Annotated in this window: 110 protein-coding genes and 1 tRNA gene (2 of these 111 cut by a window edge); 46 read left to right on the top strand and 65 right to left on the bottom strand. The window is 61.4% G+C overall.

Annotated features, from left to right (window positions below):
- Both ccmA and ACYQ3M_RS05350 read left to right on the top strand, forming a co-directional pair.
- On the top strand, positions 1-359 hold the 3' portion of the coding sequence (gene ccmA / locus ACYQ3M_RS05355; RefSeq protein ID WP_460035029.1) for a cytochrome c biogenesis heme-transporting ATPase CcmA. The gene continues 259 nt to the left of window position 1, outside the view; the window shows 359 of its 618 coding nt (coding positions 260-618); its start codon lies off the left edge, out of view; the stop codon is at positions 357-359.
- Positions 356-976, top strand: a complete 621-nt coding sequence (locus ACYQ3M_RS05350; protein ID WP_460035028.1) for a MarC family protein — start codon at positions 356-358, stop codon at positions 974-976. Before ccmA ends, ACYQ3M_RS05350 begins: the two co-directional genes overlap by 4 nt.
- Before the next feature lie 4 nt (positions 977-980).
- Here the strand turns inward: ACYQ3M_RS05350 and ACYQ3M_RS05345 are convergent, their stop codons facing one another.
- On the bottom strand, positions 981-2,990 hold the full coding sequence (locus ACYQ3M_RS05345) for a sodium-translocating pyrophosphatase (protein ID WP_460035027.1): 2,010 nt from the start codon (positions 2,988-2,990) through the stop codon (positions 981-983).
- A 128-nt stretch (positions 2,991-3,118) separates the two neighbouring features.
- Between ACYQ3M_RS05345 and ACYQ3M_RS05340 the strand changes: the two genes are divergently transcribed.
- From ACYQ3M_RS05340 to ACYQ3M_RS05325, 4 genes are all read left to right on the top strand, one after another.
- Positions 3,119-4,534, top strand: a complete 1,416-nt coding sequence (locus ACYQ3M_RS05340; RefSeq protein WP_460035026.1) for a M20/M25/M40 family metallo-hydrolase — start codon at positions 3,119-3,121, stop codon at positions 4,532-4,534.
- The gene (locus tag ACYQ3M_RS05335) at positions 4,518-6,518 is read left to right on the top strand and encodes a UvrD-helicase domain-containing protein (RefSeq protein WP_460035025.1); all 2,001 of its coding nucleotides are present in this window, start codon (positions 4,518-4,520) and stop codon (positions 6,516-6,518) included. Before ACYQ3M_RS05340 ends, ACYQ3M_RS05335 begins: the two co-directional genes overlap by 17 nt.
- Positions 6,515-7,393 (top strand): alpha/beta fold hydrolase, encoded by an 879-nt coding sequence (locus ACYQ3M_RS05330; RefSeq protein WP_460035024.1) that lies wholly within the window; start codon positions 6,515-6,517, stop codon positions 7,391-7,393. The genes ACYQ3M_RS05335 and ACYQ3M_RS05330 overlap by 4 nt, the downstream gene beginning before the upstream one ends.
- Before the next feature lie 13 nt (positions 7,394-7,406).
- Positions 7,407-7,483, top strand: a tRNA-Arg gene (locus ACYQ3M_RS05325).
- Positions 7,484-7,514: 31 nt separating this feature from the next.
- On the opposite strand, the gene ACYQ3M_RS05320 is transcribed toward ACYQ3M_RS05325, so the two are convergent.
- Together ACYQ3M_RS05320 and folP are read right to left on the bottom strand one after the other, a co-directional pair.
- Positions 7,515-7,895, bottom strand: a complete 381-nt coding sequence (locus tag ACYQ3M_RS05320) for a 4a-hydroxytetrahydrobiopterin dehydratase (protein ID WP_460035023.1) — start codon at positions 7,893-7,895, stop codon at positions 7,515-7,517.
- Positions 7,896-7,954: 59 nt separating this feature from the next.
- A complete protein-coding gene (gene folP / locus ACYQ3M_RS05315; RefSeq protein ID WP_460035022.1) occupies positions 7,955-8,785 on the bottom strand; it encodes a dihydropteroate synthase in 831 nt (276 codons plus the stop codon).
- A 63-nt stretch (positions 8,786-8,848) separates the two neighbouring features.
- Here folP and ACYQ3M_RS05310 point away from each other — a divergent pair, with 63 nt between their 5' ends.
- The 4 genes from ACYQ3M_RS05310 to ACYQ3M_RS05295 are packed head-to-tail and all read left to right on the top strand — an operon-like array spanning position 8,849 to position 12,513.
- Entirely contained in the window at positions 8,849-10,255 is a 1,407-nt protein-coding gene (locus ACYQ3M_RS05310; RefSeq protein WP_460035021.1) for a DUF6513 domain-containing protein, read from the top strand.
- Positions 10,252-10,818 (top strand): DUF447 domain-containing protein, encoded by a 567-nt coding sequence (locus ACYQ3M_RS05305; protein ID WP_460035020.1) that lies wholly within the window; start codon positions 10,252-10,254, stop codon positions 10,816-10,818. Before ACYQ3M_RS05310 ends, ACYQ3M_RS05305 begins: the two co-directional genes overlap by 4 nt.
- Positions 10,815-11,519 carry a (5-formylfuran-3-yl)methyl phosphate synthase gene (locus ACYQ3M_RS05300; RefSeq protein WP_460035019.1) on the top strand — a complete coding sequence of 235 codons (705 nt, stop codon included), beginning with the start codon at positions 10,815-10,817 and terminating at the stop codon, positions 11,517-11,519. The genes ACYQ3M_RS05305 and ACYQ3M_RS05300 overlap by 4 nt, the downstream gene beginning before the upstream one ends.
- Positions 11,470-12,513 carry a quinone-dependent dihydroorotate dehydrogenase gene (locus ACYQ3M_RS05295; RefSeq protein WP_460035018.1) on the top strand — a complete coding sequence of 348 codons (1,044 nt, stop codon included), beginning with the start codon at positions 11,470-11,472 and terminating at the stop codon, positions 12,511-12,513. The genes ACYQ3M_RS05300 and ACYQ3M_RS05295 overlap by 50 nt, the downstream gene beginning before the upstream one ends.
- Here ACYQ3M_RS05295 and ACYQ3M_RS05290 read toward each other — a convergent pair.
- From ACYQ3M_RS05290 to ACYQ3M_RS05265, 6 genes are all read right to left on the bottom strand, one after another.
- Complete coding sequence (locus ACYQ3M_RS05290; protein WP_460035017.1) at positions 12,483-13,697, bottom strand: hypothetical protein; 1,215 nt, start codon at positions 13,695-13,697, stop codon at positions 12,483-12,485. The genes ACYQ3M_RS05295 and ACYQ3M_RS05290 overlap by 31 nt on opposite strands.
- Before the next feature lie 544 nt (positions 13,698-14,241).
- Positions 14,242-14,616, bottom strand: coding sequence for an exosortase system-associated protein, TIGR04073 family (locus ACYQ3M_RS05285; protein ID WP_460035016.1), 375 nt, complete (start codon positions 14,614-14,616; stop codon positions 14,242-14,244).
- Between the two features lie 123 nt (positions 14,617-14,739).
- Positions 14,740-15,318, bottom strand: coding sequence for a superoxide dismutase (locus ACYQ3M_RS05280; protein ID WP_460035015.1), 579 nt, complete (start codon positions 15,316-15,318; stop codon positions 14,740-14,742).
- 59 nt (positions 15,319-15,377) lie between these two features.
- Complete coding sequence (locus tag ACYQ3M_RS05275) at positions 15,378-15,926, bottom strand: cob(I)yrinic acid a,c-diamide adenosyltransferase (RefSeq protein WP_460035014.1); 549 nt, start codon at positions 15,924-15,926, stop codon at positions 15,378-15,380.
- Entirely contained in the window at positions 15,923-16,186 is a 264-nt protein-coding gene (locus tag ACYQ3M_RS05270; RefSeq protein ID WP_460035013.1) for a hypothetical protein, read from the bottom strand. Before ACYQ3M_RS05270 ends, ACYQ3M_RS05275 begins: the two co-directional genes overlap by 4 nt.
- Before the next feature lie 47 nt (positions 16,187-16,233).
- Complete coding sequence (locus tag ACYQ3M_RS05265; RefSeq protein WP_460035012.1) at positions 16,234-17,202, bottom strand: prohibitin family protein; 969 nt, start codon at positions 17,200-17,202, stop codon at positions 16,234-16,236.
- Positions 17,203-17,324: 122 nt separating this feature from the next.
- On the opposite strand from ACYQ3M_RS05265, the gene ACYQ3M_RS05260 reads away from it, so the two are divergent.
- From ACYQ3M_RS05260 to ACYQ3M_RS05245, 4 genes are read left to right on the top strand one after another with little or no spacing between them, the layout of a single operon-like run.
- Entirely contained in the window at positions 17,325-17,474 is a 150-nt protein-coding gene (locus tag ACYQ3M_RS05260) for a hypothetical protein (protein ID WP_460035011.1), read from the top strand.
- Between the two features lie 12 nt (positions 17,475-17,486).
- Positions 17,487-18,005: a cupredoxin domain-containing protein gene (locus ACYQ3M_RS05255; protein WP_460035010.1), complete on the top strand. Its 519-nt coding sequence runs from the start codon at positions 17,487-17,489 to the stop codon at positions 18,003-18,005.
- Complete coding sequence (locus ACYQ3M_RS05250; protein ID WP_460035009.1) at positions 18,002-19,624, top strand: b(o/a)3-type cytochrome-c oxidase subunit 1; 1,623 nt, start codon at positions 18,002-18,004, stop codon at positions 19,622-19,624. The genes ACYQ3M_RS05255 and ACYQ3M_RS05250 overlap by 4 nt, the downstream gene beginning before the upstream one ends.
- A 1-nt stretch (position 19,625) precedes the next feature.
- On the top strand, positions 19,626-20,756 hold the full coding sequence (locus tag ACYQ3M_RS05245) for a c-type cytochrome (RefSeq protein WP_460035008.1): 1,131 nt from the start codon (positions 19,626-19,628) through the stop codon (positions 20,754-20,756).
- Here ACYQ3M_RS05245 and ACYQ3M_RS05240 read toward each other — a convergent pair.
- Genes ACYQ3M_RS05240 through ACYQ3M_RS05230 form a run of 3 tightly spaced genes read right to left on the bottom strand, consistent with a single transcriptional unit; the run spans position 20,704 to position 24,502 of the window.
- Positions 20,704-21,729, bottom strand: coding sequence for a peptidylprolyl isomerase (locus tag ACYQ3M_RS05240; protein WP_460035007.1), 1,026 nt, complete (start codon positions 21,727-21,729; stop codon positions 20,704-20,706). The two genes, ACYQ3M_RS05245 and ACYQ3M_RS05240, sit on opposite strands and share 53 nt — an antisense overlap.
- A gap of 59 nt (positions 21,730-21,788) precedes the next feature.
- The gene (locus tag ACYQ3M_RS05235; RefSeq protein ID WP_460035006.1) at positions 21,789-24,149 is read right to left on the bottom strand and encodes a cytochrome c3 family protein; all 2,361 of its coding nucleotides are present in this window, start codon (positions 24,147-24,149) and stop codon (positions 21,789-21,791) included.
- Between the two features lie 59 nt (positions 24,150-24,208).
- Positions 24,209-24,502: a c-type cytochrome gene (locus ACYQ3M_RS05230; protein ID WP_460035005.1), complete on the bottom strand. Its 294-nt coding sequence runs from the start codon at positions 24,500-24,502 to the stop codon at positions 24,209-24,211.
- A gap of 148 nt (positions 24,503-24,650) precedes the next feature.
- Between ACYQ3M_RS05230 and ACYQ3M_RS05225 the strand changes: the two genes are divergently transcribed.
- Positions 24,651-25,274, top strand: a complete 624-nt coding sequence (locus tag ACYQ3M_RS05225) for a CDP-alcohol phosphatidyltransferase family protein (protein WP_460035004.1) — start codon at positions 24,651-24,653, stop codon at positions 25,272-25,274.
- Between the two features lie 24 nt (positions 25,275-25,298).
- On the opposite strand, the gene ACYQ3M_RS05220 is transcribed toward ACYQ3M_RS05225, so the two are convergent.
- From ACYQ3M_RS05220 to ACYQ3M_RS05205, 4 genes are all read right to left on the bottom strand, one after another.
- The gene (locus ACYQ3M_RS05220) at positions 25,299-25,541 is read right to left on the bottom strand and encodes a hypothetical protein (RefSeq protein ID WP_460035003.1); all 243 of its coding nucleotides are present in this window, start codon (positions 25,539-25,541) and stop codon (positions 25,299-25,301) included.
- Positions 25,538-25,753: a hypothetical protein gene (locus ACYQ3M_RS05215; RefSeq protein WP_460035002.1), complete on the bottom strand. Its 216-nt coding sequence runs from the start codon at positions 25,751-25,753 to the stop codon at positions 25,538-25,540. Before ACYQ3M_RS05215 ends, ACYQ3M_RS05220 begins: the two co-directional genes overlap by 4 nt.
- 64 nt (positions 25,754-25,817) lie before the next feature.
- Positions 25,818-26,195 (bottom strand): multicopper oxidase domain-containing protein, encoded by a 378-nt coding sequence (locus tag ACYQ3M_RS05210; protein ID WP_460035001.1) that lies wholly within the window; start codon positions 26,193-26,195, stop codon positions 25,818-25,820.
- Positions 26,196-26,237: 42 nt separating this feature from the next.
- Positions 26,238-26,846: a multicopper oxidase domain-containing protein gene (locus ACYQ3M_RS05205; RefSeq protein WP_460035000.1), complete on the bottom strand. Its 609-nt coding sequence runs from the start codon at positions 26,844-26,846 to the stop codon at positions 26,238-26,240.
- Positions 26,847-27,064: 218 nt separating this feature from the next.
- Here ACYQ3M_RS05205 and ACYQ3M_RS05200 point away from each other — a divergent pair, with 218 nt between their 5' ends.
- The 14 genes from ACYQ3M_RS05200 to ACYQ3M_RS05135 all read left to right on the top strand — a co-directional run bounded on the left by ACYQ3M_RS05200 (position 27,065) and on the right by ACYQ3M_RS05135 (position 45,709).
- A complete protein-coding gene (locus ACYQ3M_RS05200) occupies positions 27,065-28,936 on the top strand; it encodes a SulP family inorganic anion transporter (RefSeq protein ID WP_460034999.1) in 1,872 nt (623 codons plus the stop codon).
- 12 nt (positions 28,937-28,948) lie between these two features.
- The gene (locus tag ACYQ3M_RS05195; protein WP_460034998.1) at positions 28,949-29,203 is read left to right on the top strand and encodes a hypothetical protein; all 255 of its coding nucleotides are present in this window, start codon (positions 28,949-28,951) and stop codon (positions 29,201-29,203) included.
- A complete protein-coding gene (hyfB, locus tag ACYQ3M_RS05190) occupies positions 29,200-31,353 on the top strand; it encodes a hydrogenase 4 subunit B (protein ID WP_460034997.1) in 2,154 nt (717 codons plus the stop codon). The genes ACYQ3M_RS05195 and hyfB overlap by 4 nt, the downstream gene beginning before the upstream one ends.
- Positions 31,353-32,294, top strand: a complete 942-nt coding sequence (locus tag ACYQ3M_RS05185; protein WP_460034996.1) for a respiratory chain complex I subunit 1 family protein — start codon at positions 31,353-31,355, stop codon at positions 32,292-32,294. Before hyfB ends, ACYQ3M_RS05185 begins: the two co-directional genes overlap by 1 nt.
- Positions 32,294-32,995, top strand: coding sequence for a formate hydrogenlyase (locus ACYQ3M_RS05180; protein WP_460034995.1), 702 nt, complete (start codon positions 32,294-32,296; stop codon positions 32,993-32,995). Before ACYQ3M_RS05185 ends, ACYQ3M_RS05180 begins: the two co-directional genes overlap by 1 nt.
- On the top strand, positions 32,992-34,458 hold the full coding sequence (locus ACYQ3M_RS05175; RefSeq protein ID WP_460034994.1) for a hydrogenase 4 subunit F: 1,467 nt from the start codon (positions 32,992-32,994) through the stop codon (positions 34,456-34,458). Before ACYQ3M_RS05180 ends, ACYQ3M_RS05175 begins: the two co-directional genes overlap by 4 nt.
- Positions 34,455-36,014 carry a hydrogenase large subunit gene (locus ACYQ3M_RS05170; protein WP_460034993.1) on the top strand — a complete coding sequence of 520 codons (1,560 nt, stop codon included), beginning with the start codon at positions 34,455-34,457 and terminating at the stop codon, positions 36,012-36,014. The genes ACYQ3M_RS05175 and ACYQ3M_RS05170 overlap by 4 nt, the downstream gene beginning before the upstream one ends.
- On the top strand, positions 36,014-36,529 hold the full coding sequence (locus ACYQ3M_RS05165) for an NADH-quinone oxidoreductase subunit B family protein (RefSeq protein WP_460034992.1): 516 nt from the start codon (positions 36,014-36,016) through the stop codon (positions 36,527-36,529). The genes ACYQ3M_RS05170 and ACYQ3M_RS05165 overlap by 1 nt, the downstream gene beginning before the upstream one ends.
- Before the next feature lie 10 nt (positions 36,530-36,539).
- On the top strand, positions 36,540-37,271 hold the full coding sequence (locus ACYQ3M_RS05160) for a DUF2490 domain-containing protein (protein WP_460034991.1): 732 nt from the start codon (positions 36,540-36,542) through the stop codon (positions 37,269-37,271).
- On the top strand, positions 37,237-38,661 hold the full coding sequence (locus ACYQ3M_RS05155) for a sensor histidine kinase (protein WP_460034990.1): 1,425 nt from the start codon (positions 37,237-37,239) through the stop codon (positions 38,659-38,661). Before ACYQ3M_RS05160 ends, ACYQ3M_RS05155 begins: the two co-directional genes overlap by 35 nt.
- Positions 38,643-40,016 carry a sigma-54-dependent transcriptional regulator gene (locus tag ACYQ3M_RS05150; RefSeq protein ID WP_460034989.1) on the top strand — a complete coding sequence of 458 codons (1,374 nt, stop codon included), beginning with the start codon at positions 38,643-38,645 and terminating at the stop codon, positions 40,014-40,016. Before ACYQ3M_RS05155 ends, ACYQ3M_RS05150 begins: the two co-directional genes overlap by 19 nt.
- 65 nt (positions 40,017-40,081) lie before the next feature.
- Complete coding sequence (locus tag ACYQ3M_RS05145; RefSeq protein ID WP_460034988.1) at positions 40,082-41,428, top strand: TolC family protein; 1,347 nt, start codon at positions 40,082-40,084, stop codon at positions 41,426-41,428.
- Positions 41,425-42,486: an efflux RND transporter periplasmic adaptor subunit gene (locus ACYQ3M_RS05140; RefSeq protein WP_460034987.1), complete on the top strand. Its 1,062-nt coding sequence runs from the start codon at positions 41,425-41,427 to the stop codon at positions 42,484-42,486. The genes ACYQ3M_RS05145 and ACYQ3M_RS05140 overlap by 4 nt, the downstream gene beginning before the upstream one ends.
- 1 nt (position 42,487) lies before the next feature.
- Positions 42,488-45,709 carry an efflux RND transporter permease subunit gene (locus ACYQ3M_RS05135; RefSeq protein ID WP_460034986.1) on the top strand — a complete coding sequence of 1,074 codons (3,222 nt, stop codon included), beginning with the start codon at positions 42,488-42,490 and terminating at the stop codon, positions 45,707-45,709.
- Between the two features lie 24 nt (positions 45,710-45,733).
- On the opposite strand, the gene ACYQ3M_RS05130 is transcribed toward ACYQ3M_RS05135, so the two are convergent.
- Together ACYQ3M_RS05130 and ftsH are read right to left on the bottom strand one after the other, a co-directional pair.
- Positions 45,734-46,360, bottom strand: coding sequence for a hypothetical protein (locus ACYQ3M_RS05130; protein WP_460034985.1), 627 nt, complete (start codon positions 46,358-46,360; stop codon positions 45,734-45,736).
- Positions 46,361-46,394: 34 nt separating this feature from the next.
- Entirely contained in the window at positions 46,395-48,275 is a 1,881-nt protein-coding gene (ftsH, locus tag ACYQ3M_RS05125; protein ID WP_460034984.1) for an ATP-dependent zinc metalloprotease FtsH, read from the bottom strand.
- 179 nt (positions 48,276-48,454) lie between these two features.
- On the opposite strand from ftsH, the gene ACYQ3M_RS05120 reads away from it, so the two are divergent.
- Together ACYQ3M_RS05120 and ACYQ3M_RS05115 are read left to right on the top strand one after the other, a co-directional pair.
- On the top strand, positions 48,455-48,694 hold the full coding sequence (locus ACYQ3M_RS05120; protein WP_460034983.1) for an acetyltransferase: 240 nt from the start codon (positions 48,455-48,457) through the stop codon (positions 48,692-48,694).
- 7 nt (positions 48,695-48,701) lie between these two features.
- Positions 48,702-49,094 carry a hypothetical protein gene (locus tag ACYQ3M_RS05115; protein ID WP_460034982.1) on the top strand — a complete coding sequence of 131 codons (393 nt, stop codon included), beginning with the start codon at positions 48,702-48,704 and terminating at the stop codon, positions 49,092-49,094.
- A 3-nt stretch (positions 49,095-49,097) separates the two neighbouring features.
- On the opposite strand, the gene ACYQ3M_RS05110 is transcribed toward ACYQ3M_RS05115, so the two are convergent.
- The 9 genes from ACYQ3M_RS05110 to ACYQ3M_RS05070 form a co-directional block, all read right to left on the bottom strand.
- Positions 49,098-49,457, bottom strand: coding sequence for a DsrE family protein (locus ACYQ3M_RS05110; RefSeq protein ID WP_460034981.1), 360 nt, complete (start codon positions 49,455-49,457; stop codon positions 49,098-49,100).
- Between the two features lie 10 nt (positions 49,458-49,467).
- A complete protein-coding gene (locus ACYQ3M_RS05105) occupies positions 49,468-50,361 on the bottom strand; it encodes an MBL fold metallo-hydrolase (RefSeq protein ID WP_460034980.1) in 894 nt (297 codons plus the stop codon).
- Positions 50,362-50,383: 22 nt separating this feature from the next.
- Positions 50,384-51,628, bottom strand: a complete 1,245-nt coding sequence (locus ACYQ3M_RS05100; RefSeq protein WP_460034979.1) for an NAD(P)/FAD-dependent oxidoreductase — start codon at positions 51,626-51,628, stop codon at positions 50,384-50,386.
- Between the two features lie 20 nt (positions 51,629-51,648).
- On the bottom strand, positions 51,649-52,461 hold the full coding sequence (locus tag ACYQ3M_RS05095; protein ID WP_460034978.1) for a sulfite exporter TauE/SafE family protein: 813 nt from the start codon (positions 52,459-52,461) through the stop codon (positions 51,649-51,651).
- A gap of 158 nt (positions 52,462-52,619) precedes the next feature.
- Positions 52,620-53,201 carry a beta-class carbonic anhydrase gene (locus ACYQ3M_RS05090; RefSeq protein ID WP_460034977.1) on the bottom strand — a complete coding sequence of 194 codons (582 nt, stop codon included), beginning with the start codon at positions 53,199-53,201 and terminating at the stop codon, positions 52,620-52,622.
- Between the two features lie 24 nt (positions 53,202-53,225).
- Entirely contained in the window at positions 53,226-53,636 is a 411-nt protein-coding gene (locus ACYQ3M_RS05085) for a cupin domain-containing protein (protein ID WP_460034976.1), read from the bottom strand.
- Complete coding sequence (locus tag ACYQ3M_RS05080; protein WP_460034975.1) at positions 53,633-54,223, bottom strand: DUF2182 domain-containing protein; 591 nt, start codon at positions 54,221-54,223, stop codon at positions 53,633-53,635. Before ACYQ3M_RS05080 ends, ACYQ3M_RS05085 begins: the two co-directional genes overlap by 4 nt.
- A gap of 3 nt (positions 54,224-54,226) precedes the next feature.
- Entirely contained in the window at positions 54,227-54,847 is a 621-nt protein-coding gene (locus ACYQ3M_RS05075) for a DUF1326 domain-containing protein (protein WP_460034974.1), read from the bottom strand.
- Between the two features lie 2 nt (positions 54,848-54,849).
- The gene (locus ACYQ3M_RS05070) at positions 54,850-54,981 is read right to left on the bottom strand and encodes a hypothetical protein (protein ID WP_460034973.1); all 132 of its coding nucleotides are present in this window, start codon (positions 54,979-54,981) and stop codon (positions 54,850-54,852) included.
- Positions 54,982-54,992: 11 nt separating this feature from the next.
- On the opposite strand from ACYQ3M_RS05070, the gene ACYQ3M_RS05065 reads away from it, so the two are divergent.
- The 9 genes from ACYQ3M_RS05065 to cas2e all read left to right on the top strand — a co-directional run bounded on the left by ACYQ3M_RS05065 (position 54,993) and on the right by cas2e (position 63,769).
- Positions 54,993-55,244 (top strand): zinc ribbon domain-containing protein, encoded by a 252-nt coding sequence (locus tag ACYQ3M_RS05065; RefSeq protein WP_460034972.1) that lies wholly within the window; start codon positions 54,993-54,995, stop codon positions 55,242-55,244.
- Positions 55,245-55,357: 113 nt separating this feature from the next.
- Positions 55,358-57,910, top strand: a complete 2,553-nt coding sequence (cas3, locus tag ACYQ3M_RS05060) for a CRISPR-associated helicase Cas3' (RefSeq protein ID WP_460034971.1) — start codon at positions 55,358-55,360, stop codon at positions 57,908-57,910.
- A complete protein-coding gene (locus tag ACYQ3M_RS05055; RefSeq protein WP_460034970.1) occupies positions 57,903-59,528 on the top strand; it encodes a hypothetical protein in 1,626 nt (541 codons plus the stop codon). The genes cas3 and ACYQ3M_RS05055 overlap by 8 nt, the downstream gene beginning before the upstream one ends.
- Positions 59,525-60,046: a type I-E CRISPR-associated protein Cse2/CasB gene (casB, locus tag ACYQ3M_RS05050; RefSeq protein ID WP_460034969.1), complete on the top strand. Its 522-nt coding sequence runs from the start codon at positions 59,525-59,527 to the stop codon at positions 60,044-60,046. The genes ACYQ3M_RS05055 and casB overlap by 4 nt, the downstream gene beginning before the upstream one ends.
- A gap of 10 nt (positions 60,047-60,056) precedes the next feature.
- Positions 60,057-61,187 carry a type I-E CRISPR-associated protein Cas7/Cse4/CasC gene (cas7e, locus tag ACYQ3M_RS05045; RefSeq protein WP_460034968.1) on the top strand — a complete coding sequence of 377 codons (1,131 nt, stop codon included), beginning with the start codon at positions 60,057-60,059 and terminating at the stop codon, positions 61,185-61,187.
- 3 nt (positions 61,188-61,190) lie between these two features.
- The gene (gene cas5e, locus ACYQ3M_RS05040; RefSeq protein ID WP_460034967.1) at positions 61,191-61,922 is read left to right on the top strand and encodes a type I-E CRISPR-associated protein Cas5/CasD; all 732 of its coding nucleotides are present in this window, start codon (positions 61,191-61,193) and stop codon (positions 61,920-61,922) included.
- On the top strand, positions 61,919-62,617 hold the full coding sequence (locus ACYQ3M_RS05035) for a type I-E CRISPR-associated protein Cas6/Cse3/CasE (protein ID WP_460034966.1): 699 nt from the start codon (positions 61,919-61,921) through the stop codon (positions 62,615-62,617). The genes cas5e and ACYQ3M_RS05035 overlap by 4 nt, the downstream gene beginning before the upstream one ends.
- A complete protein-coding gene (gene cas1e / locus ACYQ3M_RS05030) occupies positions 62,614-63,516 on the top strand; it encodes a type I-E CRISPR-associated endonuclease Cas1e (protein WP_460034965.1) in 903 nt (300 codons plus the stop codon). Before ACYQ3M_RS05035 ends, cas1e begins: the two co-directional genes overlap by 4 nt.
- Positions 63,488-63,769 carry a type I-E CRISPR-associated endoribonuclease Cas2e gene (gene cas2e, locus ACYQ3M_RS05025; RefSeq protein ID WP_460034964.1) on the top strand — a complete coding sequence of 94 codons (282 nt, stop codon included), beginning with the start codon at positions 63,488-63,490 and terminating at the stop codon, positions 63,767-63,769. Before cas1e ends, cas2e begins: the two co-directional genes overlap by 29 nt.
- A 352-nt stretch (positions 63,770-64,121) precedes the next feature.
- On the opposite strand, the gene ACYQ3M_RS05020 is transcribed toward cas2e, so the two are convergent.
- The 8 genes from ACYQ3M_RS05020 to ACYQ3M_RS04985 form a co-directional block, all read right to left on the bottom strand.
- A complete protein-coding gene (locus ACYQ3M_RS05020) occupies positions 64,122-64,610 on the bottom strand; it encodes a cytochrome P460 family protein (protein ID WP_460034963.1) in 489 nt (162 codons plus the stop codon).
- 202 nt (positions 64,611-64,812) lie between these two features.
- A complete protein-coding gene (gene rimI, locus ACYQ3M_RS05015; protein WP_460034962.1) occupies positions 64,813-65,352 on the bottom strand; it encodes a ribosomal protein S18-alanine N-acetyltransferase in 540 nt (179 codons plus the stop codon).
- A 417-nt stretch (positions 65,353-65,769) separates the two neighbouring features.
- Positions 65,770-68,088, bottom strand: coding sequence for a TonB-dependent receptor (locus tag ACYQ3M_RS05010; RefSeq protein WP_460034961.1), 2,319 nt, complete (start codon positions 68,086-68,088; stop codon positions 65,770-65,772).
- A gap of 88 nt (positions 68,089-68,176) precedes the next feature.
- Positions 68,177-68,500, bottom strand: coding sequence for a HesB/IscA family protein (locus ACYQ3M_RS05005; RefSeq protein ID WP_460034960.1), 324 nt, complete (start codon positions 68,498-68,500; stop codon positions 68,177-68,179).
- A 12-nt stretch (positions 68,501-68,512) separates the two neighbouring features.
- Complete coding sequence (locus ACYQ3M_RS05000; RefSeq protein WP_460034959.1) at positions 68,513-69,640, bottom strand: cysteine desulfurase family protein; 1,128 nt, start codon at positions 69,638-69,640, stop codon at positions 68,513-68,515.
- Entirely contained in the window at positions 69,637-70,113 is a 477-nt protein-coding gene (iscR, locus tag ACYQ3M_RS04995) for a Fe-S cluster assembly transcriptional regulator IscR (protein ID WP_460034958.1), read from the bottom strand. Before iscR ends, ACYQ3M_RS05000 begins: the two co-directional genes overlap by 4 nt.
- A gap of 71 nt (positions 70,114-70,184) precedes the next feature.
- On the bottom strand, positions 70,185-70,943 hold the full coding sequence (gene cysE, locus ACYQ3M_RS04990) for a serine O-acetyltransferase (protein ID WP_460035072.1): 759 nt from the start codon (positions 70,941-70,943) through the stop codon (positions 70,185-70,187).
- A gap of 17 nt (positions 70,944-70,960) precedes the next feature.
- Complete coding sequence (locus tag ACYQ3M_RS04985; protein ID WP_460034957.1) at positions 70,961-71,674, bottom strand: RNA methyltransferase; 714 nt, start codon at positions 71,672-71,674, stop codon at positions 70,961-70,963.
- A gap of 83 nt (positions 71,675-71,757) precedes the next feature.
- Here ACYQ3M_RS04985 and suhB point away from each other — a divergent pair, with 83 nt between their 5' ends.
- Entirely contained in the window at positions 71,758-72,573 is an 816-nt protein-coding gene (gene suhB / locus ACYQ3M_RS04980; protein WP_460034956.1) for an inositol-1-monophosphatase, read from the top strand.
- Here the strand turns inward: suhB and secF are convergent.
- The 4 genes from secF to tgt are packed head-to-tail and all read right to left on the bottom strand — an operon-like array spanning position 72,568 to position 76,873.
- On the bottom strand, positions 72,568-73,494 hold the full coding sequence (gene secF, locus ACYQ3M_RS04975) for a protein translocase subunit SecF (RefSeq protein WP_460034955.1): 927 nt from the start codon (positions 73,492-73,494) through the stop codon (positions 72,568-72,570). The two genes, suhB and secF, sit on opposite strands and share 6 nt — an antisense overlap.
- 10 nt (positions 73,495-73,504) lie before the next feature.
- The gene (gene secD, locus ACYQ3M_RS04970; protein ID WP_460034954.1) at positions 73,505-75,352 is read right to left on the bottom strand and encodes a protein translocase subunit SecD; all 1,848 of its coding nucleotides are present in this window, start codon (positions 75,350-75,352) and stop codon (positions 73,505-73,507) included.
- Positions 75,353-75,361: 9 nt separating this feature from the next.
- Positions 75,362-75,724 carry a preprotein translocase subunit YajC gene (yajC, locus tag ACYQ3M_RS04965; RefSeq protein ID WP_460034953.1) on the bottom strand — a complete coding sequence of 121 codons (363 nt, stop codon included), beginning with the start codon at positions 75,722-75,724 and terminating at the stop codon, positions 75,362-75,364.
- Positions 75,725-75,757: 33 nt separating this feature from the next.
- On the bottom strand, positions 75,758-76,873 hold the full coding sequence (gene tgt / locus ACYQ3M_RS04960) for a tRNA guanosine(34) transglycosylase Tgt (RefSeq protein ID WP_460034952.1): 1,116 nt from the start codon (positions 76,871-76,873) through the stop codon (positions 75,758-75,760).
- A 46-nt stretch (positions 76,874-76,919) separates the two neighbouring features.
- Here tgt and ACYQ3M_RS04955 point away from each other — a divergent pair, with 46 nt between their 5' ends.
- Positions 76,920-78,197: a TonB-dependent receptor gene (locus ACYQ3M_RS04955; protein ID WP_460034951.1), complete on the top strand. Its 1,278-nt coding sequence runs from the start codon at positions 76,920-76,922 to the stop codon at positions 78,195-78,197.
- Here the strand turns inward: ACYQ3M_RS04955 and ubiB are convergent.
- Genes ubiB through ACYQ3M_RS04925 form a run of 6 tightly spaced genes read right to left on the bottom strand, consistent with a single transcriptional unit; the run spans position 78,177 to position 84,096 of the window.
- A complete protein-coding gene (ubiB, locus tag ACYQ3M_RS04950; protein WP_460034950.1) occupies positions 78,177-79,826 on the bottom strand; it encodes a ubiquinone biosynthesis regulatory protein kinase UbiB in 1,650 nt (549 codons plus the stop codon). The two genes, ACYQ3M_RS04955 and ubiB, sit on opposite strands and share 21 nt — an antisense overlap.
- Positions 79,827-79,835: 9 nt before the next feature.
- Positions 79,836-80,444, bottom strand: coding sequence for a ubiquinone biosynthesis accessory factor UbiJ (locus ACYQ3M_RS04945; protein WP_460034949.1), 609 nt, complete (start codon positions 80,442-80,444; stop codon positions 79,836-79,838).
- A gap of 1 nt (position 80,445) precedes the next feature.
- Positions 80,446-81,204 (bottom strand): bifunctional demethylmenaquinone methyltransferase/2-methoxy-6-polyprenyl-1,4-benzoquinol methylase UbiE, encoded by a 759-nt coding sequence (ubiE, locus tag ACYQ3M_RS04940; RefSeq protein WP_460034948.1) that lies wholly within the window; start codon positions 81,202-81,204, stop codon positions 80,446-80,448.
- Positions 81,201-82,529 carry an ATP-dependent protease ATPase subunit HslU gene (gene hslU / locus ACYQ3M_RS04935; protein ID WP_460034947.1) on the bottom strand — a complete coding sequence of 443 codons (1,329 nt, stop codon included), beginning with the start codon at positions 82,527-82,529 and terminating at the stop codon, positions 81,201-81,203. Before hslU ends, ubiE begins: the two co-directional genes overlap by 4 nt.
- Positions 82,526-83,071, bottom strand: a complete 546-nt coding sequence (hslV, locus tag ACYQ3M_RS04930; protein ID WP_460034946.1) for an ATP-dependent protease subunit HslV — start codon at positions 83,069-83,071, stop codon at positions 82,526-82,528. The genes hslU and hslV overlap by 4 nt, the downstream gene beginning before the upstream one ends.
- A gap of 59 nt (positions 83,072-83,130) precedes the next feature.
- Positions 83,131-84,096, bottom strand: a complete 966-nt coding sequence (locus ACYQ3M_RS04925) for an MraY family glycosyltransferase (protein ID WP_460034945.1) — start codon at positions 84,094-84,096, stop codon at positions 83,131-83,133.
- A 233-nt stretch (positions 84,097-84,329) separates the two neighbouring features.
- Between ACYQ3M_RS04925 and crcB (ACYQ3M_RS04920) the strand changes: the two genes are divergently transcribed.
- Entirely contained in the window at positions 84,330-85,037 is a 708-nt protein-coding gene (crcB, locus tag ACYQ3M_RS04920) for a fluoride efflux transporter CrcB (protein ID WP_460034944.1), read from the top strand.
- On the opposite strand, the gene ACYQ3M_RS04915 is transcribed toward crcB (ACYQ3M_RS04920), so the two are convergent.
- The 6 genes from ACYQ3M_RS04915 to dapD are packed head-to-tail and all read right to left on the bottom strand — an operon-like array spanning position 84,984 to position 90,123.
- Positions 84,984-85,334, bottom strand: a complete 351-nt coding sequence (locus ACYQ3M_RS04915; protein WP_460034943.1) for a DUF190 domain-containing protein — start codon at positions 85,332-85,334, stop codon at positions 84,984-84,986. The two genes, crcB (ACYQ3M_RS04920) and ACYQ3M_RS04915, sit on opposite strands and share 54 nt — an antisense overlap.
- Positions 85,331-86,029 (bottom strand): fluoride efflux transporter CrcB, encoded by a 699-nt coding sequence (gene crcB, locus ACYQ3M_RS04910; protein ID WP_460034942.1) that lies wholly within the window; start codon positions 86,027-86,029, stop codon positions 85,331-85,333. The genes ACYQ3M_RS04915 and crcB (ACYQ3M_RS04910) overlap by 4 nt, the downstream gene beginning before the upstream one ends.
- Entirely contained in the window at positions 86,029-87,318 is a 1,290-nt protein-coding gene (locus ACYQ3M_RS04905) for a TolC family protein (RefSeq protein ID WP_460035071.1), read from the bottom strand. The genes crcB (ACYQ3M_RS04910) and ACYQ3M_RS04905 overlap by 1 nt, the downstream gene beginning before the upstream one ends.
- A complete protein-coding gene (locus tag ACYQ3M_RS04900) occupies positions 87,318-88,169 on the bottom strand; it encodes an efflux RND transporter periplasmic adaptor subunit (protein ID WP_460034941.1) in 852 nt (283 codons plus the stop codon). The genes ACYQ3M_RS04905 and ACYQ3M_RS04900 overlap by 1 nt, the downstream gene beginning before the upstream one ends.
- Positions 88,170-88,172: 3 nt before the next feature.
- Positions 88,173-89,297, bottom strand: coding sequence for a succinyl-diaminopimelate desuccinylase (gene dapE / locus ACYQ3M_RS04895; protein ID WP_460034940.1), 1,125 nt, complete (start codon positions 89,295-89,297; stop codon positions 88,173-88,175).
- Position 89,298: 1 nt separating this feature from the next.
- Positions 89,299-90,123 (bottom strand): 2,3,4,5-tetrahydropyridine-2,6-dicarboxylate N-succinyltransferase, encoded by an 825-nt coding sequence (dapD, locus tag ACYQ3M_RS04890; RefSeq protein WP_460034939.1) that lies wholly within the window; start codon positions 90,121-90,123, stop codon positions 89,299-89,301.
- Between the two features lie 58 nt (positions 90,124-90,181).
- Between dapD and ACYQ3M_RS04885 the strand changes: the two genes are divergently transcribed.
- The gene (locus ACYQ3M_RS04885; protein ID WP_460034938.1) at positions 90,182-90,649 is read left to right on the top strand and encodes a C40 family peptidase; all 468 of its coding nucleotides are present in this window, start codon (positions 90,182-90,184) and stop codon (positions 90,647-90,649) included.
- On the opposite strand, the gene dapC is transcribed toward ACYQ3M_RS04885, so the two are convergent.
- Genes dapC through ACYQ3M_RS04855 form a run of 6 tightly spaced genes read right to left on the bottom strand, consistent with a single transcriptional unit; the run spans position 90,646 to position 102,046 of the window.
- Positions 90,646-91,833 (bottom strand): succinyldiaminopimelate transaminase, encoded by a 1,188-nt coding sequence (dapC, locus tag ACYQ3M_RS04880; protein WP_460034937.1) that lies wholly within the window; start codon positions 91,831-91,833, stop codon positions 90,646-90,648. The two genes, ACYQ3M_RS04885 and dapC, sit on opposite strands and share 4 nt — an antisense overlap.
- A complete protein-coding gene (locus ACYQ3M_RS04875) occupies positions 91,830-92,408 on the bottom strand; it encodes an SCO family protein (protein ID WP_460034936.1) in 579 nt (192 codons plus the stop codon). Before ACYQ3M_RS04875 ends, dapC begins: the two co-directional genes overlap by 4 nt.
- Positions 92,356-93,969, bottom strand: coding sequence for an exodeoxyribonuclease V subunit alpha (gene recD, locus ACYQ3M_RS04870; protein ID WP_460034935.1), 1,614 nt, complete (start codon positions 93,967-93,969; stop codon positions 92,356-92,358). Before recD ends, ACYQ3M_RS04875 begins: the two co-directional genes overlap by 53 nt.
- Complete coding sequence (locus ACYQ3M_RS04865; RefSeq protein WP_460034934.1) at positions 93,959-97,363, bottom strand: UvrD-helicase domain-containing protein; 3,405 nt, start codon at positions 97,361-97,363, stop codon at positions 93,959-93,961. The genes recD and ACYQ3M_RS04865 overlap by 11 nt, the downstream gene beginning before the upstream one ends.
- Positions 97,356-100,496, bottom strand: a complete 3,141-nt coding sequence (gene recC / locus ACYQ3M_RS04860; protein ID WP_460034933.1) for an exodeoxyribonuclease V subunit gamma — start codon at positions 100,494-100,496, stop codon at positions 97,356-97,358. The genes ACYQ3M_RS04865 and recC overlap by 8 nt, the downstream gene beginning before the upstream one ends.
- A gap of 2 nt (positions 100,497-100,498) precedes the next feature.
- Complete coding sequence (locus tag ACYQ3M_RS04855; RefSeq protein WP_460034932.1) at positions 100,499-102,046, bottom strand: M14 family metallopeptidase; 1,548 nt, start codon at positions 102,044-102,046, stop codon at positions 100,499-100,501.
- 30 nt (positions 102,047-102,076) lie between these two features.
- Between ACYQ3M_RS04855 and ACYQ3M_RS04850 the strand changes: the two genes are divergently transcribed.
- On the top strand, positions 102,077-103,786 hold the full coding sequence (locus ACYQ3M_RS04850) for a patatin-like phospholipase family protein (protein ID WP_460034931.1): 1,710 nt from the start codon (positions 102,077-102,079) through the stop codon (positions 103,784-103,786).
- Here the strand turns inward: ACYQ3M_RS04850 and ACYQ3M_RS04845 are convergent.
- The 6 genes from ACYQ3M_RS04845 to ACYQ3M_RS04820 form a co-directional block, all read right to left on the bottom strand.
- Positions 103,779-104,549: a hypothetical protein gene (locus ACYQ3M_RS04845; RefSeq protein WP_460034930.1), complete on the bottom strand. Its 771-nt coding sequence runs from the start codon at positions 104,547-104,549 to the stop codon at positions 103,779-103,781. The genes ACYQ3M_RS04850 and ACYQ3M_RS04845 overlap by 8 nt on opposite strands.
- Positions 104,549-105,091, bottom strand: coding sequence for a coiled-coil domain-containing protein (locus tag ACYQ3M_RS04840; RefSeq protein ID WP_460034929.1), 543 nt, complete (start codon positions 105,089-105,091; stop codon positions 104,549-104,551). The genes ACYQ3M_RS04845 and ACYQ3M_RS04840 overlap by 1 nt, the downstream gene beginning before the upstream one ends.
- A 61-nt stretch (positions 105,092-105,152) precedes the next feature.
- Positions 105,153-105,830, bottom strand: coding sequence for an SIMPL domain-containing protein (locus tag ACYQ3M_RS04835; RefSeq protein ID WP_460034928.1), 678 nt, complete (start codon positions 105,828-105,830; stop codon positions 105,153-105,155).
- The gene (locus ACYQ3M_RS04830) at positions 105,827-106,405 is read right to left on the bottom strand and encodes a coiled-coil domain-containing protein (protein ID WP_460034927.1); all 579 of its coding nucleotides are present in this window, start codon (positions 106,403-106,405) and stop codon (positions 105,827-105,829) included. The genes ACYQ3M_RS04835 and ACYQ3M_RS04830 overlap by 4 nt, the downstream gene beginning before the upstream one ends.
- Positions 106,406-107,015: 610 nt before the next feature.
- Entirely contained in the window at positions 107,016-108,086 is a 1,071-nt protein-coding gene (locus ACYQ3M_RS04825; protein ID WP_460034926.1) for a putative CRISPR-associated protein, read from the bottom strand.
- Between the two features lie 4 nt (positions 108,087-108,090).
- Entirely contained in the window at positions 108,091-108,522 is a 432-nt protein-coding gene (locus ACYQ3M_RS04820) for a hypothetical protein (protein ID WP_460034925.1), read from the bottom strand.
- A 338-nt stretch (positions 108,523-108,860) separates the two neighbouring features.
- On the opposite strand from ACYQ3M_RS04820, the gene ACYQ3M_RS04815 reads away from it, so the two are divergent.
- Positions 108,861-109,157: a Uma2 family endonuclease gene (locus ACYQ3M_RS04815; RefSeq protein WP_460034924.1), complete on the top strand. Its 297-nt coding sequence runs from the start codon at positions 108,861-108,863 to the stop codon at positions 109,155-109,157.
- 21 nt (positions 109,158-109,178) lie between these two features.
- Here the strand turns inward: ACYQ3M_RS04815 and ACYQ3M_RS04810 are convergent, their stop codons facing one another.
- Both ACYQ3M_RS04810 and ACYQ3M_RS04805 read right to left on the bottom strand, forming a co-directional pair.
- Entirely contained in the window at positions 109,179-109,544 is a 366-nt protein-coding gene (locus ACYQ3M_RS04810) for an endonuclease domain-containing protein (protein ID WP_460034923.1), read from the bottom strand.
- A 132-nt stretch (positions 109,545-109,676) separates the two neighbouring features.
- A protein-coding gene (locus tag ACYQ3M_RS04805; protein WP_460034922.1) for an RAMP superfamily CRISPR-associated protein crosses the window boundary here: on the bottom strand, positions 109,677-110,714 show its 3' portion. The gene runs 609 nt beyond the window's last position; only the last 1,038 of its 1,647 coding nucleotides appear in the window; its start codon lies beyond the right edge, outside the window — the gene reads right to left on this strand; its stop codon occupies positions 109,677-109,679.

Raw genomic sequence — 110,714 nt, 5'->3', positions numbered from 1 at the left:
TAGGCGTCAAAGGTGAGCTGAGCGCGCTGGAAAATTTGACCTTGGCGAGCCGGCTTTACCGCACCCGTCAAGGCGCCGACCCGCGCCAGCTTCTGAATCAGGCCGGTCTTGGCGGCTGCATGGAGATCCCCGCCCGGTCTTTGTCCGCCGGCCAACGCCAGCGCATCGCCCTCGCCCGGCTGTTGCTGCAGGAGGCCGTCTTGTGGGTGCTGGACGAACCGTTCACGGCGCTGGACCAAAGCGGCGTCGCTTGGGTCCAATCCTTGCTGGAGGAGCATCTTGGACGCGGGGGGCTGGTGGTGATGACCTCCCACCAGCCGGTCTCGGTGGGCTTTGATGTGGTGACGCTCAAACTATGAGCCAGCACTTTTGGGGTCTTTTGGTGCCGCTGTGGGTGATCATGGACCCGGTGGGCAACTTGCCTTTGTTTCTGGCCATGACCGAGGGCTTGAACCGGGCAGCGCAGGTGCGCGTGGCCGCCTTGGCCTGCCTCACCGCAGGAGGGATATTATTGCTTTTCGGGCTGGCCGGCGATGCCGTGTTGGCGCTGTTTGGCATCGGCCTGCCGGCGTTTCGCTTGGCCGGCGGGTTCATCTTTTTCATCTACGCCCTGCAGATGTTCCAGCTCATCCCGCCGCCCAACCTCAAAAGCTCGCCCGCCGAGGAAGCCGAAAGCCTGGCCAAAACCCACATCGCCCTGGTGCCGCTAGCGACCCCGCTCATCGCCGGCCCGGGAGCGATCACCCTGGTCCTGGTCTGGCAGCAGGACCCAACGCGCCAGATCCCGCTCGGGCTGCTCGCCGCGGCGATCTTGGGCGCCTGCCTGGGGGTGTTTGCGGTCCTTGCCGCCGCGCCGTGGATCCGCCGAGCGCTGGGCGTAGGCGGGATCGGCGTGATCACCCGCTTAAGCGGCCTGCTGCTTGCGGTGATCGCGATGCAGTTCGTGATCGACGGTTTGGCGCAGGTCCTACGCTAACGCTTCAGACCAGCAGCGGGGCGATCACCAGGCTGACGATGGCCATCACGTTGATCAAAATATTCATCGAAGGGCCGGCGGTGTCTTTGAACGGATCGCCCACCGTGTCGCCGACCACCGCCGCCTTGTGGGTATCCGAGCCTTTGCCGCCTAAGTTTCCCTTCTCCACGTATTTTTTGGCGTTGTCCCAGGCGCCGCCGGCGTTGGCCATCATCAGCGCCATCAGCACGCACCCTAAAAGCGCTCCGCCAAGCATCCCGCCCAGCGCCTCAGGTCCGAGCCAGAAGCCGACGGTCACCGGCGCGCTCACCGCGATCACCCCGGGCAAGATCATTTTTTTAAGCGCCGCCTGCGTGGCGATGTCCACGCAACGGGCGGTGTCCGGTTCCGCCTGGCCTTCCAACAGCCCTGGGATCTCGCGGAACTGGCGGCGGATCTCCTGGATCATCGCGAACGCCGCTTTGCCGACCGCGGTCATGGTGACCGAGGCGATGAGCAGCGGGATGGTCCCGCCGATGAACGCCCCGCCGAGCACTTTGGCGTTGCCCAAATCCAAGCTAAAATCCGGCAGCTTGCTGGCGATGGTCTCGCCGTAAGCGGTGATGATGGCCAAGGCCGCCAACGCCGCCGCGCCGATGGCAAAGCCCTTGCCGATCGCCGCCGTGGTGTTGCCGAGTTCGTCCAAAGAATCGGTGATCTTGCGGACCTCGGAACCCAAGCCGCCCATTTCGGCGATGCCGCCGGCGTTATCGGCCACCGGTCCATAAGCGTCGATCGCCATGGTGATCCCGACCGTGGCCAGCATCCCCACCGCGGCGATGCCGACCCCGTACAAGCCCACCAGCCAATCGGCCAGAAAAATGATGGCGCTGATAGTCAGAATCGGCGCCACCACCGACTCCATCCCCGTCGCCAATCCGGCGATGATCACCGTGGCCGGCCCCGTCTCGCCGGACTTAGCGATTTGCGCCACCGGCCGACCGCCGGTGTAATACTCGGTCACCAGCCCGATCACCACCCCGCCGACCGAACCCGCCAGCACCGCGAGCCAAGCCTTAAGGCTCACTCCTGCCAACGCAATCACGATTAGGGCCAAACCGACGAAAATGACCGCCGCCCCGACCGTGCCGATCCTCAGCGCCAGTTCCGCCGGCCTTGCGGCGTTCCGGCGCACCAAGAAGATTCCGGCGAGGGAGGACAAAAGTCCCACCGAAGCCAGCCCCAGAGGCAAGAACATCAGCGCCCCCCGCGACCCCACCGGGGCCAGGGTCTCGGCGGCCATGGTCGAAGCCATCGCGATGGTGGCGATCATCGCCCCGCAATACGACTCGAAGATGTCCGAGCCCATCCCGGCCACATCCCCCACGTTGTCGCCCACGTTGTCGGCGATCACCCCCGGGTTGCGCGGATCATCCTCGGGGATCCCAGCTTCCACCTTGCCGACCAGGTCCGCCCCCACGTCGGCGCTCTTGGTATAGATGCCGCCGCCGACGCGTGAGAACAGCGCCACCGTCGAAGCCCCCATGCCAAAGCCGTGGAGGGCGTGGGCGGTCTCGGGATCGTCGCCAAAGACCAGATACATCAGCCCCAGGCCCAAAAGCCCTAAAGAGGCCACCGCCAGGCCCATGATCGACCCGCCGAAGAAGGCCACCTCCAAAGCCTTGGCCGCGTCTCCGGTGGCGGCGGCTACGGCAGTGCGCACGTTGGCGCGGGTGGCGGTATACATGCCGAGGTAGCCGGCCGCCGCCGAAGCCGTCGCCCCCACTAGGAAGCACAAGGCGGTGCGCCAGCCCAGAAAAGACCACAAAAGCCCTCCTAGCACCGCCACGAACCCCGCCAGGATCTGGTACTCGCGACGGATGAACACCATCGCCCCCAAGTGGATCTGCTCGGCGATGCGCGCGATCTTGCCCTCGCCCGCCGGAGTCTGCTTGACGAGCTGGTAGATCCGCCAAGCGGCATAAAGTCCAAACGCCCCGAGCAGAGGGGGCAGAAGATAAAGCAGGTAGCGCATCGGTCTTCCTCCTTTCTTTTTAGGTTATTCTGGCGCCTCGCCTGGCTTTCTTGGGCAAGCGCGCATCATTTGGGAGCAGCTGCTCACACCCAGTATAATCAATCGCTGCAAACCGACCCAGGTGCACCATGAGCCACTCCCCCTCCGATTTTAGCGCTTTTATCGAGGATTTCTGGGACCGGAAGATCCTGCCCACCCTTACCGAATACATCCAAATCCCGTGCCTTTCGGTGGCCTTTGACCCCGCCTGGGAGACCTCAGGCCAACTGGAAAGAGCCAGGAGGCTAGCAAGCGACTGGCTCAAAGCCCACGCCGAACCCGACTGGCGCCTCCACGACCTGAAGCTCCCCGGCAAAACCCCGCTGATTTTAGTGGAGATCCCCGGGCAAGGTGAGCAAACCGCGCTGCTTTACGGTCATCTGGACAAGCAGCCGGCTATGGAGGGCTGGCGCGAAGGTTTAGGCCCCTGGCAGCCGGTGATCGAGGGCGAAAAATTGTACGGCCGCGGCGGCGCCGACGACGGTTACGCCCTGTTCGCCGCGGTGGCGGCGGCCAAAGCCTTGCGCCATAAGGGCATCCCGCACGCCAGGCTGTTGCTCCTGATCGAATTCTCCGAGGAGAGCGGCTCCCCGGACCTTCCCGCCTATCTCGACGCTTTGGCCGAAGCGATGGGTGAGGTCGACCTGGTGATCGCCCTGGACTCGGGCGCCGGCGATTACCAAAGGCTGTGGGCCACGACCTCGCTGCGCGGGATGCTTTCCCTAATCCTCACCGTGCGCACCCTTAAAGAGGCCGTGCACTCGGGGATCGCCTCCGGGCTGGTGCCCGAGTCTTTTGCCATCGCGCGCCAGCTCCTCGACCGTTTAGAAGACGCCGCCAGCGGCCACGTCAAGCTCGCCGAACTCCACGCGCCCATCCCCCCAATCCGCTTGGAGCAAGCCAAGGCCGCCGCGGCGATCTTGGGCTCCAGACCGATCGAAGGCCTCCATCCCCTCCCCGGCCTCAAACCCCTCGCCGACGACCCTGTGGAGCTGCTCCTCAACAACACCTGGCGCCCGGCGTTGTGCGTGGTCGGGCAAGAGGGATTGCCTGAGATCCCCCAGGCCGGCAACGTAATGCGCGCTTATACGGCCTTAAAGCTTTCGTTCCGCCTGCCGCCCACGGTGTCCTGCGCGAGCGCCAAAGCTGCCATCGAAGCGGCTTTGCAGCGCGATCCCCCTTACGGCGCCCAGGTTCAGGTCCGGTTCGAGGCCGAAGGCGACGGCTGGGAAGCTCCGCCCCCGGCGGACTGGCTGCTTGCCGCTTGCGATGAGGCCTCTCGCGCCCTGTACGGCCACCCTGCCGCGCATCTGGGGCTGGGGGCTAGCATTCCGTTCATGAGTTTTCTGGGCAGGCGCTTTCCCGCCGCGCAGTTTTTGATCACCGGGGTGCTGGGGCCGGGGAGCAACGCCCACGGGCCCAACGAGTTCTTGCACCTCCCCTACGCCAAAAAGCTGACCGCGTGCATCGCCCACGTACTCGCCGCCCATGCTCAAGCGGTCTGACCTCAACCCCCAGCAGCAGGCCGCGGTCCAAGCCACCGACGCCCCGCTGTTGGTGATCGCCGGCGCCGGCAGCGGCAAGACCCGCGTCATCACCTACAAAATCGCCTACCTGATCGAACAAGGCTTAGCGGCGCGCCACATCGCCGCCCTCACCTTCACCAACAAGGCGGCACGAGAAATGAAAGAACGGGTGGGGCGGCTGGTCCAAGGGCAAGCGGCCAAAGGGTTGACGGTATCCACCTTCCACGCTCTGGGGCTGGAGATCGTGCGCAGCGAACACCGGGCTTTAGGCTACAAAGCCGGCCTCTCCATCCTCGACGCCCACGACCGCTTAAGCTTGCTCGGCGAGATCGCCCGTCACCACCGGCCGCTTTCGCCGGCCGAGCTCTCCAACTACGCGCACCAAATCGGCGTGTGGAAAAACGAGCTCAAATCGCCCGCACAAGCCGGCGACGACCCCGCCGCTTGGCTTTATCGCGAATACCAGCGCTGCCTGAAAGCTTACAATGCCGTCGATTTCGACGACCTGATCCTGCTGCCGGTCTTGCTGTTCCAAGATTTCCCGGAGATCTTGGAAAAGTGGCAGGGCCGGATCCGCTACCTGCTGGTCGACGAGTACCAGGACACCAATCTCGCCCAATACCAGCTTCTGCGCCAGCTCGCCGGAAAGCTGGGGCGGTTTACCGCCGTTGGCGACGACGACCAGTCGATCTACGCCTGGCGCGGCGCCCAAGCGGAGAACTTGGTGCGGCTGCAGCACGACTACCCGCGCCTGAAAGTCATCAAACTGGAGCAGAACTACCGCTCCACCGGACGCATCCTCAAGGCCGCCAACCAGCTGATCGCCAACAACCCCCACGTATTCGAGAAGAAGCTCTGGAGCCGCCTGGGACTCGGCGATCCGATCCGCGTTTTAAGCCACGCCGATGAATTCGCCGAGGCCAGAAACCTCGCCGCCGACCTTCTGCACCACAAGTTCCGCACCGGCTCGCGCTTTGCCGATTACGCCGTCCTCTACCGCAGCAACCACCAGGCCCGGCTGTTCGAGCGCAGCTTCCGGGAACAGCGCATCCCTTATTATCTGAGCGGCGGCCAGTCGTTCTTCGCCCACGCCGAAGTCAAGGACGTGGTCGCCTACCTGCGCCTGCTGGTCAACCCGGACGACGACGTGGCCTTTTTGCGCGTGGTCAACGTTCCCAAGCGCGAGCTTGGACCCACCACCTTGGAAAAGCTCGGCACCTACGCGCAAAACCGCGGCGTTTCCTTGTTTGCCGCGTGCTACGAGCTGGGGTTGACCCAGGTCTTGCCGGAGAAGACTTGCCTGCGCCTGCAGCGTTTTTGCGACTTTTTGGGGGAGGTGGCCGACCGCGCTAAGCGCGGCGCCGCTTTTGCGGTGATCGAGGAAATGCTGGCAACGATCGGCTACCGCGAACATCTGCGCGAGATCGCGGCCAACCCCAAACAAGCCGAGCGCCGCTGGGAGAACGTGCAGGAGCTCATGGACTGGCTGGGCCGCCTGCTCGAGGAAGCCGAAGGCGGCGCCGACCCCTTAGGCGCGGCGGTAGGCAAACTGCTCCTGCTCGACGTCCTCGACCGCACCCGCGATGAAGACGCCGGCGACCGGGTCGCCCTGATGACGCTGCACGCCGCCAAGGGCTTGGAATTTCCCCACGTCTATCTGGTAGGGATGGAAGAGGGTGTGTTACCCCATCAGACCAGCTTCGAAGAAGACAAGATCGAGGAAGAACGGCGCCTGGCTTACGTCGGCATCACCCGCGCCCAGAAAACCCTGACTTTGAGCTATTGCTGCGGCCGCAAGCGCTATGGGGAGGTGATCGCCTGCCAGCCCAGCCGCTTCCTCGCCGAACTGCCGCAGGACGTGCTCGAATGGCAGGACAAGAAGACCCGCAGCGCGGAGGAGAAAAAAGCGCAGGGGCGGGCCGCGCTCCGCGTGATGAAAGCCCTGCTCCAGGAGAGCGGATGAGCGCCGCGCTTACCCTTCCCGCAGGCAGGCGGCTCGGCTTTGTCCGTTACGGCGACCTGAACGGACATCCGGTCTTTTACTGCCACGGCCTACCTTCCTCGCGCCTAGAAGCCAGGCTCGCCGCGGCCGCCGCCAAACGTTTAAACGTCCAGCTGATCGCGCTCGATCGGCCGGGTTATGGCCGTTCCGACCCGCTTCCCCCCACGCAAATCGCCGATTGGCCAGAGGACGTGGAACGGCTGGCCGATCACCTGCAGATCGAGCGCTTTGCCGTCTTGGGCGTTTCCGGCGGCGGCCCTTATGCTTTGGCCTGCGCCTGGCGTCTGCCGCATCGGGTCACCGCGCTGGGTCTGGTCTGCCCGCTGGGGCCGGTCGCGCAGGCGGAGCTTCGCCGTGGAATGAGCAAAGCGGCGCGTTTTGCGTTTTTTCTCGCCCAACACGCGCCGTGGGCGCTTGCGGTGTTCTTCGGCGACCTCACCGCACGGCTCTTGCGGCGCTTTCCAGACCTTACCTTCGCCCTGCTGAGGCGCTATCTGTCCGCGAAGGACCGCCTGGTTCTGGCCGATCCTTCAATCCGCAAAGTGCTGCGCGCCACCGTCCGCGAAGGCTTGCGCCAAGGATCCAAAGGGCCACGGCGCGATTTTCTCCAGTACCTTCGGCCGTGGGGCGTGGAACTTGCCGCCATCGACCGGCCGGTGACGCTCTGGCACGGCACCGCCGACACCGTGGTCCCCCTCGCCCACAGCCGCTTCCTCGCCCAACGCCTGCCTAGGGCCAAACTTTGCGTCCTGCCCGGCGAAGGCCACTACTCGCTCCCTGCCGGCTGCGCCGAAGTTATCCTTCAAGACCTTGTGCAAGCGCAGCCAAACCGCTAAAATGACCTTTTAAGCGCCCGTAGCTCAGTTGGATAGAGCGCAGGCCTCCGGAGCCTGAGGTCAGAGGTTCAAGTCCTCTCGGGCGCGCCAGCCTTTAAGACCACCGCTTGGCGACCGGACCTCAGTCGTACTTGAGGTACTTAAAGCGCGGATCGTCCGGCGTGCCTTCGAGCGCGCTCTCCTCGCCCGGGCGCCACATTACGACCTCTTCGATCTTTTTCGCCAGCTCGAAATCCTTGTCGGTGATGCCCTTGGCCGAATGCGTCATGAGCTTGACGATCACAAACGCATACGAGACCGTCAAGTCGGGATGATGAAAAGCCGCCTCCGCCAGATGGCCGATGGCGTTCACCACCATGAGCGTGCCCTTCCAGCCAAAAGTTTTGTACTTGCGCCGGATCCAGCCGTTTTCGTAATACCAGTGCGGCAGTTCCTCTTGCAGCCGCGCCTGGATTTCTTCTTCGGTATAGGTCTGCTCCGGTCCCCGCTTGCGCCAGCCCATCTTTGCCTCCTTTAAAACTTGCCGAGCTTAAAACCTAGCATCCAGCTCAACGCAAACCCTCAGGCGTTGCGGATCGCCCAGGCCACCTCCAGCGCCTGGCGGTTTGCTTTGACGTCGTGAACGCGAAACACCTTCACCCCCGCCATCACCCCGAGGGCGGTGGTGGCGACCGTTGCCGCGACCAGCTCGGTCGGCTCGCCCACGTCCAAAATCTGGCCCATAAAGCGCTTGCGGCTGGTGCCTAACAGCACCGGAAAACCGGTCGCTACGAAGCGATCCAGATGGGCTAGAAGCTGAAGGTTGTCGTTTCGGCGCTTGCCAAAACCGATCCCTGGGTCGATCAGAATTTGCTCCCGCGCTATTCCTGCCTGCTGCGCGGCCAAGGCCCGCGCTTTCAGAAACGCAAGCACTTCCGCCACCACGTCCTGGTAGACCGGGTTGTCTTGCATGGTCTTGGGAGTGCCTTGCATGTGCATGAGCACGATGGGCAGCTTGTGGCTGGCGGCAAGCTGAAACATCTGCGGGTCGGCGCGTCCGGCCGAGACGTCGTTGATGAGGGCGGCGCCGGCCTGGATGGCCGCCTTGGCCACTTCCGCGATCGTCGTATCGATGCTGATCGAGCAATCTGCGGGCAAGGCCTCAGAAAGCGCCTCGATCACCGGGAGCACGCGCCGGATTTGTTCTTCCGCCGCCACCGGCTCCGCCCCCGGGCGGGTCGATTCCCCGCCGACGTCGATGATCTCCGCGCCCTCTTCCGCAAGCTTTAGCCCCTGCGCCACCGCCGCGCGCACGTCCAAGTAACGCCCGCCGTCGGAGAAGCTGTCGGGGGTGACGTTGAGAATCCCCATGAGCATGGGTTTGGGCTCTTGCAAGCGGTCGAGCAAACGCATGACCTCAAATCCGGCTAAATCGCGACCCGATCAATGGTAGCATATCGCTTTAAGCCTTCCACCATGCCCGAGAAAAAGCGCGAGCACATCCTGTTTTTGACCGGCAAGCTGGCTGAAAAGCAGCTCAGGCAAACGCTGGAAGCCATGCAGCCGGATTTCGACTACACGGTTCATCAGCTGGGGCTGACGGTGGCCGCGCTGATGACCGCCGACATGATCCGCCGCAGGCTCAAGGACACTTTCGGCGCCGATCGCATCCTGGTCCCGGGGCGCTGCAGCGGGGACCTTGAGGCACTGTCGCGGGAGCTGGGCGTTCCGGTGGAACGCGGCCCGAACGAAATCAAAGACCTGCCAGCGTTTTTCGGCCGGGAAAACTTCAAGCCCGATCTTTCCCGTTACGATATCCGCATCTTTGCCGAAATCACCGACGCGCCTAGGCTAAACCTTGAGCAAATCCTGGCTCAAGCCGATGGGTACCGGCGCCACGGAGCCGATGTGATCGACTTGGGCTGTCTTCCCAACCAGCCATTTCCGCACCTGGAAGAAGCCATTTCCGCCTTGAAAAGCGAAGGCTATCGGGTCAGCGTGGACTCCTTGAACCCCGAAGACCTGCTGCGCGGCGGGCGCGCCGGCGCCGATTATTTGCTGAGCCTGCACCTAGACACCCTTTGGATCGCGGAAGAAGTGGCCAGCTGCCCCATCCTCATCCCCCAGCCCGCCACGGCGCTCGAGACCCTAGATGAGGCGGCAGAAATCCTCGCGCGCCAAAACCGCCCCTTCCTCCTCGATCCCATTCTGGAGCCGATCCACTTCGGGTTCACCGCCTCGATCGTGCGGTACTATGAAACCCGAAGGCGCCATCCCGAGGCCGAGATGCTGATGGGGGTAGGCAACCTCACCGAACTGACCCACGCCGACACCGCCGGCATCAACGCTTTGCTGCTCGGCATCTGCTCAGAGCTTCACATCCGCAACATCTTGACCACCCAGGTCAGCGGTCACTGCCGGCGCGCCGTCCCGGAAGCGGACCTGGCGCGGCGCATCCTTTACTACGCGCGCCAACACAACACGCTTCCTAAGCATATCCACCCGGGCCTGATGAGCCTGCACGAACCCAAACCCTTCCCGTATAATTTGGCCGAAGTAAAGGAACTGGCCGGGATGATCCGCGATCCAAGCTACCGCATCCAGATCACCGAGGAAGGCATTCACATTTTCAACCGCGACGGCTTTTACTCGGCCACCGACCCGTTCGAACTGTTCCCGCACCTTAAGGTAGAGCACGACGGCGGGCACGCCTTTTACCTAGGCGCCGAGCTCACCAAAGCCCAAATCGCCTGGCAGCTGGGCAAGCGCTACGCCCAGGACGAGCCTTTGGCGTGGGGTTGCGCGGTGGAAGCGACCGAAGAGCTCGACCGACACGCCTACAAACCCGCCGGCACCACTTTACAGAAAAAACCCAAAGCATGATCCTCGAGACCATCGTCACCACCCAGGACCCGGCAGGCAGGCCGCATATTGCCCCCATGGGCGTCCACGCTTGGCAAGAGGGATGGGCGATTTTGCCTTTCCGCCCCTCGCGGACGCTCGCCAACCTCCAAGCCACCGGCCTTGCGGTGCTAAACGCCACCGACGACGTGCGCGTCTTTGCCGGCTGCGTGACCGGACAAGGCGACTTTCCGCTGGTTCCGGCCGATCGTATCGCCTGCCCTAGGCTGCGCGACGCCCTCGCGCACATCGAACTGGAGCTGGTTCGGATAGAAGACGACCCGGTCCGCCCCAAGCTGTTTTGCCGCCCCGTGCATCAAGTCAACCACGCCCCGTTTCTGGGCTTCAACCGCGCCCAGTTTGCGGTTCTGGAGGCGGCGATCCTGATCAGTCGCCTTAAAATTTTGCCGCTCGCCCAGATTGAAGCCGAGCTGGCCTATTTGCAATCCGCTTTACACAAAACCGCAGGACCTAAAGAACTTGAGGCTTGGCAATGGCTGATGACCTATTTGGAAAGCTTCAAACACCGGCGCCAAACCGTATGATGCGCTTGCTCCTCAGCGTGACCGATGTTGAAGAAGCGCATCTGGCTTCGATGGCCGATGTTTTAGACTTGAAAAACCCCGCTCAAGGGGCGCTTGGGGCGTTGCCGGTCGAGACGCTCCAGGCCGTCCGCCAGGCGCTGCCCCAAAAAACCCTAAGCGCCACCATCGGCGATTTGCCGCTCGTGCCGGAGGCGGTGCAGCAAGCGGTGCAAAAGGTCGCTGCCACCGGGGTCGACTACGTCAAAATCGGTCTATTCGCAGGCGACCTTTTCGCCACCCTGCGCGCGCTCGTCCCCCTAGCGCGGCAAACCCGACTGGTCGGAGTGATCTTCGCCGACCGCCCGGTCGACCTCTCCATTCTTCAAGCCCTGGCCGAGGCCGGCTTTGCCGGCGCGATGCTGGACACCGCGGGCAAAACCCAAGGCGCGCTAACCGCCCTGCGCCCGCTCGATTGGCTTAAAGAGTTCGTAGCACGCGCCCGGGGTCTTGGGCTTTTGGTCGGATTGGCTGGTTCTTTACGCCTTGACGATGTTTCCTTACTTCAGCCCCTGCGCCCGGATTACTTGGGCTTTCGCGGGGCCGCGTGCCAGCACGGGCAACGCACGAAGTCTTTAGATCCGCAAAGGGTTTACCAACTCTATCAAGCTGTGCATGGACCTCTACCCGCTCATTCGCCCGCTGCTGTTTCGGCTCGACCCTGAAACCGCGCATCGCTTGACCCTTTCTGCTCTGGACGCAGCCGCAAAGTTTATCCCGCGCCCACGCCGGCTAAGCTGTCCCACCGAGGTTTTGGGCTTGCGCTTTCCCAACCCGGTGGGGCTGGCGGCCGGACTCGACAAAAACGGCGACCATATCCTGGGTCTGGCGCGTTTGGGGTTTGGCTTTATCGAAGTGGGCACCGTCACCCCGCGCCCGCAGCCGGGAAATCCCAGACCGCGCCTGTTCCGCCTGCCTCAGGCGCAAGCCTTGATCAACCGCATGGGGTTCAACAACTTAGGGCTCTCTCACCTGGTCGAGAACCTAAAGCGCTTGCGGGCGCGGGACTTCATCTTAGGGGTAAACTTAGGGAAAAACCGCGACACGCCAAACACGAAGGCGGTTAACGATTACCTTTTGGGGCTTGAGAGCGTCTACGAACTGGCCGACTACGTCGCTATCAATTTGTCTTCCCCAAACACGCCTGGACTGCGCGAACTCCAGCACGGAAAGCTGCTGGAAGAGCTCCTCACCGAACTCCTCGAGGCGCGTGAGCGCTTGGCGGTAAAAACCGGCAAATCCTTGCCGCTGGCGGTCAAGATCGCTCCCGATCTTAGCTTAGAGCAGCTTGCCGCCCAAGCAGAAATTCTGCTTCGCTATAGGGTGGACGCGGTGATCGCCACCAACACCACTTTAGACCATTCGCGCATCGCCCACCTACCTTACGGTCAGGAGGAAGGGGGGGTGAGCGGCGGGCCGCTTAAGGCCCAGTCTACCGCCATGGTCAGGCAGCTCGCCGAGCGGTTTGCAGGCCGCATCCCCATCATCGCTTGCGGCGGGATCTTGTGCGCTGAAGACGCCCTGGCCAAATTCGCCGCCGGCGCGAGCCTGATCCAGCTCTACACCGGCTTGATCTACCGTGGCCCCAAATTGATCGAGGAAATCCTAACGCGCCTGGAGGAGCGATCTTACCCCAGCCGATCGAGGATATCGCGGTAATAAGTCTCGGCGTCCTGATGATACCCTTCGGTAGGTCTTGGCAATTCGGTCTGCTGGATGGCGACCGAGGCGAGGACAAGGTGGATGGTATCTGCCGCTTTTAGGCGTTTGAGCAACGCTGCCCATTCCGCTGCAAGCTCGGCGACAAGCGCCTCTTGCCTTTCCTGAGGCAAGTCCCACCATTGAGGTTGGGCTAATAGCCTCTCTTTAAGCCACTCCCCAAGGCGCAACTCGGCAAACGGCAGATTCTCCGCCGTTTCCACTACCTCCTCCAAAGCGGAGGCATCCTTCAAGCCAACCCCGGTGGGCAAGAAATACTCGCGCCGCGCCACTTCGGCAAAATCCACACCCCCAGGTAGATCCGCCGCCCCGCGCACGCACAGCTCGAGTTTGCTCAGGCCAGGAACGTGCCCGGCGCGGCGGGTAAATTCTCCGGTAAAACCTTCCACAAAGGCTCTAAGGTGGGGCACCAAGTCCGGATCGGCGCCATCGAAACGGACGCCGATCGCGCTGCCCACCCCCTTGGGTTCACTCCGGCGCACCGCACCGGCAAGCTCTGCGCACAAAGCGTAAGCAGCCTGCACCTGGCTCGTAGGATCGGGTAGAGTCAGGTCGAAAAGGCGCCTTGGATCAAACAGCAAGTTAAAGAAACCGGCAGCCAGCGCCTCTTCCGCGCGCTCCTGCAAGGAGGATAAATCTTCGACCGATTCGGCGCGCAGCCAATCGGCTTCGAGAAACACCGGACCTTCATAACCTTCGCGCAGTGCCGCCGCCAGCAGGCAGGTGGCGTAATCGACGGGCGGGCTTGTGCCGTTCAGAGAGAACACCAACGCTCCGCTGCCGGTTTCCCGGGCCGCCCGGAAGGCCGCCCTGCCCATGGCATAGGTTAGGTCCTGCAAGTTGACGGCTGGAATCACGCATTGCGGCGCCTGTCCACGCCCGACTTTAGTGTACCACCCTGCTAGGGAGGCGGGATAAACCGCGCAACCCGAAGCGGCCTGGCGAATCAACCAGCAGAGGAAATAGCGTACGCTTTCCTCTGGCTGCGACAGGGCGTTGTAGACTAAGGCGTCCAAACGCTCCTTACGCAGCCGGTGCGCATCGACGATTCTGACCTCGTTGCCGCGTACCTCCAGACAATCGCGCAGCAAGGCCTCCAAACCGCTGGCACGGTAGAACAACATCTTTTGCCTCCCTTGAACTGCCTGACCCGGTGAACTTGACCGGCCTTTAGTCTAGCCTTTGGCAAAGGCGATCGCAACAAGCGCCCGAAGCACAGACCGCCGCGCACCTTGCGCTGCATAGGTTCAGAAACCTTGCGAGTGCAGCAGTTGGTTATTCGGATCAAGGGGTTTTACCGAGCAGCCGGTTTGGAGCCTCTTTGGGCGATGAGCCCGAAAAAGGCTCAACGAAGACTGGAAATCCTGCGCTTCTGGGACAAGCACAGCCTTTGTGCCACCCAGGACGCCTTCGGGGTGTCCCGAAGAACGTTCTCCCGGTAGAAGAAGGCCTGGAAGGAGGGCGGCGGCAGCTGCCAGTTGGTATCTGCTGGTCGAGATAAAGCCCCTTCCTGCTCGTCTGATCCTCTTCAAGCAAGAAGAACAGGTGGCAATCGGTCCTTTTCCACGCGAAATCGAAGCCACCGCGATTAAACGTACCCTGGAACCCGACTTGGACCTTCCCCTGCGCCTCCTCCCACCCGCGCAGAGCGCCATGCTTTGCGGCCTTTCAGTCCGCGCTTTCGGTATCGAGCCGGAAAGCCTCCCCATAGCGGGTGTCGGCGTCGAAGTCCTCCCACACCAGCCTAGGCTGCGGCACCGGCTTGGTGGGGACGTAGAACGTCAAGACGTCCAAAGTGCCGGTGAGCACCCGCCCACCGGTGTTGACCAGCCCTTTAATGACCCCGCCGCTGATGCCAAACCAGAAGTTGGTCTGGTTGTAGGTGTTGATCGCGCTCTTGGGAATTTCCAGCCAACCGGTGGCGACGTTGACCAGACCGATGCCCAGTTTGCGTCCGGCCTTGATTCCGTAGTTCTCTTCCGCGCTTGCCGCCCCTACCCCGAACACCGCCAGCAACAACATCATCTTAAGCCAAGCTCGCATGTTTCCCCCTCAAGTTCAGCTTCCTCTATTAACCATAGAAAAGCCCGGCGGGATTGCAACTTTAGGGCAAAAAAAACAGGGGCGCATCCGCCCCTGCTTGCAAATACCTGAGAATAAATCGGATCAGCCGGCCAAATTCCGGGCAGCAAAATCCCAATTGACTAGATTCCAGAAGTTCTCCACGTATTTGGGACGCGCGTTGCGATAGTCGATGTAATAGGCGTGCTCCCACACGTCGCAAGTTAGCAGCGGCTTCTTCCCGGAGGTCAGGGGATTTCCGGCGTTGCTGGTCTGGACGATCTCGAGCTTGTCGCCGCTTTTCACCAACCAGGCCCAACCGGAACCGAACAGCGCCACCGCCGCCTTGGAGAAGGCCTCCTTAAAGGCTTCGAACGAACCGAAATCGCGCCGGATCGCATCGGCGAGCTTGCCCTCAGGTTCGCCGCCGCCGTTAGGCGCCATGCTGTTCCAGTAGAAGGTATGGTTCCAGACCTGGGCGGCGTTGTTGAAGATCGGGCCTGAAGCTTTGAGGATGATTTCCTCCAGCGTCAGGTTTTCAAATTCCGTTCCCGGAATCAGATTGTTGAGATTGTCCACGTAGGCCTTATGGTGCTTGCCGTAGTGGTATTCCAAGGTCTCCTTAGAAATATAGGGTTCCAAAGCGTCCATCGCATAAGGCAAGGGAGGAAGTTCGTGTTTCATACGCCTGACTCCTTCATTTCCCAGTGTTTAGGTAGGTAAAGCTTACTCGAATCTTCTCGTCAGGGCAAATCCCCGTACCAAGGAGCCATCTCGGCCACCTTGGCTTGCAGGTTAACCCAACGCGCCAGCAAAAACAGCAAATCGGACAAGCGGTTCAGATAGCAAAGCGCCTGCGGGTTGATCGCCTCTTCCTCGGCCAGCGCCACGACCTCGCGCTCGGCGCGGCGGGCGACCGTGCGGGCAAAGTGCAACAGCGCCGCGGCGAACGTCCCGCCGGGGAGGATGAAGTGCTTTAAAGGAGGCAACTCCGCGTCGAGGCGGTCGCACAAATGCTCCAGCCGTTCGACGTGCGCGGCGCAGATTCTAGGTCCTGCCCGATCCGGGTCGGGATTGGCCAGATCCGCGCACAGAATATGCAGTTCGTTCTGGATCGCGCGCAGCCAGGACGCGGCCTCGCCGTCTTGAAGCTGGCTGACCGCCATCCCTAGAACCGAGTTGAGCTCGTCCACGCTGCCGTAGGCGAAGATGCGCAGCGAGGCCTTGCTCACCCTGAGGCCGCCGAGGAGGCCGGTGGTGCCCTGGTCGCCGGTGCGGGTGTAGATCCTCATTTAAGCCCTAGCTTTTGCACCGCCCAAGCCGCCAAAAGCCCGAGCGCGCTGCCCAAGTAGTGGACGAACGCCCCGACCGCCACGCTTTGATGGTGCAGCTGCTCCATAAAGCCCAATTTATTGACTCCTACCCACAAAAACACCGTGGCATAAAACACCCCGGCGCCCACCGCGGCCCAGAAGAAAGGGTCGCGCCCAGAACGCCTGGCCGCTTGATAAAACCAGACCGCCACCGAAATCGCCAAGATCCCCTCGATCACCCCCCTCTCCTTACCTTCTTCGCGCTTGATTTTTACACGCTAGCACGCTAGCGGACTTGGGGCAACTGGAGCAAAACCCCCTTGCCCTCCCCTTGCATCAAAGTGGCAGGATAGGCGCCGTTCCACTTTTCGATGGATTTGTACTGGATCAGCTTGTCGGTCAGGGAATTGGCGATCAACTGGTTGGCGTTTGCCACCGCCTCGGCTTCCTTGGTGATCCGATAGGCCTTGGCGTCGGCTTCGATGCGCTGGCGCTCGGCTTCGGCCTTGGCTTGAGTCGTCACCTCGATCAGACGGGTGTTGGCCTCGATGGTCTTGATCTTCTGGTTCTTCTCGGCCTGCTTTTCCACCATCTCCAAGCGCTGCTCCTCCTGCTTGGCGAGCTGCACTTCTTCGATCTTTTTGAGCACGATCGGCGGGAGCACGATATTGCGCATGGCCACGTCGTGGAACTGGAACGGCAGGTCGCGGAATTTTTCCCCCAGGGCGGCGCGGATCTCGCTCGCGATCGCGGTGCGGTCGGCGGCGATCTTTTCCGCCTGATACTTGCCGATCACATCGCGCACCACGTCGCGCACGATCGGGTTGATGAGCTTTTCGAAATAGTTGGCGCCGTAGCGGGTGAGGATCTCGGCCGCTTGGTCCTGGTGCGGGGTGTATTGCACCGTGAGCTCCACCCCGATCGGCAGGTTTTTGTTGTCGAGCACCTCGATCGCCGGCTTGTTGACCACCCCGCTTTGGTCCGGTTCGTCCTTGGCGCTCTTGTAGTTGACCGTGTGCAGCCGCACGTCGAACACGTGCACGCTTTGGATGAAGGGAAGCTTGAGGTGCAGTCCCGGTTGCTTTTCCACCGGGTCATAGCGGCCAAAGGTGCTCAAGACGCCCACGGTGCCGCTCTCTAAGGTATAGACCGCAGAAAACAAAAACAGCACCGCCACCAGCGCCCCGATCGCCCACACTCCAAAACGCGGGCCAAAGCGCCAGGTGGAAGCCAAGGTTTGAAGTTCGCGCGCCATCGCTTGCCTCCGTCACAGGGTTGCCATTTTTGCAGCATAGCATTTTCTTAGCCTTAGCCCTTGCCAAACCGCATTCTTTTAAGCAAACTCCAACACAAGCACATTCCATCGGAGGAATCCTCATGCTGCCGTCTGCAGAAGAAAAACGCCAAATCCTCAAAACCCCGCCTAAAGGCACCTGGACCTTGATGCTGATCGTCGCCGCGGGCATGGCGGTCGCCTGGCTGTTTTTGTATTTTGGGGTCTTTATCCCGCGCGGCGCGGTCCAGTAAGCAAGGTGCGCGATGCCTATCGATCCTTTAGAAAAAAAATGGCTCGCTGTTGCCTTAGGGCTGATCGGCGTGTTTTTAGGCGCGATCTTTTTAAGCTCAGTCTTGGGGATCAAACCGCCCAGCCACGTCGAGACCATTGACTCGGCCAGGCTGCATCTGAGCGAGGAATTTGCCGAAGACAAGCTGGGCGTCCACATCCAGCCCGACGGCCGCATCGAGGTCGTCATAGTCGCCGGGCGTTATGGATTTTATCCGCGCCACCTCACCCTGCCGGCCGACACCCCCATTACCTTCCGCTTCGCCAGCCTCGACGTGCTCCACGGCGTGCACCTGCCCATGACCAACCTGAGCACCATGATCGTGCCCGGTTACGTGGCCAAGGTCACCACCGTTTTCCCCAAGCCCGGAGATTACCCGTTGCTATGCAACGAGTACTGCGGTCTAGGCCACGACTACATGTGGAGCAAAGTCACCGTGGTGGATAAACCCACTTGGGAACAACAGCACGCACGCGAAGGAGGGCCGTCATGATCGACCGCCAAAGCCGTTCTCTGGCCTTGTGGCACTGGGTGGTGGCCTTCGCTGCGTTTCTTCTGGCCTGTTTCTTGGGCTTCTATCAGGTGGTGGAACGCAGCGGCCTGTTTACCTTTCTGCAATCGGCCGAGGGGTATTTCGCCTCGGTCAGCACCCACGGCGTGTTGATGGCTTATGTGCTGACCACTTTCTTCATCTTGGGATTTGGCTACCTGACCGCCACCTCCAGCCTCAAGCGCCCGCTCTGGCGACCTGGCTTGGCGTGGGCGGGCTTTTACGTGAGCCTGTTCGGCACCGTACTGGCGGCGATCCCGCTGCTTTCCGGCAAGGCCTCGGTGCTCTACACCTTCTATCCGCCGATCCAGGCCAGCGCCCTGTTCTATATCGGCGCGGCTCTGTTGGTGGTGGGCTCTTGGGCCGGCTGCGCCATCGTCGTGGTGATGGCCGTGCAGTGGCGCCGGGAGCATCCCGGCCAGGGACTGCCGCTGGCCATGTACGCCACGGTCGCCAACGCCTTGCTGTGGCTATGGACCAGCGCCGGGGTGGCGATGGAGGTGGTGTTCCAGCTCATCCCCTGGGCCCTGGGCTGGAACGACACCCTTGATCCCGGCCTGGCCCGCACCCTGTTCGCCTGGACGCTGCATCCGATCGTGTATTTCTGGCTGATTCCGGCCTATATCGCGCTCTACGGCTTCGTCCCCAAGGAGGCCGGCGGCTATCTGTTCAGTGAGGAAATGGCCAAACTGGCGTTCTTGGGGCTGCTTATCTTCAGCCTGCCGATCGGCTTCCACCACCTTTACGTGGACCCGGAGCAAGGCGCCGGCTGGAAGCTGCTCCACGCCATCGGCACCTTTTTGGTCACCCTGCCGACCCTGGTCACCGGTTTTACCGTGCTGGCCTCGCTGGAGATCGCCGGGCGCTTAAACGGCGGCCAGGGGTTGTTCGGCTGGATCGGCGCCCTGCCCTGGCGCAACCCGATGGTGCTGGCGGCGATCCTGGCCCTCTTGATGTTGATCCTGGGGGGATTTGGCGGCCTTGTCAACGCCAGCTACGCCCTTAACACCATGGTGCACAACACCGCCTGGGTGCCCGGGCATTTTCACCTGATCTTCGCCGGCACCACGGTGATCTTGTACTTCGCCATCGCCTATCACCTGTGGCCCAAGCTCACCGGCAAGAAGCTGGTCTCCAACACCCTAGCGCTGGTGCAACTGTGGACCTGGTTCATCGGCATGACCTTGCTCAGCACCCCCTGGCACGTCTTAGGACTTTTGGGACAGCCGCGGCGCATCTCCTCGGTCACCTACCACAGCCTCTTGACCTTGGCGTGGCAGCCTTACGAGCTGTTCATGATCCTGGGCGGAGCGGTATTGCTGAGTTCGGCCGTGCTGTTTGGCGTCGTCCTGGTAAAAACCTGGCGCAACCGGGAAGCCGAAACCGACACCGAGATCTTCTACGCCACCCCCATCCACCCGCCGGAGAAGCTTCCCGCCTGGACCGAAGATCTTACCACCTGGAACCTGGTAATTTTAGGGCTGATGCTGATCAGCTTCGGCTGGCCCATCGCCCAGTTCTTCTTCCTGAAAACCTTTGAATCCGTTCCCTGGGGGTACTGACATGCGCTGGATCGTTGGATTGATCAGCCTCCTGCCGGCTGCGGGGCTGCAAGCCGCCCCGGCTACTCAAGTGGCCTGGACCAAAGAAACCCTGGCGCTGGTCGAAGGCGGCGATCCGCAGCGCGGTAAGGAACTCGCCAAAACCTGCGCTTCCTGTCACGGCGAGACCGGCGTCGGCCTTAGCCCGGCTTTCCCTAATCTCGCCGGACAGCTTGCGACCTACCTCTATCGCCAGCTGCGCGACTATAAAGACGGCAGCCGCCAAAATCCCATAATGCAAGGCTTAGCCGCCGGTTTAAGCGACCAGGACATGGCCGACTTGGCCGCCTTTTACAGCCGTCAGGCCCCTGCCGAGCCGGCGGGTAAAGCGGGCGATTTCCAAGCCGTCCTGGCCTTGATCGAACACGGCGACAGCAAGCGCATCCTCCCCCCGTGCCGCGTCTGCCACGGCGAAAACGGCCAAGGGGAAAGGATCGACACACCCAGGCTCGCAGGCCAGCCGCAAGCTTACCTGGAACAAACCTTAAGAGCCTACCGCGACGGTAGCCGCCACAACGACGTCTATGGCCGCATGCGCGAAATCGCAAAGCAACTCAGCGACGAAGAAATCCAGCGTCTGGCCGCCTACTATGCCAATTTAGCGCCTACCTCGCGTGTCTCGCTTGCGCCCAGGCTTCCCACAACCGAGACAACGGCTCTCGCGCTGCTGGACTTTCAAGGACAACCCCGCCGTTTATCCGAGTGGCGGGGTAAGAAAATCGTGCTCAACTTCTGGAGCAGCGGGTGCCAAGAATGCTTAATCGAGCTGCCGCAGCTTGGCGAGATACAAAAGCGCTACGGCGACACGGGAATTCAGGTGGTGGGTGTCGGCTTGGACGATCCGCAAAAACTGGCTAACGTCGTCCGCAGCTTAGATCTTCCTTACCCCATTCTCTTGAGCCCGCCAGAACAAAGCGCTTTTTTGTTACGCCAATGGGGCGATCCGTCTGCGGCCGTGCCTTTTACGGTGTTAATCGAGCCCGACGGCCGCATCGCGTTTCGCCATATTGGCAGGCTCGAGGCGGAAGATCTCGCCGAACTTATAGCTCATCCACCTGCCAGCGGATTGGATAACGCGCTCGCAGCGTATTGAGATAAGCCGCCTCGCGCTCTGACAATAGCGCTCGCTGCACGCGATCTCTAACGACTGCAAAGGGTTTCTGCTCGGCTGGTCGTCGCTCGACGATTACCACCAAATGAAACCCTTTTGGCGTTTCGATCACCGGGCTCAGTTCGCCGTCTTTAAGAGAAGCCAATACCTCCTCGATCTCCGGCATGGCGCTCCGTTCGGGAAGCCAACCTAAATCGCCGGCGTTTTTCCTACCCTCGGGATCGATGCTGTACTTTTTAGCCAGGCGAAACAGACTCTCGCCGTTTAAAAGGCGGCGGCGCAGCTTCTCCGCTTCCTGGCGGGAAGCGACTACGATTTGGGCAACGTGGCGGCGCTCCGGCACTCGACCCAGCTCTGGATGGCGTGCATACCAAGCGCGCAAGGTCTGCTCGTCGTTGACACGCCACTCGCGCTCTTTGATCTCCAACAAGCGTTGGATTAAGCGCTCGCGGCGGAAACCCGTTACTTGGGAGGCAACGTCGATGCCCGCCTTTTTTGCCCCACACGCCAACAGCGCGTTTTCTGCAAGCTTGCCGCAGCGCTGTTGCAAGCGCGATAAGGCTTCGGCCTTCACGGCCTGATAGCGCTTGGCGATGTAAGCCGAATGCGCTGCGGCCAAAGCGTCGGGATCGCCGTCCAGTTCCGTGCGCCATTTCGCCAGTAGCTTTTCGGGCACCTCGATCCGAGCGCGCAAAAACTCCAGATATTTCTGCGCCAACAGCGCCCTTTCAAACTCGGCCACTTCCTTCTGGAACACCCGATCCTTGTCCAACCTAAGGCGTTTGGCCTCTTGATAGAGGATCTCTGCCTGCACTAGACGCTGCAAAAGATCGCGCCACAAGGCGGCTTGCGCATCTGCGTCTAAGGTCAAATACTGCGTGGCAAAAGGTGAAGAACGCAAGGCCTGCTCGAGCTGCTCGGAGGTGACCGGCTGACTGCCAACGGTTGCCAACACCTCAGCGCGTAGCGGCAAGCTCACAAGGATAAACAGAAAGCCAACTCGCGCACGCCGAATCATTGCGGATTGCGCCCACCGAGGTCAGGAGCGCTCGCGTGCATCCACGCCACCGCTGCGTCGAAGTCCTCGGCGATCTTCTTGCCTTCCCAGGTAAGGTTTTCAGCGATCAGCGGCACGCCTTTAGCGTTGGTGTAATGGCACGCGGCGCACTTGAGCGGACCATGGCTGCCGTCCGGGTTGTATTGCGGCGCTTGGCGGTACGTGGTGGTATCCACACGCGCCGTCACCGGGTACAAGCCGTGGATCGACTCGTGACAAGCCTGACAGGCCAAGCCCGCATGTCCCTTAGAATAGCGCATCACGCTGTACTTGCCCGGCTGATTGATCGGGAAAGCCACCCCTCCCTGTCCTTCAACAAAGGGCGGAGCGTGGCAATCGGCACAGTGCGGCTCGCCGGCGGACAACCAATAATCGCGGCCGTGGGTAGCACTGTCGTACGAAACCGCCGCCGCCCCCGTCGTGCCCGCAGGCAGCGGCAAAGCACTTAAGTTTGCTTTGGGATCGGCAGAGAGCACCGTTACGCTTACATCGCCGTCCTCGTCCCGAGTAAGCTGCGGTTTTTCCCCTGCCAAGGCGATCACCGCCAAATCCGGAACCAAGCGCTCCTTCGCCCAAGTCAACAAAATGCCGGATTTGCCGGGCGTATCGTGCCCTTGGGCGTCCAAAACCACTTTAGGATCTAAGTACTTGGCGATCAGTTCGCTCTCGCTTACGCCGATGGCTTTGGCAATCTCTGCCAGCGAGCGATTACGCAAGGTTTCCCCTTCTTGGCGGAAGGCGTGGGTGAGGTGATCGCGCTGATACAGCTCGCGCGCGAGTTGGTTGTGGCAGTTGGTGCACCAGAGGCCTTTGCCGTTCTTGCCGTTGCCGATCTGCGAGACGTTGGCCTGCAGCCATTTTCCAATCGCGTTCAGGTGTTCGGGCGTCTCTACGCCGTCTCGATCCTTGTCGGGATTGGAGTGAACGTCGCGGCCGGCAAAGCACCCTCCTTTGCTATCGCGGTTATCCCCTTCGGCATAGAAGTTACGACCGTCGGCGGTAATCGGATAGCCGTCGAGCGAGCCGTCCTGGCGATGGGCGGGATGGCAGCCGGCACAGGTTCCCGTCCGCCCTTGGCGATCGGGCAAGGGCCGAACCTTTTGGTGGGCGTAGTGAATCGCCTGGCTCAAAGGCGGGATGATCGGGTCGCCTTGAACTTTCTGACCGATCAAAGCCTCGGTGACACCCTTGGACTGCAAAACGGCGATGACGTTGTCGGCGTGGCACTTTTGGCATAACACCGGATCACGCCCAAGGCGGTTGGTGATCGCCCGGCTCTCCGGATCGTACTTGGCAGTAAAATTCGTGCCATGCTTGGCGTCGTGGATCTGCAGAATCGAGATCGCCGTCGCCTTCAGGCTGGCGATGTAATCGCTCGCCCCCAAACCTTTCCAGAAAGCGAACTCGCGCTTATAGAGCAGATATTTGTCGCCGTTGGCGTTCTCGTTAGCGTGGCAGTTGGAGCAGTTGGGCACGTCGATCGGGTTCGTGCCGCGGAACTCAATAGGTTTACCGGTTTGACTGTCGAGCACCGGTTCGCCGGTTTCGGCATCCACCAAGCGCACCCAAGCCTCCTGATAGGGACGGATGTCGCTCTCGACGATCGTCAGGGGGTTTTTAGTCACGGTCGAATCGAGAAACGGGGTCAACGGCAACCCCAATGCCTCCCAAATCCCTGGATTGGTCAAGACGATAGGCACGTTCTCCAAAACCGGAGATTTCGTGAATACAATCGTTCCCTCTTTACCGCTGTAGTGCAAGTACCCGCCCTTCATGGGGCTGGGCACGGCAGCTCCTGCTGGCCCATTGTCCATCGGCACAGGGATCTCGATCCCTACGCGCCTCTTTTCGCTGTCCTTGCTTGTCTTCTTCGGGTTTTCGCCTTTGAGGCCCTGATAGACGTAAAGGTGGGTCCAATAGGCATTAGCGACGTTTTCGTCGGGGCCGTACTTGCCATCGCCGTTGACATCGTAGGGCACCGTCCAATAGTACAACTTAGCCCCTTCTGAGTAAGTGTTGTCGACGTGGCCGTAAGCGAGCTTGAACCGCTTTTCGCCGTCGACGAGCACTGCAGGATCGTTGGGATCGGCAGCGAGCAACTGCGGCCGCTCAAAGGGAGCTTTGGCGGTTTTGATGACTTGGCTTTGGATCGAATTGTAGGGCGGCAGGATGCAGCAATAGGAGAAATCAAAGCCGGTACAATGCATGCCCAGCTCGTAGTTGATGGTAATGTTGTAGTCGTTCTTCGGCCGGGTCGGATCGGCAAGGGCCGCACCGGTCAAACACAAGACAGCCCCAAAAAGATGAAAACGAACCATCTTTCCCTCCTTCTCAAGGATTCAAAGCCCTCTGGTTTTCCCGGCGCGGTGATCTAGCCTTACTTTTTCAGGCTTTGGTAATAAGCAGCGACGTTTTCGAGATCGGCGTCCGAAAGCGCTTCGACCATGGACTTCATGATCGGGTTGTTGCGGCTGCCGTCTTTGTAAGCTTTCATCGCTGCAATTAGGTACTGGGCGTTCTGACCGGCCAGATTGGGATACGCCGGATTGGTGGCGATCCCATCCTGCCCATGGCAGCCGGCGCAGACTGCGGTTTTGGCTTTACCGGCTTCGGGATCTGCCGCCCAGAGGGGGAAGCTTAAGGCGAGCAAGGCTAACAGCCAATGCCTCATAAGACACCTCCATTTTTGTTTGGTGGGAAAGTGCTATATAGCACACGATGGTGAAATTTAATTTTAGACGAACGGGTCAGCGCCCGTCCAGAGCCTGCGCTTAAGTGCTTAGGTGGATTAAAACGGAACCTAATCGAAAATGGGCGTTGTGTCTAAAATTCCCTTAGCTCTGACTGCTATTCGGGGAGTTCTTGCGTTAGTGCTGGTGGTACTTGCCATCGGCTGGCCAGCGCACGCTGCCTTCGGCGTCTGCCTGACTGTGGGTTTTCTCTCCGATGTGTTCGACGGGGTCATCGCGCGTAAGCTCGGCATCGCAACGGTCAATCTCCGGCGGCTCGACAGCGCTACTGACACCCTCTTCTACGTTGCTGCGGCTTTTGCCGCCTGGTATCTCTACCCGCAAGTAATCGCGGAACATTGGGTCGCACTGACGATTCTCGAAGCGCTCGAGTTGAGTCGGTACGCCTTGGATATCGCCAAGTTCCGGCGCGAAGCCAGTTATCACATGTGGTCCGCAAAGGCATGGGGATTGGTTCTTTTTACCGCCTTTTTCGGGTTGCTTGCGCTTGGTTGCACCGGCGCTTGGGTAGCAGCGCCGATCTATGTGGGGATTATTTCCGATCTCGAAGGTCTGGCCGTCTCCTTGGTCCTTCCAGAGTGGCGGGCGGATGTACCTTCGATCTTTCACGCCGTCAAGCTCCGTAAGCACGTAAAAAAAAGGCGGCAAGCGCCGCCTAGGGAAGGACCCCGCAAAGAGGAGGTGTCGCACTAAGACAAGCCAAAGCGCAGCACGGGTTTAATTTAACTTTGCTCTTGCTTTAGCTGCACTGCACAAACAAGCCCGCTGCCACCAGTGGTCGCGCATTTTGGCCAACGCCCCTTGCCAGGGACCAAAGACCTCGCCATACCCCTCAAGCAGAAGTTCCAGGTGCTGGGCAACTTTCCCGGCCAATCGAGGACAAGGTCGCAAGTTGTAAAAGCTCATCAGGTGAAAGGTCACGGCAATGAGATTGGGAAAGTCGGAATCCAAGTTTTTCATCGGCGCGCTCCTTTTAAGCTTTCAAGGCAGCTTTGCAGCAAAGCTTGCCTGACTTGAAGATGGCTGGCGCGGTCCAAGCAGCGGAACTCGACGGCGTGCAGGTGGCCTTGCGCCAGAAGGCGCACTAAGACCCGCGCCGAAAATTCCAGCCGCACGGGAGCCTCGCCTAAAGCGGCAGGCTGGTTCTGGGTAAGGACGGCTGCAACAGACATGACACCACTCCATAAGGTTGATCAGATTCAAATGATAATTATTATCATTTGAATGTCAACCCATTTAAGGTGGAAGAATCCGGTAGGTGGTCACCATCCCCGCGTCGATGTGGTCGGAGACGTGGCAATGGAACAGCCATTCGCCGGGATTGTCGGCCAGCATGTCGACAGTTACCATCTGCGCCGGCAACAGCGCGATCACGTCGGTGCGCACCGGGCCAAAAGGCAACCTGCCCAAGGGCGCTCCCAATTGGAGTGTTTTGCCGTGCCAGTGGGAAGTGTGGAGATCCACCTCGTTGCCCATTCCCAAAACGTGCCAGCGCACCTTGGCGCCGTAAGGGAAGACCAGCCCTTTAAGGTTGCCGAAGATATAGCCGTTGATGCTGTGCATCAGACCGGCTTCTTCGCCTTGCAGCAGATCAAACACGAAAAAAGCAGTCACGACTTCCAAATCCACGTCTTTTGGGGTGCCATCCGGCTTGGCTTACCCTTGCCGAGTAACGACGATCGGCCCCAAAAGCCCCGCGTTGACGTCGGTCGGCTCGTGGAGATGGGAGTGGTACCACCAGACTTTGGAACTCGGCTCGCTGAGCGTCGGTCCGCTTTCCCCATCCGCGAACCAGACATAATCGAAACACGCCCCCGGCAAAACCGCCGCCCCGCGCCCGGGACCCTCGCCCGAGTTGACGCCGGCGTAATGCGCGCCTTCGTGCTCCTTGGTATAGCGCAAACCGTGTGGATGCAGGCCGACCGGCCGGCGAGTACGGTTGCACAGCCGAACTTGGAGTTCATCGCCCACCTCAGCGCGCAGGATCGGCCCCAAAATTCCGAGCCACTCGGGCTGCGCCACTTTTTGCGTGTAACTTTCGTCGCTGTACTGGATAAAGCGTATGACCGGGAAAACATGGCTTTCAGCCCAAGGTTCTGGCAGTGCGCAAGGTTCAGGCTCAGGATAACAGTGCACCAGATTCTGGCCGGAGGGGGCAAAATCCCACAGCCCCTCTTCCGCCGCCAGATAGTATTGGCGCACCCTAGCGTAGGCCAGAAGCGGCAACAAACAGCAAAACAATAACACGGCACGCAGAAACGACATGGTTTGAACTCCTGATGGCTTAAGTTGCGATCGGAGTAAATATTAAGACAAATAATAATTATTATCAAAAGTGGATTTTTGCTCTCCGAAGGTGGTGAATTTCCCCCACTTGACTCCCAAGTTCTACAAAAAACAAGGATTTTCAAACGGTTAAAACATGGCACAAAGTTTGTATAGTCTTAGGCAACTACAACAATCTCAAGGTCAAGGTACAAACCATGCCCCCATCCCAAACGCTTGCGCTTGGCGAGACAACGAGCCTCAAAGCGAGCTGGCGCTACGACCTTTTAGCCGGCTTTCAGGTATTTCTCATCGCCCTGCCCCTGTGCCTAGGCATTGCCATGGCCTCCCGCTTTCCCCCCATGGCGGGGATCCTCGCCGCCATGGTGGGGGGTCTTTTAGTCTCGCGCATCAACGGCTCGCACGTGACCATCTCGGGCCCGGCGGCCGGCTTAATCGTCGTGACTTTAAGCGCAGTGGAGAGCTTGGGCGGGGGCGATGCGCTTGCCGGTTATCATCGGGCGCTGGCGGCGATCGTCTGTGCTGGGCTCTTGCAGGTGCTCCTTGGGCTTGGGAAAGCCGGCCGCTTTGTCGCCCTGGTTCCGGCGTCGGTGGTGCACGGGATGCTGGCGGCGATCGGCGTCATCATCATGATCAAGCAAAGCTACGTCTTGATCGATGTCCAGCCCCAGGGTGAGCTGCTCGAAAACCTTTTGGCCCTGCCGCAAAGCCTGATGCACGCCAACCCTGAGATCACCGCCATCGGGTTGGTCGGTCTTGCGATTTTGATCCTGTGGGAAGCCCTGAAACCCCGCTTCAAGCTCTGCCAGTGGGTCCCCGCCCCCATCGTGGTGGTGGTGGCGGGATGGCTGCTTGGGCTGTACTTCGATCTGGAACACTCCCACAAGTATTCCTGGCATTCCACCTTCTTCGAGGTAGGGCCCAACGAACTTTTGCCCGTCCCCCAACGCTTTTGGGACGGCTTTGCGTTGCCGGATTTTTCCCAAATTGGCACCCTGAAATTTTGGCTGGCCGCTTTAAGCATCTGCCTCGTATCGAGCTTAGAGACGCTGCTTTCCGCGGCGGCCGTAGACAAGCTCGATCCCTTCCAGCGCCAAAGCGATTTGAACCGCGACGTGACCGCTTTGGGTATCGGCACCGCGGTCTCCGGCGCCATCGGGGGCTTGCCGATGATTTCCGAGATCGTCCGCTCCACCGCCAACATCAATTTTGGCGCCCGAACCCAGTGGTCCAACTTCTTCCACGGCCTGTTTTTGCTCGTCTTCGTCGCCTTGTTTCCCGGCCTCATCCACGAGATCCCCAAGGCGGCGCTCGCTTCGCTGTTGGTCTTCGTCGGCTTCAAGCTCGCCTCGCCCAAGGAGTTCTACAAGACCTGGGAGATCGGCAAGGAGCAGCTGTTTTTGTTCGTGTTCACGATTCTGGCGGTGCTGGCGACCGATCTTCTGATCGGAGTGGGACTTGGCATCGGCGCCAAAGCGATCTTGCACCTCCTGCGCGGGGTCTCCCCCAAGGAACTGTTCAAGATCGCTTATAAGATCGAGCCAATCGACCCCGACGCGTTCCGCGTGACGATCGAAGGGGCGGCGGTGTTTTCCAATTTTCTGGCCCTAAAGTCGGAATTGACCGAGCTGCCTAAAGGCAAAACCCTAATTTTCGATTTCACCGACACCTCCTTCATCGACCACACGGTGATGGAGTTCCTACACGAGTTCTGCCACGACTACGCGCGCAGCGGCGGGCGCTGCGAGCTGTCCGGCTTAGAGTCGCACGAGCCGGCCTCCGGCCACCCTCTGGCGGCGCGTCGCAGACGGCCGCCTGAACACCTGCTCAAGCTGTTTCTCCAAGTTTGCCACAGAAACGGCGAAGTGTTAATCTGCCTCAAAGGCGCACAAGTCATGCGCCTGCTCGAGGAGGCTTTGCAAAACGCGCTGGCAGAGCTGCCGCCTAAAGCCCGTCTCACCTTCGACTTAAGCCAAGCGGATCTTCCAGAGCGGTTTTTGACCGCCGTCGAGCGCTTCTGCCGGGAACGCGAACGTGCCGGCGCGTACTGTCAGATCAAACGCACCTAAACGAGGAGCCTCATGGAACGCTTCATTTGCATCCGCGAAAAAGACGATGCCGTTTACGTCACGCTGCAGGGGGGGCGCGCCTTAAGCGCCCGGAAAGGCTCGCTTTTAGCCAACCTACAGGCGCTTCTTACGGCGGGCAAACCGCTCGTCATCGACGTGCAAGATGCCTGGTGGTTGGCCGACGATCTTGAGCGCGAGATCGACCGGCTCTTCTACCAATGCACGGAGATCGGCTTGAGCTGCAAGGTCCTCAGGAGGCAGCGATGAGGCCGGTCTTGGAATTTTTGCCAAACTCCCGACTCGTCTACGCAGGCCTGCGGCTTGGTTTTGAACGCGCGCGCCAACATCCAAGATTTCTAGCTTTTGCCTTGGGTCTCTTGGGGCTGGCTGGGGTATCCTTCCTGGTGTTTGGCCGCGAGGCAGCTTTGCCTTGGTGCCTGGTTTCGGCCGCTTTGGCTTTAACTTCAGGAATCTCAGGCGTAGGCGCCGACCGTCACCCCAAAGCGCTAGCGCAACTGTGCTTCCCGCTCCTTTTGGGGTCTGGGATCGCCGGTCTGTGCGGGGGATTGGCCGCTGCTTTGGGGCAAGTCGCCCAGGACCTGAGCTTGCCTTTGGGGCTGCCTTGGCTGGCTTGGCACCTGCATCTGGATGGCCTTTCGGGATTTTTCTTCGTCGTCGTCAGCGCGGTGCTGATCGCCGTCGCCTTGTTTGGCCCTCAGTACGTGCGCGAGTACGAGCACGGTCCGTATTCTTTGGCGCTTCTGGCGCTGACCACCGGCCTGTTCGTGGCGGGAATGCAGCTCGTCTTGCTGGCGGCGGATGCGTTTTTCTTCATGATCTCCTGGGAGTTGATGTCGGTGGCGAGTTATTTTTTGGTCGCCTACACCCACGAAAAAGCCGAAAACCGCCACGCCGCCTTCCTTTATCTATTGATGGCCGAGGTGGGGGCTTTGCTGATCATCTTGGCCTTCGGCGTGCTGGTCGGCTTCGCTGAAGGCTTTGGTTTTGATCAAATGCATAGCGCGAAGCTTTCGCCCCTGTGGGCGAGCATCGCGTTCGCCTTGGCGCTTTTGGGGTTTGGCATGAAGGCGGGGATCGTGCCCTTGCACGCCTGGCTGCCCGAGGCCCACCCGGTCGCCCCCTCCCACATCTCGGCCCTGATGAGCGGGGTGATGCTCAAAGTGGCGGTGTACGGCTTTACCCGCTTCACCTTCGATCTGCTTGGGACGGAACATTTCCACTGGGGCTGGGGCGTGGTGGTGCTGGCGGCCGGGGCCGCTTCGGCCGTGCTCGGGGTGCTGTACGCCTTGATGCAGCATAATTTAAAGCGACTTCTCGCCTACCACTCGGTGGAAAACCTCGGCATCATCTTCATGGGCCTTGGGCTTTCCTTGCTGTTTTACGCCAACGGCAAACCCGCCCTCGGCGCCCTGGGCCTGGTCGCCGCCCTCTATCACACCTTAAACCACGCCCTGTTCAAAAGCCTGTTGTTTCTGGGGGCGGGCGCCATCCTGCAGCGCGCCCACGAAAGCGACTTGGAACGCATGGGGGGCTTGATCTCGCGCATGCCGGTAACCGCGGTGCTGTTCCTGATCGGGTGCCTGAGCATCTCGGCGCTGCCGCCGTTCAACGGCTTTGTCTCGGAGTGGCTGACCTATCAGGCCGCCTTGCAAGTCTCGGCTCTGGACAGCGGGGTGCTGCGCAGCTTCGTGCCGGTGACGGCAGCGCTGCTGGCCTTGACCGGAGGGCTTGCGGCGGCGTGCTTTGCCAAGGTGTTCGGGGTGGCGTTTTTGGGCGTGCCGCGCAGCCATCACGTCCAGCGGGCGAGGCGGCTGGAGTCGGTCGGCGCCCTCGCCGGCATGAGCTGGCTGGCCCTGTGGTGTTTGCTGCTCGGGGTGTTGCCGACCCCGCTGGTGCGGCTTTTGGAGGGGGTCAGCGCGCAGCTGACCGGCTTTGGTCTGCCCGAAAGCGCGAGCCGCGGCTGGCTGTGGCTGTTTCCGGTGGCGCCCAAAACGGCCTCGTATGCGGCCTTGGCGGTGTTTCTCGCGCTTTCTTTGGCGTGGATTTTAGCTTTCTACTTCCTCTACCGCAGAGGCCACCCAAACACGCGCTCGGCTTATCCTTGGGACTGCGGGTTTGGCGAGCTTTCCCCCCGCATGCAGTATTCGGCGACCGCCTTCGCCATGCCGTTTAGGCGCGTTTTTGCCGATGCCTTCGTCGTCCACGAGGCAATCGAACCCGGCTTGCGCTACCGCCTCCACGTGGGCGATCGCCTGTGGGGGATGTTCTATGAACCGATCATTAAAGCCTTGCGCTTTAGCGTGCGCCACATCGGGCGCCTGCAGACGGGCAACCTCCGGGTGTATCTGGGGTATTCCTTCTTCACCTTGGTCTTTTTGTTGTGGGTGATCAGCTGATGGCCTGGCTTTTGAATCTTTTGCAAATCCTCCTCTTTATGGCCGCCGCGCCGCTTTTCGCCGGCTGGATCAAACAGCTCAAGTGCTGGTCGCAAAACCGCCGCGCGCCTTCCCTCCTCCAGCCTTATTTTGCTCTTTACAAGCTGTTCGGCAAAGAGACGGTGGTCGCCGAGCGCGCCTCTTGGGTCTTTCGCACCGCCCCCTATCTCATCTTCGCGGTGGCGGTCTTGGCCTGCGCCATCGTTCCGCTCGTCTCGGTGCACCTACCCACCAGCGCGCTAGCGGATGTGATCGTGCTGGTGGGTTTCCTTGGCCTGGCCCGCTTCTTCCAGGCCTTGGCCGGATTGGACATCGGCACGGCGTTCGGCGGCATGGGGTCGTCGCGCGAGATGCTGATCGCCTCCATGGCCGAACCGGCCATGCTGATGGTGGTGTTCACCTTGGCGGTGTCCGTAGGAACGACCAATCTGGCGGCCGCCATCGAAACTCTGCTCCACCAACCGATCATGGTGCGCCCTTCCTTCGTGTTTGCCGCCTTAGCCTTGGCCTTGGTGGCGGTGGCCGAAACCGGACGCATCCCGGTAGACAACCCGGCCACCCACCTGGAGCTGACCATGGTCCACGAGGCCATGATCTTGGAGTACAGCGGCCACCACCTGGCGCTGATCGAATGGTCGGCGCAGATCCGCACGCTGCTCTACGCCGTGCTGCTTGCCAACGTGTTCTTCCCTTGGGGCTTGGCCGAGCATTTTAGCCTGGAGGCGCTAGGGATAGGCGTGGCGGCGATCGCCCTAAAGCTCATGGCGCTCTCAAGTATCTTGGTCCTCGCCGAGATCCTGCTGGCCAAGATGCGCCTGTTCCGCTATCCCCAGTTCCTAGGCTTTGCCTACCTGTTGGCGCTGCTCGGTATGCTCATCCACGTGATTTTGGAGGTCGGCTGATGCAAACCCTCACTTCCCTGTACGGCCAGGCGGTGTTTCTGCTGGCCGCGCTGGTGCTTTTTACCTCGTTTATGATGCTGGCGCAAACGCGCCTGCGCTCGCTCGTCAATCTGTTCGCCCTGCAGGGACTGCTGCTGTCTTTGACGACGGCCCTGGTGGCGATCGTTGAAAACTTGCCCCATCTTTGGGTCTCGGCCGCGCTCACCTTGCTTCTCAAAGCGCTGCTGATCCCGGGTCTGCTCCATTACTTCATCCTGCGCCTGAAGCTGCATCGGACGGAGGATGCGCCATCGCGGCCGCTCGGCTTGCTTTTAGGGGCCGCCTCGCTGGTGGTATTTAGCTATTACATCATCCTGCCGGTGGCGCAGCTCTCCCTGCTTGCTACCCGCAACCTCATCGCCGCAAGCTGCGCCTCCTTCCTCCTCGGGATGCTGCTGATGATCTCCCACCGCCAAGCGGTCAACCAGGTGGTGGGCTTCATGGCGATGGAGAACGCGTTGTTCTTCCTCGCGGTGGTTTCGACTTATGGCATGCCGCTGGTGGTGGAGCTGGGGGTCGCCTTCGACGTGATGGTGGCGGCAGTGATCTTCGGCGTGTTCTTCTTCCAGATTAAAGAAAGCATCGACTCGCTGGACGTGGACGCCTTAAGCCGCCTGACCGAAAGCAGCGCCGAGGTCGCTCCTCAAGGAGAGACGGAATGACCGCCCTGTACCTGATCCTGGCGATCCCCTTCGTCGGCCTTGGGCTGCTTGCAGTGTTCGGCGATCGCCCCTTCGCCCCGCGCCTGAACAACCTCCTCAACGCTTTGGCGTTTGCCCTGTCGGTGGTGTTGGCCGGGATCGTGCTCCAAGGCGGCACCCTGATTTCGCCCAACCGCTTCTTTCTGGTCGACAGCTTCAACGTTTACCTGATCGCCCTCACCGCGCTCGTCGGCTTGACCACGGCCGTCTTCTCCGGCCCGTACATGGAGCACGAACGCCAAAAGGGGCGTGTGACTTCGCGCCGCCTTAGGTTGTACTACGCCATGTACCAAGGCTTCATGCTCGCCATGTACCTGATCCTGGTGAGCAACAACCTGGGTCTTTTGTGGGTGGCGATGGAAGGCGCAACCCTGGCCACGGTGCTTCTGGTGAGCTTGTATCGTACCCCCGAGAGCGTGGAGGCGGCGTGGAAATATTTCATCCTCTGCGGGGTCGGCATCGCCCAGGCCCTGTTCGGCACCATCCTCCTGTATTTCGCCGCCGCCCAGGTGCTCGGGACCGGCAGCGACGCGCTCACCTGGACCACCCTCTACGTCCACGGCGCCCAGCTCAACCCGACCGTGCTCAAGATCGCCTTCGTCTTCCTGCTCGTCGGCTACGGCACCAAAGTGGGTCTGGTGCCTATGCACAGCTGGCTGCCGGATGCCCACTCGGAAGGCCCCACCCCCATGTCGGCGATCCTCTCCGGCCTGCTCTTGAACGACGCCCTGTACGCGGTGGTGCGCTGCAAAATGATCGTGGACCAGGCCGTCCCCGGCAACCTGCCAGGCTACCTAATGATGGGGTTTGGCCTGGCCTCGTTCTTGGTCGCGGCCTTGTTCCTGCATCGCCAGCGCGACATCAAACGCCTGTTCAGCTACTCCTCGATCGAGCACATGGGCACCATGACCTTTGCCTTCGGCATCGGCACCCCGTCTTCCACCTTCGCCGCCCTGATGCACATGACCGTGCACTCCTTGACCAAGTCGGCGATCTTCGTCACCGTCGGCCACGCTTCCCAGATCGCCGGCACCCAGGAGATGGCCAAAATCCGCGGCCTCATCGCCACCCAGCCGCAAGTCGGCTGGGGGCTTTTGGTCGGCGCGCTGGCGATCTGCGGGTTTCCGCCGTTTGGCGTGTTTGTGAGCGAGTTTTTGGTCCTCACCGCCACCATGCAGACCCACCCTTGGCTGACTTTGCCCCTGCTGTTGGGGCTTGGGATCGCCTTTGCCGGGATCTTCCGCCAGCTCCACCCCATCGTCTTCGGCAAACGCCCAGAGAATCAAGCCCCTGTCTCGGCCAACATGTTCCCGGTGTTCGTCCACCTGGCCCTGGTGCTGTGGCTGGGGATCGCGCTCCCGGAAGCGCTGGCCAACTGGTTCGAGCAAGCCGCCCAACTGATCAGCGGAGGAATGCCCAAATGAAAGAACTCCACTCCGCCTTGGAAACAGCCGGCGTCTCGGTGAGGATGCAGCCGCCTTTGCCGCCGGCCGAAGTTTGGTCCATCCCTAAGGACGGCTGGGGACAGGCCGCCCAAATAGCCAAATCCCGCCAATGGCGCTGGAGCGCCGGCTGGGGCGAAGAACTCGGCGCAAGCTTCCGCATCAACGCGCTGCTCGCTCGAACTGGGCAATACCTGCTGCTGCGTACCGAGGTCCCCAAAGACGCCCCAACCCTCCCCTCGCAGGCGCCTTACTACCCCGCCGCCGACCGCCCCGAGCGCCACACGCGCGACCTGTTGGGAATCGCCTTCGAGGGCGGCGACGACCGCCGCTGGATCCGGCACCAGGCGTGGGAAGAAAGCGCCTTCCCCTTGCGCGCCGGCTTTCCCCTAGGCGGCTTTCCTCTACCGCAGACCCCGCCGGATGCCGATTATCCGTTCGCGCAGGCGCACGGGGCGGGGGTCTACGAGATTCCGGTCGGCCCGGTGCACGCCGGCATCATCGAACCGGGGCACTTTCGCTTTCAAGCGGTGGGCGAGACCGTCTTGCGCCTGGAAGAGCGCTTGGGTTATGTCCACAAGGGCATAGAAAAGCTGGCGGTCGGGCGCCCGATGGCGGCTTTGGCGCGCCTGGCCGGCCGCGTCTCGGGCGATACGACGGTGGGCCACGCTTGGGCGGCGTGCCTAGCCATGGAGCGCGCTTTGGGGATGGAAGCTCCGGCGCGCGCTGCGTATCTTCGCGCGGTCTGCGCCGAGCGCGAGCGCATCGCCAATCACCTTTGGGACATGGCGGCGATCTTGAACGATATCGCCTTTACTTTCGGCTATTACCAGTTCGGCCGCCTGCGCGAAGAGGTGCTGCGCACCAACCGGGCGCTGTTCGGCCACCGCTTGCTGATGGATGCGGTCGTCCCCGGCGGGGTGGCAGTTGACCTCGACGCCCAAGGTATTTCGCGCTTGCGGCGGGAAATCGCAAGGCTCAGGCGCGAGCTCGACGAACTGCTTCCCATCGTCGACCGCAACGCCTCGGTCGGCGATCGCCTCTACGGCACCGGCCGGCTGAGCGTGGAAGACGCCGCCGACCTAGGTTGCGTGGGCTACGTGGGGCTTGCCTCAGGCCAAGACTTGGACGTGCGCCGCGACTGCCCCTATCCTCCTTACGACCGGCTGAAAGTGCGCGTGCCGGTGGAGGAAGGGTGCGATGTGGGAGCGCGCTTTTGGGTGCGCTACAAAGAACTGCGCATCGCCCTAAGGCTGCTTGAGACGCTGCTGGAACGCTTGCCGGACGGTCCGGTGCGCGTCGCGCTGCCGGTGCCTGAAGAAGGCGCAGAGGGTTTGGGGATCGTCGAGGGCTGGCGCGGGGAGATCGTCGCTTACGTGCGCTTTGGGGCCGAAGGCCAAATCGCGCGCTTTTTCCCCCGCGATCCGAGCTGGCTCAACTGGCCGGCCCTGGAGCGCTTGATCCTGGACAACATCGTCCCGGACTTTCCGGTGTGCAACAAATCGGTCAACGGTTCTTACTCGGGAGTGGACCTGTAATGTGGCGCCAATATCTTAAGATTTTGAAGACCGGCCTGGCTACCGAATCGCTGCGCAAGCTCGCGCGCGACCCTGAAGTCGAGCGCCTGGGCGCCGAGGTCAAGCGCGAGATCGCAAAGCGCTTTGCCAAGAGCCTGGCGATCCGTGAGGTGGATGCCGGCTCGTGCAACGGCTGCGAGCTCGAAATCCACGCGCTCAACAACGTCTACTACGACATCGAACGCTTCGGCGTGCATTTTGTCGCCTCCCCGCGCCACGCCGACATTTTATTGGTGACCGGGCCGGTCTCGCGCCACATGGAGGCAGCCTTGCGCCGCACTTACGAGGCGACCCCGCACCCAAAGTGGGTCATCGCGTGCGGCGATTGCGCGGTGTGCGGCGGCGAGTTCGGGGTGTCCTACGCCAGCTGCGGCGCGGTGGAGAACGTGATCCCGGTGGACGTCAAAATCCCCGGCTGCCCGCCCACCCCGGCCCAACTTTTAGCGGGGATTCTCCAAGCCATGCGCCGATTTTAAAAGAGGAAACATGTCTATTGTAAGGCTTGCCTTGCTGGGTTTTGGGCTACTCGCCCTGCAACCGGCCTTGGCTACCCAGACCGACGCAGACTTTCAGACCTGGGCGCAGTTTATCGCCCAAGGACCCTGGCGAAACCAAAACCCTTGGCTTTGGTATCTGGAGCTGCAAGGCCGCTTTAACCATCACTCCTCCGACTTCGCCCGCGGCTTCGTGCGCCCGGCGGTAGGCTATGCCTTAAACCCCAACTGGAGCGTGTGGCTGGGCTACGCCTATGTGCCGTTCAAAAGCGCTATCGATTCCAACCTGAGTACGATTCACGAGCACCGGGTGTTCGAGCAAGTGATCTTCAGCCATCCCATCCTAGACGGCAACTTCACCTCACGCACCCGCCTAGAGCAAAGGTTTTTAAACACCACCGCCGACAAGAGTTGGCGCCTCAGGCAGATGCTGAGATTAACCCATCCCTTGCGCCCGGGATCCAAATGGGCAGGGGTCTTTTGGGATGAAGTCTTTATCAGCTTGAACACCACCGATTGGAGTCAAATCACCGCCAATTGGGGTGCCCAGTCTGGCCTGAACGCCAACCGCGGTTTTTTAGGGCTGGCATACAACTTTACCCCCAAATCCTGGGTCGAATTCGGCTATCTTAACCAATACACCCCTGCCGATCAGTTCGGCGGTCGAAGACCCAAATCCCAGGTGATCCATGCGCCTATGCTCAGCGTCAACCTCAGGTTCTAAGGAGTCCGGAGGCAAAAAACTCGCCCCGAGCTCTTTCTATCGCCCTTTGCTGCTGACCGGGATTGTGCTATGTGCCTTGCTGTTGGCCGTCTTGCTCGCGTTCGTGTACTTGAGCTGGCGCAATCTGGAACGGATCCATCACATCCGCCAGGTCATCGGCGAATTGGACCAATTGCAGACCTTACAGCTGCAATTTCAAAAAGCCCTAGATCGGCCGGGCCAGAGCGATCTTTACGCGTTGCAGAACCAATTGGCGCAAACGCCAATCGCCAAGCACAGCCAAGCGATTTTTACGCTCTTGGCGCAAAATCGCCTCTATGAAGCCCAGCGGCGCTTGCAAGGCCTGCTAAAGCGGCAAGCCAACAGCACGACCAACCTGTTGACCCAAGTCGTAGAAGACATCCAAATCGAACTGGAGGGCGGCCTTGCCGCAACGGTCGCGCTTTTGATTTTGCTGATTTTAGGGGGAATTTTGGCCAGACACTGGCTGCTGGTACCGCTGACGCGGATGAACGAGCTCTTTTTGCGCCTGGCCGAAGGGCACTTCGAACCCATCGCCCATCAGAACCTCGCGCCTCCCTGGAATACGCTGATCGCCAATTACAACCATATGGTCCAGCGCCTTGGCGAGTTAGAAGCGGCGCACCGCGCCCGCGCCCGTTCCTTGGAGGACCAAGTGCGGGCGGCAGCGCGTACTCTCCTCGCCCAGAGCCAGGACTTGGCCCGCGCCGAACGCCTGGCGGCTTTAGGAGAGTTGGCCGCAGGACTCGCCCATGAACTGCGCAATCCGCTGGCTGGAATCCAGGTGGCGCTCTGCAACCTGCGCGCCGAATGCTCCGATCCTGCCGTAAGCTCGCGCTTTGACCTGATCCTGGCCGAACTGGAACGCCTAAACCGCCATCTCAACCACCTCTTAGACCAAGCCCGCCATCAGCCCGAACCCTTGCAGGAGGTCGATCTGGACCGGACCGTGCGCGAAGTTCTGGAGCTGATGCGTTATCAGCTGCCGGAAGGCATCCGCCTGCATTACCAAGCCCGAGGCGAAACCCGGGTCTGGCTGCCCGAGATTGGGCTGCGCCAAGCGCTCATCAATCTGGTCCTCAACGCCGCCCAGGCCTTGGGTCAGAAAGGCAACATTTGGATCGAGGTCCACCAGGCCGCCGACAACCGCTTGATCGTCCGGGTGCGCGACGACGGCTGCGGTTTCCCGGAAGAGGTGTTGACCCGCGGCATCCGCCCGTTCGCCAGCGGCAAAGACGGCGGCACGGGACTTGGGCTGCTTATGGTCAAACGCTTTGTCACGAGCCTCGACGGCCGCCTTCACCTTGGTCAGAACTCACCGCACGGTGCCTGCGTCACCCTGGAGATTCCATGCAAACCGCCCTCTTGATCATCGAAGACGAACCCCTATTGGGTGAGGAGTTGGCCCACCACTGCCGCAAGCTGGGTTTCGACGTCACCCTCGCGCGCACTTTGCAGGAAACCTGCACGTTCCTAGATCAGGGGCTAGAACCTGCGGTAGTGCTCTCCGACATGAGCCTGCCGGACGGCAACGCCCTGGATTTCTTTGAAAGCCGCGGCGGCAGACAGCCGGGCAGCGAGTGGATCTTTCTGACCGGCTATGGGACGGTGGCCGATTCGGTCCGGGCGTTGCGCCTGGGCGCTTATGAGTTTCTGGAGAAACCTTGCGACCTAGGACGCCTGCAACTGGTGCTCGAGAGCGCCGTGCGTTCAGCGCTGGCGCAAAAGCGTTTGGCTTTCGAGGCGGCTCAAGGGCAGGCGCGCTACACCCCGCAAAGCTTTCTCGGCAGCAGCCCGGCCGTGGAGGAGTTGCGCCGGCTGTTGCAGAAGCTCGCCGGCCTTCCCTTCTCCGCCTTGGTGCTGCAGGGGGAGACCGGCACCGGCAAAGGCTTGGCCGCGCGCATCCTGCACTACAGCGGCAGGCGCCGCCAAGGGCCGTGGGTGGAACTCAACTGCGCGGCGCTGCCGCGCGACTTGGTCGAAGCCGAGCTGTTCGGCTACGAACCTGGGGCTTTCACCGGGGCCAAAGGGCGCCACTTGGGGCTGCTGGAGCAAGCCAACGGCGGCACCCTGTTCTTAGACGAGATCGGGGAGCTGGATCTGGCGATCCAGGCCAAGCTGCTCAAGGCGGTGGAAGACAAACGCATTCGCCGGTTGGGGGGCGAGCGCGAAATCCAGGTGGACGTGCAGATCATCGCCGCCACCGGCCGAGATTTGTTGCAAGAGGTTAAGGCCGGAAGATTCCGCGAGGACCTCTACCACCGCCTGAGCGTGTTCCAGGTCACTTTGCCGCCCTTGCGCGAGCGCAAAGAAGATTTAAAAAGCCTGGTGCCCGCTTTGATCGCCGAATTCAACGCGCGCGCCGGCAAAAAGGTCAAAATCATCCCCGACTCCGTCTGGCGAGCCTTGTACCGCTACCACTGGCCGGGCAACGTGCGAGAACTGCGCAACGTGGTCGAGCGCTGCGTGCTGCTCGCCGAAAACGAAGTCTTCCCTTTGCAATGGCTCAACCTGCCGGGCGTGGCAACGGCCCCGGCAAACGACCTTGCGATCCATCTGCCTTTAGACGGCAGCCTCTCGCTCGATGAGATGGAATGCAAAATCCTCACCGCTGCGCTTTCCCGCACTTCCGGCAACGTCGCCGCCGCCGCCCGCCTGCTTAAAATCAGCCGTGAGACTTTGCGCTACCGCATGCAAAAATACGGCTTGACCGGCGCCTCGTAACGGCCACTTATTGTCTTTTCAACAGAATCAGCTAATAATCTTGCAAAAAACCGCCGCGAAACTGCGTGAACGCAATCTTGGGGATTTGGCTCGCTTGGTGCGTGCTGCTTTGGGGGGAGGCTGTTGGCGCCGAGCCCGACGCGGCCTGGACGCTCGATAAGGTGATCGCCGAAGTGATCGCGCGCAATCCCGAGCTGAGCGCAGGAGCTGCGCGTATCGCCCAAGCCCAGACCAAACTGGAAGAAGTAAACGCGGCTTTCTTTCCGCGGGTGACCGCCGGCGTCGCCTACACCCATACCAACGACCCTTCCCGCGCCTTCGGTTTCATCGTCGCCCAACGCCGCTTTGACTTTGGCATGGACATCAACCGCCCCGGCTTCGTCGAGGACTTCCGTCCTGAAGTCGGGGCCACCTGGTCGCTGTTTCGCGGCGGCCGGGATTGGTACGCGCGGCAAGCGGCCGAACTGGGAATAGAGGTTGCGCGCCTACACCAGGCCGAGCTGCAAAACCGCCTGGCCACCGCTGCCAGCCAAGCCTTTTATGCCCTGCTCGAGGCGCCGCGGCGGATCGCGGTGGCGAATAAAACCTTGGTCACCGTGACTCGGGAACTGGAGCGGATGCGCGTCCGCCAGCGGGAAGGAACCGCGCTCAAATCTGACGTGCTGTCTTTAGAGGTGCGCCTGGCCGAGGCGCAGGCGGCAAAGATCCGCGCCGAAAACGCCCAGGCCGCCGCCCGTTCGGCCCTAGCTACTCTGCTGGCCCTGCCGGCCGAAAGCGTGATCGATATCCGGGAAGACTCACCCAAGCTGCCAGCCAGCGCCGGCGCCATCGAAGACTGGCTACGCCAGGCGTTGGCGCGGCGCCCCGAGTGGCTGGCAGCGCAAAAACAAATCGCCGCGCGCGAGAAAGAGCTCAAAGCGGCCATGGGAGAACGCTGGCCGCAGGTCGATGCTTTTACCGTCTACGGCCTAAATAGCCCCACTCCGCGCCTGGCCACCTCGCGCGACAACTGGACCGTAGGCGTACAGGCGAAGATCGACCTGTTTTCCGGCGGCCTGTTGAGCGCGCGCATCCGTGAGGCCAGACAGCGGCTGGAGGAAGCCAAGGCAACCGCCGAACACACCCGCCTGGCGGTGGAACACGAGGTCCGAAGCGCCTGGTTGAACCTGCGCGAGGCTTTAGCCCAGGTCGAAGTCGCCCGCAAAGCGGTCGCCTCTGCCGCCGAAGCGCTTAAGATAGTGCAAGCCCAATACCGCAGCGGCGCCGCCACCGTGACCCGGTTTCTCGAAGCCGAGACCGACCTCGCCGCCGCGCGCCTGCGCCTGATTTCTGCTCGTTTCGCCGCCCTGACGGCAAAGGCGGAACTCAAGCGCGCCAGCGGAAGCTGGTCTTTGCAGGAGGACCCACCGTGAAACCGACCGGCCAACTCGTCTTTGGCCCGCTCGCCATCTTCGGTTTGGCCATTTTGCTCGCCGGGCTGGAGGGGGCTTTTGCCACCAAGGTCCCGCCGGGAAATACCGAGGGCTTAGAGCCTGCGGCGACCGGCCCCACCGTGCCGGTTAGCGAACACCTCCTGCCGCGCAAGCTGCGCTGGCCCGCCACCATAAACGCCGCCACCGTAACCCGCATCGCCCCCAAAGTCCCCGGGCGAATCTTAGAGATCCGCGTGGAGATCGGCTCCGCCGTCGAGTCGGGACAACTGCTCGCTCGCCTCGACGACAGCGAAATCCGCGCCCGCCTGGAAGGGGCCAAGGCCGCTTTGGTCGCCGCGCAAGCGCAAGCCGAGCGCGCCGCCGCCGACGCCCGCCGGCTCCGCAATCTGTTCCGGGAGCAAGCCGCCACCGCGCAGGACCTGGACGCCGCCGTCGCCGCCGAACGCACCGCCGCCGCCCGCGTCGAACAAGCGCGCCGGCAGATCCAGGCCATCCAGTCCCAGCTTCAGGAAACCCAGCTGCGCGCCCCCTTTGCCGGCAGCGTTATCGAACGCCTCGCCGACCCAGGCGACATGGCTCTCCCTGGCCGTCCCATTTTAGTGCTCCAAAATCCCGCCCAGCTGGAAGCCAAGGTCTATATCCCCGAGCAATGCGCCATGTATCTCACGCCCGGCGCCGAGCTCAGCGTCGAAATTCCAAGCCAGAACTTGAACTTGAGCGCGCCGGTGACCGACATCGCGGGCGCCGCCGATCCTTTCACCCATACCCTTGAGGTAAAAGCCTCCCTGCCCCAAGGGCAAAAACTCCTACCCGGCGCCTTCGCCTGGGTCGAGCAACGCTGCGGCGAGGAAAGCGTGTTGTTGCTGCCCGAGGCCGCCGTTCGCCGGGTAGGGCAACTGGAGACGGTTCTCTACGTGCGCGACGCTCGCATCCAGACCCGGCTGGTGCGCACCGGCAGGCGCATCGACGGCCAGGTGGAGATCCTGGCCGGATTAAAAGCGGGCGACCGAGTCCAACTTCCCGACCCCAGGCGCTGAGATGGCGGAGGCAAAACTGGGTTTTACCGCCCGCATCGTTCAAGTCTTCATCGAATCGCGCCTGGCGCCCTTGATCCTCAGCGCCTCGCTGCTGCTCGGACTGGCGGCTTTGCTTTGGACCCCGCGCGAGGAAGAACCCCAGATCGTGGTGCCAGTCATGGACGTGCTGGTCGAGGCCCCCGGCACCTCCGTGGACGAGGTGGAGAAGCTCATAGCCACGCCCTTAGAGCACAAGCTGTGGGAGATCCCCGGGGTCGAATACGTCTATTCCCTCTCCATGCCCGGGCGGGCCATCGCTACGGTGCGCTACTACGTGGGCGAGGACCGCGAGGACAGCCTGCTCAAAACCTGGAGCAAGCTGATGTCCAACCGCGATCTCATCCCGCCGTTGGTCACCTCGTGGACGGTCAAGCCGGTGGAGATCGACGACGTTCCCATCGTCCTGGTGACTTTGTCCTCCCCCGATCCGGCCTACAGCAGCTACGAACTGCGCCGCATCGCCGAGGAACTCTTAGACAAGATCGGGCAGGTGGACAACACCGGAAAATTGTGGATCGCCGGCGGCGAGCGCCGCACCTTATCGATCTACCCCGACCCGGCCAAGCTGGCCGCTCAGCATTTGAGCTTGCTGGAACTGATCGACTCCTTGCAAAAGGCCAATTTCAACCTCCAAGCCGGCGAATTCGACCGCCTGGGCCAGCGGGTGCGGCTCGAAGCCGGTCCTTTCTGGAAGACCCTAGATCAGGCCGCCGCCACCGTCGTCGGCCAATATCAAGGCCGGCCGGTGTATCTGCGCGAGGTGGCGCGCCTGGAAGACGGACCCGCCGAGGTCGAAACCCTCACCCGCATCGGCTTTGGACCTCAGGCCAAGCGCAGCAAACACATCGCTGGCCCGCTGGCCGAACCCAACGAATCGCGCCCGGCGGTCACCCTGGCCGTACCCAAGCGCCGCGGAGCCAACGCCGTAACGGTGGCGCGCGAAGTGATCGAGAAGATCAAATCGCTGCACGGCCGCGTCATTCCCGCCCAAGTCAGCGTCACCGTCACCCGCGATTACGGCGAGACCGCCAACACCAAGGTCAACGAACTGGTGGAACACCTGTTCGTCGCCATCGCCATCGTGGTCACCGTGCTGGCCATCGCCCTCGGGGTGCGCGAGGCGTTCATCGTCGCCATCGCCGTCCCCATGACCTTGGGCGTCACGCTGTTTTGCGATTTGCTCTTTGGCTACACCATCAACCGCGTCACCCTGTTCGCCCTGGTCCTGTCGCTGGGCCTGTTGGTGGACGACCCCATCGTCGACGTGGAGAACATCTACCGGCATTTCAAGCTGCGCCGGCAGCCGCCGCTGCAGGCGGCCCTGACTGCGGTGGACGAGGTGCGCCCGCCCACCATCTACGCCACCTTCACGGTCATCGTCTCGTTCTTGCCCTTGTTCTTCATCACCGGGATGATGGGCCCCTACATGGCGCCTATGGCCTTCAACGTGCCGGTGGCGATGCTGATGTCGCTCTTGGTAGCGTTTACCGTCACCCCTTGGGCCAGTTATCACTTGCTCAAAAGCGAATACGCTAAACCCGACGAAAAGCCCTACGATCTCCACGCCAGCCTCATTTACCGCGGATATCAGAAAGTCCTAGGGCCGCTGATCGCCTCTCCGGGCCGCAGCGGGCTGTTTTTGGGCGGGGTGGCGCTTTTGTTCGTGCTCTCCTGCCTGCTGGCGGTGTTTGCGATCCCGCTCAAGCTCCTGCCTTTCGACAACAAGGACGAGCTGCAGCTGGTGATCGACCTGCCCCGCGGCGCTTCGCTGGAGGAAACCGACGCGGTGGCCCGCGATCTGGAAGACTATCTGGTCACGGTCAACGAGATCACCGATTTTACGACTTATATCGGCCAGGCCTCCCCCATCGACTTCAACGGCCTGGTACGCCATTACTATCTGCGCTCCGCCAGCCATCAGGGCGACATCCGCATCAACCTAATCCACAAACGTCAGCGCGAGCAGCAATCCCACGAGATCGCCTTGCGCATCCGACCCGACATCGAGGCCATCGCCGCCCGCCACGGCGCCAAGGTCAAGATCGTCGAAGTGCCGCCGGGGCCGCCGGTGCTCTCGACCGTGGTCGCCGAGGTCTACGGCCCGCCGGGGGTGGCTTACGACGAGCTCGCCGCCGCCACTTTAAAGGTGCGGCGCGCCTTCGACCGGCTTGCCATCTTAGTCGACGTGGACGACCTCGTGGACGAACCGCAAACCCGGCTGGAGTTTCAAGTCGATCAGGCCAAGGCGGCCTTGCACGGCATCTCCACCGCCCAGATCGCCAAGACCTTGACCGCCGCCTTGGGCGGCCTCCAAATCGGCCTGCTGCACGCCGAAAACGAGCGCCAGCCCGCCCCTGCGCTCGTCCGCCTCGAGCGGCCAATTCGGTCCCAGCCGGAGATCCTAGGCAGCTTGTGGGTCCGCGGCGGCGACGGCCAACTCGTGCCTCTAGGCGAACTGGGCCGCTTCGTGCCCACGCGCGAACCGCTCACTCGCTACCACAAGAACCTCAAGCCGGTAGGCTACGTCTTGGCCGAAATGGCCGGCCACACGCCTCTGGAGGCGGTTCTCGCCCTCACCCGGAGCTTGAAGGAAGATCCCTTGCCTGAAGGCTACGACTTCACCCTGCGCGGCGAAGGGGAATGGAAAATCACCGTGGACGTGTTTCGCGATCTGGGCCTGGCTTTCGCCGCCGCGCTGGTGATGATCTACGTGTTGCTGGTGATGCAGACCGATTCCTTAGGGATGCCTATCGTGATCATGATCGCCATCCCTTTGACCGTCATCGGCATCCTGCCCGGCTTCTGGCTGCTGAACCTGTTTCCGGAGCCGATCCGCGGCTTCCCCAACCCAGTGTTCTTCACCGCCACGGCGATGATCGGCATGATCGCGCTCGCCGGGATCGTGGTGCGCAACTCCATCATCCTGATCGATTTCACCCAGCGCCTGGTGAACCAGGGCCGGCCCTTGACCGAAGCGCTAATCGAGGCAGGCGCGGTGCGCCTTCGCCCCATCTTCCTCACCGCCGGAACCGCCATGTTCGGTTCGGTGGTCATCACCCTCGACCCGATCTTCTCGGGCCTTGCCTGGAGCTTTATCTTCGGTATCTTCGCCTCGACTTCCTTCACCCTGCTGGTGATCCCGGTGGTCTACTTTCTCCTATATCGCAAAGCTGTAAACGCCTGAGGGTTTTCACTGCCGATTTAACGCTTATTTCGGGAAACCGATGAGATCGGTGTTGACGCAAACGACCTTTCCCGTCAATGTGCTAGATGTGTAATGGAGCCTCAAAGCGTCGCCACCAACGGCTTCTTTTTGCACCCCGCCGGCGCTTCCCGTGGCCATAAAGTAAGGGTTACCCTCGGCGGTCAAAACGCTTTTTCCGTAAGTTACGAAATAATAATCTCCAGGGACGATACCACTGCTCTCGATAAAGGCGCGTAGGGCGTTGTTGTCGCTGCCTAAAAGCCCCTTGACGTCTTGCCAATCGGCCTGACGGGAAGCCGGACCGAACTCTTCCATACAGGCTTGAGTAAGATCTTCCATACAGGCTTGAGTAAGATTAGGTGCCGAGTTTCTTGCCACCGTATAACGGGCAACGGTGACGGCAAGTTGGGGGAGCCTATCTGGTCCCGCGTTAGCGACGCGGAAAACGTTTTGCTGGGGATCCCACAACATATCCGCCCAATAATTCCCGTAGCCTGGAACCGTCACATTGCGCAAGCGGATCATATTTGGGGCAACGCGCTGAACTCCAACTATAGAAAGGTCGATCTCCACCGCGAAAACTTCAGCCGTTAGCACAAACAAAGCCAAAAACAACCCTTTCTTTAGCATGGCTTATCCTCCCCTTACGTTAGGATGCCAAAAATCACGTGGCAGCAACCGTCTCTTTGGTTTTGCCTACCTGATGCTTGGCCAAAACCGCCTTGACCTCTTCGCCGCTCAAGACCTCTTTCTCGCGCAGTTCTCGAGCCAAAGCCTCCAGCGCGTCGCGGTGGCCCTCCAAAACGGCGCGGGCCCGGTCGTGGGCCTCTTTAAGCAATTGCTTGACCTCTGCGTCGATGGCTTGGGCGGTCTGTTCGCTGTAGTTTTTGATTTCCTGCACGCCGCCTTCGAGAAACGCCAACTGCTGGCGCTGCCCCCAAGTGCCGGGGCCGAGCTGTTTGCTCATGCCCAGATAGCACACCATGTTGCGGGCGATCTCGCTGGCTTTTTCGAGATCATTCTGGGCGCCGGTAGAAACGTCCCCATAGACGATCTCCTCCGCGCATCGACCGCCCAAAAGGATCGCCAACTGATCCTTGAGCTCCTGTTCGGTAGCCAGAAACTTTTCCTCCACCGGCAGCTGCAGCGTGTACCCCAAAGCCCCGATCCCGCGGGGAATAATCGAGACCTTGTGCACCGGCTCGCCGGTGGGAACGCTCTCGGCGACCAAAGCGTGGCCGGATTCGTGGTAGGCGACGCGCTCCTTTTCTTTGGGGCTGAGCGCCCGGGTCTTGCGCTCGAGGCCTGCGATCACGCGGTCGATGGCGGCCTCAAAGTCTTCCATCGCGATGCACTCGTGCCCCTTGCGCACCGCGATGATCGCCGCCTCGTTGCAGACGTTCTCAAGCTCGGCGCCGACAAAACCCGGCGTCCTTAAAGCCACCACGTGCAGATCCACATCCCCGCACAGCTTCTTGTTGCGGGCATGAATTTTTAAAATCGCCTCGCGGCCGGCCACATCGGGCTTGTCGACGACGATCTGCCGATCAAAACGCCCAGGGCGCAGCAAGGCTTTGTCTAAGATTTCCGGCCGATTGGTCGCCGCCATCACCACCACCCCGGCGGAGGGATCGAATCCGTCCATCTCCGCCAGCAGCTGGTTCAAAGTCTGCTCGCGCTCTTCGTGGCTGATGGGCGAGGCCCCGCGCGCGCGGCCGATGGCGTCGATCTCGTCGATAAAGATGATGCACGGAGCTTTCTGGCGCGCCTGCTCGAACAGATCGCGCACCCGCGCCGCTCCCACCCCCACGAACATCTCCACAAACTCCGAACCGGTGATGCTGAAAAACGGCACGCCCGCCTCGCCCGCCACCGCCCGCGCTAAAAGCGTTTTGCCCGTCCCCGGCGGGCCGACGAGCAACACCCCTTTGGGCGGACGCCCGCCGAGCTTGCGTATCTTCTTGGGGTCTTTCAAGAACTCGACGACCTCGATCAGCTCTTGTTTGGCCTCCTCGCACCCGGCCACATCGTCAAAACGGACCTTGACGTCGGCTTCGGCGTAGATGCGCGCGCGCTTGCCCAAAGACAGAAAGCTTCGCCCGCCGGCCATGCGTTGGGCCATAAAATTCCACAGCCAAAACAGCAGCGCCAAAGGCAAAACCCAACTGAAGAAGAAATACGCCAGCCAATTAGTCGTCTCCGGGCGGACGACAAACTCGACGTTGTGGTTCTTGAGCTTTTCCGCCAACTCGGCGTCCCACAGCGGCACGGTGACAAACGGCTTGGCCTCGGTTGCCGGGGTCTCGGGCTTGAGGACGCCGGTGATGCGCTTTTCGCTGACCACCACCTTGTCGACTTTGCCTTGCTCGACGTAGCTCAAAAACTGGTTATAAGGGATCTCAAGGCGCCGCTCTTCTTGCAGACTCTGCCACAACGAGAGCAGCAAGACGGCAAGCAACACATACGCAGGCCATTGAAACCTTGGGTCTTGCCAAAGGGGCAGTTTTTGCGGTTTGTTGACTTCGATTTTGGTTTTCTTGCGCATGAGGAAATCCTTCAAGTCTTCCCACCCGCGCGTTACTCTATCACGGATTCTCTCGGCCATCACGAATCCCCCGCTATCGCTTAAAGCCCACGAATAATCTGGGCACGATATTTACCGTCTTCAAGGCCGAATTTCAGAGTAAAATAGCTTTGTTAAGCTCACATGCACAGGAGAAGCCTATGTTCCTAAAAAGAAAACAAGACGGACACTTGGTGGAAGTTCTAACCGTAGGCGATCTGATCAACCCCTTGCACCGCGAGGTCGTCGGCCGCCTGCATTACGGCGAGGAACCCGGCGATCCGGAAAAATTTGCCAAAGCGGATTTGATCTTTCCTTCGGGCGAAGCGCTGCCGCGTTGCTGGACGGACGTGCACTACCGCGACGAGGAGCTCTTCAAACGCTTAAAGATTCACTCTTAGAGTGGCAATGCTTCGCTTTGCGCCGCTTTTGGCGCTGTTATGGCTCGCTTACAACGTCTTGATCGCGAGCGGCCTGGCGGAACTTAACGCAAGGATCGCGCACCTGACCCTACCCTCAAAAGCCGTCTGGGAAATTTCCCTGGGCGATGGGCTGATCTTTTTGGGGGTTTTGCTTTTGTACGCCGAGGTTCTCAAAGCGACCAACACCCAAACCAGCGCGCTGTTCGATCACGCCTTGTCGGTTTTGGTGTTCGCCCTGTTTTTGGTCGAGTTTCTCATCGTTCCCCAGGCGGGCAACTCGGTGTTTTTTGCCCTGATGCTGATGGCCTTGATCGACGTCGTCGCCGGGTTCTCGGTCACCATCGTCGCGGCCCGGCGCGACGTCGATCTAGACCGCTAAATATCAATATTCAACGTTCTTGTCGGACTCGGCCAAAGCCTGGATAAAATCGGCCATTTCTTTGATCTGGGCGTTTGGGATCATGCGGTCGGGATCGACTCCCCGCGCCAAGGCGCAGCCTTTGCACACCCAGATCGGGATCCCCAAGGCGATCACCTCGGCGAGCACCTCGCGCAAGGGTTTGACGTTCACCCCGACGATGTGCTCGGCCGCCCCCGGGCGCGCCAGAGCTGTGGCCTCATCCCAGAGAAACAGCGTGGGTTCGTGCCCTTGCGCCTTGGCGGTCTTGGCGGCGATGTAGGGCAAGGTCGCCAGGGTCGGATGGTTGCTGCCGTATTTGGCGGAAATTAGGATCTTGGCCATAACGCACCTCCTAAAAATCCAAGGGTAGGTTGTTGCTTCCCAAAGCGTTCAGCGGAATCTTAAGATACCGCCTGCCGTTGGCCTCGGGCGGCGGCATGCGACCGGCGCGGATGTTGACCTGCAACGAGGGCAGGATGTACTGAGGCGCTGCCAGCACCCGGTCGATGCCGTCGCGGATTTTGACGAATTGCTCTTCGCTGGTGCCGTCGTGGACCAGCGGGTTGCGCTCGCGCTCCTCCCTGACCGTGGTCACGTGGCGCGGCCCCGGCGCGTCGGGGCGGTAGTCGTGGCACATATACAGCTTAGTCTCCGGCGGCAGCGTGAGGATTTTATCGCGAATCGAACGGTACAGCTGCCGCGAGCTGCCGTTGGGGAAATCGCAGCGGGCGGTGCCGTAATCGGGCATAAAGACGGTATCGCCTACGAACGCCGCCTCTTCGCTTACGACATAGGTCACGCAAGCCGGCGTGTGCCCAGGGGTATGCATTACCCGCACCGGCAAATTGCCGATGGTAAAGCGTTCGCCCTCGGCGAACAGATGGTCAAACTCCGAGCCGTCGCCGGAGATGTCCTGAAGGTTGTAAAACTCCTTGAAATACCGCTGCACCTCCCGAACGTGCTCGCCGATGCCGATCCTGCCGCCCAATTTGGTCTGGATGTAGGCGGCGGCGCTCAAGTGATCGGCGTGGGCGTGGGTCTCGAGCAGCCATTCCACCGTCAACCCCTCGCGGCGCACGCAGTCGATGACCGTATCGGCAAAGCCGGCGCTGACTCTCCCGGCGTTGTAGGCAAAGTCTAGCACCGAATCGATAATCGCGCAGCGCTTGGTTTCGGGACAGGCCACCACGTACGTGAACGTGTTGGTCGGCCCATGGTAAAAGTGTCGAATCACCGGTGAAGCCATAACGTTCTCCTTCAAGTTGCAGTTATACCGGCCCGTGGCCGCTGCCAAAATCCCGCGGGATAGGCCAAGGCCACTGGCGCCCTTTAACCAAACCCTGCCAATACACGATCGGCAGCACATAGCGCTTTAAAAGCCACATGCTGTAGCGTTCTTTGCCTTGGTCGAAAGGAAACGTCTCGCGCACCTTGCCTCCGTAGAGGAACTCGGCCAAGATCACCCGTCCGTAACGCGTCACCAGCGGGCACGAACCGTAGCCGTCATAGGCACACGACAACGTTCTTTTTTGCATCGCCGCCGCCAGGTTTCGCACCACCACCGGCGCCTGCGAGCGGACCGCAGCGGCGGTCTTGGAGTTGGGCGTGCCGGCGCAATCGCCCAGCGCAAACACATTGGGATAGCGCACGTGCTGCAGGGTGTTGGGATCGACGTCCACCCACCCGGCGGCGTTGGCCAGCGGGCTGTTCTTGATAAAATCGGGCGGCGACTGTGGCGGGGTAATATGGATCATGTCGTAGCGCAAGACAGTCGTTTCGCCGCTGTCCAAATTCTCAAACACCGCCTCGCGCGCCTTGGGCCGGATGGCTACCAAATTGTGGCGATAACTTACCTTAATATCGCGCGGACGGATCACCTGCTCCATCAGCGCCTTGGCGTATTTTTCCACACCAAAGATGGCCGGCGTGCTTGTCAGATAATGCACCGTTGAGCGGTCGCGAATCCCCTTGCGGCGGAAATAGTCTTCGGCCAGATACGCGATTTTCTGCGGCGCGCCGGGGCACTTGATTGGCATCGGCGGCATGGTGAACAGCGCCACCCCGCCTTGGAAATTGCGGATCAATTCCCACGTATAGGCCACCGTGGCGTAGCTGTAATTGCTGCAAACGCCGTCTTGGCCGACGAGCTCTTGCCGCAAGCCATCGATCTTGTCCCAATCGAGCTTGAGACCGGCGGCGACGATCAGCCAGTCGTAGCCGATCTTCCGTCCGGTTTGGGTTTCGACCACCTGCCGATCCGGATCGACTGCGACCACCCGCTCCTGAATCCAACGCGCCTGCCTGGGCAGTACGTCGGCAGTCTTGCGCCACGTGGTTTCCCGTTTCACCACGCCCGCGCCGACCAGCGTCCACATAGGTTGATAGTAATGCACTTCCGATGGCTCGATCACCGCCACGTCCTGGCACTTGAGCTGGCCGACCAAGCGGTGAGCCATACCCGCACCGGCGGCGCCGCCGCCGATGATCACGACCGAATGCCGAATTTGGGTCATAACCAATCCTCCAGCAAAACTTATTCAAAGAACGCGCGCTTTATTGACTCCAGCACCTGGGACAGGGCCAGCAGCCATTCCCCCCACTGACGGACGAGGATATAAACCGCCATCGCGATCACAAACCACGCAAACCCCCGGCGCAAGTGGCCCGCTTTGAGCCTGTGCGCCAGCCAGCCACCCACCAGCGAGCCGGCCACGGCCGAACCGGTCACCACCCCGGCCAAAGCGTAGTCCACCGAAACGTGGCTTAAATACCCCAAAAACCCAGCCAGGGATTTGAGCGCGATCACCAGCAGCGAGGTACCGATCGCCAAATGCATAGGCAGCCCGCCCAGCAGGGTCAAAGCCGGCACCACCAAAAAGCCGCCGCCGGCGCCCACTAGCCCGGTCACCGCCCCGACGACCAGCCCATCCAGCACGATCCTGGCAAGCGGCAGGCAATCCACGCACTCCCCCTCTTGCCTTGGCCTTTCTGCCTTGCTTCCGTTGCGCAGCATCGCCCAAGCGGTGGCAAGCATGATCAAAGCAAAGCTTAAAAGCAAAAGCGGCGAGGGAATAAAGCGAGCGACCCAACCGCCTAGAAACGCCCCGGCCATGCCGGCGGCACCAAAGATCGGCCCCACCCGCCAGCTCACCGCCCCCTGCCAGGCGTGCTGGATCATCGCCACGGCGCTGGTCGCTCCCACTACCAGGAGCGAAGTGGCGATCGCCTCTTTGACTTCCAGGTGCAAGACATAAACCAGAATCGGCACGGTCAGGATCGACCCGCCCCCGCCCAACAGGCCAAGGCTTAAGCCGATCAGCAAGGATAGAAAAATCGCCAGAAGCATATTTGGTTTGCGCTTTTAAGTCGGCGCCTATTGTAGAAGAGCCGAACAAGTTATTACAATAAATAATATTTATATTCTTAAAATGCATTAATTGCTTACCGGCATAAAAAAGCCGGCCCTTCGGCCGGCTTTCCAAAACTCAATCTCTTCGACAAAGCTCAACCGACGCGGCCGGCTTGAGTTGCCTCAGGCACTTCGATCAAGCGTCCGGTCTTGACGTCGTAGATGTACCCGTACACCGGGATTTCTTTAGGCACCAAAGGGTGCGACTTGATGCGGATCACGTCGTCGACCACGCTTTGCGCCTGATCTTTGATCGTCAACCACTTGATGTATTTGCCCACCGGCGACCCCGGCCCCTCGCCCACGTCTCGCCAGCCTGCCGGGGTCAACTGGGCGGTCTTGAGGCTGTGGGACAAAAGCTCGGCCATGATGTCGTCGGTGAAGGTCTCCATGCCGCAGTCGGTGTGATGGATCACAAACCATTCCCGGGTTCCCAGCAACTTATAGGAAATCACCAGCGAACGGATCGCATCGTCGCTGGCGCGTCCGCCGGCGTTGCGGATCACGTGCGCGTCGCCTTCGGCAAGCCCAGCGTACTTGGCCGGATCCAAGCGCGCGTCCATGCAGGTCAAAATCGCAAAGCGCCGCGCCGGCGGCATCGGCAGCTTGGCCTTGTCGCCGAAGGTCGCAGCATACTGCTGGTTGGCTTTTAGCACTTCTTCCACGATCTGGCTCATGTCACTCCTCCTTTTGGTTGGTTCTCATTTAGGCTGGATAACGCTTTTTCCAGCGCGTTCTTGGGGACCCTGGGGGGTCACCTCAAAAATCAAAAGCACCGCAGGCGTGTCGGCAGCGTTTTCAGCCACCATGGGCTCGCCCGTCTCCCAAAACACCTCCCCGGGTTGATAGACCCGCACGCCGCTCTTGTCGGCGATTTTAACCTTGCCTGCCAGCACGTAGCGGGGACCTGGCCCTTCGTGGATGTGGCGCGGAGTCTTAAAACCTACCGGAAATTCGACCCGAACCACGCGCGTAACTATTTGCTTGCTCGCCAAAGTCACCGCTTTGCTCAGCAGAACTTCCTGGCTCGGCAGAGCCTTTTCCGCTTGCAGTGGTTTAACCACCAAAGCACTCAGCAAGAAGACGAGCAATCGGCTGACTTGAGCGCTCATTTTCCTCCTCCTAACATGGCAAACAACGCAGCACCCACCAGACCAACTCCCAAGGCTATGCTGACTCTGTGCGGCGGGAGAGGCAATAACTTCTCCAATGTCATCAAGGCAGTGATGGCCAACATCCCGTACAGATTCGTCATCCCGACACCTAACATCAATCCCATCAAGGCCCAGCAGCAGCCCACGCATATCATCCCATAACGCAACCCCATCCGCATCCCACTCCAAAGTCTCCCCTGCCATTCTGTCAGCAAAAAACTCAACGGCGAACGGCAAACCTTAAGACAGGCAAGCTTCCAGGAGGAGAACTGGTACCATCCGGCCAGACCAAGCCACAGCGGGGTAGTCCAAGCTAAAAAATCTCCTGTAAGCAGGCGGCTCCCCGCCCATTGTATCGCAGCCAGAGCCAGGCTGAACACCAACCAAACTTCCATCAAGCCCAGCGCGAACGTCCATGGCAGCCACGCATCCGAAGAGACGCGCCGGATTGCTCGCAACATCGGCAGGCCGACAGGCAGCATCATCGCCGTCATCATGGCACCCCAAACCACAACCGATTGAACAAAGCCTTGTCCGCTCACCATCCCTTAGCACTCAGATCCATAAACAAAAGGCGAATAAAACCCATTGCGCTCGGTAAATTCCCAGTGAAAATCTTGATCGCGATAAACGTAACGCTTCGACTTGGCCACCGCCGCCGGGTGACTGGCCACCACGCACAACGGTGGATTATCGATGGTCGGCACCCCGCCCCGGATTCCTTCAATCCCCTCGATCTCGGCCTCCGCCACCCCCTCGACCACCATCCGCCGTCGCTTTCCGTTGGCCAGGAAATCAATACGAGCGCAGTAGCTGCCGAGGAACTTGCGTACAAAACGCATCAACAACGCCGGCTGCCCGCCAAAGCGCCCGCCGAAAATTTGCTCCAGCGCAATCCTTTGCTTCTCATTGGCGCGTTGGTCGAGATACAGCGCCACCTGCCAGTTGCCATTGTGCATATTCCCAGGGGCATAACAGGCCAAGGCTACGTTCAGACCGTCCAGGCGCGTCTCTCCCAGATAACCGCGCTCGATATGCCAGCCGACCAGCAGCTTGCATTCGCCTTCGGTCGGCGGCTTAAGCCAGATGCAAGGGCATGTGGTGGCACAGTTACAGGTTTCAAAATATTCCCCTTCCAGCCGCCAGTCGGTCTTGGATGAATCCGCCATGGTCAAAAGTTCTCTACAAACGGTCTAAGATCCAGTTCATGGGTCCAGGCATCGGGCGGCTGGCAGTGCAGCTGCCAATAGACTTCCTGAGTGACGCGGCCATCCGTGCTATCGAGGCGAAGGCCACGATGCATGGCAACGCATCGTGAAGATCGACCGTTTCTTTCCGTCGAGCAAGCTGTGCTCGTTCTGTGGCGTGCTTCGCCCTGATATGCCGCTTGCTGTACGGGAATGGCGTTGCGAAGCCTGTGGCTCCGTCCAGGATCGGGACGGGAATGCCGCGAAAAACATTTTGGCGGCTGGGCAGGCCGTGACTACGTGTGGAGGGAACGTAAGACCAGGTATAGCTACGGTTGTGTCTGGCGGCATTCGACGAAGCGCGAACCATCCTGGGTAACCCCAGGGAATCTCCCGGCTTTAGCCGTAGGAAGGATGTCAACCGCAGCATCTTCTAAGCTTTAAACATCTGCTAAGTTTTAAATTAGCTTTCAAAAAGAATTTAAAACCGGCTTGACTGAAAGCACCTGGCTTTGTTGGGGTAAATATCAACCTGCTACCGGGTCGGTCCACTCACTGGCCGATCACTGCCTAGACGTTGCTGTCGTTTTCGAACGCCTGCTTTCGATTCCCAATCTCGCTCGCCTTCCCCCTCTTTCGGAGTCCCAAAAGCTGCGGCTTGCGGTCCTCGCCTTTCTCCACGATTTCGGCAAGTGCAATCGCGGTTTCCAGGCCAAGGCCAATCCGTCGGCAAAAGACACAGCCGGGCACATCATGGAAGGCGTGGCCCTGCTGCTCGAGCTGCAAGACCGGTGGCCGCCCGGCTGGCAATCGCTCATCACCGACATCGTCGGCTGGTTCACGAACCCGGAGCAAGCCGGCCAGATGCTGCTCGCCAGCCTCTCGCACCACGGTCGGCCAGTGTCCTTAAACGATTACGAGGCATCGGACATCGATGAAGTCGCCAAGAAATGGTGGGCAGCGGGCGAGGGCTATGACCCGTTCGCCGCCCTCGATGCGCTGGCCGCGGCGGCAAGGGAAGCGTTTCCGCGCGCCTTTGCAGCCAATGTGGAACCCATCGACGCCACCCCCGCCCTGCAGCAACGCTTTGCCGGTCTGGTGATGCTGGCCGACTGGATCGGCTCGGACACGCAGTTTTTCCCCTATCACACGCCACACGGCCAAGCGCGTGCAGAGTTTGCCCGCAAAGCCGCACATCAGGCCTTGAAGGCCATCGGCCTCATCCCGCCCGAACCACGCACCGCCAGGCCTTTCGCCCAGGTCTTTGGTTTTCAGCCCACGCCGTTGCAAGAGGCCCTGGGGCATACCCTCGAACCCGGCGAGGCCACCCGGCTGTTGCTTATTGAATCCGACACGGGCTCAGGCAAGACCGAAGCGGCGCTCGCCTGGTTTTTCCGTCTGTACGCCGAGGGCCGGGTGGACGGATTGTATTTCGCCCTGCCGACCCGGGTGGCCGCGCGCGAGCTCTACGAACGGGTGCGACGGGCCATCGAGGCAGCCTTTGAGCCCGATGCGCGCCCCCGCCCTGTGCTTCTGGCCGCGCCGGGCTATGTAAAAGCCGATGGTATTGCTGTGCCCGCGGCGCTCACCGACCCGCAGGGCGTGCTTTGGGATGACAGCACGCAGGATCTCCAGCGCGAACGACTGTGGTCGGCGGAGCGACCCAAGCGGTTTCTTGCCGCGCCCATCGCGGTGGGCACGATCGACCAGGCGTTGCTTTCGGTTCTTCAAGTCAAGCATAGCCTGCTGCGCTCGGTGTGTCTGGACCGTCACCTCCTGGTGGTGGACGAAGTGCACGCCTCCGACCCCTACATGCGCGAGGTGCTGCAGGTCCTGCTGCGCGCCCATCTGGCGCGGGGCGGCTGGGCCTTGCTGCTTTCCGCCACCCTGGGCGAGACCGCGGCGGCTGACTTCTTCGAAAGGCCGGCCGCCAAACTGGATGATGCGATCCTGCGCCCTTATCCGCTGATTTCTGCGCGAGCGACCGCCTGGCCACAGCCCTACGCCCGCGAGCGTCGCATTGAGGTTGAGCTTGCCCCCAACCTCACCAATGACGAGGCGCTCTTGCCGGCGCTAATCCAGGCACTGAAGGGCGGCGCCCGCGTGCTCGTGATATGCAACACCGTCACACGGGCCAACGCCCTATTTCGGGTGGTGGAGGCAGCCCTGGAAGCTAAGCACCCCCATCTGCTATCCGCCCTCTTTTCACTGGACGGCGTGCGCTGCCCGCACCATGGCCGCTTTGCCCGCGAAGACCGGGAGCGGCTCGATGCCGCGGTCACAGCACAACTGGGCAAGGGCTCGCCAGCCGGCGCACGGCTGCTCATCGGCACTCAGACCCTCGAGCAAAGCCTGGATATCGACGCCGACTGGCTGGTGACCGATCTGGCGCCGATGGACGTGTTGATCCAGCGTCTTGGACGGCTGCACCGGCATCTGCGGGATGAGCGCCCGCCGGGGTTCGAGACACCCAAGGCCCTGGTGCGCGTGCCGCCGAAAAATCTCGCGGAATTCCTCAATGAGGAGGGCGAGCTGCACGCCCCGGCCGGGTTGGGCAGCGTCTATGCCGACGGGCGGGTGCTCGCGTGCACATGGGAAAGTCTGAAGCAAAACCCGGTGCTTGATCTGCCCCGACAGGCCCGGGAACGCATCGAGCGCACCACCCACCCGGAAGCCCTTGAGGCGCTGCCCGACGCCTGGCGCCGTCACGGCGGCCAGATCGATGGCATCGTGCGGGCCGAGATCGTGCAGGCCCTGCGCTCGGTGCTCAACGATCAGCCCTTCGGTGATCTGCATTACCCCGACAAAGGCGAGCGCATCCTCACCCGGCTGGGCGAACCCACCTACGAGATTCCCTTCGACATACCCATGTCTTCGCCCTTCGCCACGATGATTCGGCGCGTGGCGATTCCGGCGCGCTGGCTGAAGGAGATGCAGGTTCCCGAAACCCTGTGCGCCGAAGTCGTCGAGGGGGGTTTTCGTTTCCAAATCGGTGAGACAGCATTCCGCTATACCCGCTTCGGACTGGAGAAAGACGATGCATGACCTGCTCAATGACCCCCTCATCGGCGTGCGCACGCCCCGGGGCGAGCGCCGCGTGAACCTGCCCGAGCTCCTCGCCGGGCTCTCGGCCAACGAAGTAGAGGGGTACACGGGCCTGCGCGCCCATCAGGCCGACCCCTGGCATGTGTTTCTGGTCCAGCTGGCCGCCAGCATCCAGGCGCGCCGGCCGACTGAAACACTCCCCACCGACCCCAGCTACTGGCGCGACGGCTTACTTGACTTGGCAGATGGGATGGCAAGCGCCTGGCATCTGGTCGTGGAGGATGTCACCAAACCTGCGTTTATGCAGCATCCGAAGAACCAAGAGGTAAATTACAAAGCGGAGGCAATTTCTCCCGATGAAATCGACGTGCTTTTTCTTTCAAGAAATCATGATATCAAACGAGCCAGGATGACCTCCCAGAATCCAGAGGGGTGGATTTACGCCTTGGTGACACGCCAGACAGTAACTCCCTACAGAGGAGGCAAAGGAAAACTAAATGGCATAGCAAGGATGAATAGCAGTTCCGGCAGTCGCCCTATCGTTGCATGGGTACGCGACCTCCATCCTTCCAAGCGGTTCATCGGTGAAACGACCAAATTGAGATCACTGCGCCACAAGGTATTGGCTGCCGGATTCAACTTGAAAGACCGCGGCATTGTTTTGACATGGATAAAGCCATGGAATTGTAATCAGCACCAATTTTATCTGAAGGATCTCGAGCCTTGGTTTATCGAAGCGGCGTTACTGGTTCGATTGCAACTTCATGATGATAAAATCATTGCACTGCAAGGGGTTACGGCTGAGCGGCAAATTGGCCCGAAAACGCCACATAGCGGTGATGTTGGCGATCCATGGATACCAATCACCAGCGATGGGAAAGCCATAACCATAAGCCATCCAGGCTTCACACCAGAAATCCTGTGCAGACTCCTGTTCAAACAGAAAATAGAAAACACACCCAATTTACTTGAACCCGACTCGACCGACGATTGTGCTTGGCTGGTTGGGAGCGTCCTCATATCTGGGGGAAATTGCAAAACCAGTGGATTCTCTCATGTCGAGCTGCCCGTGCCGCCAAGGATTCGTCCTTTGTTACTGCATAGAGAGCATCGCGTGACGCTAGGACATCTTGCAGAGAAACTGCTAAAGGACGCCCAAAAAATACAACAAATGTTATCAAACTCTCTCAATATGCTCTTTTTCTGGGAGTTCCAACGGCTATTAGGACCTGATAAGCGTCTTGATAGGGATTTATCTGAATTGCTTCAGGCTATGAAAAAACACAAGCATTTCCTTGATAGAGTCAAACCTTTCATTGAATCTATAAACACCGGGTTCGTAAAACGGTGGGAATTATCCTACTTCCCCACCCTCTGGCGCGGCGCCGAGGAGGAACACGACGCCGTGCGAGCGGACTGGCAGCAGCAGCTCGTCAATGCGGCGCAGGAGCTGCTCGATGAAGCTACCGAGCGCCTGCCGCTGCCCGCCAACCGCACCTGGCGCGCCATCACCCAGGCCCAGCGCGCCTTTATTGGCTTGCTGCGCAAGAGCGGCCTGCCCCTGCCCACCCGGACCCCTTCCCAACCACCTGAAATCCTGGAGGAGACCCTCGCATGAGTACCACGCTGACCGCATCCGCCGAGGCGCCAGACCTGGCCTCCCGCATCGGGCGCCTCACTGGCGTCATCGGACAGGATCACTACCCAAGCGGCGACCGCGCCGCCCTGCGTCGCTGGGCGCCGGGTCAACGCATCCCCTTGGCCTTCTACCGTTTGTGGCTGCGCCACCTCGGCGATGAGCTGCCGCGCGAAGCGGAAACCGAAGCCTGGATGGCCCTCGCCTGGGGCATCGCCACCTGCGGCAGGGACTGCCACAACCCCAGGCGCCCGTGGGGACGGGCCCTTGCCGAAAGCGAGTTTGCCGAAGGCCGCCTGGAGCGGCTGCTTTCCGCCCCGGAGGATGTGCGCGTCGATCTCTTCATGAGCGCCGTGCGTTTTCTCGCCGCCAAGGGCGAAGCCTTCGACTGGGGCGAGGCAGCCCAGTTCCTGCTCACCCAAGATGCCACCAAGCGCGACAGCCTCAACCGCCGCATCGCCGCTGCCTATTACCGCTATCTCCCTACGCAAACCCAATAAGGAGCCCGCTATGTTCCTGCAAATCCATACCCTGACCAGCTACCCCGCAAGCCTCCTGAACCGCGACGACGCGAACCTCGCCAAGCGCATTCCCTTTGGCAACGCCGTCCGTCTGCGGGTGTCATCCCAGTGCCTCAAGCGCCACTGGCGGGAGGACATGACGGCACGACTTCCCGATCTGCCTGACGGGCAGCGTACCCGTTCCTTCTTCACGCGCACCGTTCTGCCCAAAGCCATCGCCGCCGGTGTCCCGGAAGATAAGGCCACGGCGTTGATTGAGCCGCTCGCCAAGGCCGTCATCGAAGGAGGCGTCAAGGAAGGGGGTGACCTCAACCAACCCGTGTTGTTTGGCCTGCGCGAAGCGGATTACTTGGCTCAGATGCTGGTCGAGGCGAGTCGCGAAGAAGACCCTGCCAAGGCGCTCGCGGAGCGGCTCAAGTCCAAGGAAGAAAAGGAAAACATCAAAGCCATGAGAAAGGCGGCCGGGCTCACCGCCGCCCTCTTCGGCCGCATGGTCACCTCTGACCTGCTCGCCCGCGTCGATGCCCCCGTGCACGTCGCGCACGCCTTCACCGTGCACGCCGCCAACACCGAGATGGACTACTTCACGGTGGTCGATGATCTCAACCGCGAGGATGAAACGGGAGCGGCGCATGCCAACCAGACCGAGCTCGGGGCAGGTCTCTTTTACGGCTATGTGGCCATTGACGTACCGCTGCTCGTCGCCAACCTGACGGGCTGTGAGGCCAAGGAGTGGAAGAGCCAGGATGCCACGACTCCCCGGCGCGTGATCGAGGCGCTCATCACGAGCATTACCCAGCAAAGCCCCGGTGCCAAAAAAGGCAGCACCGCCCCCTATGCCTGGGCCGATCTCCTGCTTTTGGAGGCAGGCAACACGCAGCCGCGCACGCTGGCCAATGCCTTCCTGGACGCGGTGCCGTGGAAGGACGCAAAGCAGGACCTGCGCGTCATGGCCATGCAGCGGCTTGCCGACTACCTGAACCGGCTCGACCAAATGTATGGCAGCCCGAATGGCTATCGCGGGCTGTCGACCACGCTCGACCCAGTCCCCGCGAAGCTGCCGGCACCCGCCACCGTCGCGGACAACCTCCGGGCGGCGCTGGATGCGGTGTGGAGCTGAGCCATGGATTGCCTGCTCCTGCGCTTCGATGCGCCCCTCATGAGTTTTGGCGGCGTGGTGGTCGATCAGATCAACCCCACCTGGCGCTTTCCCGGCAAATCGCTGCTCACGGGGCTGCTTGCCAACGCCCTCGGGTGGGATCACCGCGATACTGGCAAGCTCCAGGCGCTGCAAGATCGGCTACGCTTTGCCGCGCGCTGGGATGCCGAGCCCGAGCCGCTGACCGACTACCAGACGGTAGAACTCGGACACGAGTTTCTCCGGGGCACTGGATGGACAACACGAGGAAGGATCGAAGAGCGAGCTGGCGATGTGGAGAATCAGATTCGGCAAAAAGGGAGATACACCCACGAACGCTGGCGCGACTACTGGGTCAACGGTGTTGCCACGGTCGCACTGGCGTTGGACGGCGAAGGCGAGCCAAACCTGGACGCGCTGGAAAACGCCCTGCGTGTCCCCGCGCGGCCGCTCTTCATCGGCCGCAAGCCGTGTCTGCCGGCAGCCCCCATCCTGGTCGGACGCCGCCATGCCCAGGGCGTGCGGGCCGCGCTTGCGGCGGAACCCCTGGCCGACATCGGCCCACGCAAACGCCCCTACCCCATCCCCGCGCTTTGGCCTCTGGACGAGGGAACAGGCGCCAGCACGGAAGAGCGCTTTGATGCGCGTGACTGGCGTAACAACATCCACGTCGGCGCTGAACGCTATGCGGTGGGCATTTTGGAGCTCGTCCCATGAGCGGTCTTCATCTCATCCGTATCCCTGTCGATGCGCCGCGCCTGTTGTGTTTTGCCGCCGAGCACGGCATCACCCAGGAAGACGAAACGCTGGGCTATACGCTGCATGCCTGGTTCGCCGCACTCTTCGGCGCGGCGGCGCCCAAACCCTTTCGCTATTTCGAGCGACGCCAGGAAGTGCTCGGCTACACGATGCACCCCGCCACCGAGCTGCTCGAACGGGCGCAGGCCTTCGCGCCGCCCTTGGCCTGGGCGGCACTCGATCTTGATGGCGTTGCAAGCAAACCGATGCCGGCAAGTTGGCGCCAAGGCCAGCGGCTGCATCTCGAGGTGCTCGTCTGCCCGGTATCGCGTAAGGATGGCGAGGAAAAGGACGTCTATCTGCGAGCCCTCGACCGCATGGGCGAAGCCGCCCCGCCGCGTGCCGAGGTCTATCGCGACTGGTTCCTGCGCCAGTGGGAGGGCGCCGCGCAACTCCAGGGCGTACGGCTTTTGGGCATGGGCGCACGCAGCCGGCTGCTGCGGCGCGATCACTCCTCGGACAGGCGCTTGCGCACCGTCGAACGGCCGCAGGCGCTCTTTGCCGCCGAGGCCGTCATCGCCGATCCGGCCCGCTTTGCCGAGCGGCTCGCCCGCGGCATCGGCCGGCACCGGGCTTTCGGATTTGGCATGGTCTTGCTCGCCCCGCCGCGATGAGCCCTAACCCTGGTCTGCTCCCGGGGCGGCTGGGGCTGGCGGCCTCCCGCATCCCCCATGCCGACCGGCATGGTCTGCTTTATCTCGAATATGGCAGGCTCTCGGTGGAGGATGGCACGTTGCGCTTCGTGGCGGCCAAAAGCGAAAGCTTCGCCGCCGGCGACTACGCCATTCCCTACCAGGCGGTCTCGATGATCCTGCTCGGGCCCGGGACGAGCATCACGCAGGACGTGCTGCGCCTGTGCGCCCGCCATGGCACATTGATTGCCGCGGTGGGCGAAGGCGGGGTCAAAAGTTACACCGCCCCGCCTATGGGTCAGGGCCGCTCAGACGTGGCTCGAGCCCATGCGCTCCTCTGGGCCGACCCCAAGCAAAGGCTCAACAAGGCGCGCCAGCTTTATGCTTGGCGCTTCGGCCGCATTCCGCCCCACCGCGACATCGAGACCCTACGCGGCATCGAAGGCGCCCGCATGAAACGCGCTTACGAGATCATTGCCGCTCAGTATGGCATCGACTGGAAAGGGCGCCGTTATGACCGCGACGATCCCAGCGCGGCCGATGAACCTAACCAGGCCATCAACCACGCCGCCACTTTCGTCGAAGCCGCCGCCGACTTGGCGGTGGCCGCCGTGGGAGCGCTGCCGCCCTTAGGCTTCATCCATGAGGACTCGAGTAACGCTTTCACCCTAGACATCGCCGACCTTTACCGCACCGACCTGACGCTGCCGCTCGCCTTTGCCAGCGTCAAAGCGATTCAAGAGGGCAAAAGCAACCTCACCCTAGAGCGCGAAGTACGCAAGCGGGCAGCGAGAATGTTCCGGCAAGAAAAACTTATCCCTAAGATGATCGACCGCATTAAGGAGCTACTCGATGTCCATGACGGTGGTCGTGACCCGTAACGTCTCACCCCGCATGCGGGGGTTTCTCGCTTCCACCATGCTGGAGCTGGCTCCTGGCGTCTATTCTGCGCCCCGCTTATCGCCCGCGGTACGCGCCCGCATTTGGGCGGTACTGGAAGAATGGTTTGCTTATGAACAAGATACTTCGATGATTAGCTCCCTCGCATACGCGGGGATCGACCCAAGACGCCTCGGTGATTATGCTCTGGCAAGAAAGCTCCCCCGCACACGCGGGGATCGACCTTCGGGCTAAAATCAAAGCCGCGGCAGCATACAGGCTCCCCCGCACACGCGGGGATCGACCCTTCCTCTTTGAGGGACATCTGCGCCCGATGGAGGCTCCCCCGCACACGCGGGGATCGACCGGCCGGCATTCTTCTGGGCGCGGGCTAACCCCCGGCTCCCCCGCACACGCGGGGATCGACCTCTTTTTTGGACGCCCGGCGGGTTCATTCACTAGGCTCCCCCGCACACGCGGGGATCAGCGCGGGTGCTTCCTTCCTGTACTGGAAGGAGGCGAAGACTTGCAGGCCTTGTTGGCCAGCGTCGCCGAACACGTGGTTATCTAGCCCCCGAATGGGGCAATTTAAACGCCCCTGCTGAGCCTACTGCAAAGGTGGCGCGGTGTAAACGTAATCGTTATCTTTCATCGCCAAATGACAGGCAAAACAAGTCGCCGACTTTTCCTTGTCGTTCATCACCAGTTTGTCGCCTTCCCAATGGCCAAATCCCCATCCGCCGGTTTCGGCGAATTTCTTGCTGTCCTTGACCATGGCTTCGGCGCCCGCGAATTCACCTGGCACCACTGCTTGCGGCCAATTGGGATGGATTTTTTCCTTCCAACTGACCTTGGCTAAGATGGTGCCGTCCGGCCAAGGTTTGGTATTACCGGTGCGCGCAGCCTTAACTGCGATGTCGTTACCCAGGATAACCCGCACCAAATGTTTATCCAGCCGATGGGACACGCTCAGCGCTAACCAATCCTTATATTCGCCATGGGTCGGCTTGGCGACTGGAGTTTCGGCGCGTGGCGCAGTCGCGGTAATAAAAACAGCGGTTGAAAGCAGCAATGCGGCAGTAAAAACGCTATTCATAGGGACATCCTCCGTTATGTAAGCCACCTCGAGCTTTAACTTTAACTATTTGTCCGCCGAGCCGGTAACTAAATCAGCTATACAGAAATCCGGCTCGAGGGTAAGCAAGACAGACTTTTAATGCATCCGTCACTTAGCCGCGGCCAATTTAGCTATTGTAGCGGTTATAGAAGGTTATTAAAAACCGAGCTTGCTGGAGGTCTTACAACATCCGGGCCATCACCAAGGCGTCTTCGCGCCGGCCGCCGGCGGCCGGATAGTAATCCTTACGGCAGCCGATTTCGTTGAATCCAAGCTGATGATAAAGCCGGATAGCCACTGTGTTGCTGGGGCGGACCTCCAACAGCATCATGTCGGCGTGATGTTGCCGAGCGGCCTGCATCAAGTGCTCCAACATCCTTCGGCCATAGCCTTGCCCCTGCCAGCGCGGGGCCACGCAGATATTCATCACATGCGCCTCTCCTGCGCCCAAGGAGAGAATGCCGTAGGCGACGACTTCGTCTCCTATTTCACCTACCCAGCAGGAGTAGCCCACTTTAAGGCAACTTTTGAAGACGTCCAAAGGCCAAGGGAACGCATAGGCGGACTGCTCGATGGCAGCGACCGCCTTTAAGTCTCTCCTTCTCATTGGCCGAATCGCAAACGCCGCTTGCTTAGCCACCTCTGGACAATGCCGCTTATAGAATGCCCGCTGCGCCTCGCCCCCAACCCAACGCCTCAATGCCTCCAGAATTTGCCCCATCGCCACGCCCTGTTGGTTGCAGATAATCCATTTTAAACCGCCTGACAGGCAAGCAAAGCAAGCCAAAGTGCGGCAAATGCCACAAAAAACTTTGGACTTTTTTAAATTTGGGTTACACTTCTCCCGCGCTACGGGGAAAAGTGTTAAAAAAAAGCGTCAAAGAGGAGGAGTCCCCCGTACGCTGAAAATAACAACAACAATAAAACGCAGCACTGTCATGCTCTGTTTGAGCAGACATACGATAAATAAAAAAGGCCCGCTCTGCGCGGGCTTTTTTTCTTTAAGGCAAAAAAAAGCGACCTTATCGGTCGCCAAAGAGGAGGAGAACAAGTTTCGAGCTGGTTTTCATTGTATCTGATTCCCAAGATTGTTCTATCCCCGATTTAATCACCACTTTCTTTTCTAAAAAGAAACAATTTAAAGCTGCAGCCGAATCCCTCCCCAGATTCCCCGCGGCGCGCCCGGACCTATGAACCGCGCATCGTCGAACTCTTCTCCCAAGACCCGGTCGGCCTCGCCAAACAGGCCAAACGTCTGGTAACGCTTGTCGAACAGGTTGTCCACCCGAAGGAACAGCTGCACATAACGGTTGATACGGTACGCGCTGCGCAGGTTGAAGACCCAAAACCCAGGGACCGGATCGTTTAAATTGGCCTCGTCGCCGCGGAAGAAGCGGTCGCTGTTGTAGACGCCGCTCATCCCTAAGGTAAATTGCGGCAGGATGTCCACATCCAGGCTGAACTTGAAGGTGTGCTCGGGGAGCCCAGGGATCCTATCGCCCCGCCGGACCGGAAGACGGCCGCTTTCGTCGGCAGCTGGGTTGTTCGGGCTAGGGGCCAGAAACGGTGTGCGGAAGGTCGCATCCAGGAAGGTGTAATTTAGATGATAGCGCAGTTTGTTGAACCAGACCCCGGTGGCCTGGTTGGCGAATTCCCCGGTCAGGTTGGCTTCTAGCCCCTGGCGGCGCGTCTTGCCCACGTTGCTGAAGAACCCTTGGCTGGTGAGACGGCCGGCGCTGATGAACAAAATGTCGTCGTGGTTTTTGGTCAGGAAAAAGCCGGCGTGCCACCTGGCGCGCACGCTTAGCGCGTCCCCTAAAGGGATGGGGTCGAATGTCCCCCTAAACCCGGCCTCCCAGGACCTGGCCACCACCTGTTTGAGCGGCGGGTCGGCCAAGAAGGCGTTGGGCAAGCGGCACGGTGCTTCTGGGTCGGCGCAGGTCAGCTCTACCGGGGTCGGCGCGCGCGAACTTACGCTGTAGCGCCCGTACATCCCCAGCTCCGGCAGCATTTGATAAGCGATCCCGGCAGCCGGGTTGAAGCGGTTGAAAGTATGCCTGCCGGACAGCTCGGTCCCGAACTTGTCTTTGAGGTCGATGTGGGTGGCGTTGAACCGCCCCGAAACCGAAAGCGTCAGGTCTTTTACAGGCGTGAGCTGTTCGAGGAAGAAGCCGCCGAAATGGGTGATCTGGCTGTCCAGGCGCACCCTGGGTTCTGCCACCAGAACGCCGCTGCCTTCGGTGCCGCGGCTTTCCGTCAGGCGCGCCAGCTCGGTGTCGAAATTGAAGCGAATCTGGGCCTGATCGAAGCTAAATCCCGTCACCAAGCGGTTCTCTAAGCCGAACAGATCGTATAAAAAGGCCGTTTGCACCGCGGCGCCGTAGCCGCGCTGGCGGGTCTGGCTGAAATTGTTGGTGGCCGAATCGACTGCACCGGAAGCCAAAACCTCAGCGCCCGCCACGTCTTCGAGCTTCTCGCCTGCCTCGTCGCACATGAACGCGTCCTCCGGCGGCAGGCAGCGCGCGAAGTTGGTATCGTCGGCGTTGAAGGTGCGGATACGGTTGAAGCGGTAATAGGCATTGCCGGAGAGCTGAATCCGGTCGTTGAGCCACAGATCGCCGTCCAGATTGCTAAAAAACATGCGGTTGGAGGTCTCATCGGGATGGGTGAAAATGGCTCTCTGCTCCTGCCGGAACAGCTGGATGGGAACGGCGCCGTTGCCGGTCAGGTCGTTGTCGTTGCCGGCCAAAGTCAGGTTGAGCGCCCCGGCCTTGCCCCTAAGGCTCAAGACGCCAAAGGCTTGGCGCACGTGGCTGGGGGAAAAATCGCGCCAGCCGTCCTCTTCAAAATGGCGCAGGTGCAGGAAATAGCCCAAGCGACCGTTATTCCAGCCGCTCGAGAGTTCCTCGTTGTGGCGCCCGAAAGAGCCGGCGTAACCCTCCAGCTGGTGGCGGGGAAAGGAAAAACCGGTCTTAGAGCGCACGACGATCGCGCCGCCTAGGGTGTTCAAGCCATAGAGGGGATCGGAGCCGGGGTGGAGTTCTAGGCGTTCGATCGCCCCTTCCGGGATCAGGTCCCAGTTGAGCGTATCGCCGAACGGCTCGTTAAAACGCACGCCGTTGAAATAGACGGTCAACCCCTGGGGCAGGCCCAGCAGCGGCGAGGCGGTAAAGCCGCGGTACTGGATGTCGGGCTGGAAGGGGTTGTTTTGCGCCTCGTTGACCGTGACGCTGCCGAGATAATTTTGCAGATAATCGCTGATGGCGAAACTCTGCGTGTTTTCCAAGTCCTGGCCGGTGGCCGTCTGCACGTGGGCCGGAAGCTGAGTCGCCGAAACGTCTCCGCCTAGCGGGGTCTCCTCCACCACCTCGATTTTCTCCAGCTCCAGCATCGCCTCACCCAGTGCCGGACTGGTCGCCAGCGTCAGGACCCAAATGCCCAAGATACTCTGCCGCATCGGTTCCCCTCTAAAATGAAATTCAAATAGGGTAGCCGACGCGCAGAAGCCAAAAAATAGGAATTTTTCCCGATCGTTTAGGGCAAAGTCAGACCGCAAAGCTCTCCCCGCAGCCGCAGGTGGCCTTGGCTTTAGGGTTGCGGAATTGAAACGCGGCGTTTAGGCCCTCGCGGCGAAAGTCGATTTCCAGGCCGTCTAAGTAATCCAACTCGTCGCGCCGGATCACCACCTTCACCCCCTGGCTTTCGAGCACCACGTCGTCCGGCCCGACTTCGTCGGCGTAATCGACGACATAAGCGTAGCCAGAGCAGCCGGCGCGTTTGACGCCAAGGCGCAGCCCCAAACCCTTGCCGCGCCGGGCCAATTGCTCCCGGATCCGACCCGCCGCCGCTTCGCTCAGATGGATCGCCATCCTCTTCCCTCCTCAAGTTTCAAAACTGCGCACGATTTCCCGCAAAGAGCGCAAAAACCGAGCAACGTCGGTTTCGGTGTTGTCTTTACCCAGACTGACGCGGATCGCGCTCTTGGCCAAGGTTGGCTCCACCCCCATCGCCAACAGGACCGGACTTGGCTGCCCGCTGCCGCTGCTGCAAGACGAACCGCTACTGCAGGCGATCTTTTCCCGATCCAAGGCCATGACCAGCATCTCGCCGTCGATCCCGGGCACCCCAAGAAACACCGTATTCGGCAAGCGTTCCGCCTGCTGGCCAAAAATCACCACGCCCGGCAGTTCGGCCAGTCCTGCCTCCAGGCGCGCGCGCAAGGCGCTCAAGTGCTCGGTCCGGGCGTAAAGCTCAGCCCGGGCCAGTTCCGCCGCTTTGCCAAAACCGACGATTCCCGCGACGTTCTCGGTTCCGGCGCGTAGGCCAAATTCCTGACCGCCGCCGTGCAGCAAAGGCTGCAAGGCCAGCGAGCGCTCGACGACCAAGGCCCCCACGCCTTTGGGGCCGTAGATTTTATGGGCGGATAGGCTAAGCATCTGGACGCCAAGAGCTTGAAAATCGACCGGCACTCGCCCGACCGCTTGCACCGCATCGGTATGCAGGCAAATTCCCTTGTCCTGAGCGATCTGCGCCAATTCCGCCACCGGCTGCAGGACGCCGGTCTCGTTGTTGGCGAGCATGCACGACACGAGCCCGAGCGGCGCGCGCGCACTAAGTTCCTCCAATCCTTCCACGCGCACGCATCCGGACCCATCGACCGGCAGCCGGTACACCGCCACGCCGCGCTGCTCGAGCCAATCCGCCGCCTCGCTCACCGAGGCGTGTTCGATGGCGCTGACCGCGATGGCCTTGCCCGGATGCGCCTGAACCCAACCCTTAAGCGCGAGGTTGTTGGCCTCGGTCCCGCCGCTGGTAAAAACGACCTGGGAAGGATGCGCCCCCACCAGCGCTGCCACTTGCGCCCGGGCCTGCTCGACCGCATCGCGCGCCAGCCTACCCAAGCGATGCAAAGCCGAAGGGTTGCCGTAACCTGTACGTAAAAACGGCAACATGGCTTCCACCACCCGCTCGTCCAAGGGGGTGGTGGCGTTGTGGTCGAGATAAATCACGGTTTAAGGCGCCTTTCGCGCAAGACCTGCATCTTTACTTCGCGCGCCTGCCGCTCGGCAACCGATTGCACCGCCTGGCGGGATAATAGGTCTGCCAGGCTGATGCCGGCCAAATACGCGCGGATTTGCTCGCTCAATCCCGCCCACAGCTCGTGCGTTAAACACGGCTGATTGTTCTGGCAGTTGCCTTTGCCGCCGCAGCGGGTGGAATCCACGCTTTCATCCACCGCGGTGATGATTTCGGCCACGTTGATCTGCGCCGCCGGCCGGCCCAACTGATACCCTCCCCCGGGGCCGCGCACGCCGACTACGATGCCGGCGCGGCGCAACCTGGCAAACAGCTGTTCCAAATAAGATAGGGAAATGTCCTGGCGCTTGGCAATGTCGGTGAGCGTCACCGGTTTTTCCCCGCTATGGTAGGCCAAATCCAACATCGCCGTCACCGCATAGCGGCCTTTGGTGGTCAAACGCACGGCAGACTCCGCTCGAGTTTTCACCCACAACTTGAGGTGAAAATATATTAAATCCGACTGGAACAGTCAATTTAAGCGTTCTTTTCCTCCTTGCCATTGCGCAATTCGCACGCCTCCAGAGGCGGCAGCTCGACTTCAGGCACGGCGATGCCCGCCTCGCGCAAGGCCCGGCGCAGCTCTTCGATTTGCCGATCCAAAACTTGGATGTGCTCGAGCATGCGGTTGATCGCGTAGGCGACAGGGTCGGGCATGTCCGGGGCCAAACCGTAAGCGTCAAAGCGCAGCTGTTTGGCGATCGCCGCTTTCTGTGCGGCCGTTGCCTTATGGACCACGTGGCCAGGGATACCGACGACCGTGGCAGAGGGCGGGACGTCTTTGAGCACCACCGAGTTGGAACCGATCCGCGCGTTGTCGCCTACGGTGATGGGGCCCAAAATCTTGGCCCCGGCGCCGACCACCACGCCGTTGCCCAAGGTAGGGTGGCGCTTGCCCTTCTGCCAGCTCGTCCCTCCTAAGGTTACGCCGTGATACAAAGTGCAATCGTCGCCGACGACGGCGGTCTCGCCGATGACCACCCCCATTCCGTGATCGATAAAAAACCGCCGCCCGATCTTGGCCGCGGGATGGATCTCGATGCCGGTGAACCAGCGCGTCCAATAAGACAAAAACCGCGCCAACCAAAACCAGCCCCGCTTCCAAAGCCAATGGCTGAGGCGATACAGCCACACCGCATGCACGCCTGGATAAGCGGTCACCACCTCCCACCAAGAGCGCGCCGCCGGATCGCGCTCAAAAACGCAGGCAACGTCTTCGCGCAGGCGCTCGATCAACCCAGCCAAACCTCTTTTCATACTTTTCCCCTCCGTTGGGCACAAGTCAGAATGCCGCGCAGGATATCCACTTCTTTTTTCTCCAACCTGGCCCTTCCGAACAGGCGCCGCAGGCGCCGCATAATGGAAGGCCCTTGTTTAGTAGAATGGAGAAATTGGATGTCCAGCAGAGTTTGATAAAGGTGGGCATAAAACGATTCCAACTCGGCGTGCGTGGCAAGGCGATCCTCGCCCACGCCCTGCTCCTCTTTAATACCGAGCAAATAAAGCTCGTAGCACACGATTTGCACCGCCGCCGCGACGTTCAAGGAGCTAAAATCCGGAGTGCAGGGAATAAACAAGCCATAGTGGCACAAATCCAGTTCCTGGTTGGTCAGCCCGCAGCGCTCGCGGCCGAAAACGATCGCGACTTGGGTAGCAGGCGCCTCGTGCTTTAGCAGCTGCGCGCACTGGCGGGGACTCAGCCTAGGCCAAGGAATTTTGCGCGCGCGCGCGCTGGTGCCGATGACCAGTTGGCAATCGGCCACCGCCTCTTGCAGGCTGGAGCAAACCTGCGCTTTGCTGAGCACGTCGTCGGCGCCCGCCGCTCGGGCGGTCGCCTCAGGATGCGGGAAATGCTTGGGCGCCACCAGAGCCAATTCATAAAGCCCCATCGCCTTCATGGCCCGGGCCGCCGCGCCGATATTGCCGGGATGGCTTGTTTCTACGAGTACGATGCGAATTTGAGCCAAAGCGCTTTCCTAAGATAAGTCTCTGAATTCTAAGAAATGGTATACTAAGTTTTCTCTAATCAACTGCCAGCGTCTTCTCTTTTATGCATCCCATGCTCAACATTGCCACCCGCGCCGCGCGGCGCGCTGGCGACTTGATCGTGCGCTCCTTAGACCGGATCGATTATTTGTCTGTGGACATCAAGGGCCGGAACGATTTTGTCAGCGAAGTGGACCGCGCGGTCGAACGGGAGATCATTCAGATCCTGCACAAAGCTTATCCGAATCACCACTTTTTAGGCGAGGAGGGAGGGCGCCGCGGCAAACCCGAACGAGACGAATACTTGTGGATCATCGATCCTTTGGATGGAACCACCAACTTCCTGCACGGCTTTCCGCAGTTTGCCGTCTCCATCGCCCTCAAGCACCGCGGCCACATCGAGCAGGCGGTGGTCTACGATCCCTTGCGCCAAGAGATGTTCACCGCCAGCCGCGGTCAGGGAGCGGCCTTGAATAACCGCCGGATCCGGGTATCCCGCCAACCCGGCCTGGAAGGCGCTCTGCTCGGCACCGGCTTTCCGTTCAAACACCCAGAGCACCTTCCCGCCTACCTGAATATGTTCCAGGCGTTGTTTAAAATCTGCTCGGACGTCCGCCGGGCCGGGGCGGCGTCCTTAGACTTGGCCTACGTCGCCTGCGGCCGCCTGGACGGCTTTTGGGAAATCGGCTTAAAACCCTGGGACATGGCCGCCGGCGTGCTGCTCATCCAGGAAGCGGGTGGAATTGTCAGCGATTTTATGGGCGGCGATCGGTATCTGGAAACCGGCCATCTCGTGGCCGGGACGCCGAAAGTGCAGCAGGCTATCTGCTCCACCATCGAGCCTTTCCTGACCGATGCCTTGCGCAGCGCAAGTTCATAGCCGCTCGGCATCGAGCGTTTCTCGCTCAGGCACAAGCAGATCTTCGCGGCGAAGTTTGAGCAATACCAACAAAGTACTGGCGATATAGATCGAGGAGTAGGTCCCGACCGCAATGCCGACGATCAGCGCCAAGGCAAAGTTGTGGATGATTTCGCCTCCCAACCAAGCCAAGGCGAATACCACCAACAACGTCGTGCCCGAGGTAAGAATGGTTCGGCTCAAGGTTTGATTGATCGAGGCGTTGATAATCTCCAACGTTTCTCCACGCCGCATGCGGCGGAAGTTCTCGCGGATCCGGTCAAAAACCACGATGGTGTCGTTGATCGAGTAACCGAGGATCGCCAGCACTGCCGCCAGCACCGACAGGTCAAACTCAAGGCCGGTCAAGGAAAAAAAACCTAGGGTGATCAAGCAGTCGTGCACTAGGGCGAGCACGGCGCCTGCGGCAAACCGGTATTCGAACCGCCAAGCCACATAGATCAAGATTCCGATCAGAGAGAACAAGACCGCCAGCCCCCCCTTCTCGGTGAGGTCCTCCCCCACCTGCGGGCCCACGAACTCCACCCGCCGCAACTGCGGCTCAGCACCTGATTCCGCCCGCAAAACCGCCAACACCTTGTCGCTCAAAGCCGCCGAGCTCAGCTCCGGATCCGGCGGCAGGCGGATCAAAATCTCCCGCGTCGTGCCAAAACGCTGCACGGTGGCATCTGCAAAGCCGCGCTCGACCAATAAAGTTCGGATCTTAGCCAGATCGACCGGCGCAGGGTAACTCATCTCGATCAGGGTGCCGCCGGTAAAGTCCAGCCCAAGGTTTAACCCGCGAACGACTAAGGAGCCCAAAGACAGGACGATCAAGCAACCAGACAAAGCCAGCGCCGCATAGCGCTTGCCCATGAAATCGAAGCGACTTAGCGGTCTCATATCCGTCTCCTCAAATCGCCAGCCGCGCCACGCGGCGGCCGCCGTAAATCCAGTTGATCAGCATGCGGGTGACCAAAATCGCAGTAAACATCGAGGTCACGATCCCAAGCGAGAGCGTCACTGCAAATCCTTTGATCGGGCCGGTGCCGAGGGCGAACAACACCAGCGCCGCCAATAAAGTGGTCAAGTTCGAATCCAAAATCGTCGCAAACGCCCGCTCGTAGCCGGCATAAATGCTGGCCTGCGGGCTGTTGCCGTTGCGCAATTCCTCTTTGATGCGCTCGTTGATCAGCACGTTGGCGTCCACCGCCATTCCTATTGTTAAGGCGATCCCCGCAATCCCAGGCAAGGTCAACGTCGCCTGCAGGATGGACAAAAGCGCGATCAACAAAACCACGTTGACTATCAGCGCAAAGTCCGCCACCAGCCCAAACACTTTGTAGTACCAGGCGGTAAACCCTAGCACCAAAGCCAGCCCCAGGACCGAAGCCCAAAAGCCGCGGCGGATATTTTCCTGCCCTAGACTCGGACCTACGGTGCGCTCCTCGACGATGTCCATCGGCGCGGCCAGGGATCCGGCGCGCAACAGCAAGGCTAAATTACGCGCCTCCGCGGTGGAGTCCAGACCGGTGATCTGAAATCGCTTGCCAAACCGGCCGCGGATCGTAGCCACGTTGATGACCTCCTCGATTCGCTTGCGTTCTTTTACGGTTTGCCCATTTACCGTTCTGGTCTCGGTCCGGTTTTCGATGAACACCACCGCCATGGGTTTGCCGATGTTTTCTTTGGTCACCCGGTCCATTTTCTTGGCCCCGACGCTGTCTAAAGTCACAAACACCGCCGGCGTCCCGGAATCCTGGTCAAAGCCTGCGGAGGCATCGACGATTTGATCCCCCGAGACGATGACCTGACGCTTGAGCAAAACAGGCTTGCCGCTGCGGTCGTAATAGAGCTTGGCGCCAAGAGGAGGATGGCCTTTGGCCGACTCCACATCGTGCTCGACGTCCACCAGGCGAAACTCCAAAGTCGCCGTTGCCCCTAAGATTTCCTTCGCGCGAGCGGTATCTTGCACGCCCGGGAGCTGCACCACAATGTGGTCCTCTCCCTGCTGCTGGATCACCGGTTCAGCCACCCCCAGTTCGTTGACGCGGTTGCGCAAGGTCGTCAGGTTTTGTTTCAACGCAAAACTCCGGATCTCTTGTCTTGCCGCATCCGAAAGCTTAAAGCGCAAAGTCAAGGCGGCCTCGTCCTTGCTCGCCAGCAACTGGCGAAAGGCGCGGCCAAGTTCCGCTTCGGCCTGGGCCAAATCCTTGCCGTTGGCGAATTTAACGGCGATCCCCTCGCCCTCTCGGCTCACCGCCAGATACCGAATCTTGGCCTCGCGCAAGGTGGTGCGGATGTCCCCAAGGTAACGCTCCAGCGCCTGATCGATGGCGGCCTCCATGTCCACTTGCAGCAGAAAGTGCACGCCGCCGCGCAGATCCAGCCCCAGATACATGGGCTTTGCCCCAATCGCTTGCAACCACTTGGGAGTGACTTGGGCAAGATTGAGCGCCACCACGTAGTCGCCTCCTAAACCTTCCCGCAACACGTCCGCGGCTTTCAACTGGGCTTCGGTGGTATCAAAGCGCAACAGCAGCTTGCCTTCTTGCGTCTCGACCGCCTTAGGAACCAAGCCGGCTTCTTGAACGATCTTCTCTGCCCGAATCTTCAAGCTCTCGTCCGCCACGCCGCTGCGCTGGGAGGAAATCTGCACTGCCGGATCCTCGCCGAACACGTTGGGGAGCGCATACAACAAGCCAAGCGCCAACACCAGCAGGATGAGAACGTTTTTCCAAAGCGGGAAGCGGTTTTGCATGGCACTCCCTTACGACTTTTCCACCTGGGCGATTTTCTTTTTTAGCGCCTTGAACGTCCCCTTCGGCAAAACGCTGGCGATGGCGTTGCGCTGCACCTGAAGATGGATGCCGTCTGCGACCTCAAGCACGACAAAACTCTCATCCAACTCCACGACTCGCCCCAGGATACCCCCATTGGTAATCACCTCCGTGCCTTTGCCTATGGAGGCCACCATTTTTTTATGCTCTTTGGCCCGGCGCTGCTGGGGCCAGATGAACAGAAAATAAAAAAACGCAAAGATGGCCAAAGGCAAAACCAATCCTGCCCAACCCGGCTGCTGTTGCGCCTGAGGAGCCGCTTGGGCAAGTGCGTCGGCGATAAAAAACCCCATAGTTCTCCGTCCTTAACGAACTTAAAATTAAAATTATGCCACAAGCGGCATCGCTTTGCCGCACTCGCAATAAAAGCGTTCGACGAAACTCTCCAGCTGCCGGGAGGCGATGGCATCCCGCAACCCGCGCATAAGTTCTTGATAATAATAAAGATTATGCAAGGTGTTGAGGCGCGCTCCGAGGATTTCCCCACACCGATCCAAATGGTGTAAGTAAGCGCGGCTGAAATGGCGGCAGGTGTAGCATCCGCAGGACTCGTCGATCGGCCGGGTATCGGTGCGATAACGGCTATTGCGGATCTTGACCACCCCAAAGCGGGTAAACAAGTGCCCGTTTCTGGCGTTACGCGTAGGCAAGACGCAGTCGAACATATCCACCCCGCGGCGCACGCTCTCGACGATGTCCTCCGGGGTGCCCACGCCCATCAGATACCTCGGCTTGTCGGTCGGCATCTGCGGCAGCAGGGCATCGAGCACCCGGTAGCGGTCCTCTTTGGGCTCTCCCACCGACAGGCCACCGATCGCCAAGCCATCGAAGCCCAGCGCCAAAAGCTCTTCAAGACAACGCAGGCGCAGCGCCTCGTATACCCCCCCTTGGACGATTCCGAACAGAGCGGCAAAGTGGTCGCCGTGAGCGACGCGGCTGCGCCGCGCCCAACGCAGCGACAATTCCATCGAGGCTTTGGCCTGCTCAAAGCTGGCTGGATACGGGGTACACTCATCGAAAACCATCACGATGTCCGAACCTAAAGCTTTTTGCACGGCGATGGATTCCTCCGGCCCCATGAAGATCGCATCCCCGTTGAGGGGGGAGCGAAAATACACCCCCTCTTCGGTGATCTTGCGCAGATCCCCGAGGCTAAACACTTGGAATCCGCCCGAATCGGTTAAAATCGGTCCGTCCCAATTCATGAACCGATGCAGCCCTCCGTGAGCGCGGATGACCTCGACCCCAGGCCGGAGCATCAGGTGAAAGGTATTGCCGAGAACCACCTCAACCCCGCAGGATTTTATTTCCTCCGGGCTCAGAGCCTTGACCGTGCCGCAGGTGCCTACGGCCATGAAGGTTGGGGTCTCCACGCTCCCGCGGGTCAATTCCAACCTGCCGCGGCGGGCCCGTCCATCCGTTGCGAGCAAATGAAATCGCATGGTCGCTGCCTAACTCCTGGGAAGGTTTATCACGGAGAACCCGAGCGTGCCTTTTAACTTTTCGATCCTCCGCCTTTGCTCAAACTGGGGCGAGATTTTAAGCGCCTTAGGCCGGCCGCCGTCAACCCCGATCGCTTTGTTCTTTGGACTAGCCTCGAGCCTATTCCTTAAGCCCGCTTTCGCGTGGTCGTGGCGAGAGGCTACCCAATGCCACGGTTTTCTCGCGCAAGGCTACACCTGGACCTCGAGCAACAACTTTTATGGCCACAGCGAAACCGGCAGCCCGAATTTCACCGAACTCGGGGCGAACTTGCGCATAGAAGCCACCCCGTATTTAAACTTTAGCGCTCAAGGCATTTATCGCCACGCAGGCAAGGTCGAAAATCGCCTGCAACTCGATTTTGCCTTGGCCGATCTGGCCGTGCTGAGCCAAGAAAACTACGCCTTGCACCTGCGCGCCGGCAGGGTCAAAAATCCCTTCGGCTTGTATAACGAAACCCGGGACGTGGCTTTCACCCGCCCTTCGATCCTATTGCCGCAGGGAATTTATTTCGACCGCACCCGCGCCTTGTTCCTCTCTTCCGACGGCGGCCAAATGGCGGTAGGGCATTATGCCCACTGGGGAGATCTTACGCTCGCCATCAATGTCGGCATGCCGCGCCATCCAGACGGCGAAGTTGCGGCCTCGATCTTCGGTTTCAACACCCCAGGCCGGATCCAGGCCAATCGCCCGATGTATTTAGTCCAGCTGCGTTACGAATACAACGCGGGCGAATGGATATTTGCCCTAAGCTACGCCGACGCCGAGTTGGAATACAACACCGGGACCGATGACCCGGTGGTCTTGCTGGCCGAAACGCCGTTCCAAACCGGGGTTATCCGCTCGCGCCCGGTGCTGTTCTCCGCTCAATACAACGCGGAGAAGTTTTCCGTGACTGGAGAGTATCTGATTCAATTTAATGAAACCAAGCATTTCGGCTCGGGTTTCAACCGCTCCCTGGCTTCCGAGAGCGGGTACGTCCAAGGCCAGTATCGAATCCTCGATCGGCTCCAGGCGATCGTGCGCTACGACGTGTATTTCTTAGACCGCACCGACCGCAGCGGCAAGAATTTAGGGCTTGAGCCGTTTCGCCCAAGGCATGCGGCCTTCGCCAAGGACTGGATGGTCGGGTTGCGCTGGGAGATCACGCCGAACTGGATGGTCAGCACAGAATACCACAACGTCAATGGAACCGGCTGGCTGCCGTTCAAGGACAACCAAGATCCCAACAAAAATCGGAAAGAATGGGGGATGGTGCTCGGTTTAATCGCTTTCCGGTTTTAAAGGGCCTCTCCCCCGCCACGCCCACGTCAGCCACACGCCTCCCAGACTGGCCATACCCCAGGCAAGAGGCGTTAAGACTCCTTGCCCGGCGAGCAGGCTGGCGGAAATCAACAGCCCCGAGCCTGCGATCGCCGCGACCGTCCGGCGCTGGTTTAAGTCAAGCCGGGTTTTGATCTCTTCGAGCTCTTTCGATTGCCATTCGATCCTAAGCTGCCCTTGCCGGGCCTGATCCAACAACTTGAGCAGCCACCCCGGCGCCTCGGGCAGGCGCTCGGCCAAGGCCGGCAGCTCGGCGGCGGTGCGTAGCCAGAGGGTTTTGGGATGCATCCTTTGGCGGAACCAATCCTCCAAAAACGGCTTGGCCGTCTGCCACAGGTCCAGCTGCGGATACAGCTGGCGCCCCAAGCCTTCGATCTGGAGCAAGGTCTTCTGCAAAAGCACCAATTGCGGCTGGACTTCCATCCGGAACCGGCGCGCGGTCTGAAACAGGCGCAGCAGCAGCCGGCCGTAGGAAATCTCGCCTAGGGGCTTGGCGAAGATCGGCTCGCACACCGCTCGGATTGCGGACGCGAATTCGTCCACCCGCGTGTCGGGCGGGACCCAGCCGGATTCCACGTGCATCCGCGCCACCTTGCGGTAGTCGCGGTTAAAAAACGCCAGCAGATTGGCCGCCAGGTAATACTGATCGCCTTCCGAGAGGCTGGCGACGATGCCAAAATCCACCGCCAGATACCGCGCCGGGCGGTCGGGGTCGACGAAGATGTTGCCCGGGTGCATGTCGGCGTGGAAGAAATTGTCGCGGAACACCTGGGTGAAGAAGATCTGTACGCCCCGCTCGGCGAGCAGTTTCAGATCGACCCCGGCGGCCTCGAGCGCCTTCCGGTCGGCGACCGGAAGGCCGCGGATGCGCTCCAAAACCAATACCTTAGGGCGAGTAAAATCCCAATACACCTTGGGCACGTACAGCAACTCGGAATTTTCAAAATGGCGCCTGAGTTCTTGGCAATTGGCGGCCTCGCGCACCAGATCCAGCTCGTCTAAGGTGGTTTTGGCAAATTCGGCCACCACCTCCACCGGCCGCAAGCGCCGCGCCTCGGGAGCCAAGCGCACCAAGAGACGAGCCAGCGCGGCCAACAGTTCAAGGTCCTGTTGAATCTGCACGTGGATTTTGGGACGCAGCACCTTGACCACGACCTCCTCGCCGCTCTTTAAGCGCGCCGCGTGGACCTGGGCGATGGAAGCCGAGGCCAGCGGCGTTAAGTCGAACTCGGCAAATACCGAACCGAGCGGCGCGCAAAGTTCGGTCTCCACGATCGCCGCCGCCTCTTCCCCGGGAAACGGCGGGACCCGATCCTGGAGTTTGGCGAGTTCCTCGGCGACGTCTTCCGGCAACAGGTCCGGGCGGGTGGAAAGCGCCTGGCCGAACTTGACGTAGATCGGCCCCAGCTCTTCCAGCGCCTGGCGGATGCGCTGGCCACGAGGAAAAGAAGGCGGGGAAAGCGAAGGGAAAAGCTGGCGCAGGCAGCGCACCGCTTTCCCAGGCCACGCAAGCAGCCATTCATCCAAGCCGTGGCGCAGCAGCACCTGGAAAATACGGATCAGGCGCAGTAACAGCTTAAGCTGCCTCACCTGCAACCCTTAGGTCGCATTCAGATACGCTTTTAAGCGCTGCACCCGCGCCTCTAGGCGCGCTGCGTCATCGCGCAAGCAGCCGATTTGCCGATATAAGTCTTCCGCTTCCAGAGGCGCAGGCAGAACGCGGGTTTCTTCTTGCAGGAATTCGGCCAGGTTCTGCTGGAAAGTCCGCCAGGCGTGGCGGTTCCAGGCCGCCGCCGCGCGCAGCGAATCGGCCAGTCCGCGCCCAAACCGATCGCCGAGGAGATCGGCCAAATACGACTCCCAATCCAGATCCAGACGCTGGAATAAAATCTGCAGCCGGCGCGCCAGGCGCACGTCGCCGCGCACCTCGATTTCGCCTTGGAACAACGCGCCTTGCGGGTCGGATCGCAAGCGGGCAAACGCGAGCGGCGAGCCTTTTAAGCTAAGATCCACGGGGCCGGAAAAATCGGGCAGAACCAAGACGGTATCCAGAGTAAAGCTTAAGGTCAGGCGGCCAAACGGAATCGGCTCGACCGCGATGACCTTGCCTGCGAGCGGTTCGAGCAGGCGCGCGTGCTTTGGATCGAGCGCGAGCACGCGGCGCAAAGCCGCGCTCAAGGCTTCGGAAAGGACCGCCTGCGCCAGCATCCTAAAGCTTATAGCCGCGGTGGATGGCGACCACGCCAAAAGTCAGGTTGAAATACTCGATGCGCTCGAAACCTGAGCGCGCCATCATGCTTTTTAAGGTGTCTTGGTCCGGGTGCACGCGGATGGATTCGGCCAAATACCGGTAGCTGTCGGCATCTCCGGCCACCAACTGGCCGAGCCGCGGCAGGACCTGGAACGAATAGAAATCGTAGAGCTTGCTGAACCACTCCCCGCGGGGCTTGGAAAATTCCAGGATCAACACCCGCCCGCCCGGTCTGAGCACCCGGTACATCGACGCTAAGGCTCGATTTTTGTCGGTGACGTTGCGCAGCCCGAACCCGATGGCGACGCAGTCGAAGGTGTTCTCGGCAAACGGCAGCGCCTGCGCGTCCGCTTGCACATAGCCGATCCCGGAGACCAGTCCGGCGTCGATGAGGCGGTCGCGTCCTTTTTTGAGCATCGCGGCGTTGATGTCGGCCAGGATCACCTCGCCCTTGTCCCCTACGCGGGAGCGGAACAAATACGTCAGATCGCCGGTCCCCCCGGCCAGATCCAAAATCCGCTCGCCATAGCGCGCCTGGCTCAAGTACACGGTCAGGTGCTTCCACAGCCGGTGGATGCCGAACGACATCAGATCGTTCATCAGGTCGTAGCGGTCGGCGACCGAATCGAACACGCCCTGCACCAGGCGGGCTTTTTCCCGCAGCGGCACCTTGCGGAAGCCAAAATAAGTGGTCTGCTCCTGGGTTTCCTTGCTCATAAGATATAGCGGCTTAAATCCTCGTCTTGGGCCAGGTCTTTGAGGTGGGCGTCGACATAGGCCGCGTCGATGACCACGGTTCTCCCCGGCAAGTCCGGCGCCTCGAACGAGACTTCCTCCAACAGCTTCTCGAGCACCGTATGCAAGCGGCGCGCGCCGATGTTCTCGATCCGCTCGTTGACCTGCCAGGCGATCTCGGCGATCCGCGCCAGGCCGTCGGCGGTAAACTCCAGATTCACGCCCTCTGTGGCGAGCAGCGCCTTGTACTGCTCGGTAAGAGAAGCGTCGGGCTCGGTGAGGATGCGGACGAAATCCTCCACCGTCAAAGGGTCCAGCTCCACCCGGATGGGGAAACGGCCCTGGAGTTCGGGGATCAAATCGGAAGGTTTGGCCAGATGGAAGGCGCCCGAGGCGATGAACAAGATATGGTCGGTGCGCACCATCCCGTACTTGGTGCTGACGGTGCTGCCTTCGACCAGCGGCAGCAGATCGCGCTGCACCCCTTCGCGCGAGACGTCGGCGCCCGAGCCCATCTCCGAGCGGCGGCAGATCTTGTCGATCTCGTCTAGAAACACGATGCCGTTTTGTTCCACCGCCTCCACCGCGCGCAGCTTGATTTCCTCCTCGTTGATCAGCTTGGCCGCCTCTTCCTCGCGTAGGACTTCCAGGGCGTCTTTGATCTTCAGCTTGCGCCGCCGGGTGCGGCCGGCGGTGAGATTCTGGAACAGGCTTTGGAGCTGGCTGGTCATCTCCTCCATGCCGGGCGGGGCCATGATTTCCACTCCCAGCGCCGGGACCCGGACCTCGATCTCGATCTCCATGTCGTCGAGCTGACCGGCGCGCAGTTTTTCCCTAAAGCGCGCCCGCGCAGGCGATTCCTTCTCCTCTGCCGCTTGCTCCGCCCAGCTCGAAGGAGGCGGCACCAACACGTCCAAAATCCGTTCCTGGGCGGCTTTTTCCGCCCGGGCGCGGACTTTTTCCAGCTCCGCCTGGCGGGTCTGTTTGACCGCGACCTCGACCAGATCGCGGATGATGGACTCCACGTCCCGGCCCACGTAGCCGACCTCGGTGAATTTGGTCGCCTCCACCTTGATGAAGGGGGCGTTGGCCAGCCTGGCTAGGCGCCGCGCGATCTCGGTCTTGCCGACCCCGGTCGGGCCAATCATGAGGATGTTCTTTGGGGTGATCTCTTCGCGCAGCGCCGCCGGCACCTGGCTGCGCCGCCAGCGGTTGCGCAAGGCAATGGCCACCGCCCGCTTGGCTTGCTGCTGGCCGATGATGTGCTTGTCCAGCTCGTGGACGATCTCGCGCGGGGTCAGGCTCATTTGTGCGACTCCAGCTCTTCCAGAATCAGGTTGTGGTTGGTGTAGACGCAGATATCGGCCGCAATGTGCAAGGCTTTTTCGACGATCGCGCGCGCCGGCAGCTCGGTGTTTTCCAGCAAAGCGCGCGCGGCGGCGAGGGCGTAAAACCCGCCGGAACCGATGGCGATCAGGTCGTTCTCGGGCTCGATCACGTCGCCGGTGCCGGAAATGATCAGCGAGGCCTTGGCGTCGGCCACCGCCAGAAGCGCCTCCAGCCGCCTCAAGATCCGATCGGTGCGCCAGTCCTTGGCCAGCTCCACCGCGGCGCGGGTCAGATTGCCGCGGTGCTTTTCCAGCTTGCCTTCAAAATGCTCGAACAAGGTAAAGGCGTCGGCGGTCGCTCCGGCAAACCCGGCCAACACTTGATCGTGATACAAGCGCCGGACCTTACGCGCGTTGCCCTTCATCACCGTATTGCCCATGGACACCTGCCCGTCGCCGCCGAGGACCACAAAGCCGGCGCGGCGCACGGAAAGAATAGTGGTGCCTTTGAACGCCTCCATCGCAGCTCCTCCTAGCCTAGGATTTAAGGCATTATAATCCAGCCGAACGCGCGCCTGCATCAATCCAGACCGGCGCGGGCGCGCCAAACCATCCAGAGCAAGGGGGCATAAGCGAGCGCGGTCCACCCCACCCCCAGCTCCGGATACCTGGCGGCAGCCGCCGCCAAAGGCGACAACCACAGCCAAGCGATCGCCGCCACCGCCCCCGTTACCGTCCGTGCTCCAAAGCGATGCGCCAATTTTTGGTAGGCGTGGCTGCGGTGCGCCTGCCAGAAGCGTTGTCTGCGCGCCATCCGCCGCAGCAGGGTGAAACCGGCGTCGGTGACGAACACCGCCAGCAAAATCGCCCAGCTCCAAAGAGGCAGCGCGCCGCTCAAGCTCGTCGCCAGCGCCAGCATCCCGAACACAAAACCGAGAAAACCGCTGCCCACATCGCCCATGAAAACCTTGGCAGGCGGCCAATTGAAGACCAAAAACCCGCCGCAAGCCGCCGCCAGGCCAAACAGCCAGGCGGCAAACCCCACCTGCCCTTGGCAAGCGAGGATCAGCGCCGCCGCCCCTGCCGCGCAGACCGCCTGAACCCCGGCCAGGCCATCGATGCCGTCCATGAAGTTATAGAGGTTGATCATCCACACCAGCCCCAACAGCCACCCTAAGGCGCTCACCCAGTCCGGCGCGCCAAGCCAGGCTTCCCCCCACGCCGCGGCGGCGATGTGGACCAGCAGCCGCCCGGCGATTGGAACGTGCCTTAAGTCGTCGCAGAAACCAATCCCGGCCACCAGCAGCCCTCCGCCCAGGACCGCGACCAGCATTTCGCTCGGCAGCGACCCGGCGATCCACAGTCCCAACGAGGCCAGCGCAAATCCGAGCACGATCCCTACCCCTGCGCCGCGGGGTGTGGGCACGGTATGGGAACTTCTGGGATTGGGGCGGTCTACCGGCAAAAGGCTAGGGTGGCAAAGCAGCCAGCGGATTACTCCGAAAGCGCCGCCAAACCCAACGATCGCCGCCAACCACGCGCTCAAGCTTCAACGCCTCTCTGCCTCTCCGAAAAACGCCAGTCTAACACGCCGTCCGGGATGGCAAACCATATATTAAAAAGAAACAATTTCGGGAACAAAACCTTAATTTTATCGTCAATGTAAACGAGTGTTCATCGGAACCTCTTACCTCCTCCTCATTGGGCCCTCAAGGCCCAACTGGTCCCTGCCTGCGGGCAGGGATTTTTTTTGCCCCTTACCTTGGCTAAACTGCAAGGATGTTTAGCGAATGGCTCGCCATCGCCTTGGGGGGGGCGGTCGGAGCGCTGCTACGCTTTGCCGTTTCCAACGCGGTCTATCGCCGGCTAGGCCGAGGTTTTCCCTACGGCACCTTGGCCGTCAACCTGATCGGCGCGTTTTTGTTTGGGCTGTGGGTCGAGGCGCTGCCCTTCGAGCGGCTGCTGGGGCTGCCCTGGCGCGCCTTGCTGCTCACCGGCGCGCTGGGAGCGTTTACCACCTTTTCCACCTTCGCGCTGGAAACCTTATTGCTGATCGAGCAGGGGCGCCTCTTAGGCGCCCTTGCCAACGTCGCCCTCAGCACCGGTCTAGGGCTGTTGGCGGTCTTTTGGGGGCTGCTGGCCGGGCGCGCGCTGTTCATCGAATCGCCGCTGGCCGTTGCGGGTTTGGGCTGGCTTTTGCCCTGGCTGCTCGGCTGGATCGCCTGTGGGCTAGGCGCTTTCGTTCTGGGACTTTTGCTGGAACTTGCTTTTGCCCGCCTGCGCCCCAGCCCGGAGCACCGCATCCTCTGGACGCTGGTCCTGGCCGGAGGGTGGGCAGGCAGCACAAGCGTCTATCTTCTCCTTGAACTCATGCCGACCTTGGCCTTCAAGCCGAGCGCGGAGCTGCTGATCGGCCTGTTTGCAGTCAATCTCTTAGCCTGCGCGTTGGGGATGGGGTTCGGTTTGGTCACCGCCGAGCGCCTGTAATTCCGCCGGCCACAGCAGGACGTTCTTAATCCCAAAGCGGCTTGCCAGCCCGGCCGCCGCTTGCCGGACTAAGGTCTCGCCGGCGACGAATTCCACCATCACCGGCAGGCGCAGCGACAAGGCAAGCAAGGAGGCGGTGTGGATCTCCCGCTCGCCGCCGGTGCCGGCGATCGCGCGGAAGGCGTGGACGGTAGGAATGCCTTGGTCGTCGTGGAGGAAGCTCAAGATCTCATCCACGCGATCGTGCCCTTCCAGAAGATACACCCGTCCCACCCATACGGTCTTGCTCTGCGTCATCGCTCTCCCCCGCGCAGTCCCAACCAAATGCCCAACGCGCATAGTAGCGCATTCAAAAGCACCAGGAAAAGCGCGAGCCGCCCGTGGTGTGGGTACTCGGCATCGGTCTCGGTCAAGAACATGGCGAGATACACCGTAGAGAACACGACGTACCCGCCGGCCAGCGCCACCTCCGCCCCCGCCCGCGCGCCTTCAGAGCCCAGCCAGCGCTCCAAAAGCGCTAGAACCCATCCGACCAGCGCCGCCCCCAAGAAATTGACCAGGCCAAAGGCGTACGGCACCGGCACGCCTTTCACGATCGCCACCCCGCGCCCGTAATAGAACAGGCTGCGCCCGCACAACAGTCCTAGCCACACCGCCCCAAGGCACGCCCCCACGCTCAAGGCCAGGTTGAACAGGGCCCGAACCCACTCTCCTTGCTGCAACAAGTACAAGGTCTCAAAGGCAAAGGTGGAAAACGTAGTCAGCGATCCGAACACCCCGACCAGGATACCGGCGCGGAACGCCACCGCCAGCCCTGCCCGCTCGAGCAGCAAAGCCTCGCTCATCAAGCCGATCAAAAACGACCCTAAGACGTTGACCGCCAAGGTGCCGTAAGGAAACCGGTGGCCGAGCCATAGATAAATGCTGCCGGCCAAAGCGTAGCGCAACAAGGCGCCGACCGCCCCCCCCAAAGCGATGGCCAAAACTTGCATCACGGCGCTTTTTGCCAGCCGGGCAGGCGTTCGGGCTCCAGGGCACCGAGCGCGGCCAGATAGCGGATCTGGGCCAATTGGTACGCGCTCACCGCCGCCTCGAGATCGAGCCTAGCGCGCGCCAGTTCGGTCTGGGCGTTGAGCACCTCGAGCAACAACGCCTTGCCGGCTCGGTAGCGCTCCTGCGCCAACTTAAGGTATTCTGCGCCGGCCTGAAGCTGTTCCTGGGCGAGCGGCAGGCGCTCCTTAGCCGCCTCGAGCTGGCTTTTAGCCGCGGCTACTTCCGCCTTGGCGGCATCGCTCGTCTGCTGCAAGCGCACCCTGGCGATCTCGAACTCCCGCTCGCGCAGCCGGATTTGATCCCATTTATCCAAAGACAGGCGCCAACCTAGGAACACGCGCACCTGATCCTGCACGGCAAGATCAGAGATTTTTTGGCCCAAACCGGCGCGCCGCCACTCCACCTCCAGATCCGGACCGAACAGCTGCCACCAGGCCGAGGCGATCTGCTCGCGGGCCGCTGCCAGATTTTGCTCCAGGTATTTAAGGTCGAGACGCCCGGAGACATTCTCCGGCGGCAGGCCAGGTACCGTTTGCGCGATCGGCGGCTCTGCGGGCACCAGCCAAACGCGCGTGTCCCAGCGCACCACCTGAGCCAGACGAATGCTCGCCTGGCGCCAGGCGTCGTTCGCCGCCACCTGTTGGCTTTGGGCTTCGGCCAAGGCCGCTTGCGCCTGGGCCAGGTCGGAACGCAAAGCAATTCCCCCCGCCACCTGCGCCTGCACCAGGTCGGCGATCGCGCGCCTCGCCTCAACGAGCTGCCCGGCAATCCCCATGGCGGCGCGGGTGAGCACCAGGTCTTGGTACAACTGCCCGATGCCGAGCAACACCTGCTGGCGCGCATCCAAAGAGCGATAGCGGCTGGCCAGAGACTTGTGCCAGCGGGCGCGCACCTGATGCAGCTGGGCGCCGAGGTTCCAGCTCAAAGCCACCCCAAGTTGGGGGTCGTAGCGCTCGAAGGTGGTCTGGCGCAATTCCCCGAAACTTCCCTGCTGGCGGCCGTCGAGGCGGAAAAATCCCGCTCCCAGCGAAAGCGCAGGCAACCACCCATGCTGAGCGGCGGCCAACGCATCCTGCGCCGCCGCCTCTTCTAAGGCCGCAAGCGTCAGTTCCAGGTGATTTTGTAACGCCGCTTCGACGACCTGCGGTAAGGACACCTCGCGGGACTCTTCCGCGCTCGCCCAGGCGCACGCCCACGCGAGCAGTAGCCATCTTAAAACCCGGACCATCACCACATGAAGATCGCCACCTGCGCTCTCAAACCCGGCAACAGCCCGGGCGCAAACGGCAGATCCGCCTCGGCCCGCAGGTTGCCGTCTGCACCCAGCGCCGCCGCAACGCGCGCCAGCTTGGCCTGATACACCTCGCCGGGAAGGGCGTGGAAGCGGATCCGCAGCGGATCGCCGAGGCGCAGATAAGGGGCAAGACGCGGCGGCACTTTAACGACGAGGCGCAGTTTATCTAAAGACACCAACTCGACCACCGGGGTGGCCTGGGAAATCAAGGCCCCGGTATGCACCCAGCGGCGGGTGACGATGCCGGCGAACGGCGCGCGGATTTTGGCGAACGCACGCTGTGCCTGCAAGCTCTCCACTTCGGCCTCAATGGCACGCACCTTGGCTTCGAGCACGCGCGCTTTGGCTTCGGCAGCCGCCAGCGCCTCTTCGGCACGGTCGACTTCTTCGGCGGTGACCGTTCCCTGGCGCTGGTCGGCCAGACGGCGCAGGCGGGAGGCGATGCGCCGCTTAAAGGGCAAGATGTGCTCCTGCCGCACTCGCTCTGCTCGAACCTCGGCCAGGCGCGCTTTTGCCCGGCGGAGCTTGGCTTCCAGTTCGGGGACGCTCAATTCGGCGATCACCTCGCCCGCTTGGACGCGGTCGCCCAAATCCACGTAGATCGCCTGCAGGTAGCCGCTGACGCGGGCCGGAAGCGCTACGTGCTCGAACGCTTCCAGATAGCCTTCCAAATTGACGACCTGTTGCTCGACGTTTTCCCGGATCTTGGCCACGGGCAATTCCCAGGGCGCCGCGTGCAGGGTTCCCAGCCACACCAGCGCCGCCAGTTTCACCCAAGCGCGCATCCTTTAAGCCAAGAGGTTGACGAGAACCTGCGCGTAGACTTGGGCCAGTTTCGCCAAATCTTCCACCGCTGCCCATTCGTTGACCTGGTGGATGGAGGCGTTGAGAAGCCCAAGCTCGACCACCTCCGCCCCCAGCGGGGCGATGAAGCGCCCATCGGACGTCCCTCCGGCGGTAGAAAGCGCCGCTCGCCTCCCTAGGACGCGTTCCAGGGCGGCCTGCACCGCCTCGATGAGGCGCGTGCCGGTAGTCAAAAACGGACGCCCCGCCAGGCGCCAGTCGAGTTCGTAGTCCAGACGGTAATGGGCCAAGATGGCTTCCACCCTTTGCTGGAGGGCTTCGGCGGTGAGCGCCGGCGAGAAACGAAAGTTGAACTGCGCATCCAGCTGCCCGGGGATGACGTTGTCGGCCCCCACCCCCGCCTGGAGGTTGACGATCTGAAAGCTCGTGGGCGGGAAATACTCGTCGCCCTCGTCCCAAACCTCCTCGGTAAGATGGAGCAGCGAGCGGGCAAAGGCGTGGATGGGGTTGCTAGCCTTGTGCGGATAGGCCACGTGCCCTTGTTTGCCAAAGACCCGAATCCAGCCGGTCAGCGAGCCGCGCCGGCCGATCTTGATCGTATCGCCCAACTCCGCCTCGCCCGAAGGCTCGCCCACCAAGCACCAATGGATGCGCTCGTCGCGCGCCTGCAGGACCTCGACCACCTTGGCCACGCCGTTTTCCGCCCGGCCCTCCTCGTCGGAAGTGAGCAGCAACGCGATCGAGCCCTGGGGCTGCGGGTGCGCGGCCAAGAACTTCTGGCAGGCGACGACGAAGGCGGCGATGGCCCCTTTCATGTCCGCCGCCCCACGGCCGTAGAGCCTGCCGTCGCGCACGTGGGGAACAAACGGCGGGGAGGTCCAAGCGGCCAGGGGACCTGGCGGCACCACGTCGGTGTGGCCCAAAAACACCAGCAGAGGCTCGGCCTCGCCGCGGCGCAGCCAAAGGTTGCGGGTGTCGGCAAAGTCCAAAAACTCGGCGCGAAAGCCCAACGGCGCCAGCGCCTCGGCGACAAGCTCCATGCAGCCGCCGTCTTCCGGCGTAATGGAAGGGCGTGCGATCAAAGCTTGGGCGAGTTCCAATACGTCCATCTCAAACGTCCCGCAACAGCTCGTTGATGCTTACCTTGCTGCGCGTGCGCTCGTCCACCTGCTTGATGATCACCGCGCAGTACAAGCTGTGGCTGCCGTCTTTGGCCGGCAGACTGCCCGGCACCACCACCGACCCGGCCGGCACCCGCCCGTAGAGAATCTCGCCGGTCATGCGGTTGTAGATCTTGGTGCTCTGGCCGATGTAGACCCCCATCGAGATCACCGAGCCTTCTTCGACGATCACCCCCTCGACGATTTCCGAGCGCGCGCCGATGAAGCAGTTGTCTTCGATGATCGTCGGATTGGCCTGCAAAGGCTCGAGCACCCCGCCGATGCCGACCCCTCCCGACAAGTGCACGTTCTTGCCGATCTGGGCGCAAGACCCTACCGTGGCCCAGGTATCGACCATGGTCCCGGAATCCACATAGGCGCCGATGTTCACGTACGAAGGCATCAGCACCACCCCGGGGGCGATATACGCGCCGCGGCGGACGTTGGCCAAGGGCACCACGCGCACCCCATCGCGGCGAAAGTCCTCGGGCCGGTAGCCGGCGTATTTGAGTTCGACCTTATCGTAAAAATTGGTGGGGGCCGAATCCATCATGCGGTTGTCGAACACGCGGAACGACAGCAGCACCGCTTTTTTGAGCCACTGGTTGACCTGCCATTTGCCGTCCTTTTTCTCGGCCACCCGCGCCTGGCCCGAATCCAAAAGGCAAATGGCCGCCTCGATCGCTTCTTTAAGCTCGGCGGTGGCGTTTTGCGGGGTAATCTGGGCGCGTTGTTCAAACGCTTGCTCGATAATTGCCGCCAGTGATTCGCTCATGTTTGCTTCCTTGGTATGCTAAATAAGGAGATGACAAGGATACCGAGCTTGCCCGCCCATGGGCAACCGTAGCTTAGCAAGCGCGCGCCTTTTCCTTACGCTGCTTGGCTTGAGCCTGCTTTTGGGCGGCTGCGCCGCGCCTTCCGTACGCCCCGCGAAACCGCCTCTCTCCGGCCACCCGATCGTCCGCGAAGCCGTCCGCCTGACCGGCGTTCCTTACCGCTATGGCGGTGAGTCCCCGCGCGGCTTCGATTGCAGCGGGTTGGTGTACTACGTCCATAAGCGTCTAGGAATGTCCGTACCCCGCACCGCCGAGGCGCAATGGCGCGCCTGCCGGCGCGTCAAGCGCGCCCAACCGGGGGATTTGGTGTTCTTCCGCCCGCCTAAACAAAAGATCCACGTCGGCATCTATTTAGGGGACAATCGCTTCGTGCACGCGCCTGCCACCGGCAAGCGGGTCAGGATCGAGGCCCTCAACGGTTACTGGCGGCGCTGCTATCTCGGCGCGGGCCGGTTCTGGGACTAGAGCGTGCGCGCAAACTCGGCGATCCGCGCTGCCGCCTCTTGGCTTACCGGTAAAGGCTGCACCCAAGCGATGCGCACGTAACCGTAGCCTGGGTTGAGACCGTCGGCGGTGCGCGCTAAAAAGCTTCCCGGCAGCACGGTGACGTTCTGGGTCGCAAACAGGCGGCGGGCGAACTCGCGATCGTCGATCGGGGTCTTGAGCCAAAAATAAAACGCAGCCTCAGGGACCTCGACCTCAAACACCGCGCTTAAAATTTCCGCCGCCGCCAACAAACGCTCGCGGTAACTTTGCCGGCCGGCCTCCACGTGGGCCTCATCGCCCCAAGCCGCGATGCTGGCGTATTGGGTCGGCAGCGGCAGGGCGCAGCCGTGGTAGGTACGGTACAGGCTATAGCGCTCTAAGATGGCCGCGTCCCCGGCGACAAACCCCGAGCGCAGGCCCGGGGCGCTTGAGCGCTTGGACAGGCTGTGGAACACCACGCAGCGGGAAAATTCGCGGTCCCCGAACTCCGCCGCCGCCTGCAGGAGGCTGGGAGGCGGATCGCCCAAGTAAATCTCGCTGTAGCATTCGTCCGCGGCGATCACAAAGTCAAAGCGGTGGGCCTTCTCGATCAGGCGCTTGAGGGTAGGGAGCGCGATCACCCGGCCGGTGGGATTGGCCGGCGAGCACACGTACAAAAGCCGGCAACGGCGCCAGACTGCCTCCGGCACGGCGTCGAAATCGGGCAGAAAGCCGGTGGAGGCGGTGGCGTTCAAATAATACGGTTCGGCCCCGGCCAACAAGGCCGCCCCCTCGTAAATCTGGTAGAAAGGATTGGGCATCAGGACGATAGGGGTTTCTCCTGCGTCGACCACCGCCTGGGCGAAGGAAAACAACGCCTCGCGCGTCCCAGCCACCGGCAGCACCTGGCGTTCTGGGTCCACCTCCGGCAGACCGAAGCGGCGCTTGAGCCATAAGGCGATGGCTTGGCGCAGTTCGGGCAGGCCGCGGGTGGTCGGATACCTGCCGAGCAAGCCCAAGCGTTCGGTTATCGCTTGAGCGATCAAGGGGGGCGGGGGGTCTTGCGGCTCGCCGATGGAGAGCACGATGGGGGATTTGTCTTTAGGCGGGACGATTCCGGCTTTGAGCTGGGCCAGCTTTTCGAAAGGATAAGGTTGCAGTTTGGCAAGCCAAGGATTGGTCATGACGGCTCTCGCAATAGCTGCTGCAAATCGGCTTTGAGGTCTTCTTCAGGCAACGCGGCGCTCACCAAAAGCCTAGCCCGGCCCTGGCGGTCGAACACCAACACCTGGCTGCTGTGAAGCACCTCGTAGTCGCCGCCAGAGCCTAGGCTCTGTTTCTGGTAGGGGAGAAAATAGCGGCGGGTCAATTCTTCAAGCTGCGCCTGGCTGCCGGTCAATCCGACAAACCACGGGCCGAAACGGCGCACGTAAGCCTCCAACACCTCCGGCGAGTCGCGCTCCGGGTCTAGGCTCACGAACAGCACCTGGATCTTGGCTTGGCTGTCTTCGATGCCCTCGAGCACGGCCGCCAGGCGCGCTAAAGTGGCCGGACACACCCCCGGGCAATGGGTAAAACCGGTAAACAACAGGACGATGCGGCCGAGGAAGTCCTCCCCGCGCCGGATCTCGCCATGGGTGCCGGCAAGGGTGAAATCCAAGGGCGGGAGCTTGCCGCTCACGTCCACGGCGTGCCAGGTAGGTCGGCTACAGGCGATCAACAAGCCGAGCCACAGGGTTAAGATGCTTCGCAGGAGCATCGGCCAATTTGTAACGTAAGCCTCCATAACGCTGAACGCACCGCCCCAAGGCATAGCGCAAAACGGCTTTGGGGCCAAAACATTGTACCCGAGTCCTGGCCCGGGTGATGGCGGTGTAGACCAACTCCCGGCTCAACACTTCGGAAGATTTGGTCGGCAGCACCAAAAGCACCCGATTAAACTCCGAACCCTGCGCTTTGTGCACGGTCATGGCAAAACAGGTCTCATGGGCCGGCAGGCGCGCCGGGGAAAACCCGCGCCCGCCTTCAAACCACACCTTGTCTTCCAGGCAAACGCCGACATCGCCGTTGAACAGCCCCAACTCTGGAGCGTTCTCGGCGATCAAAATCGGCCGCCCCGGATAATACGCGCTGCGCGATGCGATCCACCCTTTACGTTTAAAGCGCAGCCAAAGTTCCTGATTGAGCCAATCCGAACCCAAAACCCCACGGCGATGGGCGCACAACACCCGAAACTGGGCCAACTCGGCGAGCAGCTCGTCGGGAGCTGCGCCTTGGGCAAGCTTTTGCCAATAGCCGGAAAACCCCTCGTCCAAAGCCTGCCACAAGCATTCCTCGCGGACCGGCAGATAATCGGCCCCGAGCCGTCCCTCGAACTCCTTAGCCTTTCCGGCCTTGACCGCCTCGGCCAGGGCGCAAAGGCGCGCATCGAAGCGGTGGGTGGTGGTCAGGCGAAAGGTGTGGGCAGGGAGCCCGTCGCACAGATCGGCCAGCACGCTGCCCTCCTCCACCGAGGCGAGCTGATCGCGGTCGCCTAAAAGGTACAGCGCCCCTTCCGGCGGCAAGGCCTGAACCAACTTGGCTACAAGCGCCAAGTTCACCATCGACGCCTCATCGACCACCACCGCCGCGTAAGGCAAGGGGTTGTCGGCGTCGTAACTCACCCGCGCCGTCTCCGGACGCGCCCCGAGCAGGCGATGCAGCGTCGTCGCTTCGGTGGGAATCACCGCCCTGACCGCCTCCGGCAGCGGCAGCTCCTTAAGACGCCGAAAGCTTTCTTTAAGCCGCTGCGCGGCTTTGCCGGTCGGGGCGGCCAGGGCGATGGGCCTGCCTTCGCCCAAACGCCCTTGCCAGGCGAGCAAAGCGACCAGCTGCAAGGCGGTGGTGGTCTTGCCGGTGCCCGGCCCGCCGGTAAGAATGCCAAAGTCCACTTGCGCGGCCCCATAGACCGCCTCGCGCTGGGAAGCGTCCAGCTTCAAGGCCTGCGCTAGGCAATCGAGCTTGGCCGTATCCACCGGGTGCTTGGCTCGTGCCAAGCGCCGCACCCCGGCGGCGAGGGTTTCTTCGTAGCGCCATAGGCGCTGAAAATAAAGGCGGTCGTCTTCCAGCACCAAAGGCGCCTTCCCGTGCGGCAGGTAAAGGCCTTTGAACTTCGCCACCCAAGCGCGCTGCTTGCGCGTGAGCTTTAAACACACGTGGCCTAGCTCTTGGGCCTTGAGCAAGTCGCTCAACAGCGGGAGCAAACCTTCCGTGGAGCACCCGAGGCGGCGCTTAAAAAAGTCGGCGAGCGCCGGGGCCGCAGGATGGATTTCATCCGCCATCCAAAAGTCCCTCCAACTGCGCGATCCAGCTCTCTTCGGGGCGAAACCCAAACACGCCGCTTCCCGGAGTTTGGCCGTCCATGCCGCGCACGAACAGATAGCGCACTCCCCCGAAATGGTCCGCGTAGCGGTAATCCGGCAAGCGCCGCTTGAGATAGCGGTGGACCGCTAAAGCATACAGCAAGGCCTGCAAGCCGTAATCGTGATCGCGCATCGCTCTTGCCAAGCCCTCTGGACGGTAATCTTCCAATTCGTTGGATTTGTAGTCGATCACGTAAAACCGCCCCCGGTGCGCGACCACCAGATCGATAAAACCCTGCAAAAACCCGTGCACCGTCGGGAATTCCAAAGGCCGAAACCAGGTTTGCCCCGCGCATAAACGATTAAAAAGGGAAGCATTCAAGCCTCGGACCGGCAACAAAAACTCGAGCTCTTTGAGCTGAAGCTGAGGGGGAATGTCTTTGAGGGCAAACTCCGGCACAGGCGTGGTCAAAGCGCGCGCGATAAGCGATAAAAGCTCGGCTCGGTCGACCTCTTCCGGCAGCCCAGAGAGATCGACCTCGCCCTTTAGGAGCGCGCCAAAGGGGTAGCGCTCGAGCAGCCCGTGCAGCAAGGTTCCAAACGCCGCGCCTTTGAGTACAGACGGCGTTTCCTCTTCGCCCTCCTCCAGCAGCCGCGCCAGCCAGCCTTCGCTCGCTTCCCGCAGCTGCCCACGCACCAGGGCCGAATAACTGGTCAGCACCCGGCTCGCCACCGGGGCGCGCGGCAAAGGCTCAGGTTCGACGAGCTCCTCCTTATCCAAAGCCAGATTCAGCCGCACGCTCACGTTCTCGGCAAGCTCCCGGCGTTCGTAGCGAAAACGCTCGGGATGGGTCGCCGCCAAAGCTTGCGCGCTCCCATACAGGTCTTTTTGTCCTGTGCAAGCGGTCAGAAGATGGGCCAAAGGCGACCAAAGCGCCTCCTTGGCCGCCTTCTCTAAAAGATAGACCCGCAAGTTGGCCTTGGCCCGGGTCAGCGCCACATACGCCAGGCGCAACGCCTCCCGCCGCGCCTCGAGGCGGCAAGTGTTTTTGGCTTGGGCGAAGACTTCCGGCGCAAGTTCGAAGACGACTTCCAGCGCCTCGAGGGTCTGGACCTGAACCCAAGGAGGCTTTGCCGATAGGCGCTTCTCCGGCAGCCACAGATCAAAGACCAAGACGATCGGGTATTCAAGCCCTTTGGCGCTGTGCATGGTCACCAGCTCCACCGCTTCCTCGTCGCTCTCCAGCCTGAGCTGTTCGTCTTCGCGCGGGGGGTGGACGAGGCGCCGGCGGTACCAGGTCAGGAGCGCCTGGGGGCTCAAGCGATTGCGGCTCGCCGTCTCTTGCAGCATTTCCAGCAGATGGCGTAGATCCGCCAACGTGCGCTTGCCGGAGCGACTCGCGGCGATGTGCTGCCATACCGCAAAGCGTGCGAACAGCTCTTCCACCGCCACCAGCAAGCTCTCGCGCCACCAAAGTTCCCCGGCCTCGGCAAACGCGGTGAGCAGCTCCTCCGCCTGCCCGCCGCCCTTTTCCCAGGTGGCCAGATCCCGAGCGTCCAGGCCGAACCAGCCGTCGGCCAGCACCCGCTTGATCCGCCGCCAATCCCCCGCCTCAAGCAGCGCTTCGCACAGCCTATAAAGCTTTTTGGCGGTGTCGGTGTTCCAGACCGAACCGCGGTCGATGAGCACCGCCGGGATCGCAAACTCGCGCAAAACGTCGCGGACCCGGCGTGCGGTGTTGTTGTCGCGCACCAGCACCGCGATGTCGGCCGGTCTAATGGGGCGCAGCTCGCCGTTTTCCCGCAGGCGGTGGCTCTGCAAGAGGCAAGCGATGTCGGCGGCCGCCTGGCGCGCGAGCCGCTCTACGGCCTGCTCCTGGCTAGAGTAGCGATAAGGCGCCCCGCGCTCGTAAAAGGCGCACCAGACCAAAGGGGGAACCTCCTGTCCTTCCAAGAGCAGCGCCCATTCCGCGGCGCTGCAGCCGGCCTCGACCGGATGGTAAACGAGCCTTGGGTCTAAAAAGGGGCCTTGCGGGTCCTTAACCGCGCCGAACAAGTCGTTGATCGCCGCCACCAATTGCGGGTGGGAGCGGTAATTGGTGCCAAGTTGCCAAAAATGGGTCGCGGCCTCGCAGGCTTTGAAGTATACGGAAAGATCCGCTCCCCGCCAGGCATAGATGGACTGCTTGGGATCGCCGATCAAAAACAGCCAGTGCTCCCCGTCCCCAAACAGGGAAGCAAAAATCTGCCACTGATGGCGGTCGGTGTCCTGAAACTCATCGATCAGCACCACCTTAAAGCGCCGCTTTAAAGCCCAAAGCGCCGGGCTTTGCGGGGACTCGGCCAGCACCTTGGCAAGACGGCGGAGGGCAAAATCGTGGGTTATCCACCCTTGTTCGCGAAGCCGCCGTTCGTACTCCTCGACCCAGGCGCGATGGGCGTCTTGGAGCCAAGCGATTTGATTCCGCCTTTGGCGGCGGCCCAGTTCCGCCAACGCCTCGAGCACCTCCCGGTGGCAAGAAAACTGCGGCAGGCGCTCGAGCTCTTTGGCCTTGAGCTTGCGCGCGTTGATCTGGCTGGCGAGAAACTCCAGAAGATCGGGCTTAAAGCCCAACTCCGGCAGGCGTTCGGGAAGCCCTTCTTCCTGGCTAAGCTGCGCCCACCAGCGGCGGGCCTCTTGATTGAGAATTTCACTCCCGCACAGCTCGTCCATCCAGGAAGCAAAAGCACGCCACCGATTCGCCGCCAAGCGCGTATCCCAGGCCTCCTGGCTCAGCTCGGGGACAAACCGCACCGGCGGCGGCCAGTCCTTTAAAATCGCATACAGCGCGTCTGGAGTCGGGACCTCGCTAAGGATCTGCCGCCATTCGCGCGCGGACAGGGTAGCCATTTGCCGGCGCCAGAAATCGTCGACGATCGCTTGGTTGAAGGCGTCTTCTTCTTCCAGCAGGGTTTGCGCGAGCCGCTCGCCGGCCTCCAGGGCCTGCTGGCGCAACAGCTGATGGCAAAAGCTGTGAATCGTCTGGATCGGCATCAGGTCGAGCTTAAGAAGCTCGGCCTCGAGCTGACTTTTAGCCGCCTCGGGGTCTTTGAGCCCCGCCGCCCAGGCTGTAAGCGCCCTGTCCTCGCCGCGCCCATCCCCCCGCACCGCCTCGCGCGCCTCGATCAGGCGCGTTTGGATGCGCTGGCGCAGCTCGGCGGTGGCGGCGTTGGTGAAGGTGACCACCCCGATCTCCTCTACCGATATCCCCTGTTCCACCACGAAGCGGACCACGATCTGGGCGATGGAGTAGGTCTTGCCCGTCCCCGCGCTGGCCTCGATCAGATGAATGCCCGGAGCAAACTGCGCCGTATAGAGGTCCAGCCTATCCATCCGCATCGAGCTCGACAAACTGCACCCCAGTCAAAAGTGAGCGGTAAACGGCAAGCGCAGCGGCGGGAAAATCCGCCGGCAAAGGCTCGGCAAACAACAGGGCAAAGGCCTCCGGCAAGCCCTGCAGAGGGCATTTTGCCCGCCACTTGGCCTCGTCGCGCTCCAAGATCCAGCGCCAACCCCACTCGGCCAGCCAGGGAGAAGGCTTGTTCCAGTGCTCCAAAAAGTGAACCAGCCAGGGACGCAGCGCGTCTGCCCAATCGGGCAGCGGGTCAAAGCGCCACACCTTAACGTCGCCCTCCTTCGTCAAGGCCACCAGCCAACTGGGAGAAGGCGCTACCGCTTGCTTGAACGCGTGCTTGAGCCAAGCTTGGAAAAAGTGTTTGCCTTGAAACTTGGCGAACTCGACGAACACGCTGCCCTCACTGCGGCAGTCGGCGAGGGTCACGACCACCTGCACGCCCTCCACCGTCACGATCGCCGTGCGCTTGGCGACTTTAGGTAAGGCGCCTAAAGCCAAAGCCGCCCGTTGCAAGCGCCGCACCTTGGCCAGCTCGCCGGCAAAGGCCAGCCTTCCTGCCTCCCCTTGCGGCCACTCTCCCGACTTTTGCTTGTTCTTTAGCCAAAGCCAAGGGTCTTGGCCCACCTCCAAGGCCGCAAACAAAGCCTTGCGCGCGCGCCAGCCAAGCCGTCCATCGACGGCGAAAGGCTCGCGCGCCTGGGGCACCTCGTCACGTTGGCGCATCGCAAGATTTAAGCGGTTGCGGCAGAACCAGTCTTGGGCGTCGGCGTAAAACTCGAGCAGATCCTTTAAAGACAAGCGCTCGGGCGCCCTCCCCGCAAGCTCGAAGCCTTCTGGCCAAAAGGGCTTGGGCAGGTCCGAAGGCCTTGCCCGCGCTATGGAGAAGCGCCGCCGATCCACGCTGCGCGGCGGGCCGTGGGTTTCGGCGGCGCGAAAATACACGGGGTGGAACGGCAGCGAGGGATGCTCGTAGATCCAGCGCTTAGGTCTTACGCCGTAGCGGTCCAGCGTGTCGATGAGTTCGCTCACCACCTGCGCCACCGGCCTTGGCTCGTTCTTCTCCGGCGTCAAGCCCTGACAGCAAAGGATAAGATGCTCGCGCGTCGAGAGGATCAGCTCCAGAAACTGATGCCGCTGCTCTTGGCGCAAATCCCTATCCCCCAGGCGCGGATGGGCGGCGATGAGATCGGCAGACTGCGGCGTCTCGCGCCGGGGGAAAGCGCCGTCGTTCATCCCCACCACCGCCACGACCTTGAACGGTACCGCGCGCATGGGAAGCATCGTGCAGCAGGTGATGCCGCCGCTCAAAAACCCCAGGCTTTGATACTCCTCTTCCACCTGGCTGCCGAGCCAGTCCAGAATGATCTCTAGCCCTACCGGCTCAGGGTAACTCGCCTCATCCGGCAAGGTTTCAAGGAGCTCCTCCAGAGCTTGGCGCGCTGCCAGCATGTCCCGCGTCTCGGCGACCAGCGCCCGGCTGAATTCGCGCAAAACCGCGCGCCATCGAGTCGGGGGCCGCGGCTCCTTAAGTTCCGCCCACCAAAATTGCAAGGTGCGGACGAATTCGGCCAGGCGGAACACGACCGCCCCGCTTTGGCCTTCCACCTCGGCATAGGGGACGACCTCCTGCCAGAGGTCCTCGCTGTCCAGCATCCAGCCGAGCAGCAACCGGTCTACTCCCAGCCGCCAGCTGTTGTGTTCCCCTTCCGGTAGGCCCAGCGCCGCGCGCTGGGCGCCGTCCAGCCCCCAGCGGATGGCGCATTTTGCGATCCAATCCTCGATCCTGACCAAGTCCACAGGATTTAAGCCGAATTTCTCCCGCACCGGCGCGCGCCCCAGCAGCTCGATCACCGCCGTCCATTCAAAGCGGGAGGTGAGCGTCTTTAAGGCGGCGAGCAGAATCTGGATGAGCTCGTTGTCGTTGCCCAGCACCCGATCGGCGATGTGGTGGGGAAGATCGCGCAGCACCGCCTCCAGGTAAGGGCGGTAGGCGCCGATGTCGGGCGCCATCACCGCCATATCCTCTAAGGTTAAGCTCGGGTCTTGGGCAAAGAGCTGCAAAAACCGGTCGCGCACCACCTCCATCTCGCGCAAGGGGGTGTGGCAAAGGTGCAATTCGATCCCGACCGGAAGCTCGGCGGGCAGCGGGGTCAAGGTTCCGGCGGCCAAATCGTTCTGCAGGTGCTGAAGCACGCTGCGCGGGGGATCGTGGCGGAAGAACGCCGCAGAGTGCAGCTCCGGCTCCAGTTTTTCCAGCAGCAGGCGCTGAAACTGGGCGCCGCGCTGGCCCAAGGCCACCAACAACGGATGATGCCAGCGTACCCATTCGGCCTCCGGCCCCGCCTTAAGCCAAGCCTGCGCCCTCGCGCGCTTGCTCGGCAGATCGGCCCAAAATCCCTCCACCGGGCTGAGCACGAATAAGTGCACGTCGGTGTGCTGAGCCAAGGCTTTGAGCACTTCCACCATCAGCGGCGGCAACAGGCCAATGCCAAACAGGTACACCGCCTGCGGCAGCACGCCTTTGGGGACCGGCTTGGCGAGCCGGGCGATCAGGTTCTGCCACAAAAGCCCGCGGTGCCCTTTAAGGCGCGGATACACGCGCCGCCACAGCGCCGCCTGCCAGGCTTCCATGGCGCGGTCTAGCCCCCCAGATTCAGCCGCTTTGCCCTGCTGCCAGGCCGCGAGCCAATCCGGGCGCTGAATCTGGTACTGGTCGAACAGGTTGGCGAGCTGGCGGGCCAGCTGAAAGCGGCGCAGCTCAGGACCGGGACCGCCCAAGTACCGGCGCAGCACCGGATTTTCCTGAAATTCTAAAGCCTTAAGCTCGGCGTCGAGCAACCACAGCAAGCGCGCGCGGTCAAACGCCTCGTCGTGCAGTCTCAGCCCCAAACTGGCGGCCACGCCGGCAAAGAAGCGGTGAGGAAAGTCAAAGCGGCCGTGGGCAAACACTCCTTGCGCCTTAGCCAGTTGCATCTTGAGCCAGCGCTCCATCCCCCGCCCCTGGATCACAAACTGAAGTGGCTCGAACGGCCCCAAAGTTACGTGCTCAAGGACCGTCACAAGCTGCTCGAACAGGATTTCGCTGCGGTTGCTGGTATGGAGCGCAAACATCGCTACTTATTAAAAAGCGCGACCCCAAAAAACGCCCTCCCCGGAACGAGCCAAGAGGTATAGGCGGCTTCTTGAAAGAGGCTCGTGGAGGAGCGCGGATCGAGCAACAGCCAGGCCAACCCTCCTTCCTGCCGCAGATCGAGTAAAAGATCGCCCGGATGGAGGGTCAAACTCTTGAGCTCCTCACGCGCCCGGACCGCCACCGCGCGCCGCGCGACCACCCCTTGCCGCCACCGCCGGACCTTGACCTGCTCAAGCCACAGGCGCTTTCCCACTACCGTCTGCGCCCGGTCGAGCCTGCGGTAGCCGAGGCCGTGGCGGTCGAGCAGGCGCGCGGTCTCGGCCCGATGCGCGGTGATCGCATAATACCTAGGCAATAGGTGCCAGTCCTCGGCCACGATCCGGCCAAGATAGGTAAACTCCCGGACGGTCTCTTGACCGTCGTCTAGGCGGCGCAGGGCGATGGCGATCTTGGGGCAAGCAGGCAAAGGCCCGTACCGCGCTTGCAGCGCCACCAGCGGCGCTTGGCGGTCCCTGGCGGCAGCAATCCGACCGAGCAGCTCTTGCCTAAAGGCGATAAGCTTCTCTAAAAACGCTTGAACGCACAGCCGCTGCTTGGCCAGCCGCGCTTTTATGTTGCGCGGGGTGGGCCAGTCGCCGGGCGGGTCCAGGCGGTTTTCCACCAACAGCGCGAAAACCCCTCGCATCCCCGCGTAATTGCGCAGGTTGCGCAAGGAAATCCCGCCGTGGGTGATGGGCTGAGCGATCGAAGTGATCTCGCCGATGTAATGGCGCGCGGGCAAGCCTTGGGAGCGCACCGCGTCCACCAACTCGGGCAGGAAGACGTATTTGGCGAACAGCCTCAGTTCCGGGGCCACGTTCGGGTAGTTGGCGTATTCGAACTGAGCCTCGAAGTCGGTCAGATAGCCCTGCGCGCCCAAAGATTTGCGCTTGAGGACAGCCGATTCGTGCACGTCGAGCAACGCGTGGGGCCGAAACTTGAGAAGCAGCTTGACCAGGCTTTGGGTTTCCGGCTGCGACAAGCGCACGTAATCGGTGCTTAAGTTTACCCCCGCGGCGTTGACGCGCCGGTGCAAATCGCGGCCGTCCGGGTTGGAGTTGGGGATCAAGATTAAGTCCAGATGGGCGAGCAAAGGCGGCCAAAGACCGGCCGCCACGTCGTCGGCCAGGCTCAAGAGCGCCTCGGTCCCCGAAGGTTCGGTGCCGTGCTGCCCGGCAACCAACATCACCGTAAGTTTCGTGGGAGACGAGCGCCCCGTGCGCAAAAATTCAGGATCGTCAGAAAGCAACAAGGCGACCAGCGGGCGGCCGCCGGCCGAGCGGCCGTAGGGGAGGAAGCGGGCAAGCGGGGAGCGGTCGGCGAGCTGCGCCAAAAACGTCGCGATCTGGGCCGTATCGGGAAGCTTTTGGTAGCCGGCCTCTTCCAAAGGCGTCCAGGCTTTCGCTTGCGCTGCCAAAACGAGCAGCCCAAGCCACCACAGGCGCTTTATTTCTTGCTTTAGCCAGCGCACAATCGCTTTTGCATCCATCCCATAACTGCTTCAACGAGGAGGGGACTTATGCCTACCAAATTGGGTCTGGCTTTATCAGGCGGAGGCTTTCGCGCTTCCTTTTTCCATCTTGGGGTGTTGGCGCAGCTGGCCGAAGCAGGTCTCCTGCGCCACGTCGAGGCGATCAGCGCGGTCTCTGGCGGGGCCATCATCGCCGCCTTGTACTACCTGCACCTCAAGCGACTGCTGGAAGAAAAACCCGATGCGGAAATCACTGACGCAGATTATACCGCCCTGGTCCAAACGGTGATCGGGGAATTTCTCCAGGCGACCGAACAAAACCTGCGCATGCTCACCTTCGCCGACTTTACCGCCAACTGGAAAATGCGCCGCCCCGATTATTCTAGAAGCGACAGGCTCGCCGCGCTTTACGATCAATGGCTGTACCGCAAGGCGGCAGGCAAGAACTGGATCGAGATGCGCGAGCTGAAGATCCGCCCGCCCGGTTTTCCTCATTTTCACCCCTATTACCACAATTGGCTCCGCCGGGCCAAGGTCCCGGTCCTCGTCCTCAACGCCACCACCTTGAACACCGGCCGCAACTGGCAGTTCACCGCCCGCACCATGGGCGAACCCAAACCAACCTGGCGAGAGAGCGACAGCCTCCCCATCCGCCTGCGCCGCGCGCCAGACTACCGGCACATGGTCCTGCGCCAGCAGCATTTCACCCTGGCCCACGCGGTGGCCGCCTCGAGCGCCGTTCCCGCCCTGCTGCACCCTTTAAGCCTAAGCGACCTATACCGCTCCCATTGCCTGCCCGTACGCGTCCAGCTGGTGGACGGCGGGGTCCACGACAACTTGGGAATTTCCGCGCTTGTAGACGAGGGATGCACTCATTTTGCGATCAGCGACGCTTCTGGGCAACTGGGCTTCGAGAAAGAGCCTGAAACTTCGCCGGCCTTTGTCCTCGCCAGGACCGCTGCGATCCTGCAGGAGCGAATCCGGCAGGAAAGCCTAAACCGCCTGGTCGAAACCCGAGGTCGGGAAAACGTGGCTTTCGTCCACCTGCGCCAGGGGCTGGCCGTGCGCGAGCTCGCCTGGATCGGCCAGGACGACCAGCCGGCCGAGAAAGACCAAATAATATTCCCAGCGCCGCAATGCCCCGACATCGCCCCCGAGGTTCAGGAGCATCTGGCGCGCATCCGCACCGATCTGGACGCCTTCACCGAGGTGGAAGCCTATTCCCTGATGCTCGCCGGTTTTCTCCTAAGCCGGCGGGAGCTGGCCGACCGCCGGAACCTGGGTTATCCGCCAAGCCAGGCAAACCATCTGCGCTGGCCCTTTTTGGCCATTGGCCGCTGGATGAAAACCCCGAGCGCAGATTACCTGCGCCAACTGGAAGTGGGGAGGCTGCAATTTGGCAAGACTTTGCTGCTGTATCCCTCTCTGCTTGCCGGCAGCGCAACCCTGGTCCTTCTCGGCCTGGTCGCGCTGTGGCCGGTTTTGGCGAAGTGGCTCAGCCTAAAAGTTTCCCTCGGCGCCATCGCCGCGGGCTTGGGCCTGGTCGCGCTCGACCAACTGGCTCACAGGCTGGCGCGGGGCCGGTTGGCGCCCCTGATTCCGGTTTTGGCGTACTTGCCGCTTGGCTGGTATCCGACGTTTCGCCGAATCGTCCTGCGCGCCGTTCCGCCGGTAGTAGGAACGCTGTTTGTCAGGGCGTATCTAAGGTTCATCAACCCGCTGTTTTTAAACCGCGGCCGCCTGGCCAAGCTCAAGTGAGTCTTTGCCAAATGCCCGTCAGGCAAGGAAGCGCGATCCCGGCCTGGCGGGCTTCCTCAAGCACCCGCGCCAGGCGCGCTCGAGCGCGGCGGCCCAAGCAGGCGCGGTTTGGGCAGTCCTCGATGCCGGCGGCCACCCCGGCAATCAGCGCCTCCTTAGGCAGCGGGCGCCCGGCGCGCCATTCGAGCACGGTCAAAACTTCTTCGGCCACTTCGCGCGCGAACGCCGCGTGCCGATGCCAAAGCTCCCCTACCGTGCCGCCGGTGATCAGCCCAGCGAGGTTGACGGTGAGAATATAGAGAGACTTTTTCGCCAGCTCAAAGACCAGCGCCTCCTCGTCGGGCAAGATGCGGGTAGGAACGCCCAGCTTGGTCAAGGCTTCGGCCAACAGCGCCGCTTTCGGTCCATAGACCGGGGTGTCCAAGATATTGACCAGCGGTTGGCCCGGCCGCTTTTCGAACCAGACCACCGCCACGCTGACGCTTTCTAAGCCGTGTTGCCGCCAATCGCGCGGCATCAACTCGTTCTGAATCAGCCCAAGCCGGTCCCGCCACACCGGCGGCAAGCCCGCAAGCACTGGGTGGAAATCGTCCTCCCCGACCGCGACCAGCACCAACGCAGGCTCTGGGTAATCGCGCCCCACGGCGGCCAAATCCATCCCCCGCAGCACCGGATAGACCGGGTAACCCGCGCGCAAGAACCCCAAGGCGAACACCCCGCCCAGTTCGCCTAGGCCAATGACGACGACCGGAGAAACAGGCATCACAACAGTTTGACCAAAGTGGTCACCACGCCCACGGCGACGACCATCAAACTGCCCAGTTTGATGGTCATGCGGTATTCCAGTTGCTCGAGCCGGCTTTCCAACTGGATTCTGAGCCGATCGATCTTGTTCTCCAAATCGGTTCGCGTCTGCTCGATCTTATTCTCCAAATCCACCCGGGTCCGATCGATCTTGCTTTCTAAATCGGCCTGAGCGCGTTCAATCTTGCCCTCCAAATCGGCCCGCGTCTGCTCGACCTTGTTCTCCAAATCCACCCGGGTCCCATCGATCTTAGCTTCCAGATCCGCCCAAGCCTGCTCGATCTTGTTTTCCAGATTCGCGCGCGTTTTTTCCAGATCCGCTCGGACCGCACCGATCTCCGCCCGCAGACTGTGGCCAAGCGCTTCCAAGTCGTGCTTGGTCACGAGGTGCGTCTCGAGCATCTCCACGCCCGCCTCGATCAGCGTCTCGGCCTGGGCTTCGGTAAAACCCGCCTCTTGCAGACGCTTTACCAGCTTATGGGTATCCAACGTCATCGCCATACCTTTTTACTCCCGCCTCTTCGCCCACCGGATATGCTGCTCGCCGGCCCGGGTTACCTCTTTAGGGCGCGTTGACCGCAGGGCATTCTGGCTCCCTCAAGGTCACCCAGGCCTCGACGATTTGCTTTTCCATCCGCGGCAGCTCCACCGCTTCCGCCGCCAGCGCCCTCTTGGCTGCAAAGGGTCCAGAAATTCCCGGCTCGGAAAACCGGATGTCGGCGACGCGATAACCAAACCCTAGGGTTTCATTGAGACGTTTGGCTTCCTCTTCCGCCCGCCGGTACAGCGCTTGGCGCGCTTTGGCTTTGGCCGCCTCCACTTCGGACAAGGCCGGGGTCCAGTCGATGGCCGGGGTAAAATGCAAACCCGGGGTCGAAAGACGGGCCGCCTTGTCCTGAAGTCCCGGAAGATACGCCGCCGGGACCCGAATTTCGGCTTCCAGCCGCCAGCGTTCCAAACCGGAAGGATCGCGGCTTAAGTCAGCGGAGGTGATGCGCCAGGTGCGATCTTGGGCTTCTGGGATGAGCTTGCGCAGACGCTCGAGCGTTTCCTTTTGCAGCGTTCCGGCCTGGTTGGGATCGGCGGTAGCTTCCACGTGAACCTGAACGCGCGCGGTTTCCACGCCCACCCAGGCCTCCTCGCGCAGCGCAAGCTGCACCTCGTTTTTCCAGCACTCCTTGGCCTGGCTCCAACCGGCCAGCAAAGCCAAAAAAGCAAGCGCTAAGCGCCTCAACCTCATCGCGGCCAGACTCGCCAGAGGATGGCTAAGATCGCCGCAAACTGCGACAGCCAAAACCCAAAACTCCAAATCAACACACTCACCCGACTGCGCTCAATCGCCTTGGTCAAATTCAATTCCACCGTCTTGATCTTCAGCTCCAGCTCCTTGCGCGTCCGCTCCAACTCCAGCTTCAACTCCGACCGCACCTGTTCGATCTCCAGCTTCAACTCCGACCGCACCTGTTCGATCTCCAGCTTCAACTCCGACCGCACCTGCTCGATCTCAAGCTTCAAATCCGAACGGATCTGCTCAATCTCTTTGCGCAGCCGAAGTTCGGTCTCCTTAAGCTCGGCATGGACCTGCTCAATCTCCTTGCGCAGCCGAAGCTCGGTCTCCTTAAGCTCCGCGCGTACCTGCTCGATCTCTTTAAGCAGCCGAAGCTCGGTCTCGGATAAATGCTGACGGGTCGCAAGGTCCGAAAGATGGGGATAACGCGCCTCTAACTCGGCAAAAGCTTCCGCAATCACCCGCGCACGCGCCCGCTCGTCCGGTGCCTGGGTAAGACGCTCGTAAAGATCCAGTATCTGGGTCATGCAGCTAGATTACATAACGCGATTGAAACCGCATTTTAAACCCCAGCTCGGGAAAATTTTAGTAACCCAAAAAACAATGTAGGGGCGCAGCACACTGCGCCCCTTCCCTTCGCACCACCCAGCTAAACGCCTCAACGCATAGAAATTTTCGCTAAACGCACCGCCCCCGCCGGCAAATCACTAAAACCGTCTTAATCCCTTTTTCATCAGGTCGATTTCTAGAGGCCTCTCTTTATTCGATCCGGTAGACCTGCGCGGTCTTAATCCCTTTTTCATCAGGTCGATTTCTAGAGCAAGGAAGGCGTGTCCATCGTAGAAAAGTCGGCGGTCTTAATCCCTTTTTCATCAGGTCGATTTCTAGAGAATGGCTACCCGAGGGGAGCGTCCTAAAGTTCGCCGTCTTAATCCCTTTTTCATCAGGTCGATTTCTAGAGAGCACCCCTCAAATTTCTTGTTAAAGATCAATGCCTTACAGAGAGCTTTCCCAAAAATTTTCGGCGTCAAAAAGCTGACGTTCAAGACGGCTCTCCGACGAGGCGTTCGTGTTCAAAGCTAGCACAAATCAGGCGCTCCGACAAGGGTCAAGATCGCTCACCGCGCCCGCCGGAGCTTAGTGCAGCCCTTCGGCCAAAGCATCGACGACGAAGACTTCGCCGTCGAAATAGCCAAACAGGCGCTTGGCAGCCCAGGCGTCGCACTCATGGGTCCAGCGCCGGTGCGGTCCGTGCGGCACGCTGAGTTTTTTAAAGTCCAGGTGGCTCGGGTTATAAGTTGGTTCGTGCAAATGCCGGGCAAGCTCGGCCAGCCGCTGGTTGATCGAGCGGTATTCGTCGGCGCTCAAATTTTGCACCGAGCGCGAGAAGTTTTCTGAAAAACGCAGCTTTTTGTCGACAGGCTCGAGCACCCTCTCGCCGAGAATCTCCCTCTCCGCCTCCTTCCAAACCGCCTCCCCCCACACCGGAAGAGCCACCTGCCCATCGATTTCCACAAACAAGGTTTCAGGCAGCGTTTTGACCTCGCCGGCGCACACCGGCAAACCGACCGCGAGGCGGCGAAAGATTTTGTGATGCTCGCGCGCCAGGGCCAAGGCATCAAGCTCGATCGGCAGGCGAAGAAGCTCCTCGGTTTGCTCGAAAACGTAAAAGCTTTCGTCGGCGTACAGCATCGCCAGCGCCTGCATGAATCCCTGCACGCTCTTGAAGCCGCCGGTGAGGTTGAAGACGACCTTGTAGCCGCGCTCGCGGTAGCCGCGCACCTCCTGCGCGCACATTCGGATAAGCTCAGCCATCGCCACGCGGAATTCAGCCACGTCGTTGGTGCGAAGATCCTTGATCCGCCGGACTTCGACGATATGCCCGCAATTTTCGAGCACTTGACCCACGGCCTGGGCCGCGCTCTCGCCCAGCCAGGTGTCGGTGGCGATCAGCCAGTGAGTGTCTTTGCTACGGTCCAAGCGGCGTTGGTAATAGCGCCACAGGCCGTTGAGTTCGGCCGAGAGCTTGGCCTGCTCCTCGGGTCCGGCTTCCTGCAGCGCACGGGCAGCGCGCTCCACTAGGGCGCGCAATTCGGGCGGGATCTCTTCCCAATCCTTAGCGTTGGCGTGTTGAACAACCAGCGGTCGCAACTTTTCGGCCTGATTAGTCCACAAACTCGTGCCGCAGGTCGAGACGATAAGACGCATCAGCTCATTCTCCTTGCAAGGGGTGAAGCGCGCGCTGCAGGTCGGCCGCCAACGCCTCGGCCAGCGCCGAAAGCGGCTCGGCGTCTTCCCACAGCACCGTTTTGCCGAAGCCACGCCCGACGACCTTGTCGCCGTCTTCCAGCGCCAGCTCGACGGTGAAGGTTTTGGCGTCTTTTCCCGACCAAAGGCGCCAAAACCAAGAAGCACGGGCACGCTCGACTTTAAAGCGCAAAAGCGCCGGCCGCCCTTTAAGCTGCCAGAAAAGATCGCGCCGTTTGAGCGCCTCGACCAGAGCTTGCTGGAAGGACGGATCGTTACCCTCGATCAGCACGCGCGCCCCTACCGGCGGCAGATAGCCTGGCAGCAGCGCAAACTCATGGGTCTGACAAGCGGCCAAGAACAGAAGGCTGGCCAAAATTGGCCCTTTAAATCGCATCGAGGCACCTTGCAAACCGAGGCATCCGGCATCATAGTAAAGTTTTACCGTCTTTATCGGCAAGCCACAACGCAAGCTGTACACCGCTTGGTCACCTACGAAGACCTAAAACGCCTGCCCGAACACGTGGTGGGCGAGATCATCCACGGCACGCTTTACACCCATCCGCGCCCGGCGCCCAAACACGCCAGGGCCGAGTCGGCTTTGGATGGCACCCTTTGGCCGCTTTTCGACAGCGGCGAGGGGGGACCCGGCGGCTGGTGGATTCTGGTCGAGCCGGAACTGCATCTCAAAGCCGACATTCTGGTGCCCGACCTGGCTGGCTGGCGCGCGAGCGGATGCCAAGCTTGCCTGAAACGGCCTGGTTCGAGATCGCCCCCGATTGGGTGTGCGAGGTGCTCTCGCCGGCCACCGCCCGCCTCGATCGAGCCATCAAGATGCCGATCTATGCCCGCGAGGGGGTCAAATACCTGTGGCTGGTGGACCCGGACCTGCAAACCCTAGAGGTTTATGCCCTCGACACCGCTCATGACGCCCCCCATTGGCTCCTGCTGGTCACCCTGGAAGGCAAGGCCACAGTGCGCCAGCCGCCTTTCGAGGCGGTCGAGTTCTCCCTCGGGAATTTGTGGGGGTGACCGCCCTCTCCCGGAGGGAGGTCATTCCCTTTCCCATTGACAGGGGAGGATTGAGGTAACCACCACCCAGATCTGCAGAACCGCTTCCGTCTCATCCAGAACCTGGTCGTTCCAAAACCGCAACACCTTGAAGCCCCGCTCCTGCAACCAAGCATCACGCATCTCGTCCTCACGCTGCCGATCCTGATGCTGACTACCATCCACCTCGATGACCAGCTTTGGGTTGTGGGAGAGGAAATCGACGATGTACGGCCCCAGCGGCGCTTGTCGTCTGAATTGAACGCCCCAAAAGCGCTTTGCCCGCAAGTGGCGCCAGAGAACACGTTCCGCATCCGTCATGTTGACCCGGAGCCGGCGGGCGTATTCGGTTTGGTGTTTTTCCGACATTGCTGCTTGTTTTTTTGCCCTCTCCCCCATCCCCTCTCCCAGAGGGAGAGGGGGGTTGTTCCCTTCCTTGCAGAGGAAGGCGGCTGCCCAACATCCCCCTCCCCCGCTCGCGGGGGAGGGTTGGGGAGGGGGTCACCCGCGCAACCGGGCGATTTTCTCCCGAATGTCCTCTTTGCGCTTCTTCGCCCACGGCAGAAAGCGGGCGGTTTCCTCCAGCAGCTCGGCAGCCTGCCGGCGAAGCGCCGCATCGCTCCAGCTCAAGGCCGCCTCCAAAAGCTTCAAGCGCTGATCGTTGAGCTCGCCGCCAGGTTCTTTGCGGTTTGCCTGGCGGTCGCGCTCAAGCAGGGTCCGCACTTTTTCGATCCTCTTCTCCTCCTCGCTCATAGCCGCCAGGCGCGTGGCGCGCTCTTCTTCCCGGCGGCGGCGCTCGGCCTCGGCGGCGGCCCTTTCTGCCTCGGTTCGCAGGACCGGTTCCAGGCGCTCGGCCAAAGCGCGCCGCCTGGCCTCCACCGCCTTAAGCCAGGCGCTCTGCTCCTGCATTATGGGCTCCAGAAGCCGCCGAGCCGTCTCCCAAGGCGGCGGTTCTTCTCCTATCTCGATCAGCAGCCAGCCGAAAGGAATCAGGCCGCGCCGGTTGCCCTCCTCACGGGCCGCCAGCCACCAGGTCTTGGCCTCCGCCTCCCACGCAGGCGGCTGTCCCCTGCCCTGTAGAATCTTGATTTTGCGCACGCCGTTCAAGGTCACCGCCTCGGCGCCGCTGTGGCGGCCTACGCGCAGGAGGAAGGTCCGGTTTTCCGAAAGGCGCTTTTGGAGGCCGGGGTCGTCCAGCAGGGTTTGGACCGTCTGGCGCCAGGATTCATCCAGAAACTCGCGTGCCTTGAGCTGCTTAAGCTCATGCTCGAAGATCGGCCGATAAAAAGCGTTGCAGGCTTTGGCGATTTCGTCCAAGCCAAAGCGCAGCTTAGGCAGGTCGGAATGCTCCCCGGCGGCGCGAACGTCGCTCAGCGTGAGGCTGCCGCAGAAAGCGTGGACGCGAAACGGCGCGGCGCACTCGAGGAGTTGGTACAAATTCCCCTGCTCGGCCTGGGAGCGGACTTCCTGGCCGTTTCTCGTCACCGGCTGCTTCTTGCGGTTGACGGCAAACCAGACCTCGGCGCTGTTCAATTCCTC

It is taken from the genome of Methylothermus subterraneus (assembly GCF_054656915.1).
Note: the sequence above shows the minus strand (reverse complement) of the source record. Positions and strands in the feature narration are given on the sequence as shown.

Bases quoted from the DNA above. Each gene is read 5' to 3' on its own strand.
- ACYQ3M_RS05235 (WP_460035006.1), bottom strand. From the start codon at position 24,149: ATGGTTCGTTTTCATCTTTTTGGGGCTGTCTTGTGTTTGACCGGTGCG.
- ACYQ3M_RS05180 (WP_460034995.1), top strand. From the start codon at position 32,294: ATGCAAACCCTCACTTCCCTGTACGGCCAGGCGGTGTTTCTGCTGGCC.
- ACYQ3M_RS05120 (WP_460034983.1), top strand. From the start codon at position 48,455: ATGTTCCTAAAAAGAAAACAAGACGGACACTTGGTGGAAGTTCTAACC.
- ACYQ3M_RS05160 (WP_460034991.1), top strand. From the start codon at position 36,540: ATGTCTATTGTAAGGCTTGCCTTGCTGGGTTTTGGGCTACTCGCCCTG.
- ACYQ3M_RS05215 (WP_460035002.1), bottom strand. From the start codon at position 25,753: ATGTCTGTTGCAGCCGTCCTTACCCAGAACCAGCCTGCCGCTTTAGGC.
- ACYQ3M_RS05255 (WP_460035010.1), top strand. From the start codon at position 17,487: ATGCCTATCGATCCTTTAGAAAAAAAATGGCTCGCTGTTGCCTTAGGG.
- ACYQ3M_RS05035 (WP_460034966.1), top strand. From the start codon at position 61,919: ATGAGCGGTCTTCATCTCATCCGTATCCCTGTCGATGCGCCGCGCCTG.
- ACYQ3M_RS05285 (WP_460035016.1), bottom strand. From the start codon at position 14,616: ATGCGAGCTTGGCTTAAGATGATGTTGTTGCTGGCGGTGTTCGGGGTA.
- ACYQ3M_RS05095 (WP_460034978.1), bottom strand. From the start codon at position 52,461: ATGCTTCTGGCGATTTTTCTATCCTTGCTGATCGGCTTAAGCCTTGGC.
- ACYQ3M_RS05260 (WP_460035011.1), top strand. From the start codon at position 17,325: ATGCTGCCGTCTGCAGAAGAAAAACGCCAAATCCTCAAAACCCCGCCT.
- ACYQ3M_RS05310 (WP_460035021.1), top strand. From the start codon at position 8,849: ATGCCCGAGAAAAAGCGCGAGCACATCCTGTTTTTGACCGGCAAGCTG.
- ACYQ3M_RS05055 (WP_460034970.1), top strand. From the start codon at position 57,903: ATGCATGACCTGCTCAATGACCCCCTCATCGGCGTGCGCACGCCCCGG.
- rimI (WP_460034962.1), bottom strand. From the start codon at position 65,352: ATGGGGCAAATTCTGGAGGCATTGAGGCGTTGGGTTGGGGGCGAGGCG.
- yajC (WP_460034953.1), bottom strand. From the start codon at position 75,724: ATGGGGTTTTTTATCGCCGACGCACTTGCCCAAGCGGCTCCTCAGGCG.
- ubiE (WP_460034948.1), bottom strand. From the start codon at position 81,204: ATGAGCAAGGAAACCCAGGAGCAGACCACTTATTTTGGCTTCCGCAAG.
- hslV (WP_460034946.1), bottom strand. From the start codon at position 83,071: ATGGAGGCGTTCAAAGGCACCACTATTCTTTCCGTGCGCCGCGCCGGC.
- ACYQ3M_RS05105 (WP_460034980.1), bottom strand. From the start codon at position 50,361: ATGGCTTCACCGGTGATTCGACACTTTTACCATGGGCCGACCAACACG.
- ACYQ3M_RS05080 (WP_460034975.1), bottom strand. From the start codon at position 54,223: ATGGTGAGCGGACAAGGCTTTGTTCAATCGGTTGTGGTTTGGGGTGCC.
- casB (WP_460034969.1), top strand. From the start codon at position 59,525: ATGAGTACCACGCTGACCGCATCCGCCGAGGCGCCAGACCTGGCCTCC.
- ACYQ3M_RS04820 (WP_460034925.1), bottom strand. From the start codon at position 108,522: ATGCGATTTAAAGGGCCAATTTTGGCCAGCCTTCTGTTCTTGGCCGCT.
- recD (WP_460034935.1), bottom strand. From the start codon at position 93,969: ATGGCGGATGAAATCCATCCTGCGGCCCCGGCGCTCGCCGACTTTTTT.
- ACYQ3M_RS05205 (WP_460035000.1), bottom strand. From the start codon at position 26,846: ATGTCGTTTCTGCGTGCCGTGTTATTGTTTTGCTGTTTGTTGCCGCTT.
- ACYQ3M_RS05020 (WP_460034963.1), bottom strand. From the start codon at position 64,610: ATGAATAGCGTTTTTACTGCCGCATTGCTGCTTTCAACCGCTGTTTTT.
- recC (WP_460034933.1), bottom strand. From the start codon at position 100,496: ATGTTTGCGCTCCATACCAGCAACCGCAGCGAAATCCTGTTCGAGCAG.
- ACYQ3M_RS05195 (WP_460034998.1), top strand. From the start codon at position 28,949: ATGGAACGCTTCATTTGCATCCGCGAAAAAGACGATGCCGTTTACGTC.
- ACYQ3M_RS05350 (WP_460035028.1), top strand. From the start codon at position 356: ATGAGCCAGCACTTTTGGGGTCTTTTGGTGCCGCTGTGGGTGATCATG.
- hslU (WP_460034947.1), bottom strand. From the start codon at position 82,529: ATGAGCCTGACCCCGCGCGAGATCGTCCACGAGCTGGACAAGCACATC.
- ACYQ3M_RS04830 (WP_460034927.1), bottom strand. From the start codon at position 106,405: ATGACCCAGATACTGGATCTTTACGAGCGTCTTACCCAGGCACCGGAC.
- ACYQ3M_RS04900 (WP_460034941.1), bottom strand. From the start codon at position 88,169: ATGCGCGCTTGGGTGAAACTGGCGGCGCTGGTGTGGCTGGGAACCCTG.
- ACYQ3M_RS05200 (WP_460034999.1), top strand. From the start codon at position 27,065: ATGCCCCCATCCCAAACGCTTGCGCTTGGCGAGACAACGAGCCTCAAA.
- ACYQ3M_RS05340 (WP_460035026.1), top strand. From the start codon at position 3,119: ATGAGCCACTCCCCCTCCGATTTTAGCGCTTTTATCGAGGATTTCTGG.
- ACYQ3M_RS04945 (WP_460034949.1), bottom strand. From the start codon at position 80,444: ATGCTGGCGCAGGCGGTCCTTTCCGAAGCCTTGAGCGCGGCTTTGCGC.
- ACYQ3M_RS04850 (WP_460034931.1), top strand. From the start codon at position 102,077: ATGCCTACCAAATTGGGTCTGGCTTTATCAGGCGGAGGCTTTCGCGCT.
- ACYQ3M_RS05290 (WP_460035017.1), bottom strand. From the start codon at position 13,697: ATGTTGTTCTACCGTGCCAGCGGTTTGGAGGCCTTGCTGCGCGATTGT.
- ACYQ3M_RS04905 (WP_460035071.1), bottom strand. From the start codon at position 87,318: ATGGTCCGGGTTTTAAGATGGCTACTGCTCGCGTGGGCGTGCGCCTGG.
- ftsH (WP_460034984.1), bottom strand. From the start codon at position 48,275: ATGCGCAAGAAAACCAAAATCGAAGTCAACAAACCGCAAAAACTGCCC.
- secD (WP_460034954.1), bottom strand. From the start codon at position 75,352: ATGCAAAACCGCTTCCCGCTTTGGAAAAACGTTCTCATCCTGCTGGTG.
- tgt (WP_460034952.1), bottom strand. From the start codon at position 76,873: ATGCGATTTCATTTGCTCGCAACGGATGGACGGGCCCGCCGCGGCAGG.
- ACYQ3M_RS05110 (WP_460034981.1), bottom strand. From the start codon at position 49,457: ATGGCCAAGATCCTAATTTCCGCCAAATACGGCAGCAACCATCCGACC.
- folP (WP_460035022.1), bottom strand. From the start codon at position 8,785: ATGCGTTTGCTCGACCGCTTGCAAGAGCCCAAACCCATGCTCATGGGG.
- ACYQ3M_RS05345 (WP_460035027.1), bottom strand. From the start codon at position 2,990: ATGCGCTACCTGCTTTATCTTCTGCCCCCTCTGCTCGGGGCGTTTGGA.
- ACYQ3M_RS04915 (WP_460034943.1), bottom strand. From the start codon at position 85,334: ATGACGCAGAGCAAGACCGTATGGGTGGGACGGGTGTATCTTCTGGAA.
- ACYQ3M_RS04875 (WP_460034936.1), bottom strand. From the start codon at position 92,408: ATGCTCCTGCGAAGCATCTTAACCCTGTGGCTCGGCTTGTTGATCGCC.
- suhB (WP_460034956.1), top strand. From the start codon at position 71,758: ATGCATCCCATGCTCAACATTGCCACCCGCGCCGCGCGGCGCGCTGGC.
- ACYQ3M_RS05220 (WP_460035003.1), bottom strand. From the start codon at position 25,541: ATGAAAAACTTGGATTCCGACTTTCCCAATCTCATTGCCGTGACCTTT.
- cas7e (WP_460034968.1), top strand. From the start codon at position 60,057: ATGTTCCTGCAAATCCATACCCTGACCAGCTACCCCGCAAGCCTCCTG.
- crcB (WP_460034942.1), bottom strand. From the start codon at position 86,029: ATGCAAGTTTTGGCCATCGCTTTGGGGGGGGCGGTCGGCGCCTTGTTG.
- ACYQ3M_RS05100 (WP_460034979.1), bottom strand. From the start codon at position 51,628: ATGACCCAAATTCGGCATTCGGTCGTGATCATCGGCGGCGGCGCCGCC.
- ACYQ3M_RS05335 (WP_460035025.1), top strand. From the start codon at position 4,518: ATGCTCAAGCGGTCTGACCTCAACCCCCAGCAGCAGGCCGCGGTCCAA.
- ACYQ3M_RS05170 (WP_460034993.1), top strand. From the start codon at position 34,455: ATGAAAGAACTCCACTCCGCCTTGGAAACAGCCGGCGTCTCGGTGAGG.
- ACYQ3M_RS05250 (WP_460035009.1), top strand. From the start codon at position 18,002: ATGATCGACCGCCAAAGCCGTTCTCTGGCCTTGTGGCACTGGGTGGTG.
- ACYQ3M_RS05115 (WP_460034982.1), top strand. From the start codon at position 48,702: ATGCTTCGCTTTGCGCCGCTTTTGGCGCTGTTATGGCTCGCTTACAAC.
- ACYQ3M_RS05305 (WP_460035020.1), top strand. From the start codon at position 10,252: ATGATCCTCGAGACCATCGTCACCACCCAGGACCCGGCAGGCAGGCCG.
- secF (WP_460034955.1), bottom strand. From the start codon at position 73,494: ATGAGACCGCTAAGTCGCTTCGATTTCATGGGCAAGCGCTATGCGGCG.
- ACYQ3M_RS05130 (WP_460034985.1), bottom strand. From the start codon at position 46,360: ATGCTAAAGAAAGGGTTGTTTTTGGCTTTGTTTGTGCTAACGGCTGAA.
- ACYQ3M_RS04865 (WP_460034934.1), bottom strand. From the start codon at position 97,363: ATGGATAGGCTGGACCTCTATACGGCGCAGTTTGCTCCGGGCATTCAT.
- ACYQ3M_RS04885 (WP_460034938.1), top strand. From the start codon at position 90,182: ATGGGCAACCGTAGCTTAGCAAGCGCGCGCCTTTTCCTTACGCTGCTT.
- ACYQ3M_RS05005 (WP_460034960.1), bottom strand. From the start codon at position 68,500: ATGGCGATCCATCTGAGCGAAGCGGCGGCGGGTCGGATCCGGGAGCAA.
- dapD (WP_460034939.1), bottom strand. From the start codon at position 90,123: ATGAGCGAATCACTGGCGGCAATTATCGAGCAAGCGTTTGAACAACGC.
- ACYQ3M_RS05275 (WP_460035014.1), bottom strand. From the start codon at position 15,926: ATGAGGATCTACACCCGCACCGGCGACCAGGGCACCACCGGCCTCCTC.
- ACYQ3M_RS05230 (WP_460035005.1), bottom strand. From the start codon at position 24,502: ATGAGGCATTGGCTGTTAGCCTTGCTCGCCTTAAGCTTCCCCCTCTGG.
- cas2e (WP_460034964.1), top strand. From the start codon at position 63,488: ATGTCCATGACGGTGGTCGTGACCCGTAACGTCTCACCCCGCATGCGG.
- ACYQ3M_RS04835 (WP_460034928.1), bottom strand. From the start codon at position 105,830: ATGAGGTTGAGGCGCTTAGCGCTTGCTTTTTTGGCTTTGCTGGCCGGT.
- ACYQ3M_RS05165 (WP_460034992.1), top strand. From the start codon at position 36,014: ATGTGGCGCCAATATCTTAAGATTTTGAAGACCGGCCTGGCTACCGAA.
- ACYQ3M_RS04810 (WP_460034923.1), bottom strand. From the start codon at position 109,544: ATGTCGGAAAAACACCAAACCGAATACGCCCGCCGGCTCCGGGTCAAC.
- ACYQ3M_RS05300 (WP_460035019.1), top strand. From the start codon at position 10,815: ATGATGCGCTTGCTCCTCAGCGTGACCGATGTTGAAGAAGCGCATCTG.
- ACYQ3M_RS05245 (WP_460035008.1), top strand. From the start codon at position 19,626: ATGCGCTGGATCGTTGGATTGATCAGCCTCCTGCCGGCTGCGGGGCTG.
- ACYQ3M_RS04825 (WP_460034926.1), bottom strand. From the start codon at position 108,086: ATGCGTCTTATCGTCTCGACCTGCGGCACGAGTTTGTGGACTAATCAG.
- ACYQ3M_RS05175 (WP_460034994.1), top strand. From the start codon at position 32,992: ATGACCGCCCTGTACCTGATCCTGGCGATCCCCTTCGTCGGCCTTGGG.
- ACYQ3M_RS04815 (WP_460034924.1), top strand. From the start codon at position 108,861: ATGCCAAGCTTGCCTGAAACGGCCTGGTTCGAGATCGCCCCCGATTGG.
- ACYQ3M_RS05320 (WP_460035023.1), bottom strand. From the start codon at position 7,895: ATGGGCTGGCGCAAGCGGGGACCGGAGCAGACCTATACCGAAGAAGAA.
- hyfB (WP_460034997.1), top strand. From the start codon at position 29,200: ATGAGGCCGGTCTTGGAATTTTTGCCAAACTCCCGACTCGTCTACGCA.
- ACYQ3M_RS05085 (WP_460034976.1), bottom strand. From the start codon at position 53,636: ATGAGCGCTCAAGTCAGCCGATTGCTCGTCTTCTTGCTGAGTGCTTTG.
- dapC (WP_460034937.1), bottom strand. From the start codon at position 91,833: ATGACCAATCCTTGGCTTGCCAAACTGCAACCTTATCCTTTCGAAAAG.
- ACYQ3M_RS05010 (WP_460034961.1), bottom strand. From the start codon at position 68,088: ATGCGGCAGAGTATCTTGGGCATTTGGGTCCTGACGCTGGCGACCAGT.
- cas1e (WP_460034965.1), top strand. From the start codon at position 62,614: ATGAGCCCTAACCCTGGTCTGCTCCCGGGGCGGCTGGGGCTGGCGGCC.
- crcB (WP_460034944.1), top strand. From the start codon at position 84,330: ATGTTTAGCGAATGGCTCGCCATCGCCTTGGGGGGGGCGGTCGGAGCG.
- ACYQ3M_RS05135 (WP_460034986.1), top strand. From the start codon at position 42,488: ATGGCGGAGGCAAAACTGGGTTTTACCGCCCGCATCGTTCAAGTCTTC.
- ACYQ3M_RS04840 (WP_460034929.1), bottom strand. From the start codon at position 105,091: ATGGCGATGACGTTGGATACCCATAAGCTGGTAAAGCGTCTGCAAGAG.
- ACYQ3M_RS05185 (WP_460034996.1), top strand. From the start codon at position 31,353: ATGGCCTGGCTTTTGAATCTTTTGCAAATCCTCCTCTTTATGGCCGCC.
- ACYQ3M_RS05265 (WP_460035012.1), bottom strand. From the start codon at position 17,202: ATGGCGCGCGAACTTCAAACCTTGGCTTCCACCTGGCGCTTTGGCCCG.
- ACYQ3M_RS05075 (WP_460034974.1), bottom strand. From the start codon at position 54,847: ATGGCGGATTCATCCAAGACCGACTGGCGGCTGGAAGGGGAATATTTT.
- ACYQ3M_RS04845 (WP_460034930.1), bottom strand. From the start codon at position 104,549: ATGCCTGTTTCTCCGGTCGTCGTCATTGGCCTAGGCGAACTGGGCGGG.
- ACYQ3M_RS04855 (WP_460034932.1), bottom strand. From the start codon at position 102,046: ATGGATGCAAAAGCGATTGTGCGCTGGCTAAAGCAAGAAATAAAGCGC.
- cas5e (WP_460034967.1), top strand. From the start codon at position 61,191: ATGGATTGCCTGCTCCTGCGCTTCGATGCGCCCCTCATGAGTTTTGGC.
- ACYQ3M_RS05330 (WP_460035024.1), top strand. From the start codon at position 6,515: ATGAGCGCCGCGCTTACCCTTCCCGCAGGCAGGCGGCTCGGCTTTGTC.
- ACYQ3M_RS05295 (WP_460035018.1), top strand. From the start codon at position 11,470: ATGGACCTCTACCCGCTCATTCGCCCGCTGCTGTTTCGGCTCGACCCT.
- ACYQ3M_RS05280 (WP_460035015.1), bottom strand. From the start codon at position 15,318: ATGAAACACGAACTTCCTCCCTTGCCTTATGCGATGGACGCTTTGGAA.
- ACYQ3M_RS05090 (WP_460034977.1), bottom strand. From the start codon at position 53,201: ATGAGCCAGATCGTGGAAGAAGTGCTAAAAGCCAACCAGCAGTATGCT.
- ACYQ3M_RS05150 (WP_460034989.1), top strand. From the start codon at position 38,643: ATGCAAACCGCCCTCTTGATCATCGAAGACGAACCCCTATTGGGTGAG.
- dapE (WP_460034940.1), bottom strand. From the start codon at position 89,297: ATGGACGTATTGGAACTCGCCCAAGCTTTGATCGCACGCCCTTCCATT.
- ACYQ3M_RS05070 (WP_460034973.1), bottom strand. From the start codon at position 54,981: ATGCATCGTGGCCTTCGCCTCGATAGCACGGATGGCCGCGTCACTCAG.
- ACYQ3M_RS05155 (WP_460034990.1), top strand. From the start codon at position 37,237: ATGCGCCTATGCTCAGCGTCAACCTCAGGTTCTAAGGAGTCCGGAGGC.